Genomic DNA, 110325 nt, shown 5'->3' with positions numbered 1-110325 from the left:
ACGTAGCGCTGGAAGACAGCGATCGCGACAGACTTTCCCGAATCCTCAATGCCATTGGCGAGCAGTACGTGCAGCAGAACGTCGAACGCAAGGCTGCCGAGGCGCAGAAAACGCTGGTCTTCTTGGACGAGCAATTGCCTGAATTCAAACGCCAGCTCGAAGCCTCCGAAGATGCCTACACGCTCTTTCGAAACAAGAACGGCACCGTGGCTTTCGACGAAGAAGCCAAGGGCGTGCTGGCCCAGACCATCGAGCTGCAGACCAAGCTGCTCGAAGCCCAGCAAAAGCGGCGTGAACTGGTCGCGCACTTTGCGGATGCCAACTTACGCGTAAAGACAATCGATGGGCAAATTTCCGCCATCGAGAAAGAGATTGGCGGCCTCAACGCACGCGTGAGCCGCATGCCCACGCTGCAGCAAGATGCGCTGCGCCTCGAACGCGACGTGCGGGTGAACAGTGGCCTTTACCAGTCGCTGCAGAACAACGCGCTGCAACTGCGCCTGGTGAAGGAAGGCAAGACCGGCAACGTGCGCCTGCTCGACAAGGCAGTGAAGCCCAAGAAACCAATCAAACCGCAGAAGCTACTGATCGTGGCGTTAGCGCTGGTGCTAGGCCTGCTGAGCGGCGCGGCGTTGGCCCTCATGCGCAGTTGGTTCTTCAGGGGCATTCAGGATCCGCAGGAGATCGAGTCCCACACCGGCCTGTCGGTCTATTCGGTGGTGCCTTTCACGCCTGAGCAGATAGCGCTTGACCAAAGCATTGCCACAGGTGCCAAGGGAATCCAACTGCTGGCGGTGACCCATTCGGACAGCCCATCCATTGAGGCATTGCGCAGCCTGCGCATTGCGCTGCAATTTGCCACACTGGAAGCTGGAAATAACCGGGTACTCATTACCGGTGCGACACCGGGCATTGGCAAGAGCTTTGTTTCAGGCAACTTTGCCGCCATCATGGCCCACGCCGGCAAGCGAGTGCTGCTGATTGACGCGGACATGCGCAAGGGCCACTTGAACAAGCAGTTTGGCCTGCCGCGCGAAAACGGCCTCTCGGAACTGCTGGCTGGCGAGCTTTCGGCGCAGCAGGCAATCCGCTCACAGGTGCTGCCCAACCTCGACATATTGACGACCGGAAAGCTGCCGTCCAATCCGGCCGACATGCTGATGTCGGAAAGCTTTGTGCGCCTTCTCGACATGGTGTCCGCGCAATACGAACTGGTCGTTATCGACACGCCGCCGGTGCTGGTGGCCGCCGACACGGCTGCCGTGGCGCCGTACATGGGTGCGGTGCTGCTGGTGGCACGCGCGGATCAGACCCAGCTTGGCGAACTCAATGAAAGCGCCAAGCGCCTCGCACATGGTGGCAAGGCAGTCACCGGCGTGATCTTCAACGGTATTGACCTGACGCGGCGCCACTATGGCAGCCAAGGCTACCGATACGGCGGCTACCGGTACACGAAGTACAAGTACAACGAGTAGAGCGGGCGGCAGGAGCCAGTCAGGATGGTGCCGGGGAATTCCCCGGCTTTCCACTAACAGATCAGTTCAGATTGCAGCGAGCGCCGAAGGCGAGACAGCAGCAACTGGCGCCGAGGTATTGGGTGCATTTGTTACCGGCGCCGGCAGCGCCGCACTCTGGCGTTCACGCTCCAGGTGCACCCAGTCGACCACTTCCGCATGCGGCAGGTAGCCGCCCAGAAGCAGCTGCAGTTTTCGCTTGATTGCAGGCACATCGTTGAGCGCGAGCAGCGTGCGAAGCTCATCGATCTGTGTCGCCAGCTCTGCCCACGGCGGGCATGCTTCATGCGCCTTCATCACGCGCGGATGCGCGGTGGGCATGGCGTTGTCGCCAATCAGCAGTTCTTCATACAGCTTTTCGCCGGGACGCAGGCCGGTGATCAGCAGCTCGATATCACCTTCCGGGTTCCGTGCGTCGCACACCGTGCGCCCCGACAGTTCCACCAAGCGGCGCGCCAGGTCGATGATGCGCACCGGCGCGCCCATCTCCAGCACAAACACATCACCGCCCTCGGCCATGGCGCCGGCCTGGATCACCAGTTGGGCCGCCTCTGGAATGGTCATGAAATAGCGCGTGATGTCTTCGTGCGTGAGCGTGATCGGTCCGCCCGCTTCGATCTGCTGGCGAAACAGCGGCACCACCGAGCCGCTGGAGCCCAGCACATTGCCGAAGCGCACCATTGAAAAGCAGGTGCGTGGCTTTTGCTGGGCCAGGCCCTGCAGCGTCATCTCGGCCAGACGCTTGCTTGCGCCCATGATGTTGGTCGGCCGCACCGCCTTGTCGGTGCTGACCAGCACAAACTGGCTGACGCCGTTGTCCCGCGCCGCCAATGCCGTTGTGAGCGTGCCCAACGTGTTGTTGATGAGGCCTTCTACGGGGTTGTGCTCCACAAGCGGCACATGCTTATAGGCCGCGGCGTGGTAGACCGTATTGGGCCGCCACACGCTCATGATCTGGCGCATGCGCACGGCATCGCTCACCGATGCCAGCAGCGGCACCACGCTGAGCGCAGGTGCTTGTTGCTCCAGCTCGCGGTGAATGGCATAGAGCGCATATTCGCTCCATTCGACCAGCAGCAGCGCCGAGGGCCTCAACTGCGCAATCTGGCGGCACAACTCGCTGCCAATGGAACCACCCGCACCGGTGACCAGCACCACCTTGCCACGCACGTGGCGATGCAGCAGATGCTCGACCGGTGCCACCGGGTCGCGGCCCAGCAGGTCTTCGATGTCGACTTCCATCAGATCCTTGACCTGCACCCGGCCCTGCGCCAGATCGGCCATGCCAGGGAGCGTGCGCACGTGCAGGCGCAGCGACAAGAGTTCGTTCAAAATTTGCGCCCTGCGGCCTTGCGAGACCGACGGCAGCGCCAGCAGCACGTCGGTTATGCCCTCGGCGGCAGCCTGGGCCTTGAGCCAGGACGGCGGGTGAATGGGCAACCCATTGAGCGTGCTGCCCTGCAGCTGCACGCCATCGTCGACGAAGCCCCGCACCACCATCTCCGGGCTGTGGGCGAGCGCTGCGGCCAACTGACGGCCGGCCTTGCCGGCGCCGTAGATCACCACCTGCGGCAGCGCCTTGCCGCGCAACACCTGAGAGTAAAGGCCGCCTAACCAATAGCGCGCAAACAGGCGCGAAGCGCCCACCGTGAACAGCAGCAGCGCAGGCACCAGCAGGCCCACTGTGCGCGGAACGCCTTCCACGCCGAACGCGGTGAATATCAGGACATAGCCCACGCTGAACAGGGAGCAGGCGCGCACGACAGCCATCAACGCCGCGCTGCCGGCATAGCGAAAGATTGCACGGTACAGGCCCGAGACCACGAACAGCGGCAGCGCCAACATGACCGCACCGGCTACCGCCAGCCAATGCACACCCGTCAGTTCAATCCACCGCTCGTAACGCAGGCTGAGCGCCAGCCACACGCACAGCACACACAGGCCGGCGTCCACCGACAAGGCCAACACCCGCTTTACGGGGCGCGGCAGCGCCAACACAGGCTGAGCCAGACGATCGATCATGAGAAGTCTCCTGAGAAATTCTTTTCAAGCCAGCAATGCTGTGAATCCGTCATTGCGCCCCCTGCCCTGTGGGGCGCAGACGCTCCAGCAAAAACGCCAAGCCAGCGCCCAACAGCAGCCCCACCCAATCGGCCATCAAATCGATAGCCTCGGCAACGCGATCGGGCGTGAACGATTGCAGCAGTTCGATGAGCCCGCCGTAGGCCAGCAACGCAGTCAACACGATGGCCGTGCGCCCCGGCCAAGCCCATTGGCCCAGCAGGCCCAGCACGGCAAAACCCAAAGCATGGTTGGCTTTGTCCCAGCCGGTCGTCGGCATAGGAATCGAGGGTGGCGCAAGTGACATCACCAGAATCGCGCTGGCGCAGATCCAGAAGCAATAGCGCCAAAAGTTCTTGCGAACAATAGGAAGCTTGCTCATTCTGTCGCTCCGTGGGAGAAGGCCAAGATGCCATGTCTAGTTTTCTGATCGATGAACGTCTCGCCCACGCGCAGGACCGCTTCCGCTGGCAAGCCGGCGCCATGGCCCAACGAAGTACCCGTTTGCATCCACGCGCCTCGACCGAGGACCGACCCACCGGCCATACTGGCGTTGCCGCCCAGGTGGGCAAAAGCCTCCACCACGCAGTCATGATCAACCACGGCGCCACAGTTGACGATCACGCCCTCACCAAGTTGAGCCCCGGTTCCCAAGATAGCGCCGGCCATGATTGCACTTCCCTCGCCTATGGTCGCCGTGGGCGACACCATCGCCGCCGGATGTATGACCGTCGCAAGCGCCATACCCTGCGCCTGCACCTGCTGGTGCAACGCCTCACGCAATGCGTTATTGCCGATTGCCGCTATCACCACATCGATTCGGCCGCGGCAGTCTGCCAGCATCTCCGTTGTGCCCCAGACCGGACAGTCCCACAGATGTTGCTGGGGCTTGGCCGCATCGTCCAGGAACGCCGTCAATTCATAGTCCTGTCGTAGCAATGCGGCCTCAGCTACGGAACGGCCATGACCACCGGCACCAATGATCAGCAAGCGTTTTTTTATCATTGCTGTCCCATATTCAGTGCGTCACACCTTCGCGCCTCAGCACCTTGACGAAGGTGAGCCACAGGATGCGGATATCGAACCAGAACGAGCGACGCTGAAGATATTGAATATCGAGCTGGACCTTGGCAGGGATGGGCAACTCATCGCGCCCGTTGACCTGCGCCCAGCCCGTCAGTCCCGGCACCAATACATGAACACCATGCCGCGTTCGCAGATCGATCAGATCCTGCTGATTAAAAAGCGCGGGGCGAGGTCCAACAAAACTCATGTCGCCGACCAAGATGCTCCACAGTTGTGGCAATTCATCGAGACTGCTCCTGCGCAAGAAGGAACCGATCGGCGTCAGGTACACCGCAGGGTCAGACAGCAAGTGAGTGGCGACCGCGGGCGTGCCGACCCGCATGCTGCGAAATTTGGGCATCCTGAAGATTCGGTTGTTGCTGCCGACGCGGTCAGACCAATAGAGAGCCGGGCCGCGCGAAGTCAAACGTACCGCCAGCGCGACCACCGCGACCAGGAGCAGCAACACCGCCCCGGCGCACAAGGCCAAGAACAAATCAAACAGACGCTTCACGCAAATACCCTTCTGCAGCCCTTTTCAAACCCTCGTCAACGGTAATGGGGGGGGTCCATCCCAGCAAGTCTTTCGTCTTTGAAATGTCGACTTGCAACGAGCCACAGAGTCGTTGTGCGACATGGGCTCGACCCAGCATCGAAGCACCTCGCTCCAGCCAGCTCGCCGGAACAGGGAGCAGGTGCGTAGGCTTTCCCATGGCTTGCCCTAGACGTTTCAGCAGCTGTGCGGTGGAAAGGTCTTCGCCGTCCGAGACCATAAAAGTCTGATTGCCCGCTGCAGGGTGATGCACGCAAGCAAACAACAGGTCCACCAAATTGTCGAGCGACACCATGCTTCTGCGATTGCCGGTGACGCCCCCGAGCGGCAACGGAATTCGTCGCGCGACGATGCTCATCATTGTGCGGAAGTTCGCCTTGACGCCGGGGCCGTACACAAGAGGCGGGCGAACTATCGCCACTTCCATTCCGGTCTGCTTTGCCAGCTCTCGCAAGGCCTGCTCCGCTTCCAGTTTAGAGATGCCGTACGGATCCATCGGAGCTGTGGCCCCGTCCGCTGAAAACGCACTTCCAATCCGCGTGGCCTCTCCATTGGCTTTAATGGAGCTTACGAAGACAAAGCGTCGCACCCCAGCCTCTGCCGCTTGCCGCGCCAGTCGCAACGTTCCGTGAAGATTGGTGCGCCGATATTCCGTCAGTGGATCACTAGCACGATCCGACATCACATGGACGCGGGCGGCAGTGTGGATCACAGCGTCAACGTTTGCGACAGCCTTTCGCCAGTCAGTTTCCGCACTGAGGTCGCCAACCAACGTGGCTTCGACATTGGAATCCTCGAGCGCGGATTCACGGCGAATAGCCGCGCGGACAGACAGGCCATCAGCGAGCAGCCGCTCAATCAGCGCAGTGCCTACAAAGCCAGTCGCTCCTGTTACCAAGATCATGTTGCCTCGCTTTGCTTCTTTGTGGCCGAGGCGGGAAAGGACAGCGACTGAAGCCATCCTTCCAAGCGATTGATCAGCGAGCCACGCTCGAATTCGCTGGCGCTCAACGCAAGGCCATTCGCGCCCATTGCCTTGCGTTCTTCAGCTGATTTTTTTGAGAGGTCCAGAACAGCCTTGGCAAGCTCCTTGTGATCCCCCGCGTTGCAAGTCAAACCAGCCGCGGCATTTCTCACCACGTCGGCACCTTCGCCATTCAGCATGGCGAGAACGGGAATGCCGGCGGCCAAGTAGGACTGCAGCTTGCCCGGTATGGTCATAGAAAAAATCGGCTCGTTCTTCAAGCTGACCAGCAATGCGTCTGCATGCTTGAAGAACGAGGACATTCGTTCCACTGGATGCCGTCCGAGGATGTGGACGCACTCTTGTAAACCGCGACGCTGGATTTCATCGGTCACCCATTGCGCCATTCGGCCATCACCGACGATCAACCAACGGATGTTCCGGTGTGCCTTGAGAATTTCTGCCGCCGCGAGGATCGCCGGGAAATCTTGAGCATCACCGATGTTTCCTGCGAACATCACATTGAAGCTCTCCGGTTGGACCTCCACCTCAGGCGCAGCAACCGCTTGATCCACATCGAACAGCATCTCCGCCCAACTGGGGAAGTACTCGATTCGGCCGCTGTTGCCCGCGTATTTCTTGATTTGGGGCACAAAGCTTTTCGACTGCGCCAGGATCAGGTCGCAACGCTTGTAGATGAACGACACAAGCCGCCCCACTGCACGGAGGATGAGACGCGAACGAACCACGCCGATGGCTTCCAACGTTTCGGGCCAAAGGTCAAGAACCCAGAAAGCCAGCGGTGCTCGTTTAACCGCTCGCAATGCAACCGCGGGCACGCCGACCGTGATGGGCGATGGCTCATAGGCAAGAATCGCGTCAAAGTCGCGTCCTCGCAGCTTCCACAGCCCAAGCACGGAGGCACTGATTGCGAAGGTCGCAAAGTTCAGCATCAACCGAACCCCGCCCTTTCCACGTGCAGACATGGGCACCCGGACAACCTCCGCTCCTTCGTAGCGCGCAAACATCTCGGGATCATTGCGGTACGCAGGGAAGACTTTGCCATCGGGGTAGTTGGGCACGCCAGTCAGCACCGTGACTTGGTGACCACGCCGCACGAACTCGGCGACAAGATCATTGATCCTGAAGTTTTCCGGCCAAAAGTACTGAGAGACGACGAGCAAGCGCATAGTGACTTCAGTACTTCTTCCACACCACGCGATTCACGTAGTCGGTGTAGCTGTGAACGATGCGCAGCACCTTGTCGGACACGTTGGGCATGCTGTAGTCCGCCACCTGGCGCAGGCCACGCGCTTCTCCACGCGGCTGTGTGTCCAGAATGGCCAGCCCCTGGCGCACACGTTCCACCTCCAGGCCGACCATCATCACGGCGGCTTCTTCCATTCCCTCGGGCCGCTCATGCGCCTCGCGCAGGTTGAGTGCCGGAAAGTTGAGGATCGACGACTCTTCATTGATGGTGCCGCTGTCGGACAGCGTGGCGCGCGCCGAGACCTGCAGTTTCACGTAGTCGTGAAAACCCAGTGGCTTTAACAGACGCACCTCCGGATGAAAGCGCGCGCCTGTCGCATCAATGCGCTTTTGCGTGCGCGGGTGCGTTGAAACGATGACGGGTAGGCCGTGGTCTTCGGCCACGGCATTCAGCACCGCCACCAGCTTGCCGAAGGACTGCGGCGACTCGATGTTTTCTTCACGATGGGCGCTGACCACGAAGTACTGCGCAGCTTGCAGGCCCAGGCGCTGCAGCACATCGGACGCCTCAATGCGAGGACGGTAGTGCGTGAGCACCTCAAACATCGGACTGCCGGTTTTGATGACCAGATCAGGTGGCAGCCCCTCGCGCAAGAGATAGTCGCGCGCAATGGTGCTGTAGGTCAGGTTGACATCAGCCGTGTGGTCCACGATACGGCGATTGGTTTCTTCAGGCACCCGCTGATCGAAGCATCGGTTGCCCGCCTCCATGTGAAAGATTGGAATCTTGCGGCGCTTGGCCGGAATCACCGAAAGGCAGCTATTGGTGTCGCCCAGCACCAGCATGGCCTCTGGTTGCACTTCGCCCAACACCTGGTCCACAGCAATGATGAGGTTGCCAATGGTGTGCGCCGCGCTGGTGGCGTTGGCCGCACTGTTCAAGAAATGGTCGGGCTTACGCACGCCCAGGTCGTCGAAGAAAACCTGGTTGAGTTCGTAGTCGTAGTTCTGGCCGGTATGCACCAGCACGTGGTCGCAATGCTCGTCCAGCCGAGCGAGCACGCGCGAGAGGCGGATGATTTCGGGCCGGGTGCCGACCACGGTCATGACTTTGAGTTTTTTCATGGAAAAGATCAGAAGTCGAAGGGGTCTAACGGGCATGCAAAAGTGTCTGGCCGTGCGCGGTCGAACACCTCGTTCGCCCAGAGCATGACGACCATTTCGTCGGTGCCGATGTTGGTGATGTCGTGTGTCCAGCCTGGCACGGTTTCGACAATTTCAGGCTTTTGGCCCGCAGTGGTCAGTTCATATGCTTCGCCGGTTTGCATGTGCCGGAACTTGAAGCGCGCGTGCCCTTTGATGACCAGAAACTTTTCGGTCTTGCTGTGGTGGTAGTGGCCGCCTCGCGTGATTCCGGGGTGCGCCGTGAAGTACGAGAACTGCCCGGCATCAGGCGTCTTGAGCATTTCGACGAACACGCCGCGCGCGTCCCCGTATTGCGGAACGGAATAGGCAAACGACTCGACCGGCAGGTAGCTCACATAGGTGGAATAAAGCGCCCGCACCAGTCCAGTTCCCACGCGATCGGTCATGAGCGTGCTGCGGCTGTCTCTGAACGACTTGATCTGCCGAGCCAGTTCGCCGACCGTGGTGGTGTACTGCGGGGCGACAGTCGCGAAGCCATCCGCGTCTACCGCCGCATTGGCTCCATCCATCAGTTGTACAAAACGTTCGACGACATCATCGACGTACACCAGCGTGACGGGCGCAGCCGGGTCATTGATCTGAATGGGCAAGTCGCGCGCAATGTTGTGGCAGAACGTTGCCACAGCCGAGTTGTAGTTGGGACGGCACCATTTGCCAAACACGTTGGGCAGCCGAAAGATATGCACCGGAATGCCGTGACTGCGGGCGGCGGCCTGCAGCGTCTCTTCCGCTCCGCGCTTGCTGCGGCCGTAAGGGCTGTCGAAGCCTGCCTGGGTGGACGAGGTGTAGACGACGGGCACCTTCTTGCCGGTGGATTCGGCCACGGCGCAGACGGCATGGCACAAGCTCCGTGTGAGTTCTGCATTGCCTCTAGCAAACTCTTCCGGGTCTTGAGGGCGATTGACGCCCGCCAGGTGGAACACGAAGTCCACCCCCTGCAGCAGCGTGGGCAGTTGCTCCACGCTGTCGGCGCGGGTGAAGTAGACCACTTGCACGTCTTTGCGCTCGGCCAGGTGCAACTGCAGGTTCTTGCCCACGAAGCCGCGGGCGCCGGTAATCAATACCTTCATGCCCTTATTCCTGCGCCAGGGCGGGCTCACCGCGCGCAATGCGTCGCATGAAGTCGAGCTTGAGCAGCAGAGTCTTCATGCCGTCCACATCCAGTTGGGTGGTGTTGTGCGAGTTGTAGTCTTCGCCGTGCGTGCTCCGGGTAATGCGCTGCTCGCCCTTTTCCACGTACTTGGCGTAATTCAGGTCGCGCCCATCAGGCGGCACACGGTAGTAATCGCCTTGGTCTTCGGCGCACGCCATTTCTTCGCGGCTCAACAGCGCTTCATAGAGCTTTTCGCCATGGCGGGTGCCGATCTCACGCACTTCATGATCCGGCTTGCGCATTACCTCTAAGATGGCCTGCGTTAACACCCGCACCGTAGCCGCCGGAGCCTTCTGCACAAAGATGTCGCCGTTGTCGCCATGCTTGAAGGCATGCAGAACCAGTTCGACCGCGTCCTCCAGGGTCATCATGAAACGAGTCATAGTCGGGTCCGTCACAGTGATGGGCTTGCCCGCCAGAACCTGCTCCACGAACAGCGGAATGACGGAGCCGCGGGAGGCCATGACATTGCCGTAGCGGGTGCCACAAATAACGGTGTTTGTGCTCTCCAGATTTCGGCTAGCGGCGACCATGACTTTTTCCATCATGGCTTTACTGATGCCCATCGCGTTGATGGGATAGACGGCCTTGTCCGTGCTCAGGCACACGACGCGTTTGACATCGGCGGCAGTTGCTGCTTCCAAGACATTCTCGGTGCCGAGGACGTTGGTGCGAACTGCTTGCATTGGGTGGAATTCGCAAGAGGGAACCTGTTTTAGCGCGGCGGCGTGAAAAACAAAATCAACTCCTCGCATTGCGTGATTGACGCTGCGAATGTCGCGTACGTCACCGAGATAAAATTTCAGTTTGGGACTATTGAACCTCTTCCGCATGTCGTCCTGCTTCTTTTCGTCACGACTGAATACCCGAATTTCTGCAATATCGCTCTCCAGGAAACGATGAAGAACTGCGCCTCCAAACGACCCTGTTCCGCCAGTAATTAAAAGAATCTTTTCTTTAAACATGTTCAATCCTCAAGCGCAAACTCAAGCAAATCAACTTCACGTTATGAATCGGCGGAGATGCCAGCCTCGCCTTAAACGACCAATAAATCAATAAACTTTTTGACCAGCCAATGACCCGAAAAAGAGGTTCCGATGGGAGTCAACACTCTCATCGTTGGCCTGCAACTCCCGCGCGTATTTGGCGGCGCGAGCGCGAAGACTTAGCATCTCCTGCGGCATTAGTTCGGCAATTTCTTCGATCCGCGACACAAAGGCTTCGGTGTTCGTGAGGGGAAAATCGTTCCCAACGCCTTCCACCCCTAAATTCCGCCAAGGCGTTGTATCCGAGATCAGGACCGGCGTTCCGGCACCGAGTGCCTCCGCGATTACGTGGCCGAAGTTTTCACCTTTAGTCGGAAAAAAGAAAAGATCATGCTCGGCTATGATCGTAGACACACTTTCAGGCGCGACGGCATCGTGCCATTCAACGGAAATATGAGCGGGTAACGCTTCTTCCAAAACCTTGCATTCATTCAGATACGCAAGATCTTCGGGTGGCCCATAAATCCGAAATTTCACAGGAGCCCTGACTCGAGCTAGAACTTTTAGAGCGAAGTCTAGATTTTTCTTTGGTGATATCCGAGATAGGAAAATTATGCGAAGAGGAAATCCGTGGGGACGGACGGAATGGTCAGGAGGAACCGGAGACAATCGGGTAGCCAAGTTTCGCGCGATTGTGATTTGTGTTGCAGGTCCAACGACGGCTCGAATGTCCTCAGCTTCGTACTCGGTCGAGGCTTGCCAAGTCAGTCCTCGCAATAGGCCGCTCATCTTTGCAGCGGCGGTGTACGGCCTCTTTTTCCACGCTTTGAGCGCCAGTGCTCCACGCGAAAACTCCCCACGCGGAGCAAGGACCACCGGCACTGATGATCGTCGGACGTGCCGCAAAGTCAGTACCGGCAGCATTGAATGCTTAAACGAGAAAAAGCTATTTAGATATAGCAAATCATGCGGAGTTCGCTTTAAGACCTTCGCAATCCCAGACAGCGTTTTCATCTTGGGTGATGCGTAGTACACCATCGCACTGCCAACTCGCGTCCAGCGATCCACAACCACGTCGGAATAAGGACGGAGATCACCTAAATCGCGATCACTCGTGAAAACATAAAAATCAAATTCTGTGGACAGGTGATCGATTAAATTTGAAATGCTTCGGAGAGGCCCGCCCATTTTAAAGCCGGGAAGATAGTGGGCAATAAAAATCAAAACGACTGGTCGCATACTAGCTAGCCATCCTAACTTTGCGTGTACTGGTCGAAATTCTTAAGAACATCACGACGATGAAAGTAACGGCGAACAAAAATCCGGTTTGCACTATTCTTAGGTTCGAAAGATGGAAGTTCGCGGAAAAGTAAATCATCAAAAATAGGGGGATAGGAGCGAAGGCTCGCGCTCGAGCCCATCGAAAAAGCATCCCGGAAATGAGCCCCTTGAGGAAAAAGAAAAAAACGACGCCGATAAATCCGAAATTGACATACCCAGAACCGAAAGTCTCCGGCGGCCAAGAACTGGGATATAACTCATTAAAAGGCATAGGCGGCTTAACGCTCCACCCTTCCACAAGCGATCTGATATAGACGCCATCATCAATGGGCGGAAGGAGGCTAGGATCTCCCGAGCTCAATAGCCTGATCGCTAGATCTCCGAAGCCGGCCCCGTACCAAAACGGCCGGTCAGAAAAATAATCAATGATGAATAGGTAGGTATCGACATAACTTGTATTTTGAATTGCGTCCAACAAATCAAATGAACCGCTGGCGGAGTCGATTTGGCTGCCTAGCCGAAATATCAATATTGCGACAAAAAATATTCCAAGAAAAGCATACGCAATCAAAGCCTTCAGGGAAATCAACTTGAAGCGCAAATTGAATACACTGGCCGCAAGCAACGAGAAAATTACAAGCATTATGGAATTTTTGCGCCCGCCAAACAGCGATAAAGCCACGAACATCGCCACCACCAGAAAAACTATCCAATATCGACTTGGACGACCATCGATTGATCGTGCATAGAGTGCGAAGAAAATTGCCAAATAACTCGAAGGCAAAATAAAGACATCCAGAATTCCCGTCCCCGATAAATTCTGGGCTCGCATGCCAATATCGGCCCAAAATCCCAGTAGACCGCCAACCTGTTGCATCTTCAAGGCGGAAAGCAGAAGAACCACCACCAAGAAGAAATGCGAGAACCTTCGATAAAACCTCGTTCCCACGGGCTTGTGGAGGGAAAAGACATTGAGGATGGGCAATTTAATTCTTGCACCGAGAGAAATGCCCGCAAACAGACAGAGCATTCCAGCGCAGTAATAGACAATAAATACGGTCAAGAGATGCTCAAAGTCACCGCTTTTCAAGATTGACTTAACAGCCGATTTTTCCCCATCCCATGCAATGATGCAGAGATATGGAATTGACATAATGCCGCTGATAATAGATATCAGTTTTGCAGGATTTTTGCCAACGCCATCTCGCCTTGAATTCAACCAAGGCAAAAGATGAATAAAGATTAGCAAAAGAATCAAAAGGGCCAGCATACTAGTCTATTTTGATTCTTATAATCTTTGCCGGATTGCCCGCAACAATGGCGTTCTCGGGTACATCGCGCGTCACTATTGCACCAGCCCCGATTATTGCGTGGTCTCCAATTACTCTGCAGCCGGGCATAACTACTGCGCGAGCGCCAATCCAAACTCCACGCCCTATTACTTTTTGCATTGGAATAGGCGATGAGCGCGGATCTAGGCCGTGGTCATGGCTATATATTATTACCTGCTCAGAAATAAGCGTCTTATTTCCTATAGACAATCCACCCGTGTGATCCAACTTTACGTCTGAGTTTATTTGTACGCCATCGCCGATTTTCAAATGTTTTCCTGCGATCTCGGAGGATGCCGTTAAACCACGACCGATAAAACAGCCTTCCCCGATCTCAACCGCCTTTGGTTCAGCTATAAATGCGCCACCTCGAAACCGACTTCCTCTTCCGACTGATTTACAAGCCATCCGATATAAGAATGAATTCACCATTCCAGAAAAGTATGCAGCGATTTTTCTGGTCACTCTAAAAGGAAACAATACCTTTCCACCCGTGTAACTCATGCCGGACTCCCGAGCTTAGAATTTAGCCCAATCAAGTTGCAGACTATTCTTGAAAAAAAGCTCGCGGAAAAAATGATTCCAATGTAAATCAATTCAAACTTGGATTCAAAACCATGGAACAGAACAATTAGAGCAAGAAATGACATTGAGCCAATCAGCGGCGACAACAAGTAGTATCGCTCCTGCTTAATTGCCAGCACAGACTGCGCCAAATAACCAGTTACCCCAAAGAACAGCATGGCCACCGAAACCATATATAAAGCATCTCGAAGCCCCTTGAGATCAATATCTCCAAATAAAATGCGGAGTAGGGAATCCGGAACAATCAAAGAAAACAATAGAAACGCAATCGTAGGAAGCAACCCCCGCAAGCTCCCTATCCTGACAAACGAAATTATTTTATCGCGCTCTCCAGCCTTAACCAAGGCTCGCATTTTTGGCAGATATGCGTATCCCAATGCGCTAATCAATAACTGGATTGGTGCAAAGAGAGTTTGAGCAATCCCGACTAATCCCAGCACAGAACTTGAGAACAAAAAAACTATTGCGTAGCGCAAGCTGTTCGCATGCAAACTGTCAAAAAATGGAAATAGTGACGCAGACCATGAGGGAACCAGCGTTCTAAAAAGAAGGCGCAGTGTGAAATCATTCTTCTTTTTGGAGGCTTCCGCTATCTTTTTAATCGACAACAAATCAAAAATTACCACAGCCATTAGTGTTACCACAAAAGCGGCTCCTACTGCTAGACCCAACCCTCCTCCGAGATTCCAAATAATAATCATCGGGAAAAAATTTGCGGTGCCTCTGGCGAAAAAGGAGACGCCTATTTTCCCAAGCCGATTGTTGTTTTGATAAAAACCAGCGGCTACATCGCTTACATGATCTAAAGCACGCGTCCCCATGAGAACGACTACTATCGGCCAGTGGAGGTCCAAGTGTCCCGTGAACTGCAAAACGAGGATGGTTATGGCGAGTGCCAAAATGACTACGATAGTGCGGAGAACCAACGCTGCGACTATGTTAATGTTTTTGTCTTCGTCAATCGCTATCACATTCCTCAGATTTAAGCCCCCCACTAAGCACAAAGGGGTGAAAATTGCCAAAGCCAGCGTAAATGTGCCGATAAGTTCCACGCCACCAGCTTGTCGCGCAAGTAGCAGAACAATGAGCGCTTGGGCTAACGCCCAAAAAGCTTGCCCTACTATTATTTGTAAAGAAGCGGATTTCACCTGATTACACCGGCGAGCCACGACAAAGGGAGCAGTTTTCCTGTGGGCGCAACCTTATTTTTATATTGCGATCGACCTGCGCGTATTGGTATTTAGTCATTCCCGAATACATCTCGAGTGTAAAGTCGATCGGAAACGTCAGCGAGTTCTGGAACGCGGCGGTTGGCCAAGATCAGATCTGAGCGTTCCTTAAAATCCCCTAAATCACGGATTACAGGAATGCCTAAATATTCGCTCTGCTGCAGCACCGGCTCGTAAATCGAAATGGGTATACCTTTCGCCTGAAGTCGGCTAATTATTCCTTGTACGCTGCTTTCTCTAAAGTTGTCGCTGCCGGACTTCATAATGAGTCGATGAACTCCAACTGATCTCGGGCGCAAGCGAAGAATATCTTCGGCAATGAATTCTTGCCGCACAGTATTGGCCGTGACGATGGCGCTTATTAGCGTTTGAGGGATATCTTGGTAGTTGGCCAAAAGTTGCTTGGTGTCTTTTGGCAAACAGTATCCCCCGTACCCGAAGCTAGGGTTGTTATAGTGAAGCCCGATTCGCGGATCCAGACACACTCCGCTAATAATTTCTCGAGAGTCGAGCTGGTGGGTGACGGCATACGTGTCGAGCTCATTAAAGTATGCGACCCTCATGGCCAAGTACGTATTCGCGAATAGTTTGATCGCCTCCGCCTCTGAGCTCTCAGTAAAAAGCACCGGTACATCACCCTTAATCGCACCTTGCAGTAAAAGCTCGGCAAACCGTTTTGCCGCTTCAGATTTCCCACCGACCACGATTCGGCTGGGAAACAGGTTGTCATGCAAAGATTTTCCCTCTCGTAGAAACTCGGGGGAAAATATCAAATTGTTAAATCCGAGTTTTTCCCGCAAACTTGCTGTGTATCCGACCGGGACAGTCGACTTAATCACCACAGTCGCGTTCGGATTTATTGCAATCACATCTCGAATAACCGTCTCAACCGATTCGGTATTAAAAAAATTCGTAGCGGGATCGTAGTTCGTTGGTGTTGCGACTAAAACGAACTCTGCGCCGACATACGCCTGTTCCTTATCTGTGGTAGCGCGTAGATTCAGTCGTTTGGTTGCAAGATAAGTCTTGACATCCGCATCATCAATAGGTGAGCACTTGTCATTAAGCATCTCGACTTTCGACCGCACAATATCAAGTGCCACGACTTCATTGTGCTGAGCCAGCAAAATGGCATTGGATATTCCGACGTATCCGGTTCCCGCAACCGCAATTTTTATATTCATTTTTGAATTACCAGGAAGGGCCGACAAGTTTCTGAACACAGATCGGCACACACAAGCGCCCAGATAAAAAATTGAAGGCCTAACAAACGTCCAATGTGCAGAGGAGACACGATCACCTCCAATCGGCGCTATCAGCGAAACCGATCCGCCGATTCACTACCCAGATTCACAATCTGTGCAGCCGGCAGAATCAAACTGATCACGCGGTTCCACTTCACAAGCGGAACCGGGTCGATGTAGACCACGTCTTGCGCCTCCAGGCCGAACTGCCTGGCCAGCACCATTGCGGCGGGGTTCTTGGCGTCCAGATGAAAGATGGCTGGTAAGCCGGTGGCCCCCTGGCGAATCACGTAGATCTGGCCGGGGTTGGACGTGGTGAGAATCGGCCCGCCGGCTTCGCCCAGCGCTTCGTTCAGGTTGAGGCGGCCGTTGCTGCGCACCGTGAGCGCCGATGGGCGCAAGATTTCGCCCATCACATACACCTTGGCGTCTTCGCGGTGGCCTACGCGAATGGTGTCGCCGCTCCTCAAGGGAATGTCGTTGCCGTCGCGGCCGGCTTCGCGCAGGCGCGTCAGGTTGATGTCGACGGACTTGCCATCACGAACCAGGGTCACGGCCGCAAAGTTTCCGTTTGCGGTGATGCCGCCGGCCCGGTTGATGGCCTCGTTCAGCGTCATGGGCAAGTCGGTGAAGACCTGCGAGCCCGGTGCGCGCACTTCGCCTTCTACATAGGCGCGGCGGCTTCTGAACGACTGAATGCGCACCGTCACTTGGGGCTCGCGCACCTGGGTGACGATCAGCTTGGAGATGAGCTCGCCGGCTTCGGCCTCGGTGAGCCCCGCAACCCTGACGCGGCCCACATACGGAAAGGCGATTTCGCCCGACGAGTCGACGATGAAGCCCGGTGCCACGCTCACGCCCGTGGGGTCGGACTGCTGCGAGATGACTGCACCAGCATTGGGCAGCAGTTCGGGGTGGTCATACACGATGACGCCCACCACGTCTCCGGGGCCGATGGTGTAGCGCTGCGACTTGCCGAAGAGCGCCTGCACTTCCGACGGCACGCTCTTGGGCGTCATCTTGGCGAACGTGCGTACAAGGGCCGGCGTGATGGGGGTGATCCGGTCCTCAGGCGCTGCGTCGGGCAGGTACTGGAACTTGGGCGGCAGATCCTCGGCGCTCTGATACGGCTCCACGGTGCCCATGCCGGGCACGATGGTGCAGCCTTGGAGCAACAGGGTACCTAGGGTACCCACAAATAGGGCAGCGGAGCACGCCGCCGTGTTGACTTGACGTCTCAAAGCAAACCTCTGTGTTGTTTCACTCCGGGTGAAAGCCCGACAGAGGCGACAGAGGACTACCTGTCGCTCGATGCCTCCTCTTGTTCACATAGTTTAACTTTTGACCCCAGACGTAGCGATTCGTAAAAAGAGACGGAAATCACCTTTTTAGACATAAATAGCGAAAATTACAGTTTGCTACCCATGAGTTGGCGTAAGTGTGATGGACGTCACGTTTTGGTGCGTGGGGTCGGCCGCATTTGGTGCCTGCCAGACGGGCCTCCATGCATGCTTTCGGTTATGCCTTGTTGCGGGCTGGGCCGCTGGGCGAAACCGTGTCCCAATATCTATCGTTTTCCGGACAACTTATCTTTGGGCTGATGCCTCTAATCCGCTAATCAGGAGTGGGTCAGGTGAACAAGCTTCAATACTTAGAAAGTATCGGGAGAGCACCTGTTGTTGAAAACCTATGTACACCCTCGCACTCGACATCGGAATATTTGTGGCCGGCACGTTGCTCGGCGTTCTGAGCATGTGCCTGCTCTTCGTCGCGCGGTCTGACGACTGAAGCTGTCGCGCAGCAAAAAAAAACGGGTCAGAGCTTGTGGCTCTGACCCGTTTTTCTATCTGACGATATTGGTCGGTGTGAAAGGATTCGAACCTTCGACCCCTTGCACCCCATGCAAGTGCGCTACCAGGCTGCGCCACACACCGAAGCTCTCAATTATAGCCGGCTGAAATCACCGTCCGACGGTAAGCAGCTCACGAATTTCAAAAAGCTCGCGCCGCAGGTGCACCAGCTGCGACGGATCGACGGTGCGGGCCGTGGCTTGCTGGGGCTCGGGGCTGTGGTGGGTGTCTTCGTCCTGGTGCATGGCCGCATCGAACTCTTCCTGGTCGATTTCGACGGCTTCCATGCCCTCCAGCGGAACGATGCCGGCCTTGCGGCGCTCGCGCTCGCCTTGCACGAGTTCTTGCAGCTTGTTGCGCGCGCCGCTGATGGTAAAGCCCTGGTCGTAGAGCAGATCGCGGATGCGGCGAATCATGAGCACCTCGTGGTGCTGGTAGTAGCGCCGGTTGCCGCGCCGCTTCATGGGGCGCAGTTGCGTGAACTCCTGCTCCCAATAGCGCAGCACGTGCGGCTTGACGCCACACAGCTCGCCAACCTCACCGATGGTGAAGTAGCGTTTGACGGGAATGGGCGGGAGCGCTTTCTCCATTATTTCCATTGAAATCAAGACCGTGCGCAGGAAACCTTAGAGATTACTCTACGCACCCGCGCAGCACCAAGCACTTATTCGGCGCCCAGGCTCCACTCGACCTCGGAAGTGCCGCTGGGCTCGATGCTTCCGTGAATTTGTTCCTTCAGCTTGGCGCTGGCGTGAAAGGTGGCCACGCGCCGCTCGCCGATGGGAATGGCTTCGCCGGTGCGCGGATTGCGGCCCGGCCGGGGTGCCTTCACGCGGATCTGGAAGTTGCCAAAGCCAGAAATCTTGACGTCGGTGCCTTCGATCAGGCTGTTGGCAATGAGGTCGAAGAAAGCCTCGACCATGTCCTTGGATTCGCGCTTGTTGAGGCCGATCTGCTCAAAAAGCAGGTCGGCCAGGTGCGCCTTGGTGAGTGCGGGCGTTTCGAGGGCTTCGAGCGTGAATTCCGCGGCGTTCATTCTCATCACCCTCTCAAGCGCGCGCCGAGTCTGGCGCTCAGTTGTTCGACGATGGCGCGCACGGCAGGTTCCACCTGCTCGTCGGTCAGCGTGGCGTTGTCGTCCTGGAAGCTCAGGCGAACCGCCATGCTCTTCTCCCCTTGCGCCAGGCCGCCCGATGCGGGCGCCGTGCCGTCGCGCGCAGGTTGCGGGCGATAGATGTCGAACAGCGTGGCGTCGCGCAGCAGCCCTTGCGCCGCGGCCGCCGATTGAATGGCCTGCATCAACGCATTGTGCGTGACGGATTCGGCCACGACCACGGCAATGTCTCGCTCGACGGCCTGGTGCTTGGGCACCGGCTGGGCCACGGGCACGGGGCGCGCGGTCACGGCGTCGAGGTCGAGTTCAAAAACCACGGGGGCCAGGGCAAAGTCCCACTTCTGGCGCCAGCGCGGATGCAGCTCGCCGACAAAGCCGATGGCCTTGCCGTCGATCAGCACGCGGGCGGAGCGGCCGGGGTGCAGGGCCGGATGCTCGGCCGCCTCGAAGCTGGGCACCAGGGGTGCGAGCAGCGCTTCGACGTCGCCCTTGGCGTCGTAAAAGTCGACGCGGTGCGGCTTGCCGTCCCAGCGCGCTTCTTCGGCATCGCCCAAGGCAAGGCCGGCCACGCGCATGGGCTGGTGAACGCCGCGCACGGTGCTGTCGGTGGTGGCCACGCTGTCGTCGCGCAAGAATACGCGGCCCACTTCGAACACGCGCACGCGCGGGGCCTTGCGGTCGAGGTTGAACTTGAGCACCTGCAGCAGCGAGCCGATCAGCGACGAGCGCATCACGCTCATCTGGCTGGCGATGGGGTTCAGCAGCTTGACGGGGTTGGCGTTGCCGGCCAGGTCTTGCTCCCAGTGCGCTTCCACAAAACTGAAGTTGATGGTTTCCTGGTAGCCGAGCGCCGCCAGGCTGCGGCGCACCGCGAAGCGACTGCGCTGGGCCTCGGGCCGCACGCGGGCGGTAATGGGCGCCAGCGGCGCGGTGGTCGGCAGGTTGTTGAAGCCGATCAGGCGCGCCACTTCTTCGATGAGGTCTTCTTCGATGAGCAGGTCGAAGCGGTGCGGCGGGGGCGTGACGGTCAATGTGCCCTCGCCTTCGCCAAGCGCAAAACCCAGGCGGCGCAGTGCGTCGGCGCATTGCGCCTGCGAGAGCGGCATGCCGATGACGCGCGCGGCACGCGCCACGCGCAGCGTGACGGGCATGGCCTCGGGCACGTTCAAGATCTTGTCGTCCATGGCGCCGGCCTGGCCGCCGCAGATCTCGATGATGAGTTGCGTGATGCGCTCGATGATTTCCACCGAGCGGCTCGGATCGACGCCGCGCTCGTAGCGATGCCCGGCATCGGTCGTGAAGTTGAAGCGGCGCGAGCGGCCCTGAACGGCTTCGGGCCACCAGAACGCGGCCTCGACGTAGATGTTGCGCGTGTCGTCGGACACCGAGGTGGCGTCGCCGCCCATGATGCCGGCGAGCGACTCGACGGCCTGATCGTCGGCAATCACGCCGACCTTGTCGTCGACGCTGATGGTGTTGCCGTTCAGCAGCTTGAGCTGCTCGCCCGCCTTGCCCCAGCGCACGGTCAGGCCGCCGTGGATCTTGTCGAGGTCGAAGATGTGGCTGGGCTGGCCGTACTCGAACATGACGTAGTTCGAAATGTCGACCAGCGGCGTCACGCTGCGCTGGCCGCAGCGCGCGAGGCGCTCGACCATCCAGGCCGGCGTGCTCACCTTGGTGTTCACGCCGCGCACAATGCGGCCCGAAAAACGGCCGCAGAGTTCAGGCGCCTCCACCTTCACCGGCAGCACGTCGGCAAACGATGTTGCAACCGGCGCAATGGCGGGCGTCTTGAGCGGTGCGCCGGTGAGCGCCGCGAGTTCGCGTGCAATGCCGTACACGCTCAGGCCGTGCGCGAGGTTGGGCGTGAGCTTGAGCGTGAGCAGCGCGTCGTCGAGCTTGAGCACGTCGCGCACGTCGGCGCCAATGGGCGCGTCGGCGTCGAGCTCGAGCAGGCCGCCGTGGTCTTCGCTCAGCTGCAGCTCGCGGGCCGAGCACAGCATGCCCTGGCTCTCGACGCCGCGCAGCTTGCCGAGCTTGATGAGAAAGGGCTTGCCGTCTTCACCCGGCGGGAGTTCGGCGCCAACCAGCGCGCAGGGCACTTTGATGCCAACGCGCGCATTGGGCGCGCCGCACACGATGTTGAGCAAGGCGCCCTGCCCCGCGTCTACCTGGCACACGCGCAGGCGATCGGCGTTGGGGTGCTGCACGGCTTCCTTGATCTCGCCAACCACGATGCGGCTGAAGGGCGGCGCCACGGGGCGGCGCTCTTCGACCTCGAAGCCGCCCATGGTGAGCGTTTCGGCCAGCTCGGCGCTGCCGAGGGGCGGGTTGCAGAACTCGCGCAGCCAGGATTCCGGGAATTGCATCTCTTCGATCTCGTATTCGGTTTTCTATGGGTGGGTGCTTACTGGAACTGCGAGAGAAAGCGCAAGTCGCCGTCGAAGAACAGCCGCAAGTCGTTCACGCCGTAGCGCAGCATCGTGAGCCGGTCGGGCCCCATGCCAAAGGCAAAGCCGATGTAGCGCTCGGGGTCGAGGCCCATGTTGCGCACCACGTTCGGGTGCACCTGGCCCGAACCCGCAACCTCGAGCCAGCGGCCGGCCAGCGGGCCGCTCGCAAACTGGATGTCGATTTCGGCGCTGGGCTCGGTAAAAGGAAAAAAGCTCGGGCGAAAGCGCAGCACGAGGTCGTCGCTCTCGAAGAAGGTGCGGCAGAAGTCGGTGAAGACGACCTTCAGGTCCTTGAAGCTCACGTTCTCGCCGAGCCACAGGCCTTCGCACTGGTGGAACATGGGCGAGTGGGTGGCGTCGCTGTCAACGCGGTAGGTGCGGCCGGGCGCAATCACGCGGATCTCGGGCGCCTTGACGGCACCGGTGGTGTCGGCTGCCGCGGCGGCAAACTCGGCCGCGTATTTCTTGATGTGCTGATGCGCATAGCGCACCTGCATCGGGCTGGTGTGCGGACGCAGGTTGTACGGAATGCCGTCGTCGCCGTTCAGATCGACATAAAAGGTGTCCTGCATCGAACGCGCAGGATGGTTCGGCGGGTTGTTGAGCGAGGTGAAGCTGTGCCAGTCGCTCTCGATCTCGGGGCCGTCGGCCACGTCGAAGCCCATGCTGGAGAAGATCTCTTCGATGCGCTCCAGGGTGCGGCTCACGGGGTGCAGGCCACCCGGAATGCGACGGCTGCCGGGCAGGCTCACGTCGAGGGCCTCAGCGCGCAATTGCAGCGAAAGCTCTTCGTCGGCCAGCTGCTGGCGGCGTTCGGTCAGCGAGGACTCGATGGCCTGCTTGGCCACGTTGATTGCGGCGCCGCGCGACTTCTTCTCGTCGACGCTGAGCGCGGCCATGCCCTTCATCAGCTCGGTGATGCGGCCCGACTTGCCGAGGAACTGCGCCTTGGCGTTCTCGAGCTCGGCGGGCGTTTTCGCTTCGGCGAAGGCGGCGCGTGCGGTGGCTACCAGGGAGTCCAACTCGTTCATAGCAACAGAAAATAGGCGGGGAAATAAAAAAAGAGCTGGAGCCTTTTCAAGCGCCAGCCCTTGTGTCGTGGGCGCAGGAGACTGCCACGAAGACAGCCGCCCTTGCTTTACAGGATCAAGCAGCCAGCTTGGCCTTGACCTGCTCCACGATGCCGGCAAAAGCGGCCTTGTCGTGCACTGCGATGTCCGCAAGCATCTTGCGGTCGATCTCGATTCCGGCCTTGCGGATGCCGTTTGCAAACTGGCTGTAGGTCAGGCCCAGTTCACGCGAGGCGGCGTTGATACGCGCGATCCACAGTTGACGGAACACGCGCTTCTTGTTGCGGCGGTCACGGTAGGCATATTGCCCAGCCTTCATTACCGCCTGTTTGGCGATGCGGAAGACATTACCGCGGCGACCACGGAAACCCTTGGCGAGTGCGAGAACTTTCTTGTGGCGGGCGCGAGCCGTTACACCACGTTTGACGCGAGGCATGTGTGTACTCCTTGTTCGTCTGAGTTAAATGCCACGGCCGGGCAGCATGGCGGCGACAGAAACCATGTTGGTTTCATGCACTGCGACTGCACCACGGAGGTGACGCTTGTTCTTGGTGGTCTTCTTCGTCAAGATGTGACGCTTGAAGGCTTGACCGCGCTTGACGGTGCCACCGGGACGAACGCGGAAACGTTTTTTCGCGCTGCTCTTGGTCTTCATTTTGGGCATGTAAATGCTCCTTTAGTTTGTGCTCGTGAGGCGCCGCGGATACTCCACGGACTTGTTGGCCCCGAGACACTTCTTTATCTCGCCCCTGCCTGCCCTTCTTGCGAAGCGCCGGCAACGGCGAAATTCTTTAAAACCCTGCTGACTATCTCTCTCGCCCGACCAGCCTTTTCAGGCTGCCGCGGGCGCCGACGACGTTTCCGTCGACGCGGGCTTGGCGGCACCACCGCCACCCGGCTTCTTGCGGCCCGGAGCGATCATCATGATCATCTGCCGGCCTTCGAGCTTGGGAAACTGCTCCACGACGATCAGGTCAGCCAGTTCATCGCGAATACGCTGCAGCAAAGCCAGACCGAGCTCCTGGTGCGTGATCTCGCGGCCACGGAAGCGCAGCGTGATCTTGCATTTGTCGCCCTCTTCAAGAAAGCGCTTGATGTTGCGCATCTTGATGTTGTAGTCGCCATCGTCGGTACCGGGCCGGAACTTGATTTCCTTGACCTCGATGACCTTCTGCTTCGACTTCGCCTCGGCCGCCTTCTTCTGCTCGTGGTACTTGAACTTGCCGTACTCGATCAGGCGGCACACTGGCGGATTGGCCGCGGCGACGACCTCTACCAGATCCACGTCAGCCTCACCGGCAAGGCGCAAGGCCTCGGAGAGACTCATAACACCCAATGGCTCGTTTTCCGGGCCTACAAGGCGGACTTCCGGGGCCATGATTTCCCGGTTCAGGCGGTGTTGGCGTTCCTCGCGGTGGCGGCGGTCGCGAAATGCAGTAGCGATGGTCAGAATCCTTCAAAAGTTGCTACAAAATCTGTAGCGGAAGCCGGGGCAGTCCTCGCGGACAAGCGGCATGATTTGATCGAGAAACACAAGTTGGGGTGCTTCAGGGACAAATCAACGCTTGTCAGCAACATCCTGGTCGAGCCGCTGCTTGAACGATTCGAGGGACATTGCACCGAGGTCTTGGTTGCCCCGGGCGCGCACTGCGACGGCACCAGCTTCCTTCTCTTTGTCGCCTACGACGAGGATGTAGGGAAGCTTTTGCAACGAATGCTTGCGGATTTTATACGTAATCTTCTCGTTGTGCAGATCGAGCTGAACCCTAAGCCCTTGATTCTGCAACGTTTTCGCCACTGAAGCAGCGTAATCGGCCTGCCCTTCGCTGATATTGAGCACCGCCACCTGCACCGGGGCGAGCCATGCGGGCAGCGCGCCAGCGTGGTGTTCGATCAGCATGCCGATGAAACGCTCGAGGCTGCCCACGATGGCGCGGTGCAGCATGACGGGATGCGCGCGGCCGCTCGATTCGGTAACGTATTCGCCGCCCAGCCGCTCGGCCGTGTTGAAGTCGACCTGCATCGTGCCGCACTGCCACTGGCGGCCCAGCGCGTCCTTCAGCGTGTATTCGATCTTGGGGCCGTAGAAGGCGCCGTCGCCGGGCGAGATGATGAAGTCGACGCCCGAACGGCGCAGGGCCTCCATGACGGCGTGCTCGGCCTTGTCCCAGAGCTCGTCGGAGCCCACGCGGTTGTCGGGCCGCGTGGCCACCTTGTAGAGGATGTCCGTGAAGCCGAAGTCGGCGTAGACCTTCTGCAGCTGCTCCGTGTAGGCGATGCATTCATCAAGAATCTGGTCTTCGGTGCAGAAGATGTGGCCGTCGTCCTGCGTGAAGCCGCGCACGCGCATGATGCCGTGCAGCGCGCCGCTGGGTTCGTTGCGGTGGCACTGGCCGAACTCGCCGTAGCGCAGCGGCAGGTCGCGGTAGCTGCGCAGGTCGCTCTTGAAGATGAGCACGTGGCCGGGGCAGTTCATCGGCTTGAGCGCGTATTCGCGCTTTTCCGACTCCGTCGTGAACATGTTGTCGCGGTAGTTCTGCCAGTGGCCCGTTTTCTCCCACAGGCTCTTGTCGAGAATCTGCGGGCCCTTCACTTCCCAGTAGCCCGTGTCGCGGTAGATGCCGCGCATGTACTGCTCCACCGCCTGCCACACGGCCCAGCCCTTGGGGTGCCAGAACACGACGCCTGGCGCCACTTCATCGATGTGGAACAGGTCGAGTTCCTTGCCGAGCTTGCGGTGGTCGCGCTTCTCGGCTTCTTCGATGCGCTGGATGTACTGGTCGAGCTGCTTCTTGTCGGCCCAGGCCGTGCCGTAGACGCGCTGCAGCTGCTCGTTCTTGGCGTCGCCGCGCCAGTAGGCGCCGGCCAGCTTGGTGAGCTTGAAGACCTTCAGGAAGCGCGTGTTGGGCACGTGCGGGCCGCGGCACATGTCGACGTATTCCTGGTGGTAGTAGAGGCCCATGGCCTGCTCGTCGGGCATGTCTTCGACGAGGCGCAGCTTGTAGTCTTCGCCGCGCGACTTGAAGACCTCGATGACCTCGGCACGCGGCGTCATCTTCTTGACCACGTCGTAGTCTTGCGCAATCAGCTCCTTCATGCGCGCCTCGATGGCGGCCATGTCTTCGGGCGTGAAGGGGCGCTCGTACGAGATGTCGTAATAAAAGCCCTCTTCGATCACCGGCCCGATGACCATCTTGGCCGTTGGGTAGAGCTGCTTCACGGCATGGCCGACCAGGTGGGCCGTCGAGTGGCGGATGATCTCCAAGCCCTCGTCGTCCTTGGGCGTGATGATCTGGAGCTTGGCGTCGCGGTCGATGACGTCGCTGGCATCGACGAGCTTGCCGTCGACCTTGCCGGCCACCGTCATCTTGGCGAGCCCGGGTCCGATGGACTGGGCAACTTGGGCCACCGAAACCGGGCCTGGGAACTCGCGGCGCGAGTTGTCGGGAAGCGTGATCTGGATCATGAAAAACCTCGGGGCGAAAAAACAAAAAGCGCGGTGACTGGCCGCGCTTTGCTTGGTTTGGGAGCTGGCAGAAACCAGCGAGCGCGGGCTACCGGCCCTTTCCTTCGGAGACGAAGAAAAAGCCGCTGAATCCTTGCGGAGTAGTTCGCGGTGTCATAACCAAGGTGCCTTTCTCGCTCTTGTTGGGTGCAGAGAGCCGTGATTCTATCCGTTGCCCGCCGGGGCCATCGGCGCGAGGTCTTGGCCGGTGCCGGCCCAAAAAAAAGCCCGGCGCTCGGCCGGGCTCGAAGGTGACAGCGAATCGTCTTTATCGGCGATCAGCGGGTCAGTGGAACTGTTCTTCCTCGGTCGAGCCGGTCAGCGCCGTGACGCTGGACTTGCCGCCCTGGATGACCGTGGTCACCTCGTCGAAGTAACCGGTGCCCACTTCCTGCTGGTGCGAGACGAAGGTGTAGCCGCGGTCGCGCGCCGCGAACTCGGGCTCCTGCACCTTTTCGACGTAGGCCGACATGCCGCGTTGCACGTAGTCCTGGGCCAGGTCGAACATGTTGAACCACATCGAATGGATGCCGGCCAGCGTGATGAACTGGTACTTGTAGCCCATGGCGCCCAGTTCCTTCTGGAACTTGGCAATGGTGGCGTCGTCGAGGTTCTTCTTCCAGTTGAACGAAGGCGAGCAGTTGTAGGCCAGCATCTTGCCGGGGTGCACCTTGTGCACGGCTTCAGCGAACTTGCGGGCGAACTCGAGGTCGGGCGTGCCGGTTTCGCACCACACCAGGTCGGCGTAGTACGCATAGGCGACGGCGCGGCTGATGGCCTGGTCCATGCCCTTCTTCGTCTTGTAGAAGCCTTCGGCGGTGCGCTCACCGGTCAGGAACGGCTTGTCGTTCTCGTCGTAGTCGCTGGTGATGAGGTCGGCTGCCTCGGCGTCGGTGCGGGCAATCACGAGCGTGGGCGTACCGCAGACGTCAGCCGCCATGCGCGCGGCGACGAGCTTCTGCACAGCTTCGGTCGTCGGCACGAGCACCTTGCCGCCCATGTGGCCGCACTTCTTGACCGAGGCAAGCTGGTCTTCGAAGTGCACGCCGCCGGCGCCGGCCTTGATCATGGCCTTCATCAGCTCGAAGCCGTTCAGCACGCCGCCAAAGCCGGCTTCAGCGTCTGCAACGATGGGCGCGAAGTAGTCGACGTAGCCCTTGTCGCCGGGGTTCACATTCTTGGACCACTGGATTTCGTCCGCGCGGCGGAAGGTGTTGTTGATGCGCTCGACCACGGTCGGCACCGAGTCCACCGGGTACAGCGACTGGTCGGGGTACATGGCCGAGTAGGTGTTGGCGTCCGCGGCAACCTGCCAGCCCGACAGGTAGATGGCCTTCACGCCGGCCTTCACCTGCTGCATGGCCTGGCCGCCCGTGAGCGCGCCGAGGCAATTGACGTAGGGCTCGTTGTTCACCAGCTCCCAGAGCTTCTCTGCACCGCGGCGTGCCAGCGTGTGCTCGATGGGGAACGACCCGCGAAGGCGCACGACGTCGGCGGCGCTGTAGCCGCGCTTGATGCCCTTCCAGCGGGGATTGGTGGCCCATTCTTTCTCGAGGGCGGCAATTTGCTGTTCGCGGCTCAGTTGTTCGGTGAGGGTCTGGGGCATGGTCACTCCGTGAGGTTGATTGAAGGATGGGCGCTGCGGCCGTGGAGTCACTGTAAACCGATCTCTGGACTCTTATGTCTTATAGAAGACATATTTTTATCTCAGCAAAATCAATGGCTTACGGATAGATTTCTCAATGCAAAATTATTTTTCTCATATTGAGAAAAAATATTGCGGCGCAGCAGTTGCTCATTTCACGATGCGCAATGCGCCTTTCAGGCGTGAAAACGAGGCTCGCGAAACTGGTCTTACCTGGCCGCCGCGTGCGCGATCCAGTCGCCGCTCCGGATCACCGCACGGCCTGCGATGCGCGACGGATGAATTTCGTAGACCAGGCATTCGAACTGCTGCACGCCCGCTTCCACCATCACATGGCGCCTGATGTATTCGCCCGCGTCATCGTCGGCAACTTCTTCGAGCGCGTCGAGCGCCGCTTCCACTTCAGGCTCGACGCTGTAGATCTCGCCCACGACGCGCCCTTTTCCGCCCAGCACTACGCCAGGATAGGCGCCCAGGTCGTACAGCGTGCCCGCAATGGCGGCGTCGGCCACGTGGAAGGGTTCAGGCCGAAAGCGCGCGATGTCATTGCGCCCGCCGCGGCGCAGCGTGCCGTAGACGAACACGTGGCGCGAGGTGCGTGCGCCTGGCAGGCCATCGGATTTCGTCGATTGCGGCATCATTGAATCCATCGTTCCAGCAACAAGCCATCGAGTCTATTGAACACCGCTGCTGTCCCCGCCTCCAGCCGCCTCGTCGCCTATGGCTGCCTGGCCCTGAGCATGTCGCTCGTCGGCGGTTATGTCGCCCTCTCCAAACCATTGGTCGCCGTCTTCCCGGTGCTGCTGCTCGCATGGCTTCGCTTTGGCATCGCCGCGCTCGCCATGCCGCACTGGCTGCAGCGCCCGCCGGGGGAACCGCCGATGAGCGGCCGCACCCGCGGCCTGGTCTTTCTCGAATCGTTTCTCGGCAACTTCCTGTTCTCCGTCTGCATGCTGTTCGGCGTGAGCCTCACGAGCGCGGTGTCGGCCGGTGTGATCATGGCGTCCATGCCGGCGGCCGTGGCGGTTGCGAGCTGGCTCTTCCTGCGCGAGCGCATCACGGTGCGCATCGGCCTGGCAATCGGCTGCGCGGCGATCGGCATCGGCCTGCTCGCGCTCACGCCGGCGCACGCTCCAGCCACTGCAGAAGGCCCTTCGCGCTCGTCGATGCCGTGGCTGGGCAACCTGCTCGTGTTCTGCGCGGTGCTTTGCGAAACGGCCTACGCGGTGATCGGCAAGTCGCTCACCGGCCGCCTCGGCCCCAAGCGGATCTCGTCGCTCATCAACCTGTGGGGCTTCGTGCTGTCGATGCCCTTCGGCATCTGGTTCGCGCTGCAGTTCGATTTCTCGGCCGTGCGCATCGGCACCTGGGCCCTGCTCGTGGTCTATGCGCTTGCCGCAAGCATCTGGACGGTGTGGCTGTGGATGACGGGCCTGCGCCACGTGCCCGCTGCGCAAGCGGGTGTTTTCGCGGTGATGCTGCCCGTGAGCGCGGCCCTCGTGGGCGTGCTGGTGCTCGGCGAGAGCCTCTCTTCGGCACAGCTCATTGCGTTCGCGCTTGCGCTCATTGGCGTGGTGCTGGCGACGTGGCCCGAACGCCGAAGCTGAAAACCTCGGGTTCTCCCCTCTGAAAAAACAACAACTCCCAATGAAAAAAGCTCTTTTTCCCTTGGAAACGAGTTTTTTCTCCTTTAGCATCCGCAATGCCACTGGAGACGCAAGTTTTTCATTGGTGAACGTTCAACCAAAAAAGGAAATCAACCATGGCAACTGCAAAGAAGGCTCCGGCCAAGAAAGCTCCGGCAAAGAAGGCCGCTCCCGCAAAGAAGGCTGCGGCTCCTGCGAAGAAGGCCGCACCGGCCAAGAAGGCTGCTGCTCCCGCAAAGAAGGCTGCCGCTCCTGCGAAGAAGGCTGCTGCTCCTGCGAAGAAGGCTCCTGCAAAGAAGGCCGCTCCCGCCAAGAAGCGCACGCCCAACGCCGCGTTCATGAAGGCCCTGACCCCCAGCCCGGCACTCGCCGCTGTGGTCGGTTCGACGCCTCTGCCGCGCACCGCAGTCGTGAGCAAGCTGTGGGACTACATCAAGAAGAACAACCTTCAAGACAAGGCCAACAAGCGCAACATCAACGCCGACGCCAAGCTGAAGGAAATCTTCGGCAAGCCGCAAGTGTCGATGTTCGAACTGGCCGCTCTGATCGGCAAGCACGTCAAGTAAGCGCTCGGGCACTGCGCGTTCATCGCGCTCCCGAATCAAAAAGCCGGCACATGCCGGCTTTTTTTTGTCCGCGGCCGGCGCGCACACCGGCTCGCTGCGCCGCTCTTCTCACGCCCGCGCCTGGGCCGCACGCGTGATCGACGCGAGCGTGCCGCGGGTGGTGATCACCTCGGGGTCGAGCGGAATCTCGATCAGCGTGCCCGTGTCGGCAGCCAGCGCACGCAGCAGCGCGGCTTCGAACTGCGAGGTTTCCGTGACCCGCTCGGCAACGTAGCCGTAGGCCCGCGCAAGGCCGCAGAAGTCGGGGTTTTGCAGCGCGGTGCCGCTCGTGCGGTCCGGATATTCACGCTCCTGGTGCATGCGGATGGTGCCGAACATGCCGTTGTTCAGCAGCACGATGATGCTCTTGCCGCCGTGCTGCGAAGCCGTGGCGAGCTCCTGCCCGGTCATCAGAAAATCGCCGTCGCCCGCAATGGTGAAGGCCACGCGGCCGGTGGCCAGGTTGGCGGCGATGCCCGCAGGCACCCCATAGCCCATGGCGCCGCTGGTGGGCGCGAGCTGCGTCTTGTGGCCTTTCGCGAGCCCGTGATAGCGGAAGTAGCGATGCACCCAGCTCGCAAAATTGCCCGCGCCGTTGGTGATGGCCGCATCCGGCGGCAGGTGCTTTTGCAGCAGCGCGACCACAGCCGCCATGTCGACGAGGCCTCTCGGCGTTTCGGCCGGCATGCCGGCCAGCGCCTGCGGCTCCAGGTTGGCCTCGTAGTCGGCATGGGCCTGCACGGCCCACTCTTCCCACGGCAGGGTGGTGGGCGCGCTCAGCACCTCGAGGCTGCGCGCGGCCGCGCTCATGCCGGCGTTGATGGCAAGGTCGGCCTGGTAGACGCGGTTGAGCTCTTCGGCACTGGCGTGGATGTGCACCAGCTTCTGCCGTGCCTTGGGCGCCTCCAGCAGCGTGTAGCCGCCGGTGGTCATCTCGCCCAGCCGCGGGCCGATGGCGATGATCAGGTCGCTGTCTTTCACGCGCTGCGCCAGCTTGGGGTTGATGGCAATGCCGACGTCGCCCGCGTACAGCGGATGGTGGTTGTCGAAGGTGTCCTGGAAGCGAAAGGCGTTGGTCACCGGCAGCCGCCAGTTCTCGGCAAAGCGCTGCAGCGCCTGCGCGGCCTGCGCCGTCCATCCGCCGCCGCCCGCGATCACCAGCGGCCGCTCGGACTTGAGCAGCAGCTCGCGCAGGGTGCGCAGCGCGCCGGGGTCGCTCCAGGGCTGCACGGCTTCGACGCGCGGCAGGGGCCGCGCTGCGGTCTGCGCACGCAGCATGTCTTCGGGCAGCACCAGCACCACGGGCCCCGGCCGCCCGTTCATTGCAGTGGCAAAAGCGCGCGCCACGTATTCGGGGATGCGGTTCGCGTCGTCGATGCGCTCCACGCGCTTGGCAAAGCCCTTGGTGCTCGGCCCGAAGAAACTGCCGTAGTCGACCTCCTGGAAGGCTTCGCGATCGCGGAAGTCGCTTCCCACGTCGCCGACGAACAGCACCATGGGCGTCGAATCCTGGAAGGCGTTGTGCACGCCGATCGATGCGTTGGTGGCGCCCGGCCCGCGGGTGACGAAGCACACGCCCGGTCGCCCGGTGAGCTTGCCGTGAGCGTCCGCCATGAAGGCCGCGCCGCCCTCCTGCCGGTTGACGATGAAGCGGGCGCGGTCGCGGTAGGCATGAAAGCCGTCGAGCACCGCCAGAAAGCTTTCACCCGGAACACCGAACGCGATCTCCATGCCCTGCTCGATCAGGCATTCGACGATCAGGTGGCCGGCGGGTTGTGATGTACTCATGAGAAGTCGAACCTCAGCTGCAAATGTCTCCGGCAATTATGTGCGTCTGCTCTCAACGCCTTGCGTTAATTCACCAACTGGTTAAATTCGCGCCATGAAAGCCCCCAAGGATCTCCCGCCCGAAACGGTCGAGCCGCGCTCGCGCGACGCCGACCGCTCGCAACTCGCGATTCTTGCGTCGGCGCGCGACGAGTTTGCCGAACGGGGCCTGGCCGGCGCGCGCATGGACAGCATCGCCGCGCGCGCAGGCCTGAACAAGCGCCTCATCTACTACTACTTCGGCAGCAAGGACGACCTGTTCCTGGCGGTGCTCGAACGCACCTACGCCGACATCCGCGAGGCCGAGCAAAAGTTGCACCTGGACGAAATCGACCCGGTCGAGGCCATTCGCCAGCTGGTCTCGTTCACCTGGCACTACTACCTCGAGCACCCCGAGTTCATCACGCTGCTGAACAGCGAGAACCTGCATTGCGCAGAGCACCTCAAGCGCTCCGAGCGCATCCAGGAAATGAACTCGCCGCTGGTGCAACTGCTCGACACGGTGCTCGAGCGCGGCAAGCGCGACAAGCTGTTTCGCGCCGGCGTCGACCCGGTGCAGCTTTACATCTCGATCGCCTCGCTCTGCTACTTCTACCTCTCGAACAACCACACGCTCTCGGCCGTCTTCGGCCGTGACCTGCGCGCACCCAAGGCAATGGCGCAGCGCCTCTCGCACATGACCGACCTCGTGCTGGGCTACGTGCTGCACTGAGCCCTTCGGGCGCCTTCCTGCATCTCCGGGTATTTACCGATCAGCAGCGGTTGCGCTGCGGCGGCAGCCTTTCTAAAATCTACAATTCACTCACTGGTGAATTAATCGGCAAGACAAAGCGGCCCGACCGCACGGAGACAACCCATGAAGCAACTTGTACGCACCACTGCACTCGCCACGCTCACCTGCCTCGCCGCCTTGATGCCGGGCCTGGCGTCGGCACAGAGCGGGTATCCCAACAAGCCCATCCGCGTCATCGTGCCGTTTGCGGCCGGCAGCACCACCGACATCATTGCCCGCGCCATTGCCGACAAGATGGGCCAGAGCATGGGCCAGACGCTGGTGGTGGACAACCGCGGCGGCGCCAGCGGCACCATCGGCCAGCAGGCCGTGGCCACGGCCGCGCCGGACGGCTACACGGTCATGATTCACTCGTCGTCGCACACGGTGAGCCCTTCCACCTTCGCGAAGCTGCCGTTCGACACGGTGAACGACTTCGCCGGTGTCACGCCGATCTCGTCGCTGCCCAATGCGCTGGTGATCTCGCCTGCGAAGAACATCAAGACGCTGCAGGAGCTGGTTGCGGCGGCCAAGGCCAAGCCCGGCACCATCAACTTCGCATCGGCCGGCCAGGGCAGCGCCACCCACCTCAACGCCGAGAAGTTCAAGCTGGCCGCGAAGATCGACGCCACCAACATTCCGTTCAAGGGCTCGGCCGAGGCAGTGACGGAAGTGCTGTCGGGCCGGGTCGACTACTACTTCTCGCCCATCGCGCCGGTCATCGGCCAAATCAAGGACGGCCAGTTGATCGCACTGGCAGTGGGTTCGCCCAAGCGCGCCGCCGCCCTGCCCGATGTGCCCACCACCACCGAGGCCGGCGTGCCCGGCTCCGAGTTCAACTTCTGGATCGGCATGATGGCGCCGGCCAAGACGCCGCGCGACATCGTCAACCGGCTGCACGACGAAGTGGCCAAGGCCTTGGCTTCGCCCGAGGTCAAGGAGCGCTTCCTGAAGCTCGGCGCCGACGCCTGGACGCTCAAGCCCGAGCAGTTCGACGCCTACATCAAGGACGAGATCAAGACCAACGCGACGTTGGTCAAGGCCGCCGGCCTCACGCCGACGCAGTAATCCGCCCCCTTCCTTTCTCTTTGACTTTCTCCAACTCCTTTTCGGCTGAAGACATGGCTACACAACGACTCGGAATCATCATGCACGGCGTCACCGGCCGCATGGGCATGAACCAGCACCTGATCCGCTCGATCTGCGCGATCCGCGCGCAAGGCGGCGTCACGCTGTCGAACGGCGACAGGGTCATGCCCGACCCGATCCTCATCGGCCGCAACGCCGAGAAGATGGAAGCGCTCGCCAAGACACACAACATCGCGCGCTGGGGCACGGACCTCGACAAGGCGCTGGAGAACAAGGACGACACGATCTTCTTCGACGCCGGCACCACGCAGATGCGCCCCACGCTGCTGGCCAAGGCCATCCGCGCCGGCAAGCACGTGTATTGCGAGAAGCCGATCGCCACCAACCTCAATGAAGCGGTCGAGATCGCGCGCCTCGCTGAAGGCTCGGGCCTGAAGCATGGCGCCGTGCAGGACAAGCTCTTTTTGCCCGGCCTGCGCAAGCTCGACATGCTGCGCCGCGCCGGCTTCTTCGGCCGCATGCTCAGCGTGCGCCTGGAGTTCGGCTACTGGGTGTTCGAGGGCGACCTGCAGCCGATTCAACGTCCGAGCTGGAACTACCGCAAGGAAGACGGCGGCGGCATGATCCTGGACATGATGTGCCACTGGCGCTATGTGCTGGACAACTTGTTCGGCGAGGTGAAGTCGGTGTCGTGCCTCGGCGCCACCCACATCCCCAAGCGCTGGGACGAAGCCGGCAAGCCGTATGAAGCCACGGCCGACGACGCGGCCTACGCCACCTGCGAGCTCACCGGCCACAACGGCGAGCCGGTCATCGCGCAGATCAACATGAGCTGGGTCACGCGGGTGCGCCGCGACGACCTCGTGACTTTCCACGTCGACGGCACCGACGGTTCGGCCGTGGCCGGCCTGTCGAGCTGCCGCGCCCAGTCGCGCGTGGCCACGCCGCGTCCGGTGTGGAACCCCGACGAGAAGCAGATGATGAATTTCTTCGACCAGTGGCAGGAGATTCCGGATTCGCAGGCGTACGACAACGGCTTCAAGATCCAGTGGGAGCACTTCATTCGCCACGTGGTCGAGAACGAGCCCTACAAGTGGACGCTGCCCGAAGGCGCCAAGGGCGTGCAGCTGGTCGAGGCCGCACTCGAGTCGTGGAAGGAACGCCGCTGGATCGACGTGCCCGCGCTGAAGGTCTGAGGCAGGCAGCATGGCACTTTCGCTGATCCTTCCCACCGCGAGCGGCTCGCTCGCGCCGTACGCCCTGCGCGGCACCGCGCCGGTCAAGCCCGATGCGGGCGCCAAGTTCAACCGTATCGCCTATTCGGCCGCGCATGTGGTGGCCGATCCGCTCGCGGCCGTCGACCCGTGGCTGCAAGCTGCAGTCGACTGGGACACCACCATCGCCTACCGCCGTCACTTGTTCTCGCTGGGCCTGGGCGTGGCCGAGGCGATGGACACGGCGCAGCGCGGCATGGGCCTGGACTGGCCGACCTCGCTCGAACTGATCCGCCGTTCGCTCGATGCGGCCAGGGACGTGCCGGGCGCGCTGGTGGCCTCGGGCTGCGGCACCGACCACCTGAACATCGACGACGTGAAGAGCGTCGACGACGTGATCCGCGGCTACGAAGAGCAGATGGCCGCCATCGAGGCGCTGGGCGGGAAGCTGATCGTGATGGCGAGCCGTGCATTGGCCCGCGTGGCAAAGAGCCCCGCCGACTACGAGCGCGTGTACGACCGCATCCTCAGTCAGTCGAAGCAGCCGGTGGTGCTGCATTGGCTGGGCGACATGTTCGATCCGGCGCTCGCGGGCTACTGGGGCAGCAAGGATGCTGATACCGCGATGGACACGGCCCTGGCCGTGATTGCCGCGCATCCGCACAAGGTGGACGGCATCAAGATTTCGCTGCTCGACAAGGACAAGGAAATTGCGATGCGGCGCCGCCTGCCGGCAGGCGTTCGCATGTACACGGGCGATGACTTCAACTACGCCGAGCTGATTGCCGGCGACGGCTTCGGCAGCGAACCCACGCATGGCCAGAGCGATGCGCTGCTTGGCATCTTCGACGCCATTGCCCCGGCAGCGAGCGCTGCGCTGGGCGCGCTGGCGCAGGGCAACGCCGAAAAATTCCACGCAATCCTCGGCCCGACGGTGCCGCTGTCGCGCCACATCTTTGCAGCGCCGACGCGCTTCTACAAGACCGGCGTGGTGTTCATGGCCTGGCTCAACGGCCACCAGAAGCATTTCACGATGGTCGGCGGCCAGCAGAGCACGCGTTCGCTGCAGCACTTTGCCGAGTTGTTCCGCCTGGCCGATGCGGCAAATCTGCTGGAACACCCGGAACTGGCGGTGCAACGCATGAAGACGCTGCTGGCCCTGCACGGCGTTGAAGGCTGAGCGAACCCATGCGCGATTTCTCGCAGAACCACGACTGGCTGTCGATCAACACCGCGACCGTTCGCAAGCAACTGGGCGCCGAGGTGCCGCTGGACCGCATCATCGACCAGTGCGCCGAGCGCGGCATTCGCGCGATCAGCCCCTGGCGCGACCAGGTGGCCGCCGTCGGGCTCGACAAGGTTGCAAAGCAGCTGAAGGCGCATGGCATTGGCCTCTCGGGCTACTGCCGCGGCGGCTTCTTTCCGGCGGCCGATGCAGCGGGCCTGAAAGCCGCGCTGGACGACAACCGCCGCGCCATCGACGAAGCCAAGACGCTGGACGCACCTTGCCTCGTGCTGGTGGTCGGCGCCCTGCCCGGCGCGCTCGAAGGCAAGGCCGCGTACAAAGACATTGCCCGCGCGCGTGGCGAGGTGCGCGACGGCATCGCCGCGTCGCTCGAATACGCCCGCAAAGTCGGCATGCCGCTGGCCATCGAGCCGCTGCATCCGATGCAAGCCGCCGACCGCGCCTGCATCAACACGCTCGAACATGCGCTCGACATCTGCGACGAGCTGGACGCGGGCAAGAGCGGCATGCTCGGCGTGGCACTGGACATCTATCACGTCTGGTGGGACCCGAAGCTGCAGCAGCAGATCGCCCGCGCCGGCCGCGAACGCCTCTTGGCGTACCACGTCTGCGACTGGCTCACGCCCACGCGTGATTTGCTGTCCGACCGCGGGATGATGGGCGACGGCGTGGTCGAGTTGAAGAAGATCCGCGGTTGGGTCGAAGACGCGGGGTTCGCGGGGTTCAGCGAGGTCGAGATTTTTTCCAACCTGGATTGGTGGCAGCGGACGGGCGCCGAAACGCTCGACGTGTGTATCGAGCGGCACAAGCAAGCCGTCTAGATTGCCTTTTGTCCGCTCTTGTTCGGGGCGCGTGCACAGGCCACCGGGTACTCCCCTCCGCGAATGTCCCCCGGCTTCGCCTCCTCCTTTATTTCGCTGCGGGGAGCACCCGGCGCCCTGCGCACACCGGACGCGGCTGTCGTGCTGGCTGATCAACCACTGCACTGAATAACGCTCCCGCTGGCGGGGTGCCTTGCGCAGCGAAATAAAGGAGGAGGCCGCAGGCCGGGGGACATTCGCGGAGCAAGGTACCCCGTCGGCGGGAGCGCCGCCCTGAACAGCAGCGTGCCCCGAACAGCAGCGCCGCAAAGCTTGTGCTGCAATTCACCCATGGCCACCCCGACCCTCGACGACCTGCGCCGCTACGCAATAGCGCGCACCCTCTTCAAGCCGACCACGCTGCCGTCAGCGATCCGCCAACTCGGCTTCGTTCAGGCCGACCCGATCCGCGCGCCCGCACGTGCCCAAGACCTGACGCTGCGCCACCGCGTGAAGGACTACCGCGCGGGCGATCTCGAAAGCCGCTACACGCGGCTTGCCATCGAGGAAGACTGCCTCGTCAACTACGGCTTTTTGCCGCGCGAACACCTGGCCCTGATGCATCCGCGCGAAGCCAGGCAGCCCTGGGACGAGGACACCCGCCGCAAGGCCGCCGATGTGTTGGCCTTCGTGCGCGAACGCGGACCGGTGCATCCGCGCGAAGTTGAACAGTACTTCGCGCATGGCCGCGTGAAGAACTACTGGGGCGGTTCGAGCAACGCCACCACGCGCCTGCTCGACGGCTTGCACTACCGCGGCATGCTGCGCGTGGTGCGGCGCGACAGCGGCACGCGTGTCTATGAGGCCGTGACCCATCTGCCCGCCGACGAAAGCCCCGCCGGCCGCGCGCAACGTGCCGCCGCGCTCATCGACCTGGTGGTGCGCAAGTACGCACCGCTGCCCGCTGCAAGCCTGACCTACCTCGTGCGGCTGCTCGGCTACGGCGCCCCGCACCTCGCGGCGCAGACGCAGGCGGCCCTTCGCCTGGCGCGCGAAGAACAACTCGCCAGTTGCAAAATCGACGGCACCACCTGGTACTGGCCCGCCGGCGAGAACCCGGCCTCGAAGCGCCACGCGCCCGACGACGCGGTGCGCCTGCTCGCCCCCTTCGATCCCGTGGTGTGGGACCGCCGCCGCTTCGAGCTGCTGTGGGGCTGGACGTACAAGTTCGAGGCCTACACGCCGGCGCCGAAGCGGCAGTTCGGCTACTACGCGCTGCCGATGCTCTGGCACGACCGCGTGATCGGCTGGGCCAACGTGAGCGCGCCGGAGGGCCGGCTGCAGCCGGCCTTTGGCTACGTCGACAAGAAGCCGCACGACGCGGCGTTTCGCGAAGCGCTCGATGAGGAATTGCACCGCATGACGCAGTTCCTGGCCGGCCGCTGAGCCGCCCCGGCAGAATCCCCGCGCCGCTGAAGGTCTGGCGCACGGGCGACAACCCGCGCCGCCGCTGGCTTCTAGAATCGGCCCGTCGTCCGGCATGCCGGATGGCAAGCGTTCTCAGGGCGGGGCGAAATTCCCCACCGGCGGTAATGGCGGCTTCTTCGAGAGAGGGGCCGCACGAGCCCGCGAGCGCCCGCGGCCTGCAATGGGCTGCGGGGTCAGCAGATTTCGGTGCAATTCCGAAGCCGACGGTCACAGTCCGGATGAAAGAGAGCGCGAAATGCGGGCCGGCCCGCGCGCTTTCCATTGGAGCGCGCGGTCTGGCTTGCGGTTTCGTGCGCCCTGATTCAGGAAACCTGCTTTCAAGCAAGAGGCACACCATGAGTCAGATCAACGACCTTCCCCTTTCCGCCATCAACGCGTCGGGCAACCCGCGCGGCGAGCGCATCGCTTTTGTCGAAGCGCAGTGGCATTCCGACATCGTCCACCAGGCGCGCGACGCCTTCCTTGCCGAAATGGAACGGCTCGGCGTGGCGCGCGACCTCATCGACGTGTTCGACGTGCCTGGCGCCTTCGAGATCCCGCTGCATGCCAAGCGGCTCGCCAACTCGGGCAAGTACGCGGCCATCGTGGGCTGTGCACTGGTGGTGGATGGCGGCATCTACCGCCACGAGTTCGTGGCCAGCACCGTGGTCAGCACGCTGATGTCGCTGCAGCTCGAAACCGACGTGCCGATTTTCTCGGCCGTGCTCACGCCGCACCATTTCCACGAGCACGTGGAGCACCGCAAATACTTCCACCGGCACTTTGCCGTCAAGGGCACCGAAGTGGCCGAAGCCTGCGTGAAGACGCTCGAAGGCTTGAAGAAGGTCGACACGCTGCTGGCCGCGTGACAACCGATACAAGGCTGCAGTAATCTGCGCGGATGGCTTCTTCATCCGCTTCGAATGACCGCTACACCCTTTACGGCGCACCCGGCTCGGGCGCAACGCCCGTCCATGCGGCGCTGACGCTGATCGGCGCGCAGGTCGACGTCGTCGACGTCTCTCCCTGGGAGGGGGAGTCCGAGCGCGAGCGCGTGTCGAGCATCAACCCGATGCGCCAGGTGCCCGCGCTGGTGCTCCCTTCGGGCGAGGTGATGACCGAGAGCGCGGCCATCCTGATCTGGCTCGGCGATCGCTATCCGGAAGCGGGGCTTTGCCCCGCGCCGGACGATCCGCTGCGTGCGCGCTACCTGCGCTGGATGGTCTACCTGCCGGCGGCGATCTATTCGATGTACTGGGTGCGCGACGAACCCACGCGCCTCACGCCCGATCCGGCAGCGCAGGCCGTGATGCTCGAACGCACGGCCGAGCGCATAGCCCACTGCTGGCACCTGATGGACACGCAGATCGACGAACCCGCGCCCTACCTGCTCGGCGAGAAGCTGAGCATGCTCGACCTGTACGTCACGGTGCTGTCGCGCTGGACGCCGCACCGCACCCGCTTCTACCGCGAAGCGCCGCGCATGGCCGGCGTGGTGCGGCGCGTCGATGCCGATCCGCGCCTGGCCGAGTTCTGGGCGGTGCGCTATCCCTTCTCGATGGACCCGGAGACATGACCGCACGCACGCCGACCACCGCCTACCCGATGACCATCTTCCACAAGCCCAACTGCAGCACCTCGCGCAATGTGCTGGGCTTGATCCGGGAGAGCGGCGTAGAGCCCGAGATCGTTCTTTACCTGGAGACGCCGCCCACGAAGAAGAAGCTGCGTGAGTTGGCAAAGGCCATGGGCATGGGCCCGCGCGACCTGCTGCGCACGAAGGAAGCGCCCTACGAGGAGCTGGGGCTGGCCGATCCGAAATGGACCGACGACCAGCTGTTCGACTTCATCGTCGCGAACCCGATCCTGCTGCAGCGGCCCATCGTCGTCTCTCCGCGCGGCACGCTGATGTGCCGGCCCTGGGCACGCGTGCGCGAGATCTTGCCCGCGGCGTAGCCGAGCCGGCGCTCAGGCGCGCTGCAGCAGCGCAGGCACGCCCGAAGCCAGCATCGCCACGCCCGATGCTGTCAGCAGGCCCAGCACCACCTTGCGGAACGCCGTCTCGCTGATGCCGATATAGAGCCGCGCGCCCAACAGCACCGGCACGGCGACGGCCAGCGCCACCAACCCCAGCAGCGGCACCATCGAGCGGCCGATGCTGCCGCTCGCGAGATGGATCGCGAACGCCACCATCAGCATCGAGAGATTGAAGTTCTGGATCACCGCGCGCTGCGTGTCGCGCTGAAAGCCGCGGAGCGTGCACCACAGCGTGGGAATGGTGCCCGAGAAGCCCCCGATGCCCGCCATGGCACCGCCGATGCTCCCTGCGATGCCGTCGGCGATTCGTCCGCCGAAGGTGACCTTCGGCAGGTGCTGCGACAGCAGCATGGCAGGACACCACAGCACCAGCAGCACACCGAGGCAGACCTTGAAGACCACGAGGTCGAGGTGCGGCAACAGCCACACGCCGAAAGGGACGCCGACCAGCCCGCCGAGCACGAAGGGCCACAGCACGTGCCTGTCGAAGGTTCGGCGCACCGTGACGGCGGCAATCACCTGGCCGGTGAGCGCGCCGAACAGGGCGAGGACCGCCGCCAGTTGCGGTTCGAGGGTCCAGGCCCAGACCGACATGGCGACCATTCCGAAGGCAAAGCCCGACAGGCCCTGCACAAAACCCGCCAGCACGGCACCGGCGATCACATACACATACAAGGCCTGCATGCGGCCGATGATATCGACCGCATCCCGGGCAAGCGCGAACCGCTCAGGCCGAGGCCGGCACCAGCGCCGTGCGGCGCACCCGCGTCACGTTGAAGGCGCTGGCGATCAGCACGGCCTGCACCAGTGCAAGGCCGACGATCACGCTCGTATATTGCGCGTGGTCCATGAGGCGGCCGAACACCAGCGGGGCCACGGCCTGTCCGATGTCGAGGCCCGCATACACCACGCCATAGACGCGGCCGGTGGCGTTGGGCGGCGTCGAACGCTTGACCAGCAAGTCGCGCGAAGGCCCGGCCACGCCGGAGACGAAGCCCATGGCGCCGAACAGCACCGGCACCATCACCGGCGGAAACTGCGCAAAGGCGAGCACCAGCGCCAACGCGGCCGCAATGCCGAAGCCGGTTCCCACGATGCGTTCGCAGCGCGACGGGTCGGAGGCGAGAAAGCCGCCCACCACCATACCAGCCGCGCTGGCCACCATGTACACCGTGAGGCAGACCGCCACCAGCGCCACCGGCACCGCGTGCAGGTGGCCTGCCGCCCCCGGGGCGAAGGTCTGCACCACGCTGATCACGACGGCATAGAAGAAAAAGAAGCCGAAGCACATCCACACGGCGGGAATGCGCAGGAAGTCGAACTCGCCGCCGATGGGCGCCGGTTCGCCGTGTCCGGTGGCCTTCTGCACCGTCTTCACGTCAAGAGAGAGCACGCTGCGATACGCCCAGAGCACCAGCAGCACCACGATGGCCAGCACCCCCGCCGATGCCAGCGCCACGCGCCACGAGAAGGCGATGGCAATCGGCACCACGAAGGCCGGCGCCAGCGCCCAACCGAGGCTGCCGGTGATGCCGTGCACGCTGTATGCGTGGCCGAGCCGCGTCGGTGCGACCTTGCGGTTGAAGAGCGTGTAGTCGACCGGGTGGAACACGCCGTTGCCGATGCCGCCCACGATGGCGCACAGCAGCAGCATCCAGTAGCTCTGGGCCAGGGCATAGCCGAAAGCCGCCAGCGCCAGCGCGCCAAGCCCCACGAAGAGCACCGGCCGCGGCCCCAGCTTGTCGACGATGAAGCCCGAGGCCGCCTGCACGATGCAAGAGACCACGAAGAACACCGTCAGCACCGCCCCAAGCTCGGTGTAGCTGACGTTGAACGCGTCCTTCAGCCAGGGAAACAGCGGCGCGAGGATCAGCTGGCTGAAGTGGCTGATGGCATGGGCCAGGCCGACCAGTCCGATCAGCTGCGCGTCACCGCGCAAGTTGGTGGAAGAAGCGGCTGTCGGAGTAGAAGTTGAAGACATGGATTGCTACAAAAAACCGGGGCAGGCACCGATGCTATGCGCGCAGGCCGCGGCAGAATGGCGATACAGCGACAACATTTGTCGAAACTATGCCAAGCGCCGTTTCCACCCCTTCCCCGGTCACCAGCGTGGCCTCGCTCACGCCGCACCTCTACGCACCCGACGCCGTGCGGCCGCTGCGCGCGAAAGAACACTTCCTGAGCGCCGACACTTTCGTCGAGCTGCACCAGCATCCGTGGCCGCAGCTCACCTTCTCGACCCGCGGCGTGATCCGGCTCAGCACGCAGGATGGCAGCTACATCGTGCCGCCGTCGCGCGCGGTCTGGGTGCCGGCCAACATGCCGCACAGCATCATGCTGATAGAAGACGCGGAGCTGCGCACCGTGTACCTGCATGCCTGGCTCGGACCGCCGTGGGAAAAGTGCGAGGTGCTCGAAATCAGCCCCCTGCTGCGCGCGCTGATGCTCGCGCTCGACACCACCCCTGACGGGCTGCCGCCGGCCGACCCGCATGCGCCGCAGCGCGAACGCATGATCGCCCCGCTGCTGGTGGACGAGCTGGAGCGCGCCACGCAAATCCGCATCGACGTGCCACTGCCCACCGATAAGCGGCTGCGGCAGCTGTGCGAAACGCTGCTGCGCAATCCGGCCGACCGGGCCACGCTGGCCGAGCGCGCCGCCACCATCGGCGCCAGCGAGCGCACGGTGGCGCGGCTGTTCCGCGACCAGCTCGGCATGAGCTGGCAGCAATGGCGGCAACAGGCCGTGATGGCGCACGCGCTGCCGCTGCTGGCGCGCGGCATGGCCGTCAGCCAGGTGGCGGCGGCCAGCGGCTATGCCACTGACAGCGCGTTCTGCGCCATGTTCAAGGCGGCCACGGGGCGCTCGCCCACTTCGTTCCAGCACCGGAAGCGATCCGCCGCCCTCTCCTGAATGGCGCCAGGCCGTCACGGCGCTCTGGCAAGATCGAAGGGCCGAAGAAACACGGACCACCCGACCGACCTGCCCATGGCGCCCCTCCCCCGATCGCATCGCCCCCAGGCCTGGACCACCGACGTCGGCGAGCGGATCCGCCGCCTCTTCTGGCTCAAGGCGATCGGCACCACGGTCTTCACCTGGCTTTTCTTCATCGGCTACTTTCATCTGTTGCGCAATCCGGCCTATCCGGTCACGGTGATGCCGCTCACGGCCCTCGACCGCCTGATTCCGTTCCAGCCGTATGCACTGGGCGCCTACCTTTCGCTCTGGTTCTATGTGGGCATCGCGCCCGGGCTGCAGCTGAGCTTTCGCGAACTGGTGGTCTATGGGCTGTGGATCGGCGCGCTGTGCCTCACCGGCCTGGGCCTCTTCTACTTCTGGCCCACGCAGATACCGCCGCTTGCCATCGACGTGTCGGGCTACCCCGGCTTTGCCATGCTGCAGGGCGTGGATGCCGCGGGCAACGCCTGCCCCTCGATGCACGTGGCCGTGGCCATCTTCACGGCCATCCGTCTGGACCACGTGCTGCGCGAGGCGCGCACGCCGTCGTTCCTGCGGCTTGCCAACTGGGCCTGGTTCGCCGCCATTGCCTGGTCGACGCTGGCCGTCAAGCAGCACGTGGTGCTCGACGCGCTGGCCGGCGCCCTGCTGGGAATGGCCTTTGCACTCCCGTCGCTGCGCTGGCGTCCGGAAGGCAGGAGCCGGGGCAATACATTGGTTGGAGCGGATATCATTGGTCATCACTGACCCACAAGCCGAGCGAGGAAGGGGTCGATCCAAAGGAGCGCCCCCGGGCGGCGATCGATCAGCGGCTAGTACAAGACGACAGGCATCGCACGATGAGTTCGCTGAAGGAATTGCAGGACCTGATCCACGAGAAGTACGGTATCGAACCGTCGAAGCTCGACCCCAACGCATCGATGCGTGAAACCGGCGGGCTCGACTCGCTGGCATTGGCCGAGTTCCTGTTTGCCATCGAAGATCACTTCGGCATCACCATGCCCGACGACGACGCGAACATCGACACCCTGGGCGAACTGGCCCTGCTGGTCGACAGGGTCAGGTCCGCGAAGACAGCGTGAACCACGAGGTCTGCGTCACCGGACTGGGCGTCATGGCGCCGCATGGCGGCGAGCCCGGCACGCTGTTCCAGGCCCTGCTGGACGGCCAATCGGCCATCCAGCCCATCTTTCCCGACCTGCCCAAGCCGGCCGCCGCGGCCACGGTCGCTTTCGACGAAACACGCTGGTTCACCAAGCTGCAGCTCGCCGGCGTCGACCGCGTGAGCCAGCTTGCCGTGGCGGCGGCCGACCTCGCGATGCGCGACGCGGGCCTTGCCACGAGCGACGCCGATCCCGAGCGCGTGGGCGTCTATGCCGGCTGCGGCATGGGCGGTGCCGCGGCACTCGAGGCGGCCTACCGCGGCAATGGGCGCGTGTCGCCGCTCACCATTCCCGCCTTCATGCCCAATGCGCCCGCCGCCCACGTGGCCATGCGCCACGGCGTGCAGGGGCCGGTGCTCACCTATTCGGTGGCCTGCGCCTCGTCGTCGGTGGCCATTGCCGAAGCCGCCAAGGCCATCCAGCGCGGCGAAGTCGACCTGGCCATTGCCGGCGGCAGCGAGGCGCTTATCGTGCCCGGCGTGGTGCTGGCCTGGCAGGCGATGCAGACACTGGCCACCTTCCAGCCCGGCGAAGCAGCCGGCGCGGTGCGGCCCTTTGCCAGCGACCGCAGCGGCTTTGCGCTGGGCGAAGGCGCGGCCTTCCTGGTGCTCGAGTCCGCCGAACGCGCGCGCAGCCGCGGCGCCCGCAGCTATGCCACCTTGGCCGGCTGGGGCCTCAGCAGCGACGCCACGCACCTCACCAAGCCCGACGCTCCCGGCCAGGCCCGCGCATTGCGCGCCGCCCTGCGCCAGGCCGGGCTGCAGCCGCGCGACGTGGGCTACTGCAACGCGCACGGCACGGCCACGCGCATCGGCGACGTGGTCGAGCGCAATGCGCTGGCGGACGTGTGGGGCGACGACCTCGATCAGTTGCGCGTCAGCTCCACCAAGGCGCTGCACGGCCACCTGCTCGGCGCGGCGGGCGCCATCGAGGCGCTCATCACGGTGCTTGCGCTGCACCGCCGGCAGTTGCCGCCCAATGCCAACTGCAGCGATATCGATCCGGCCTGCAGCCTGAACCTGGTGAGGCAGAACGACACGGGCGCGCCTGCGCTCGAAGCGGCCATGAGCAACTCCTTCGCTTTCGGCGGCACGAATTCCGTACTGCTCTTTCGCCGCGCGTGAGGCCGGATTCCGTCGGGGGTATGCTGACGATGGAATCTTCATTCACATCCACAGACGGGAGTTCGTCATGCGCTTTCGCTCCGCACTGGTTTCTCTCGCGCTGGTCGCGGCCAGCGGCACGGTCTTGGCCCAGTCGGACCTCCTCGGCCAGCTGAAAGACCAGGCCGGCTCGGCGCTCGGCAACCTCGGCTTCAAGATGCCCGCCATCGGCTCCAGCACCATCGGCAGCGCGGCCGGGGTGCTGCAGTACTGCGTCAAGAACAACTACCTGGGCGGCGATGCGGCCTCGGTGAAGGACAAGCTCCTGGCCAAGATCACCGGCCAGAAGCAGCAGGAAAAGAACTTCGAGAGCGGCGCCAAGGGCCTGCTCAAGGGCGGCGACGGCAAGACGCTCAACCTCAAGATGCTCTCGTCGAAGCTGAAGGTGAAGGCCTGCGACTATGTGCTGAAAAACGCCACCTCGCTGATCTGACAACGCGCCTGCGTGCCACGCGCGCGGCGCACCGCGCATGTGCTCTTCCGTTCTCTTTCGTGCGCTCGTAACGCTTCATGAATCCGGCAGCCCCCACTTCCTCCTCTTCTTCTTTGCGCCGCCGCCTCGCGCGCTGGATTCCCTGCCTCGCATGGCCCCGCCCTTCCGCCGCGCTGCTGCGCAACGAGGCGATGGCGGGCATCACGGTGGCGCTGATGGTCATTCCGCAGGGCGTGGCCTACGCGGCGCTGGCGGGCATGCCGCTGGTCACCGGCGTGTACGCGGCGCTGTTCCCGGCACTGATTGCGGTGATCTTCAGTTCGTCGCAGCGGCTGTCGGTCGGGCCCACCGCGCTCACGAGCCTGCTGGTGGGCGCCTCGCTCGCGCCGCTGGCGGTGCCCGGCAGCACCGATTGGGTGGCCATGGCGGTGTGGCTCACGCTGATGTCGGGTGCCATCCAGATGGTGCTGGGCGCGGGGCGTTTCGGCTGGCTGCTGCGGCTGGTGAACTCGCCGGTGCTGATCGGCTTCACGCAGGGCGCGGCGGTGCTGATCGCCATTTCGCAGTTGCCGGCGTTGCTCGGCTTCACGGGCCGCACCATTCCGCAAGTGCTGCGGGGCGGCCCGCTGCCAGACCTTGTCGCCATTGCCTTCGGGCTGGGCAGCATCGCCGTGCTGTGGCTGGGCAAGCGGCTGGCGCCGCGTTTTCCAATCACGATGGCGCTGGTGGCGGGCGCCGCGGCCATCAGCTGGACGGTCAACTACGCGTTGCGCGGCGGGGCCGTGGTGGGCAGCCTGCCTTCTGGCCTGCCCTCTTTCTACTGGCCGGGCATGCTGCCCTTGAACACGTTCAGCGCACTGGTGCTGCCCGCACTGATGATCACCTTGGTGAGCTTTCTGGAGACCGCGTCGAGCGCCAAGATCGACAACGCGCGGGCCGGCACGCTCTGGAACGAGAACCAGGACCTGATCGGCCAGGGCCTCGCCAAGCTGGCCTCGGGTTTCTCGGGCGCCTTTCCCACCAGCTCGTCGTTCTCGCGCTCGGCCATCACGCTGTATGCGGGCGCGCAGACCGGGTGGGCCACCCTGTTCAGCGTGATGGTGGTGGCCGGTGCGCTGCTGTGGCTGATGCCACTGCTCTACCACGTGCCGCAGGCGGTGCTGGCGGGCGTGGTGGTCACTGCCATTCTGGGGCTGGTCAAGCCCGCGAGCTTCGTCGCGTTGTGGCGCGTGTCGCGCATCGAGGCGGGCATCGCGTTCGGTACCTTCGCGCTGACCATTGCCACCGCGCCGAGCATCTACTGGGGCGTGCTGGGCGGACTGCTCGCGAGCATGGCGCACTACATGTACCGCCACCTGCATCCGCGCATCATCGAGGTGGGCCTGCATCCCGACGGCAGCCTGCGCGATCGCCACCTCTGGAAGTTGCCGCCGCTGGCGCCGCATCTCTACGCGCTGCGCATGGACGCCGAGCTCGACTTCGCATCGGCTTCCACGCTCGAGCGCGCGCTCACGGTTGCGCTGGCCGAGCGCCCCGATCTGACGGACGTGTGCCTCTTTGCGCAGCCCATCAACCGCATCGACATCACGGGCGCCGAAGTATTCGGCTCGATCCGCCGGATGATGGAATCCAAGGGCGTGCGCCTGCACCTGAGCGGCCTGAAGCTGCCGGCCATGCAGGTGCTGGAGCGTGCCGGGCTGCTCGGGCCGGGACCGATGCTTTTCAGCTACCGCACCGATGCCGAGGCGCTGGCGGCGCTGGCACAGCGGGAAGCGGATCAGCGCGCCGCGACAAAAGATTCCACAGAAGCCGACTTGATCTCATAGCCGCTCACGCCCATGTCCACCGAGGAATAGCGCGCCGCCTTCAGCAGCCCGCTGACGCGCACCGTGTCCATCGCATGCAGGCCCTTCACGGTGTCGGCTGCAATCACGTGCACGATCTGGTTGGCGGGCGGCGGCGGGGTGTGGATGCAGGCGCCGAAATACGGCACCAGCAAAAATTCGCGAATGCCGCCCTGCGTGTTGTCGAGCGGAACGACGAAACCCGAGAGGCGCGCCGCCGTGCCGTCGAGCGCCACGTTGACCGGCGCGTTGTCCCAGACGGCACGCATCTCGTCGAGCATCTGGATGGCGCGCGGGTCGTTGTCGCGCAGCGCCTCCAGGCTGAGGTTGCGGTAGCGCTTGGTCGGGTCCCAGTTCTTGGGAACGAGCTCTTCCCACTTGAGTTCCTGCACCGCGCCCATGGCAGCCGCGCTGGTGTCGGCGGCCGGGCCGCAGCCCGCCAGGGCAGCCGCACCCAGCGCCAGCAGAAAAGCCGGCAAAGCGCGGCGGAAGAAGGCTCTCATGGCTCCTATTGTGCTTGCGGCCCATGTCCCCCAGCTTAGTGGAGCCTTAATGATGGAGACAAATTGCCCGCGCGCGGCCAGAATCGCGCCACCACGATTCTGAGGAGTTCCGCATGGCAGCGACCGGATGGCTGGGACTCACGTCCCTCGGCATTGTTCACACCGCGATCAGCCTGATCGCCGTCATTGCGGGGCTGATGGCCCTGTTCCGCCACAAGGAAATCACGCTGCGCACCGGCCTGGGCCAGGTCTTCGTGTGGACCACCGTGCTGACCTGCCTGACCGGCTTCGGCATCTTCCAGCACGGCGGTTTCGGCAAGCCGCATGCGCTGGGCATCCTGACGCTCGCGGCGCTGGCCGTGGGTGCGGCAGCCGGCCGCGGCGCCTTCTTCGGCCAGGCCTCGCGCTACGTCGAAGCCGTGGCTTTCTCGGCCAGCTTCCTGTTCCACTGGATTCCGGCCTTCACCGAAACCCTGACTCGCCTGCCGCTGGGCGCGCCCCTGCTGCCGAACGCCGACGCGCCCGAACTCAAGGCGATCACCGCGGTGCTGGGCGTGCTGTATCTGGTCGGCGTGACGCTGCAGATCAGGCGGCTGCGCGGCGGAAAGCCGGTCAGTCCCGCACCGGTCCGCGCAGGTTCTTGATCTGCGAACGCTGGCTCTTGCCTTCGAGCCGGCGCTGCTTCGAACCATAGGTGGGCTTGGTGGCACGCCGCACGCGCGGCGGCGCGGCCACGCTGTCGACCACCGCCTGCAGGCGCGCGAACGCGTCGGCCCGGTTCATCTCCTGCGTGCGGTGCTGCTGTGCCTTCAGCACGAAGACGCCTTCCTGCGTGATGCGGCTGTCGCGCAGTGCGAGCAGCCGCTCCTTCACGTCGGTGGGCAATGAGCTGGCGTGAATGTCGTAGCGCAGATGCACCGCGCTCGACACCTTGTTGACGTTCTGCCCGCCCGCGCCCTGCGCCCGGATGGCGCTGATCTCGACCTCGTCGGGGTCGATCAGGAGGGGTGGGCGGAGCATGTCCGCAAGTGTGCCTTCAAACGCGCTCGAAGACGGCGGCGATGCCCTGGCCGCCGCCGATGCACATCGTGACCAGCGCGTAGCGGCCGCCAGTGCGGTGCAGCTCGGCAATCGCCTTGGTCGTGATGATTGCGCCGGTCGCGCCCACCGGGTGGCCGAGTGAAATGCCCGAGCCGTTCGGATTCACCTTGGCCGGATCGAAGCCCAGCTCCTTGATGACCGCGCAGGCCTGCGCCGCGAAGGCTTCGTTCGATTCGATCACGTCGAAATCGCCGACCTTCAGGCCCGTGCGCTCCAGCACCTTGCGCGTGGCCGGCACCGGGCCGATGCCCATGTACGCGGGCTCGACACCCGCGTGCGCATAGCCGACCAGGCGCGCCAGCGGCTTGAGCCCCAGCGCCTTCACGCGACCGCCTTCGGCCAGCACCACGGCGGCGGCGCCGTCGTTGATGCCCGAGGCATTGCCGGCGGTGACGAGGCCGTCCTTCTTGAACGCAGGCTTCATCTTCGCGAGCGTGTCGACCGTGGTGTCGGCGCGCACGTGCTCGTCGGTGTCGAACAGCACGATGCCCTTGCGCGTCTTCACTTCGACCGGAACGATCTGCTCCTTGAAGCGCCCCACAGCAATGGCGGCTGCCGCGCGCTGCTGGCTGACCACGGCCAGTTCGTCCATCTGCTCGCGCGTGATGCCGTAGCGCGCCGCCACGTTCTCGGCCGTGATGCCCATGTGGATCTTCTCCCATGGGTCGTGCAGGATGCCCAGCATGTAGTCGACCAGCACCGCGTCGCCCATGCGCGCGCCGTAGCGCGCCGAGGTGTCGAAGTACGGGCCGCGGCTCATCGATTCGGAGCCACCGCCGATGGCGATGTCGCAGTCGCCGAGCGCAATGGCCTGCGCCGCCGACACGATGGCCTGCAAGCCCGAGCCGCAGAGGCGGTTGACGTTGAAGGCCGGCGTCTCGATGGGGCAGCCGGCATCGATGGCGGCCACGCGGCTCAGGTACGCGTCCTTCACGTCGGTGGGAATCACGTTGCCCATCACCACGTGCCCGATGGCATCGGCCGCCACGCCGCTGCGTTCGATGGCGGCCTTGACGGCGGTGGTGGCCAGTTGCGTGTTGGGCACGTCTTTCAGCGCGCCGCCGAAGGTGCCGATGGCGGTGCGGGCGGTGCCGACCACGAAGATGTCGCGTTGGGTCATGGGAATGTCTCTCCTGGATGAAAGCGGGATCCGCCTATGGCAGCGGTCGCAGGAGGACGATTTTGACGGCGAACGGCGCAACCCGGCTGTCGCGGGCGGCATATCCCCGCCCAGGCGCGGCGGGTCAGCCGCGCGAGACTGATTTCGGAGACACGTCGGTCACGTCGCTGGCGCTGCCGCGAATGCGCTCCGGGCGCACGACGGATTCGCCGCGCGCACGCGCATTGGCCATGTCGGCGGCAGTGGGCTCGGCCGGTTGTGCCGCATTGCGAAAACGCTCGAAGCCCGAGCGCGGGTTGAAACGCCCGCCCATCGAAGCCACCCAGGGCGTCACGGGCTTACCTGTGATGCGCCCCCAGGCGTAGCGCACGCCCCACACAGCCGCAAGCAGCATGACCGCCACCGCGAGGCTGGCCGCGAAAACCAGGCCAAGGAGCAGAAGAATGACGCGAAAAATGAAGTTCATCATCCGACTTTAGGCCGCAATGGCCTCCGATGGTTCCCCGGCCTTGGTGAACGAAAACTGGCCCGGGGTCCGGATCGGGTCGGTATTCACCTCGATCGTGTCCTTCGGCCCGAAGCTGCCGTCGAGCAGCAGCCTCGAGAGCGGGTTCTCGATACGCTGCTGAATGGCGCGCTTCAGCGGCCGTGCGCCGAACACCGGGTCGAAGCCGACCTTGGCAATCTCGGCCAGCGCCGCGGGCGACACCTCGAGTCCCAGGTCCATCTTCGCGAGCCGCGCCTGCAGCACCTTGAGCTGGATCGCGGCAATCGATTCGATGTTCTTCGCGTCGAGCGCATGGAACACCACCGTCTCGTCGATGCGGTTCAGGAACTCGGGGCGGAAGTAGTTCTTCAGCTCGTCCCACACCGCTTCCTTGATCTCCTCGGCCGGCTGGCCCACCATGGCCTGGATGATGGGCGAACCGATGTTGCTGGTCATCACGATCACGGTGTTCTTGAAGTCGACGGTGCGGCCCTGGCCGTCGGTCAGGCGGCCGTCGTCGAGCACTTGCAGCAGCACGTTGAACACGTCGTGGTGAGCCTTCTCGACCTCGTCGAGCAGCACCACGCTGTAGGGCTTGCGGCGCACGGCTTCCGTGAGGTAGCCGCCCTCCTCGTAGCCCACGTAGCCCGGCGGCGCGCCGATCAGGCGGGCGACCGAATGCTTCTCCATGAACTCGCTCATGTCGATGCGGATGAGGTGGTCTTCGCTGTCGAACATGAAGCCCGCAAGCGCCTTGCACAGCTCGGTCTTGCCCACGCCGGTGGGGCCGAGGAACAGGAAGGAGCCGGTCGGGCGGTTCGGATCGGAAAGGCCCGAGCGCGAGCGGCGGATCGCGTTGGCGACCGCACCGATGGCCTCGTCCTGCCCCACCACGCGTTCGTGCAGCTTGTCTTCCATGACGAGCAGCTTGTCGCGCTCGCCCTGCATCAGCTTGGCGACCGGAATGCCGGTGGCACGCGCCACGACCTCGGCGATTTCTTCCGAGCCGACTTGCGTGCGCAGCAGCGTGGGCGCGCTCGACTTGCCCTTGCTCGCCTCGCTCTCCTCGGCCTCGCGCAGGCGCTTTTCCAGCGCCGGCAGCTGGCCGTATTGCAGTTCGGCGAGCTTGTTGAAGTCGCCCTTGCGCTTCCATTCCTCGATCTCGAACTTGATCTTGTCGATGTCCTCGCGGATCTTCGCGCTGCCCTGCGCCTGCGCCTTCTCGGCCTGCCAGATCTCGTCGTAGTCGGCGATCTCCTTCTGCAGGCGCGCAATTTCCTCTTCGATGAGATTGAAGCGCTTCTGCGAGGCCTCGTCCTTTTCGCGGCGCACGGCTTCGCGCTCGATCTGCAGCTGAATGAGGCGGCGGTCGAGCCGGTCCATGACTTCGGGCTTGGAGTCCATCTCGATCTTGATCTTGGCCGCGGCCTCGTCGATCAGGTCGATGGCCTTGTCGGGCAGGAAGCGGTCGGTGATGTAGCGGTCGCTCAGCTCGGCCGCGGCCACGATGGCCGGGTCGGTGATCTGCACGCCATGGTGCACTTCGTACTTTTCCTGCAGGCCGCGCAGGATGGCGATGGTCGCCTCCACGCTCGGCTCGCCCACGATGATCTTCTGGAAGCGGCGCTCCAGCGCGGCGTCCTTCTCGATGTACTTGCGGTATTCGTCGAGCGTGGTGGCGCCCACGCAATGCAGCTCGCCGCGCGCAAGGGCGGGCTTGAGCATGTTGCCCGCGTCCATCGCGCCCTCGGCCTTGCCGGCGCCCACCATGGTGTGCAGTTCGTCGATGAAGACGATGGTCTGGCCTTCGTCCTTGGCCAGTTCGTTCAAGACGGTCTTCAGGCGTTCTTCGAACTCACCGCGGAATTTGGCGCCGGCCAGCAGCGCAGCCATGTCGAGCGACAGCACCCTTTTGCCCTTGAGCGACTCGGGCACCTCGCCAGCCACGATACGCTGCGCCAGGCCTTCGACGATGGCGGTCTTGCCGACGCCCGGCTCACCGATGAGCACCGGGTTGTTCTTGGTGCGGCGCTGCAGCACCTGGATGGCACGGCGGATTTCCTCGTCGCGGCCGATGACCGGGTCGAGCTTGCCCAGCCGGGCGCGCTCGGTCAGGTCGAGGCAGTACTTCTTGAGGGCTTCGCGCTGGCCTTCGGCGTCGGCGCTGTTCACGCCCTGGCCGCCGCGCACGGCATCGATGGCGGACTCGAGCGACTTGCGGGTCAGGCCGTTTTCCTTCGCGATGCGGCCGATGTCCGACTTGCTGTCGGCCACGGCCAGGAGAAAGAGCTCGCCCGCAATGAACTGGTCGTTGCGCTTGATGGCCTCTTTCTCGGTGGCCTGCAGCAGCTTGCCGAGTTCGGGCCCGACCTGCACGATGTCGTGGCCCTGCACCTGCGGCAGTTTCTTGATGGCGGCTTCGGCCGCGTTCGCAAGACCGTGGACGTTGACGCCGGCGCGTTCCAGCAAGGCGCGCGGTCCGTCTTCCTGGCGCAGCATCGCGACCAGCAGGTGGGCCGGTTCGATGTAGGCGTTGTCGTTGCCGAGCGCGAGCGTCTGCGCATCGCCCAGCGCTTCCTGGAATTTGGTGGTGAGTTTGTCTTGTCGCATGGTGGTGTTCCTGCACTCAAAATAGGACTGTTCGGGCGCGATTCAAGGTGCCCGGGGCTTCGGGCACGTCTATTGCACTGTGCCTGCTCATCTTTCGAATGGAGTCGATCATGGTTTTTTCAATGCAGCGCGCCCATCCGGTTCGCCGGGCGCTCGGCGTCGGCCTCTTTGTAGCGGCCATGGGCCTCGCGGGTCTTGCGCAGGCGCAAGGCACGCCCATCCGCCTGCTGGTCGGATTTCCGGCCGGTGCCGGCTCGGACGCCATTGCACGCACACTCGGCGAAAAACTCAAGGACGTGCTGGGCGTGCCGGTGGTGGTCGAGAACCGCGCCGGCGCTGGCGGGCAGATCGCGGCGCAGGCGCTCAAGGCGGCGCCGGCCGACGGGCACACGCTGTTCCTCTCCCACGACCACTCGATTTCCATCCTGCCGCAGGTGGTGAAGAACCCGGGCTTCAACCCCGCGACCGACTTCGTGCCCGTGGCCGGATTCGCCACCTTTGCCAATGTGCTGGCCGTCTCGGGCGGCACGCCGGCCAAGAGCATGGATGAGTACGTGAAGTGGGTTCGCACCCAGCGCGGCGGCAAGGAAACCATCGGCATCCCGGCTCCGGCTTCGATTCCCGAGTTCCTGGTGAAGATGATCTCGGAAAAATACAAGATCGACGTGCAGCCCGCGCCCTACCGCGGCAGCGCGCCGATGACGGCGGACATGCTGGGCAACCAGATCACTGCCGGAATCGCCTCGGTGCCCGACTTCATAGAGAACCACAAGGCCGGCAAGGTGCGCATCGTGGCCTCGATCGGCGCCAAGCGCCAGGCCGTGCTGCCGAATGTGCCGACCTTCACCGAACTGGGCTTCTCCAATCTTGAAGACCTGCCCTACTACGGCATCTTCGCCCCCGTGGGCACGCCGCAGCCGATCATCGACAAGTACGGCGATGCGCTGCAGAAGGTGCTGGCGATGCCCGACGTGAAGCAGAAGCTGACCACGATGGGCCTCACCGTGGCGTACGAGCCGCAAGGCCAGTTCGCAGGCCGCGTGCGCACTTACACGCAGACCTGGGAGCGGATCATCCAGTCGAGCGGTTTCAAGCCCCTCTGAGTTCTCTTGCCCCCTCTCCCTCTGGGAGAGGGTTGGGGTGAGGGCACTGTGCCGCCGACTAGGCGCGGCGCTCAACGAAGGCCGCTGCTCCCTCACCCTGCCCTCTCCCAGAGGGAGAGGGAAAAGAGAATCAAGCGTTGTTGGCCGTGATGCCCCAGCGCGCCAGGGCCGCGTCATCGCTGACGCGCGCATCCACCCATCGTGCGCCTTCGGGCGTCTGTTCTTTTTTCCAGAACGGGGCCTGGGTCTTCAGATAGTCCATCAGGAACTCGCAGGCCTCGAAGCTCTGGCCGCGATGGGCCGAGACGACGGCCACCATCATGATCTGGTCGAGCGGCTGCAGCAGGCCCACGCGGTGGATCACCCGTGCGCCCAAAATGTCGAAGCGCTTGTGCGCCTCGTCGATCATGGCCTCGATGGCCTTCTCGGTCATGCCCGGGTAGTGCTCCAACTCCATAGAGGCGATGGTGCTGCCGTCATTGCGATCTCTGACGGTGCCGATGAAGCTGCAGACCGCGCCCACGCGTTTGTCGCCGGCACGCAACGCGGCGACCTCCTGTCCCAGGTCGAAATCGGCTGTCTGGATCGAAACGCGTGCACCACTCATGCCGGGATTGTGGCACCGCGCTAGACTTCGGCAATGCCTTGCCTCGCCACGCTCTCCACGGTGCTTTCGCACCTTGAAAGCAGCGCTGCGCGCCAGGGCAGCAAAGCCCAAAAACCCAAGCTCGTCTGACCGGAGCTGCGGTTCCGTCGTCGGATGAGCGACGGAACCTGCAAAGGCCTTGGCCCCCGATTGGGTTGCGCGCGCATCGAACGACGGTTCTTTTCCATCGGTCGATTCCCGTAAGGAAGCCTCGCGTGCCGCAACCATCTCACCCCTCCTCCCGCCCTGATTTCTCGGGCCTCTGGATTCCTCTTGTCACGCCGTTTCGCGGCGGCGCCATCGACCATGCCGCACTCTCGGCGCTGACCCATCGGCTCGCGGGCGACGGCGTGGCCGGCTTCGTGGTCTGCGGTTCGACCGGCGAAGCCGCCGCGCTCGACGAAACGGAACAGCTCGCCGCACTCGAGACGGTGCAAGCTGCCGCCGAGGGGCTGCCGATCGTCATGGGCCTGTCGGGCTACCACCTGGGCAAGACGACGGCCCGGGTGCGCCGGCTGGCCGAACGTCCGCTGGCGGGGCTGCTGGTGCCCGCGCCGCATTACATCCGGCCCTCGCAGGCCGGACTGCTCGAATGGTTCCGCGCCATCGCCGATGCCAGCGCTGCGCCGGTGCTCATCTACGACATTCCCTACCGCACCGGCGCGACCCTCGCACGCGAAACGCTGCTGGCCCTGGCCGAGCACCCGCGCATCCGCGGCATCAAGGACTGCGGCGGCGACATGGCCAAGACGCGCGCCGTGATCGCCGACGGCAGGCTTCAGGTGCTCTCCGGTGAAGACCACCAGATCTTCGGCACGGTGGCCGAGGGCGGCGTGGGTGCCATCGCGGCGAGCGGGCATGTGCAGACGCGCCGCTTCGTGAAGGTGCTGCGCCTGCTGGCCGAAAACCGGCTCGCGGAAGCGCGCGCCGAATGGCAGCCGCTGCAGCCGCTGATCGAGATGCTGTTTGCCGAACCGAACCCCGGGCCGCTCAAGGCACTGCTGGCACACGGCGGATCGATGAGCGACGAACTGCGCTCGCCGATGACCCGCGCATCCGGCGCGTTGCGCGAACGCCTGGTGGCGTTGAACGCCCGGCTCAGCCGCCCGTAACGGGTGGGAAGAAGGCGACCTCGCAGCCCTCGCGCAGCGCGGCCGCCTCGTCGCTCATGGCCTGGTCGAGTGCCATGCGCACGGCCTTGCCGCGTGCGAGCGCCGTGGCGTAAGCGCCGCCGCGGGCGATGAGTTCGTCGCGCAATGCGGCCAACGTGGCGGCGGCGGTGTCCACGGTTTCACCGCTGGTGTCGAGCGCCTCGCGCACTGAGGCAAAGTAACGGACCTGGACTTTCATGGATGCGCCTCAGGCCAGCAGCGAGGCCAAGGGAATGAACTTCACCGTGTCGCCTGCCTTGATGGTCTGGCCTGGCGGGTTGTCGATGACGCCATCGCCCCAGACCATCGACGTCAGCACGCCCGAGCTCTGGTTGGTGAACAAGTCGAGCCCACCTGCAGCGTTGCGCCGCGCGCGCAGGAACTCGCGGCGCTTGTCGGCACGCGGCCAGTCGAAATCCGCACGCATCTGTACGGGCTCGGGTGCCACACGCGTGGCGCCCTGCAGCGTCAGCAGGAAGGGGCGAACGAGCAGCAGAAAGGTCAGGAAGCTCGACACCGGGTTTCCGGGCAGCCCGGTGACGTGGCAGCGGCCTTGCGATTCGCCCCCGGCCCTCGGAATAGAGCCATAGGCGAAAGGCTTGCCCGGCTTCATTGAGAGCGACCACAACTGCAGTTCGCCGAGCGTCTGCACGGCCGCCTTGATGTGGTCTTCTTCCCCTACCGACACGCCGCCGGTGGTGATGATCAGATCGCTGTTCTTCGCCGCACCGCGCAGCGCCTCGATGGTGGCTTCGCGCTTGTCGGGCACGATACCGAGGTCGTTCACCTCGCAGCCGAGCCGGTGCAGCAAGGCGCGCATGAAGAAGCGGTTGGAGTTGTAGATCGCGCCGGGCTTCATGGCCTCGGGCGTGACTTCGCCGGGCATGACCAGTTCGTCGCCGGTGGAGAGCAGCGCCACGCGCGGCCGCCGTGCCACCTGGAGCCAGTCGAAACCCACGCTGGCCGCGAGGCCCAGCGCCGCGGGCGTCAGCCGCTCGCCCTTGCACAGCACCACGTCGCCGGACGCGACGTCTTCGCCCGCACGGCGAATCCACTGGCCGGCGGCGGGAACGGTCTGGATGCGCACCGCGCCCAGGGTGCCTTCCTGTGGCAACGCCTGCGTGTCTTCCTGCATGATGATGGCATCCGCGCCTTCGGGAATCTGCGCGCCGGTGAAGATGCGTGCCGCGGTGCCGGCCGCGAGCGGCGTGCCCACGGAACCGGCGGGAATGCGCTGCGCCACCTGGAGCACCGCACCGGGGGCGGCGCAGTCGGCGACGCGCACCGCATAGCCGTCCATCGAGCTGTTGTCGCGGGGCGGCACGGTGAGCGCGGACACCAGGTCTTGCGCAAGCACGCGGCCGTCTGCGTCGAACGTGGCGACGCTTTCGGCGGGCAGCCTGGGCTGCGCCTTCTCGAGCAGGCTTGCCAGCGCTTCGTCGAGCGCCATCAGCGGGGGGCGCGAAGTGACAGCAGAATCAGCCATGGTGTTCGGGGTTGTATTCGAAGCGGCTGCCGCTGTCGATCAACCACTGCGCGATGCCCTCGATGTCGTCGAGGTCGAACAAGGGCAGGTTGGTGGGCGCCGGCAGGCTCGCGGGCGCGTTGGTGGCAATGGCGGTCACGAAGGCGTCTTCGATGTACTTCGAAGGCCGGGGCGGCTGGCCCGCATCGGGGGCGCGCCAGACTTCGATCTTGAGCAGGTCGCTGTGCTTGAAGCCTTCGACCAGCACCCAGTCGACGCCGTCATGAAGCTCTGCGATCAGGTCGTGCACCGTCAGCTGCGCGGGCTGCTCGAATTCGCGGATCAGCGCGAGCCGCTTGTCCGATGCCACCACCACCTCGAAGGCCCCGGCCTCGCGGTGGCGATAGGTGTCCTTGCCCGGATGGTCGATATCGAACTTGTGGTGCGCATGCTTGACCACCGACACACGCTGGCCATGGAGCTTGAGCACCGGGATCAGGCGCTCGACCAGCGTGGTCTTGCCTGAACCCGAATACCCGGAAAAGCCGATCACCTTCATGTCGAGTTCCTGTGACTGCCGTCTACGCGGCAGCCGAATGCAGATGCAGTTGCGAGGCAGCCGCCGCCATGCGCGGCGTGCGGCAAAGGTCAATCACAGTTCTGGGCGATATAGGCCTTCACGGCTTCCACATCGGACGGAAGCTTGACGACCCGCTTGGGCAGCGCCTCGATGCCTTCGAACCTCGCCGGCCGCGCGGGCTCATGGCCGAGCGCCTCCACGAGCGTGGCGGCAAACTTGATCGGCAGCGCGGTTTCGAGCACCACCATCGGCACGCCGGGCGCGAGGTGTTCCCGCGCGGCCTTGAGACCGTCGGCCGTGTGCGGATCGACCAATGTGGCAAACCGCTTGTCGGTGTCGCGGATGGTGGCCAGCCGGTCGGCATGCGTGCTGCGGCTGCTCTTGAAGCCGAAGCGCTCCGCAGCCTGCCTGAAGGCGGGATCGCCGCTCAGGTCGAAACGGCCCTGGCCGCCCAGCTCGTCCACGAACAGCGAACGCAGCCTGGCGGCGTCGCGGCCCACCAGGTCGAACACGAAGCGCTCGAAGTTGCTGGCCTTGCTGATGTCCATCGACGGGCTCGAGGTTTCATGCGTGTCGGCCGCCGCGCGAACGCGGTAGATGCCGGTGCGGAAGAACTCGTCGAGCACGTCGTTCTCGTTGGTGGCGACCACCAGCGTCTGGATGGGAAGGCCCATCATGCGGGCCACGTGGCCCGCACAGACGTTGCCGAAATTGCCCGACGGCACGGTGAAGCTCACCGGCTTGTCGTTGCTCGCCGTGGCCTGGAAATAACCGGCGAAGTAGTAGACGACTTGCGCGAGCAGCCGCGCCCAGTTGATCGAGTTGACCGTGCCGATGCGGTACTTGCGCTTGAAGCCCAGGTCGTTCGACACCGCCTTGACGATGTCCTGACAGTCGTCGAACACGCCGGTGATGGCAATGTTGTGGATGTTCTCGTCCTGCAGGCTGAACATCTGCGCCTGCTGGAACGGGCTCATGCGGCCGTCGGGCGAGGTCATGAAGACGCGCACGCCCTTCTTGCCGCGCATCGCGTATTCGGCTGCGCTGCCGGTGTCGCCGCTGGTGGCGCCCAGGATGTTGAGCTCGGCGCCGCGGCGGGCCAGTTCGTACTCGAACAGGTTGCCCAGCAGCTGCATGGCCATGTCCTTGAAGGCCAGCGTGGGGCCGTTGGACAGGGCTTCGAGGTACACGCCGTCTTCGAGCTCGCGCAGCGGCACGATCTCTTCGGTGCCGAACACCTCGGGCGTGTAGGTCTTGGCGCAGATCGCCTTCAGGTCGGCCGGCGGAATGTCGTCGATGTAGAGCGACAGAATCTCGAACGCCAGTTCGGCATACGGCAGGTTGCGCCATTTCGCGAGCGTGGCGGCATCGACCTGCGGATAGTGATCGGGCAGGTAGAGCCCGCCGTCGGGCGCGAGGCCTTCAAGCAGGATTTCGCAAAAACGCTTGCGGTCGGGGTGGCCGCGGGTGCTCAGGTAGTTCACGGTGGTTCTCTTGCGCCGCCCTCAGGACAGCTCTTCCTTGCGGATGCGCACGATCGGCTGCAGCACGGTGGGCAGTGCCTGCAGTTCGGCGAGCACGTCGTTCACGGTGCCTTCGCGCGCGTCGTGCGTGAGGATGATCAGGTCGGTCTGGGTGGAGCCTTCGCCGCCGACTTCGTCGGCTTCGCGCTGCAGTACCGCGTCGATGCTGATACCGGCGGTGGCGAGCAGGCCCGTCACCTTGGCCAGCACGCCGGCCTGGTCGGCCACGCGCAGGCGCAGGTAGTAGCTGGTGACGACCTCGGCCATCGGCAGCACCTTCAGGTCGCTCATGGCATCGGGGTGGAAGGCCAGGTGCGGCACGCGGTGCGCGGCGTCGGCCGTGTGCAGGCGCGTGATGTCGACGAGGTCGGCGATCACCGCGCTGGCGGTGGGCTCGCTGCCCGCGCCCTTGCCGTAGTAAAGCGTGGTGCCCACGGCATCGCCATGCACGACGACGGCGTTCATGGCGCCTTCGACGTTCGCAAGCAGCCGCTTCGACGGCACGAGCGAGGGATGCACGCGCAGCTCGATGCCCTGCGCTGTGCGCTTGGTGATGCCGAGCAGCTTGATGCGGTAGCCGAGCTGTTCGGCGTACTTGATGTCTTGCGCGGCGAGCTTGGTGATGCCTTCGATGTGCGCCTTGTCGAACTGCACCGGGATGCCGAAGGCAATGGCGCTCATCAGCGTGACCTTGTGGCCCGCGTCGACCCCTTCGATGTCGAAGGTCGGGTCGGCTTCGGCGTAGCCCAGGCGCTGCGCCTCCTTGAGCACAGTCGCGAAGTCCAGGCCCTTGTCGCGCATCTCGGAGAGGATGAAATTGGTGGTGCCGTTGATGATGCCGGCCAGCCACTGGATGCTGTTGGCCGTGAGGCCCTCGCGCAGCGCCTTGATGATCGGGATGCCGCCGGCCACCGCGGCTTCGAAGGCCACCATCACGCCCTTGGCATGGGCGGCGGCGAAGATTTCGGTGCCATGCACGGCAAGCAGCGCCTTGTTGGCCGTGACCACGTGCTTGCCGGCCGCAATTGCCTCGAGCACCAGCTGCCGCGCAATGCCGTAGCCGCCGATGAGTTCGATGACGATGTCGATGTCCGGGTTGGCAATGATGGCGCGCGCATCGCTGACCACCTTCACGCCCTCACCTGCCACTTCGCGTGCGCGCGCCGTGTCGAGGTCGGCCACCATCGTGATCTCGATGCCGCGGCCGGCACGGCGCTTGATTTCTTCCTGATTGCGCAGCAGCACCTTGAAGGTGCCGCTGCCGACCGTGCCTGCGCCGAGCAGGCCTACTTGGATGGGTTTCATTGGGAGATTCGCGTTCATGGTTTGGATGGGGTGGCAGGCGGCACGCTCACGACGCGGCTCACGCGGCGCGGCAGGTTCCAGGCGCCGCCGGCAAAGCCGCGGCACATGCGGATTTCATGGCTCTGCCTGGCTGCGCAAGCGGTACATCTCCAGGAACTTGGCAATGCGGTGGATCGCCTCGCGCAGGTCTTCCTCGTGCGGCAGGAACACGATGCGGAAATGGTCGGGCGTGGCCCAGTTGAAGCCGGTGCCCTGCACCAGCATCACCTTGGTTTCTTTCAGCAGATCGAGAAAGAACTGCCGGTCGTCCGCGATCGGATAGACCTTCGGATCGAGCTTGGGGAACATGTAGAGCGCGGCACTCGGCTTGACGCAGCTCACGCCCGGAATGGCCGTGATCAACTCGTAGGCGAGGTCGCGCTGGCGCCGCAGGCGGCCGCCGTCGCCCACCAGGTCGTTGATGCTCTGGTAGCCGCCAAGGGCGGTCTGGATGGCCCACTGCCCCGGCACGTTGGCGCACAGGCGCATGTTCGAGAGCATGTTCAGGCCCTCGATGTAGTCTTCCGCGCGCTTCTTGTCACCCGACACCACGAGCCAGCCCGCGCGATAGCCGCACGAACGGTAGCTCTTGGAAAGCGAATTGAAGGTGAGCGTGAGCACATCGGTCGAAAGGCTCGCGATGGCGGTGTGCTTCGCGTGGTCGTACAGCACCTTGTCGTAGACCTCATCCGCAAAGATCACCAGCTGGTGCTCCCGTGCGATGGCCACGATGCTCTTGAGCAACTCGTCGGAATAGAGCGCCCCGGTCGGGTTGTTGGGGTTGATGACCACGATGCCCTTGGTGCGCGGCGTGATCTTGGCGCGGATGTCGTCCAGGTGGGGCATCCAGCCGTTGTCCTCGTCGCAGAGGTAGTGCACCGGCTTGCCGCCCGACAGGCTGGTCACCGCGGTCCACAGCGGGTAGTCGGGCGCGGGAAGCAGCATTTCGTCGCCGTCGTTCAGGAGCGCGTTGGTGGCCATGGCGATCAGTTCGCTGGCGCCGTTGCCCAGGTAGATGTCGTCGAGCGCGACGCCGGCAATGCCTTGCTTCTGCGTTTCATGCATCACGGCCTTGCGCGCCGCGAAGATGCCCTTGCTGTCCGAATAACCCGCCGAGCCCGGCAGGTTGCGAATCATGTCCTGCTGCACCTCTTCGGGCGCATCGAAACCGAACACGGCGAGGTTGCCGATGTTGAGCTTGATGATCTTCTGGCCCTCTTCCTCCATCCGCTGGGCTGCCTCCATGATGGGGCCGCGAATGTCGTAGAGCACGTTAGCCAGCTTGGCCGATTTCTTGAACTGCTTCAAAGGGCCCTCCCGGGCGCGGGTTACTCGATGTCGAAAGGCCCTGGAAGGCCTCGTGTCACTGGGGAAAACCTATAATTTGACCACAGTTCCCAGTGCCCCGATGAAGCTCCAGCCCGACAAATCCGACGCCCAGTCCCTCACCGCCCACGGCCCCGGGTGGGTCGCGATCAACAACGAAAAGGTCGAGGGCAGCGTGGTGGTCGGCTCGCGCGGCGAGCGTTTCGAGTGGAATTGCACCCGTTTCGACCAATTGGGGCCCGAGCATTTCGCCCAGCTCGCATCCCTTGGCGCCGAATTGGTCATCTTCGGGAGCGGATCCCGCATCCGGTTTCCGCAGCCGGCCTGGCTGCAGCCCCTCATGGCCAAGCGCACCGGCGTGGAGACCATGGACACCCCGGCTGCCTGCCGCACCTACAACATCCTGGCCGGCGAAGGCCGCCATGTGATTGCCGCCCTGCTGGTCGAACCGCCCCACGATGGCTGAGGGGGAGGTTTTCGGGGTAAAATACCGGGTTGCGAACAGGCCAGCTGCCCTCAGTTAGCAACGACCAATCCTCCATTTCGTCGAGTGTGCCTCAAAGCGCTCGATCCAATGGAAACCAACGGAGAAAACAAGTTTCATGGCGATCGTTGTCAACAAACCCATTCCTGAATTCGACGCCAACGCCACGGGTGGCCTGAAAGTCTCGAATACCTCGCATCTCGGCCACGTGCTGGTCATGTATTTTTACCCGAAAGATAACACTCCGGGTTGCACGACCGAAGCCATGCAGTTTCGCGATCGTTACAAAGACTTCGAAAAAGCCGGCGCCACCGTGTTCGGCGTGTCCCGCGACAACATGAAGTCGCACGACGAATTCAAGGCCAAGCTCGAACTCCCGTTCGAACTCATCGCCGATACCGAAGAAAAGATGTGCCATATGTTCGGCGTGGTCAAGAACAAGATCATGTACGGCAAGAAGGTCAAGGGCATCGAGCGCAGCACCTTCCTCATCGGCGCCGACGGCATCCTGAAGGCCGAATGGCGCGGCCTCAAGGTCCCCGGCCATGTCGACGACGTGCTCAAGGCCGTCAAGGCGCTCAAGAAGGCTGCCTGACCGTTACAACCAGCGCGGACTGTGCGCTTTTGCTTCAACCCGTGGGAAATGCCCAACGGACTTTGCAAAGAGCGTGAGACGCGTCACCGCGGGTGTGCATAATGGCCTCATGCCGTTGAGCTCCACGACCGCATCCCCCGAACAAAGCCGCCTTGGTCTACAGGCGGCTTTTTCGTTTTCTGGTTTCCACTTCCTGCGAGCGACCTGACACATGCCATTGCCTCCTGCCCCCACGAAACGCGCCGCATTGCTCTCGCCGGATGCGCACGATGCACCCGCCCGCTCCTCCCACAGGGGCTCGCGCCGCTCGGGCGATTCGCGTGCCGATTCGACCTCGTCGAGCGGCTCCCAGCCGTTGGAACTGTTCGACCGCAATACCGCCGAGGCAGTCGGCGGCGGCACCGAGGCCGCGCCTTCGACCCGCGGCAGGTCGAAAACCGCGCCCTCCCCCTCCCGTAACTCCGAACGCAGCCAGGACCGCAGCCAGGAACACAGGCCGGCCGCCCGCGGCGAACCCGAGGCGCCGCCCGCAGTCCCCGTCTATGTGCCGGCCCCGTCGCAAGCAGCGGCGCCGCAGGCACCGGCCCGTGCCAAGCGCGCCAAATCGAACGGCCCGGCCAAGCTGTTCGTGCTCGACACCAACGTGCTGTTGCACGACCCGATGTGCCTGTTCCGCTTCGAGGAACACGACATCTTCCTGCCGATGATCGTGCTGGAGGAACTAGACGGCCACAAGAAGGGCACCACCGAAGTCGCGCGCAACGGCCGCCAGACCAGCCGCACGCTCGACGCCCTGGCCGCGGCGCAGGACGCCGACATCGCCAAGGGCCTGAAGCTCGACACCACGGGCCATCGCGGTGCCGGCGGCAAGCTGTTCTTCCAGACCGCGCCGCTCGACTACTCGCTGCCGATCAGCCTGCCCCAGGGCAAGGCCGACAACCAGATCCTGGGCGTGGTGCAGGCCCTGCGCGACCTGTATGCCAAGGACCAGCCCGGCCGTCCGAAGCAGGAAGTGGTGCTGGTGTCGAAAGACATCAACATGCGCGTCAAGGCGCGTGCCCTCGGCCTGGCCGCAGACGACTACCAGAACGACAAGACGCTGGAAGACGGCGACCTGCTCTACGCAGGGTCGCTCGCGCTGCCGCCCGATTTCTGGACGCGCCAGAGCAAGACGGTCGAGAGCTGGCAAAGCGGCAGCAACACCTTCTATCGCGTCAGCGGGCCGCTGGTGCCCAACCTGTACATCAACCAGTTCGTCTATTTCGAGGCCCCGGGCGAGCCGAGCATGTACGCGCGCGTCACCGAGATCCGCGACAAGACCGCGGTCTTCAAGACCCTGAAGGACTACAGCTCGGGCAAGAACGCGGTGTGGGGCGTGAACACGCGCAACCGCGAGCAGAACTTCGCGATGAACCTGCTCATGGACCCCGAAGTCGACTTCGTCACGCTGACGGGCACCGCCGGCACCGGCAAGACGCTGATGGCGCTGGCCTCGGGCCTGACGCAGGTGCTCGACGACCGCCGCTACACCGAGATCATCATGACCCGTGCCACGGTGAGCGTGGGCGAGGACATCGGTTTCCTGCCAGGCACCGAGGAAGAAAAGATGGGCCCCTGGATGGGCGCTCTCGACGACAACCTCGAGTTCCTGGCCAAGGGCGACGGCGGCGGCGCCGGCGAATGGGGCCGCGCGGCCACCAACGAGCTGATCCGCAGCCGCATCAAGGTCAAGAGCATGAACTTCATGCGCGGCCGCACCTTCCTGAACAAGTACGTGATCATCGACGAGGCCCAGAACCTGACGCCCAAGCAGATGAAGACGCTGATCACCCGGGCCGGCCCGGGGACCAAGATCATCTGCATGGGCAACCTCGCGCAGATCGACACGCCCTACCTGACCGAAGGCTCCTCGGGCCTCACCTTCGCGGTCGACAAGTTCAAGGGCTGGCCGCACGGCGGACACATCACGCTGGCGCGCGGCGAACGCTCGCGGCTGGCGGACTTCGCGAGCGACGTGCTCTAGGCTTCGTCGGATCCGATCAGGCCCGCGATGCTCCCCGGAGCATCGCGGGCTTTTTCTTTGGCCGCCGTGACAGGCTCCTGACAAGACGTTGTCAGGAGGCGGTCCGCACCATCGAGGCTCCTTCCAACGCAACGAAAGAGAGTCCTTCATGCAAAACGCCATCAGCTGGTTCGAGATCCCCGTCGCCGACATCGACCGTGCCCAGGCCTTCTACGAAACCGTGCTCGGCCGCAAGCTGCGCCGCCAGGACTTCGGGGGCGAAACGCTGGCCGTTTTTCCCTACGACAATCCCGCCACGGGCGGCGCCCTGCAGGCCGGCGTGAATGCCAGCGCACGCGCGGGCAGCGGTATCCGCATCTATCTGGACTGCATGCCGAGCATCGATGCGGTGCTTGCCCGCGTCGAGGCGGCAGGCGGTCAGATCGTCGCGCCGAAGTCCGCGCTGCCCGAAGGCATGGGTTTCATCGCCCATCTGCGCGACACCGAAGGCAACGAAGTCGGCCTTCACGCCCTGGACTGACCCGCAATGGCACAGCGCAACTGGATCGCCGTTGCCAGCGCCGAGCACGCCCGGCGCGGGCGCGACCACGAGCCGGTCGGCTTCATACAGGTCGGCCACGGCAAGCTGGGGCCGCTCAAGCGGGTTTCAGCCGGCGATCGCGTGGCCTACTACGCGCCGGCCACGGTGTTCGGCGGCACGGACAAGCTGCAGAGCTTCGTGTCGATCGGCATCGTGCGACCTGGCGAACCCTACGAATTCGACATGGGCGGCGGCTTCGTCCCCTGGCGCCGCGACGTGGCTTATGCTGCTTCGCATGAGGCGCCCATCGCTCCGTTGATCGAGCGCCTTGCCTTCGTCGAGAACCCGCGTCAGTGGGGCTACAAGTTCCGCTTCGGCATGTTCGACATCAGCGATGCCGACATGATGCTGATCGCCCGAACCATGAAAGCCGACCTGAAGGCGCTCGCGCTTTGAGCACCACAATCCCGACATCACCCATGCAGAAGACACACCCGATGGAACCCGTCCGCCAGCATCATGGCGCTTTCCACGTCGCGGGCCTCGCGGCTCGAACGACCAACCGCGAGGAGAACGATCCTGCGACCGCCCGCATCGGTGCACTGTGGAACCGCTTCTTCGGCGAAGAGACCTACCGTTCGACGCCCGGACGCACAAGCGACGCCCGGATCTTCGGCGTCTATTCCAGCTATGAATCCGACGCTCATGGCGCCTTCGACGTGACGGTAGGCGTGGCCGTCTCGGATGCAACGGGCAGCGTGGCCATCGAGCCCGGCAACTACCTCGTCTTTTCGGGCCAGGGTGAAATGCCGCAGATGGTGATCGCCACCTGGGAGCGCATCTGGCAGTATTTCGAGGCGCACCCGGAAATCACGCGCCGCTACTGCAGCGATTTCGAAGCCTACGAAGGGCCGGACAAGGTGGCGATCCACATCGGAGTTTCATGAGTACACCCCAGGGCCGGCCCGGCGAGGCCGCCCCAAAATTGCAAGGAGCGCGCTGATGCGCCGCGCCGACCGCCTCTTCCAGCTCGTGCAGCTCATCCGTGGGCGCCGGCTCACCACGGCCGCCTTCCTCGCGCAGCGGCTGGAGGTGTCGGAGCGCACGGTGTACCGCGACGTGGCCGACCTGCAGCACCAGGGCGTGCCGATCGAAGGCGAAGCCGGCGTGGGCTATCGGCTCGGCGCGGGCTTCGAACTGCCGCCGCTGATGTTCACCCAGGAGGAGGCTTCAGCGCTGGTGGCTGCGGCGCGGCTCGCGCAGAGCTGGGTCGATCCGGCGCTGGCGCGCAACATTGAAACCGGGCTGGGCAAGATCCTCTCGGTGCTGCCGCCGGCCGCGCGCGTCTCGGCGGAAGCGTTGGCGCTCTACGCGCCCGCACTGGGCCTGGACGACGCCATGCGCAACCGGCTGCAGACCTTGCGCGAGGCAGTGGAGGCGCGCCACAAGCTGCGCCTGAACTACCGCGACGTGTCGGGCGATGCGAGCGAACGCACCGTGCGTCCGCTCGGCTGCTTCTACTGGGGCAAGGTCTGGACGCTTTCGACCTGGTGCGAACTGCGCGACGACTTTCGCGGCTTTCGCATCGACCGCATGGACGCGGTCGAGGTGCTGCCGGAGCGTTTTCGCGACGAAGCGGGCAAGACGCTGGCCGACATGATGCGCCAGCTGAAGGCGCGGGCTGCGGCCGAATGCAAAACTGCAGAAACAGCAACGGCCCCAATGAATCCGCAACGTCAGTAGTCGTCGCTGCTGCCGTAGCTGGCCATATTCTCGAACTTGGTGAGCGGCTTGAGGAAGGTCAGCTTGACGGTGCCCGTCGGCCCGTTCCGGTGCTTGCTGATGATCACCTCGGCCACGCCCGGCTCCTTGCTGTTCTTGTCGTAGTAGTCGTCGCGGTAGATGAACATGATGATGTCCGCGTCCTGCTCGATGGCGCCGGATTCGCGCAGGTCGCTCATCATGGGGCGCTTGTCGGTACGGCTTTCGACGCCACGGCTCAACTGCGACAGCGCGATCACGGGGCACTTGAGCTCCTTGGCGAGCATCTTCAGGCCGCGCGAAATTTCGCCCACCGCCGTGGCGCGGTTTTCGTCGTTCATGCTGGTCGACACGCTCATGAGCTGCAGGTAGTCGACCACGATCAGGCCGAGCCGCCCGTACTGGCGGGCCAGGCGGCGCGCGTTGGCACGCAGCTCGCTGGTGGTGAGGCCCGGGGTCTCGTCGATGTGCAGCGACACGTTACGCAGCTTTTCGATGGCTTCCGTGAGGCGCGGCCACTCTTCGTCGCTGAGCTTGCCGGTCCGCAGGTGCCCCTGATCGATGCGCCCGATCGAGCCGACGATACGCACCGCCAGCTGCGAAGCACCCATTTCCATCGAGAAGACCGCCACCGGCAGCCCTTCGTTCAGGGCCACGTGCTCGGCGATGTTGATGGCCAGCGAGGTCTTGCCCATGGAAGGCCGCGCGGCCAGCACGATCATGTCGCCCGGCTGCAGGCCCGAGGTCATCTTGTCGAACTCGTAGAAGCCGGTGCGCACGCCGGTGATGTCGTTCGGGTTCTCCGCCATCTCGGTCACGCGGTCGAGCAGTTCGACCACCAGGGCATCCATGCTCTGGAAGCCCTGCTTCATCCGCGTGCCTTCTTCGCCGATGTTGAAGATCTTCTGCTCGGCCTCGTCCAGGATCTTGTCGACCGACTTGCCTTGCGTGTTGAAGGCGTTGGTCGCGATCTCGTCGCTCGCGGAGACGAGCTTGCGCAGGATGGAGCGCTCGCGCACGATCTCCGCATAGCGGCGGATGTTGCTCGCGCTCGGCACGTATTGCGCGAGCGAATTCAAATACACCAGCCCGCCGATTTCCTCGGCCTTGCCGAGGCCCTGCAACTGCTCGTAGACGGTGATGACGTCGGCCGGCTTGCTGGCATTGATTAGCCCGCCGATGGCGGCGTAGATCAGCTTGTGCTCGTGGCGGTAGAAGTCGCCGTCGACCAGCAGGTCGCCCATGCGGTCCCACGCGCCGTTGTCGAGCAGCAGCCCGCCGAGCACACTCGACTCGGCCTCGATCGAGTGAGGCGGAATACGGAGCTTGGCGACTTGGCGATCGGCCGACGGGTCATTGTCGGCATAGGAGAAAACGGCGGACATGGACTTCCCTTGCAACCCTGCATGCTAAGCCGCACACGCGCTGGCGTGTGTGGACAAGGTTGTGAATAAACGGTGATCTTTCAGTGCACCGAGCTGGAAAACCGGTGTGCAAAAAGACAAAAGCCGCCCGAGGGCGGCTTTTGCGACAGCGCGCAAGGCGCTGTGGACGATCAGGCGGTTTCGCCGTAGACCGTGACGGTGATGTCGACCACCACGTCGGTGTGCAGCGCAACGCTCACGGTGCTGTCGCCGACGACCTTGATCGGGCCGTTGGGCAGGCGCACTTGCGACTTGGCAACCTTGTAGCCTTGCTTGCCGAGCTCTTCGGCGATGTCGCCGTTGGTGACCGAGCCGAACAGGCGGCCATCGACGCCGGCCTTTTGGGTCAGCTTGATGGTCGTGCCGCCGAGCTTCTCGCCCTGGGCTTGCATTTCAGCCAGCTTGGCGGCCGCAGCCTTTTCGAGTTCGACGCGCTTGGCTTCGAATTCGGCCTTGTTGGCAGCGGTGGCGCGGCGGGCCCGGCCGGTGGGGATCAGGAAGTTGCGGGCGTAGCCGTCCTTGACCTTGACGATATCGCCCAGGGCACCGACGTTCAGAACCTTGTCCAGAAGAATGATTTGCATGGTACGGCTCCTTAGACGCGGTGCTGGTCGCTGTACGGCACCATCGCGAGGAAGCGCGCGCGCTTGATCGCGGTGTTGAGCTGGCGCTGGTAGATCGCGCGCGTGCCGGTCAGGCGTGCGGGGATGATCTTGCCGTTTTCGCTGATGAAGTCACGCAGCGTGTCGACATCCTTGTAGTCGATTTCCTCGACGCCAGCGACGGTAAAACGGCAGAAGCGCTTGCGCTTGAAGAGCAGCGACTGGGTGTTGCGCTTCGGGCGCTTGTCTTTGTTGAATTTCTTGAACGTGGCCATTTGGGGACCTCTTGTCGAAAATTAATCTTGCTGAAAATCCTGGATGTGCAGGACCGGATGCTTGCCGTTGCCCGGTGTCGCGAGAAAACCCTGAAAACGCCAGAGGCTTCCCATCGACTGCGTTGCGAGCCGTTCGGCGATGGCGCCGAAGGCAACAGCCTTGAGGGCCGTTTTCACCTGCCTGGCTTTTCCTGCCTCCTGAAGCGTCGACTCATGTTCAAGCTTCAGGTCGATGGCGGGAAGGCCGGCCGGCGTGTATCGCAAGGCTCCGAGTTCGGCAACAGAGGCAGTCAGCAGAAGCTGGTTGACCCCGGTTGCCGCAGCAGCGGCAGCGGTCACGCCATCAGCTGTTGTTGGCGGCGTATTCGGCCTGCTGGGCCTTGCGGGCTTCTTCGCGCTCGACCGTCTTCATCATCGACGAAGGACCGGTTTCGGCCTTCTTCTTCTGAACGGTCAGGTGGCGCAGCACGGCATCGTTGAACTTGAACGCGTGTTCGAGTTCGCCCATCACGGTTTGCTCGGCTTCAATGTTGACGCACAGGTAGTGCGCCTTGTTGAGCTTGTTGATCTGGTAAGCCAGCTGGCGGCGGCCCCAGTCTTCAACGCGGTGGATCTTGCCACCGCCGGCCGTGATGAGGCCCTTGTAACGCTCCAGCATGGCCGGAACTTGTTCGCTCTGATCCGGGTGGATCAGCAAAATGATTTCGTAGTGACGCATGGCACTCCTTGTGGATTCTTCCGTAGAAGAGGAAAAGCCACCTGCAGCGTCGGGCGCAGTGTGGCAAGGCAAAGCCGGCTATTGTAGCACTGCTGGCGCAGCGCCTGTCCAGCTTCAGTCGTTCAAGGCCTTGTCGAGCGCGGCGGCCTTCTCGGGACCCACGGCGGCACGTATCTTGGGCGCCAGCGCCGCCAGATCTTCGTAGCTGGTGGTGCCCTCGACTTGCAGGTTGAGCCGGAACCCCTTCAGCCCGAGAGCACCCGTCAATTGGGTGGCGATCGGATAGGCGTCCTTGTAGCGCTGCTGCCTGCTGCGCCCGGAAGACGGCGCGGCGGCTTCGGCTGGCTTTGGTTTCGGCGTTGGCGCGACGACGGGCGCCGGGCTTGCGGCCGGCGCTTCAGGCGCCTTGGCCGGAACGGCTGCCTTGCTGCTGCTGCCCGCCGCCGGACCGAGCAGCCCCAGCGTGACGAGCTGATCGATTTCTTCCCGCGCAATGCCTGTTCCGGCAAGCACCTCGTCGACCGAGCGCTTACCGTCGAACAGGATGAAGGCGGTACGCTGGCGCGGCGAAAGGGGTACCGAGCGATCTTTGAGAACCTGCTGTCCGGCTTCTGTCTTGACAAGAATCATGATGGTTTCTTCCGCAAAATGCCGGCGGGTGCGGCGACGAGCGGCTTCGCCATGCGCAGTCCGCAAGCGACCGGCCAAGCCCATGAATTCACGGGCCTGACATTAGTAACACATTCTGATTCAATTCTTGCAAGCACCGGCGCGGGAATTCCCGGTGGGGGCGTCCGTAGTGGCTGCCGCGCGACAGGGGCGCGATGGCCCCTGTTCCGTCAACGCTTGGCGAGTTGCTGCCAGGTGTCGATCACGCTGTCCGGATTGAGGGAAATCGACTCGATTCCCTGTTCCGCCAGCCAGAGCGCGAAGTCCGGATGGTCGCTGGGGCCCTGGCCGCAGATGCCCACGTACTTGCCTTCAGCCTTGCAGGCCTTGATGACGCGGCTCAGCAGGGCCTTGATGGCCGGGTCGCGCTCGTCGAAGTCGGCGGCCAGAAGCTCGAGCCCCGAGTCGCGGTCCAGGCCGAGCGTGAGCTGGGTCAGGTCGTTCGAGCCGATCGAGAAACCGTCGAAGAACTTCAGGAACTCCTCGGGCAGGATGGCATTGCTCGGCACCTCGCACATCATGATCAGCTTGAGTTCGTTCTCGCCGCGCTTCAGGCCGTGCTCGCCAAGCAGCGTGGTCACGCGTTCGGCCTGGCCCAGCGTGCGCACGAAAGGCACCATGATCTGCACGTTGACGAGGCCCATGTCGTTGCGCACACGCTTCAGCGCCTCGCATTCCATGGCAAAGGCCTCGCCGAAATCCTTGCTCAGGTAGCGGGCGGCGCCGCGGAAGCCGAGCATCGGGTTTTCTTCTTCCGGCTCATAGCGGCTGCCGCCGATCAGCTTGCGGTATTCGTTCGACTTGAAGTCGGACAGGCGCACGATGACCTTCTTGGGCCAGAAGGCCGCCGCAATGGTCGCGATGCCTTCGGCCACCTTGTCGACATAGAAGGCGCGCGGCGAAGCGTGGCCGCGGGCCACCGACTCGACGGCTTTCTTCAGGTCGTTGTCGACGTTCGGATAGTCGAGGATCGCCTTCGGGTGCACGCCGATGTTGTTGTTGATGATGAACTCGAGCCGCGCCAGGCCGACGCCGTGGTTCGGCAGCTGCGCGAAGTCGAAGGCCAGCTGCGGGTTGCCCACGTTCATCATCAACTGGATGTCGATCTCGGGCATCACGCCGCGCTGCACCTCGGTCACCTCGGTCTCGAGCAGGCCGTCGTAGATGAAGCCGGTGTCGCCCTCGGCGCAGCTCACGGTCACCAGGGTGCCTTCCTTCAGCAGGTCGGTGGCGTCGCCGCAGCCCACCACGGCGGGGATGCCGAGTTCGCGCGCAATGATGGCCGCATGGCAGGTTCGCCCGCCGCGGTTGGTGACGATGGCGGCGGCGCGCTTCATCACCGGCTCCCAGTTGGGGTCGGTCATGTCGGTGACGAGCACGTCGCCGGCCTGCACCTTGTCCATCTCGCTGATGTTGTGCACGAGCCGAACCGGGCCGGTGCCGATCTTCTGGCCGATGGCACGGCCTTCGGCGAGCACTGTCCCCTTGCCCAGCAGCTTGTAGCGTTGCTCGGCCTTGCCCTGCTGCTGGCTCTTCACGGTTTCGGGCCGCGCCTGCAGGATGTAGAGCTGGCCGTCGGTGCCGTCTTTGCCCCACTCGATGTCCATCGGGCGGCCATAGTGCTCTTCGATGACCAGCGCGTATTTGGCAAGCAGTTCGACATCGGCGTCGCTGAGCGAATAGCGGTTGCGCTGCTCGGCCTTGACGTCGGTGGTCTTCACCAATTTGCCGGTCGCCTTTTTCTCTTCGGGCGTCGCGAATTCCATCTGGATCAGCTTGGAGCCGAGGTTGCGGCGGATCACCGCCCGCTTGCCGGCGCGCAGCGTGGGCTTGTGCACGTAGAACTCGTCGGGGTTCACGGCGCCCTGCACCACCGTCTCGCCCAGCCCGTAGCTGGAGGTGATGAACACCACGTCTTCAAAGCCCGATTCGGTGTCGATGGTGAACATCACGCCGGCCGCGCCGAGGTCGGAACGGACCATGCGCTGCACGCCGGCCGAGAGCGCGACCACGTCGTGCGCAAAGCCCTTGTGCACGCGGTAGCTGATGGCGCGGTCGTTGTAGAGGGAGGCGAAGACCTCCTTCATCTTGTGCAGCACGTCGTCGATACCGACCACGTTGAGGAAGGTTTCCTGCTGGCCGGCAAAAGAAGCGTCCGGCAGGTCTTCAGCCGTGGCCGAGGAACGCACGGCGAACGAGGCGGCCGGGTTGCCGGCGCTCAGCTTCGCAAAAGCCTCGGCAATGGCTTTCTGCAAGTCGGCCGGAAAAGGCTGGGCCTCGACCATGGCGCGGATTTCGGCGCCGGCCGCGGCCAGCGCCCGCACGTCTTCCGTGTCCAGCGCGGCAAGCCGCTTGCTGATCTTGTCGGCCAGCCCGTCGTGGGCCAGGAACTGGCGGAACGCATGCGCCGTGGTCGCGAAACCCGTGGGCACCCGCACGCCCTGCGGCAGCTGGGAAATCATTTCGCCGAGGCTGGCGTTCTTGCCGCCGACCGACTCGACGTCGGTCATCCTCAGGTTTTCAAACGGTACGACCAGGGCGGTCGCGTCGAAAAGTGCAGACATGGGAAAGCTCCAGAAGTTGAAACCGGTGCTGCATGCAGGCGGCGCGGCACGATCGTTCTCGTTGCTTTGGGTGCGGGCGCGGTGTGCATGGAAAGAATTGGGGCAAGGGAAAGCGGATTCCCGATAATGGCCCGGATTGTAGGCGCGGCAAGATTGCATGCGCCGCAGGACAAGGCCGCAAGAGCAACACCATGCACACACGCACTGTTTTCTTCATCTCCGACGGTACCGGCATCACCGCCGAAACTTTCGGTAACGCCGTGCTGGCCCAGTTCGAGATGAAACCGCGCCACGTCCGGCTGCCTTTCACCGATACGGTCGACAAGGCACATCAGGCGGTGCGGCAGATCAACCACACGGCCGAACTGGAAGGCGTGCGCCCCATCGTCTTCACGACCCTGGCGAACATGGAGGTGCTCGAAGTCATCGAAACCGGCTGCAAAGGCATGCTGCTCGACATGTTCGGCACCTTCGTGCGGCCGCTGGAGATCGAGTTGGCGGTCAAGTCGAACCACCGCATCGGCCGCTTCAGCGACGCCAGCAAGAGCAAGGAATACGACGCCCGCATTGCAGCCATCGACTTCAGCCTGGCGCACGACGACGGCCAGAGCAACCGCGACCTCGAGGGCGCGGACGTGATCCTGGTGGGTGTGAGCCGCAGCGGCAAGACGCCCACGTCTCTCTATCTGGCGATGCAGCACGGCCTCAAAGCGGCCAACTACCCGCTGATTCCGGAAGATTTCGAGCGCCGCCAGCTGCCGCCGGCCTTGATGCCCTATCGCAAGAAGATCTTCGGGCTCACGATCCAGCCCGAGCGGCTGAGCCAGATCCGCAACGAGCGGCGGCCCGATTCGCGCTACGCCAGCCTCGAAAACTGCCGTCACGAGGTGGCCGAGGCCGAGGCCATGATGCGACGGGCAGGCATCCGGTGGCTTTCCACCACGACCAAGTCGATCGAGGAAATTGCCACCACCATCCTGCAGGAGCTGAAGCCGGAGCGGCTGGTTTACTGAACCTGCCGCCCGGTCAGCCCGCCGCTGCCGCGTTTCAGGCGGCAACCTGCTCGGCCGGTGCCGAGGTGCGAATCAGGTGATCGAAGGCGCCCAGCGCCGCCTTCGCGCCGTCGCCGGCCGCGATGATGATCTGCTTGAACGGCACGGTGGTCACGTCGCCCGCCGCGAACACGCCGGGCACCGAGGTCTGCCCCCTGGCATCGACCACGATCTCGCCGTGCTTCGTCAGTTCGACCACGCCCTTGAGCCAGTCGGTGTTGGGCACCAGGCCGATCTGGATGAACACGCCTTCGAGCTCGACCTTCTTCAGCTCACCCGTTGCGCGGTCCTTGTAGACCAGGCCGTTGACCTTCTGGTCGCCGGTGATCTCGGTGGTCTGCGCGTTGGTGAACACGTCGACGTTTTTCAGGCTCTTGAGCTTGCGCTGCAGCACGGCGTCGGCGCGCAGCGCGGTGTCGAACTCGATCAGCGTGACGTGGCCCACGATGCCGGCCAGGTCGATGGCCGCTTCGACACCCGAGTTGCCGCCGCCGATCACGGCCACGCGCTTGCCCTTGAACAGCGGACCGTCGCAGTGCGGGCAGTAGGCCACGCCCTTGTTCTTGAACTCGTGCTCGCCGGGCACGTTGATGTTGCGCCAGCGTGCGCCGGTCGAGATGATGATCGACTTGCTCTTCAAGGAGGCGCCGCTTTCGAGCTGCACTTCGATCAGGTCCTTGCCCGGAACCAGCGCCTTGGCACGCTGCAGGTTCATGATGTCGACCTCGTAGTCGCGCACATGCTCTTCGAGCGCATGGGCGAACTTCGGTCCTTCGGTTTCCTTGATCGAGATGAAGTTCTCGATGCCCAGCGTGTCGAGCACCTGGCCGCCGAAGCGCTCGGATGCCACGCCGGTGCGAATGCCCTTGCGGGCCGCATACACGGCAGCCGCGGCACCAGCCGGGCCGCCGCCGACGATCAACACGTCGAACGGGTCCTTGGCGGCGATCTTCTTTGCCTCGCGCTCGACGCCGCTGGTGTCGATCTTCGCAAGGATTTCTTCCAGGCTCATGCGGCCCTGGCCGAACTCGGTGCCGTTCAGGAACACGGTCGGCACGGCCATCACTTGGCGTTCCTTGACCTCGTCCTGGAAGGTGCCGCCCTCGATCATCGTCGTGCGGATCCGCGGGTTCTGCACCGCCATCAGGTTCAGCGCCTGGACCACGTCGGGACAGTTGTGGCAGGTGAGCGAAACGTATATCTCGAACTCGAAGTCGCCGTCGAGTGCGCGGATCTGGTCGAGCACGGCTTGCTCGACCTTGGGTGGGTAGCCGCCGATCTGCAGCAACGCAAGGATCAGCGACGTGAATTCATGGCCCATCGGCAGGCCGGCAAAGCGCGGGCCGTGGTTCTCGCTCGGGCGATTGACCGAGAAAGAAGGCTTGCGATGGTTGTCGCCGCGGCTTTCGGTCAGCTTGACCAGCGGCGACGCTTCTGCGACGTCCTTCAGCAGCGACAGCATTTCGCCCGAGGCCTTGCTGTCGTCGAGCGAGGCGACGATCTCGATCGGCTGCGTGGCGCGTTCGAGATAACTCTTCAATTGGGCTTTGGTGCTGGCGTCGAGCATGGCGGAATCACTTTCGATATCTGAAAACTATCAACGGGGAACAAAAAAGCCCGGGGCCTCGTGAGCGCCCGGGCTTTCGCGCGGAACGCTTAGATCTTGCCGACGAGGTCGAACGAGGGCTTCAGCGTTTCGGCGCCTTCGGTCCACTTGGCGGGGCAGACTTCACCGGGGTGGGCGGCCACGTACTGGGCAGCCTTCACGCGGCGCAGCAGTTCGGCGGCGTCGCGGCCGATGCCGTTGTCGTGCACTTCGATGGTCTTGATCTTGCCTTCGGGGTCGATCACGAAGGTGCCGCGGTATGCGAGGCCGGCGTCTTCGCCTTCTTCGATCAGCACCTGGAAGGCGCGGGCCAGTTGCTGGCTCGGGTCGCCGATCAGCGGGTACTTGACCTTGCCGATGGTGTCCGAGGTGTCGTGCCATGCCTTGTGGGTGAAGTGGGTGTCGGTCGACACGCCATACACCTCGACGCCGAGCTTCTGGAATTCTGCGTAGTGGTCGGCGAGGTCGCCGAGTTCGGTGGGGCACACGAACGTGAAGTCAGCCGGGTAGAACACCACGACCGACCATTTGCCCTTGAAGTTTTCGTTGCTGACGGGCACGAACTTGCCGTTGTGATACGCGGTGGCCTTGAAGGGAATGATTTCGGTGTTGATCAGGGACATTTACTGTTTCCTTGGTGGTGGCTGATGAAAAGAACGAGCCATCAGTATAACTACCAATATTTCATTTTTAATAGTTATGAGCTATCAAAACTATTGCGGCTTGCTATGTTTGCGATGGAGCCGCCACCAACGAATACGAACGTGTATCACCATCAAACGCATGCAGACCGACGCAGCATGGGATTGCTTGCAAGTGCCCGCCCGCCCCTCTCACAATCGGTGCTTTCAGAATAAGGAAAAACCATGAAGGGCGACCCCAAGGTCATCGAACATCTGCAGGCGCAGCTCAAGAACGAGCTCACCGCAATCAACCAGTACTTCCTCCACTACCGCATGCTCAAGCATTGGGGCCTGGACAAGCTGGCGAAGAAGGAATACGAGGAATCGATCGGCGAAATGAAGCACGCCGACAAGCTGATGGACCGCATCTTCATGCTCGACGGCCTGCCCAACCTGCAGGACCTGGGCAAGCTGAACATCGGCGAAGACGTGCCCGAGCTGCTGGGCTGCGACCTGGGCGCCGAAACCGGCGCGCAAGCCACCATCAAAGACGGCATTGCCTATTGCGAAACGGTGCGCGACTACGTTTCACGCGACCTGCTGCAAGAAATCCTGGACGACACCGAAGAGCACATAGACTTCCTCGAAACCCAGATCGAGCTGATCGACAAGGTCGGCCTGCAGAACTACCTGCAATCGCAGATGGGCGAACTCAGCTGATCGGCGAGGCCGGGCGCATTCGTCAATCGACGTCGCCCGGCGCCTGCGGTCGCTTGCGCCCGCTGAGCATGGCAGCCACCAGGTTCTCCCTGTGCCGCCAGCTCGTGAAAACGACGCCGGCCAGATGCAGGGCAATCAGCGCCACCAGCGTCCAGGCCAATGTGCGGTGGAGCCATTCCACCCACGCCAATCCCCAGAACATGTCGAGCGAATACATCCAGCCCGTGACGCCGACGGCAGCCACCGCGGCCAGCAAGGCAACGACCATCCAGCCACCCAGCGGGTTGTGGCCCAGGTAGCGCTTTTCTCGCCGGGCGAGCACCTCGCCCGCATAGCACCGCACTTCGGAGGGCGATCGAACGAACTGGCGGAACCTCGCGTAGCGCCCACCGAGCCAGCCGCCGATGCAGCGGCCCGCGACCAGGGCGAGTGCCGCGTAGCCCGCCCATTCATGCTGCCGCAGCAGCGCCTCGCCGCTGAACCACGCCACCGCAATGGCGGCCACCAGCGCCCAGTGTGTTGCGCGCAGCCAAAGTGCCCAGACCCGCGTCGACGGACGCCCGGAAACCGCACGCACCGCGCGGCGCCTCAGGAAGGCTGCTTGACTTGTCCGACCTTCTCGAAGGTCTTGGGATCGAAGAACGCCTCGGCGCGCTGGCCTTTCTCGTCGAAGCCGTAGACCTCGTAGCAGCCATTGAAGTTCTTTATCTGGCGCACCTTCCAGCCTTCGCCGGTCAGTTTGCGCTGCAGTTCCATCTGCGGACGCATTTCTTCCTTGGGAACCGGCGCGCACTTGATCGCGTCATGCTCGACGAACTGAGCGGATGCGGACGCGGACCAGAGGGCGGCGGTTGCAGCCGCCACATAAAGAAGTGACTTGTTCATGAATGGCCTCCCGGCATTGCAGGGCGCCACGCCGGGGCTCAGATGTCGAGCCACATGCGCAGCAGGTTGTGATAAGTACTGGTGAGTCCGATCACGCCCGGATCGGTCTCCCCATATTGGCTGCGGAGATGGCGCAGGTGGTTGTCCATTTCGAACAGCAGCCGGCGCTGCTCGTCGCTGCGCACCATGCTCTGGATCCAGAAATAGCTCGCCAGGCGATATCCGCGAGTGACGGGAAGCACGCGGTGAACGCTGGTGCCTGGATAGAGCACCATGTCGCCCGCTGCGAGCTTGACGCGCTGCGTGCCGAAGGTGTCCTCGATCACGAGTTCGCCGCCGTCGTATTCGTCGGGCTCGGCCAGGAACAGGGTGCACGAGATGTCGGTGCGCACCCTGCCCGTGCCGTCGCGCAGAAAACGGACCGCGCTGTCCACGTGATTGCCGAAGCTGTTCGACGCACCGCCGTAGCGGTTGAAAAGCGGCGGCGAAATCTGCTTTGGAAGCGCGGCCGAGAAGAAAACCTGGTGCCGCTCCAGCCCGCGCAGCAGCAATTGCTGGACCGCGCGGGTTTCTTCGCAGTCTTCCCTCAGCTGCTCGTTGTTCTTCGCCTTGGCCGACTGCTCGCCTGCGGTCAGGCGGCCGTCCTCCCAGGGCGCATGGCCCAGGATTTCCCTGGCCTGGCGAACTTCGTCAGGCGAGAGCACTTCGCGAATGTGCAAGAGCATGAAGAGCGGAAGATCGGTTGTGGCTGACTATTCTAGAAACGTGCCCCGACCGTGAAGAGCACCGTGCGCTTGGCACCGGCGATCACGAAGCCCGGATAGAGCTGATCGCCGTAGAGCTTGTTCGTCACGTTGTTGACGTTGAGCTGCGCATAGAGGTCCGGGGTGAACTTGTACTCGAGCATCATGTCGCCCACCACGTAGCCCGGGGTGCTGTTGGCCAGGCTGGCAGCGCCGCTGGCGCCTTGCAGCGGCCGGTTCTCGGACGCGCCGCGCACGCCGCCCGCAATGCGGAACTTGGGCGTGGCCTGGTAGCTGATCCATGCAGCGCCGCTGTGCTTGGGCGTCAGGCCGACGCGCGAGCCGACGGTGCCGGGCGCCGCGGTGCTGCCGACCTGGTCGATCGTTGCCTTCGGAATGTAGGAGTACGAGAAATAGACTTCCCACTGCGAGGTCAGGCGGCCGACCACGTCGAGCTCGAGACCCTGGGAATGGCGCTTGCCCGACAGCAGGTAGGACGTGCTTGCAAAGTCCGAATCGGTGGTGCGCTCGTTGGTCTTCTCGGTACGGAAGAGGGCCGCGCGCGTCGACAGCTTGCCATCGAGCCAGTCGAGCTTGGTGCCGAGTTCGATGTTGCGGCTCTTCTCAGGCGGCGTCCCGGCAGTCTGGGGCGACACATACTGATAGGTGTCCGCCGACGAATTGAACGACGTGCTGTACGACAGGTGATACGACTGCGTGGTCGAAGGCTGATAGAGCACGCCGGCCCGGTAGCTCCAGGCGCCCTGCGACAAATGGGTGGTCGCGACCGTCGGCAGCGGGCTGCCAGCGGAGTAGCGCTCACGTGGATCGGTGCAGTTTGCCGTTTGCGTATAGCCGCGCGGGGCCGGAGTGGGCCTCACGCACGCGGGGTTCGTGTAGTTGTACTGGTTGAAGTCGCCGCTGAGCCGGTCGTAGCGAACGCCGCCCAGAATCTTCCAGTCGGGCGCAACCTGGACCAGGTCCTGCAGGTAGAGGCCGATCGACTTGGCGGAATACGAACTCGAGTCGCGGTACACCGGCTCCACGAACGTGCCGCTCAGGCCGGCACCATCGTTCGGCGTGCCGACGAAGGTGTTGGCCCGCGAACCCAGCGCGCGGCCGCGGAAGCTGTTGTTGAAGAAAGCATCGTTCTGGTAGCGGCTCGCTTCCTCCTTGGAGGCATCGATACCGGCCAGCAACTGGTGCTTCATGCCGCCCCAGTTCAGCTCCTTGCTGTAGTCGCTCTGCAGGTACGTGCCCTTGTACTCGTCCTTGCGCGGCGTGAGGCCGCTGCGCGTGAGCACCGTGTAGTCGCCAAAGTTCGCGAGCGTGGTGGCCGCACCGAACGTGGTGCTGGCACCGGCGGCCGTGGACCACTGGTTGCGGTCGAAGGTGCCGGAGCGCACCTGCGTGCGCAGTTCGCCGCCGTCATCGAAGCGATGGAGCCAGGAAGCCGTGCCGTAGGTGGCTTGGCCAAGAAGCTTGTCGGCCGTGGTGCCATAGAAGCTGCCGGGCTTGATCGGTGCGATCGTTCCCAGGCTGCCGATGGTCGGCACGCCGCTCGCGTTGTAGCCGGTAATGCCTTGGCGGCCGGTCGCCACCCAGCGAACCGCCGACAGCGGGACGTTGTCCACGTTCAGGTGGAACAGCCCGACGGTGAATTCGTTGGCCGTGCCCACACCCCAGCTGTACGAAGGCGCAATGCCGTACTTGTCGACCTTGGCACCGCCGTTGTCGGCCTTGTTCCACATGCCGTTGATGCGCAGCGCCGAAGTTTCGCCGGTGCGCACATTGAAGTCGGCGGTCGTGCGGTAGTAGCCGCGGGAGCCGACGGTGGCTTCCACGTCGGTCTGGTCAGCCAGCATAGGCTTCTTGGTCACCTGGTTGATCACGCCACCAGTGGAGCCGCGTCCGAAGATCATCGATGCCGAACCGCGCAGCACCTCGACGCGCTCGAGGTTGAAGGTATCGCGGTCGTATTGCGAGGGATCGCGCATGCCGTCGATGAGCAAGTCGCCGACGGTTGCCACGGGAAAACCGCGCAGCCGGATGTCCTGGTCGGTGCCGTTCTCGGTCGCGGCGAAGGTGATGCCGGCCGAATAGTGCAAGGCGTCGCGAAGCGTGTCGAGCTTGACGTCGTCGATCAGTTTTTCGGTGATGACGTTGATCGACTGGGGAATGTCGCGAATCTCCTGCGTGCCCTTGCCGATGTTGGTCTTCTTGGTCTGGACCTGGTCCTTGCCTTGCGTCTCGGCCTGCTCCGTCACCGTGACGGTGCCCAGTGTTCCGCCTTGCACCGTGGCCGGCGGCGTCTGCGCCCAGCTGCTGACCGAGGCCGCAAGCATCAGGGCCCCGAATGGGAGCATTGCCGCTTCCCGCGGCATTCCGGCCGTTGCGGCCCTCACGGCAGGAGCAGAAGAAGACACGGAGCGCGGCGCACGAGCGCGCCGGCGGACGACATTGGCCAAGATAACCTCCCAGAAAGCCCAAACGGCTGGTTTGAATGGATGGGCTGGCTGGTCCCGGTGGCTTACACCGGCAGTGGCTTGCCGAAATCGGGCTGAAGTGTAGTGCGAACGTAGTTCTTAATCATTCGCATTGAGATTCGCATGTTGTTCAGATGCAACACCCCTCGAATGCACACGAAAGACCTCTGTCGGGATAGTTATTGAAAATGCGAGAGATTCGTATTTATAATCAGGCCTCGAACAAACCAGCCAGCCAACTGCCGCTTTCACCGCCATGATCGTTTGCGTCTGCCGCCGAGTCTCCGACCGTGAAATCGCACGTCACGTGCGAGCGGGCATGACTTTCGACGAAGTCCAGTTCGAGCTTGGCGTGGCCACCCAATGTGGCCAATGTGAAGGTTGTGCGCGCGATATCGTCGCGCAGTGCAGCGCCTCGCATCCGGTCGCCGCGCTGAACCGCGAATCGGGAACGAGTGCGATCCAGCTTGCCACCTCCATCTCGGAAAGCAAGGCATGGAACTCTTCTCGGCTCTCGGCGGCAGCCTGATCTTCGTTGCAGGCTCGGTCTGGTGGATCTTTCGTAAGTAAACAGTAGTCGTAGCGGTTTTGCTGCAATCGGGGCACGCTTCGGCGCGCCCGCATTCGAATTGGTTGATCGTGTCTGACCGCTTTGCCCCTCCCCCTTCCGTCCTGGGCCTCTCGCGCAATGCACTCATTGCCGGGGGCGTGATCCTGTTTCATGCGGCCGCGCTGTGGGCGCTGCAAAGCGGCTTGCTGCGCCGCGCCGCCGAAGTGGTGATCCCCGTCGAGATACTGAGCCAGTTCGTCGAGCCGCCCAAGCCGGCCGAGCCGCCGCCCCCTCCCCCACCGCCTCCGCAGCGCAAGCCCGAGGCCGTTAAGCCCCCGCCGCGCCCGGTGGCCGTGCGCGAACCCAAGCCGACACCCGCGCCCGCCGCTCCGGTGGGCGTGCCCGAACCTCCTCCGCCCGCACCGGCGCCTGTCGCGGAAGCCCCGGCGCCACCCGCTCCACCGGCGCCGCCGCCAGCCCCTCCGGCACCACCCGCACCGCGGACGATCGAGATCTCGGAAGGCCAGACGCGCTATATAAGGGAGCCCAAGCTCGTCTTTCCCAGCATGAGCAAGCGGCTGGGCGAGGCCGGAACCACCGTCGTCTCGATCTATTTCGACAGCGAAGGCTTTGCCAAGCGCGTCGAACTCTTCAAGTCCAGCGGGTTCGAACGGCTCGACGAAGCGGCGCTGAGCGCCGCCCGGACCGCCCAGGTCACCCCTTTCAGGCAAACGGGAGGCAATGCGCAGACCACCTACCTTCTGCGGGCGCCCTTCTCATTCAAACTGAACTAATTTTTCTCTGGAGCAACTTCGTATGGATTCCCAATTCGGCTTGATGAACGTCTGGAACCAGGGCGATTTCGTCACCAAGGCCGTCGCGGTGCTGTTGATCGGCATGTCGCTTGTGTCGTGGATCGTGATCATCATCAAGGCCCTCGACGTCATCAAATACAAGCGCCTTGCCAAGCACTCGCAGGATTTCTGGCACAGCGAAGACTTCGCAACCGCGCTGAACAAGCTCGGCAAGGACGACGGCAACCCGTTTCGCGCGCTCGCGCTCGAAGGCCGCGAAGCGGCTGCGCACCACCGCAACACCAAGGCTCATTTGCATGACGCATTGGATGTGAGCGACTGGATCACGCGCGCACTGCGCAACGGCATCGACGCATTCACCGCCCGCCTCCAGAGCGGCCTGGCCATCCTGGCGTCGGTGGGTTCAACGGCCCCTTTCATCGGCCTGTTCGGCACCGTCTGGGGCATCTATCACGCGCTCATGAGCATCAGCACGGCCGGCCAGGCCACCATCGACAAGGTGGCGGGCCCGATCGGCGAAGCCCTGATCATGACGGCGCTGGGCCTCGCGGTGGCCATTCCGGCGGTGCTGGGCTACAACGCGCTGGTGCGCGGCAACAAGTTCGTGCTGACCAAGCTCAACAGCTTTGCGCATGACCTGCACGCCTACTTCGTGACCGGCGCACGCGTGCAAAGCGGCGCCGGCGACGCCATTGTGGTTCCGCTCAAGAAGGGCTGAGCATCATGGCTTTTGGTACCCAGGACGAACCCGATGAGGTGATGAACGAGATCAACATGACGCCGCTGGTCGACGTCATGCTGGTGCTCCTGATCATCTTCATCATCACCGTGCCGGTGATGAAGCACGCAGTCAACATCGACCTGCCCCGCGCCACCAGCGAACCCGAGCAGCCCAAGCCGCAGAACATCCTGTTCAGCATCACGGCCGACGGCAGCTACTACTGGAACGAGCAGAAGGTCGAAGACGGGGAGTTGCCCGCCCGCCTGGCCGCCGAGGCCGCCAAGGACCCGCAGCCCGAGCTGCACATCCGCGGCGACAAGGCCGTTCGCTACGAGCGCGTGGCCAAGGCCATGTCGCAGGCGCGGGAAGCCGGCGTGCGCAAGATCGGCTTCATTACAGAGCCTGACGCGAAATAGGCCCCTGCGCACACGAAAAAAAGTTGATCGCCGCGATTGACTTTTTATTGCGAATCATTATCATTCACTCATCGCTTCGATAAGGGAATTTCAAATGCAAGCCAAGCCCAACGCCTTTTCTGTTCTGAGCCATCCTTCGCTCGATCAATCGGGTGGCGGTCATGCATCCATCCAGGCCGCCCGTCCGGCGCCCATGGTCGAAAGCACGGAGCTTTTGAAGGGAAGCAAGACCGTGGGCATCATGCACAACGGTTCCCTCTATAGGCTCCAGGCCACCAAACTCGGCAAGCTGATTCTTACCAAGTAAAAAATCAGCCCGCCCTTCGCGCAAGTTTCATCGTGGGGCGACTTGAGGAGATTTCATCTCCGAGGGTCGTTTTTTGCTAGCCAACGGTTCGCCGACTAGCCAAGCTCTTTTTCCACGCTGAGCACTTCAACAAAAACGCCGACCCTTGGTCGGCGTCTTGCTTTGGGGCTTCAGGTTCTCAGAGGCCGAGCGCTGCGATGCCGGCCTTGGCAATCTGGGCGTCTTCGTTCGACTTGACACCGCTCACGCCGACAGCGCCGATCACCTGGCCGTCCTTGACGATGGGCACGCCGCCCTCGAGCAGGCCCTGCACCGCAGGCGCCGTGAGAAACGCCGTGCGGCCGCCGTTGATGATGTCTTCGTAGACCTTGCTCTCGCGGCGTCCCATGGCTGCGGTGTGCGCCTTGGCAGGGGCAATGTGCGACGAAAGCGCCGCGGCGCCGTCCAGGCGCTGGAGCCAGAGCAGGTTGCCGGCATCGTCGGAAATGGCAATAGTCACGGCCCAGTTGTTCTTGAGGGCTTCGGCTTCGGCTGCGGCGGCAATGGCCTTGACGTCGGCGAGTTCGAGGAAGGACTTGGTCTTCATGTTGGGGAGCAGGTTCGTAAAACCCGACAGCATAACGGGCAATGCGACCGAAACCCCGGCGGGGCTTAGGACCATCGCCCATACGGTCTTTTCGTTACCCCCTCTTGCAGACCCCTAGAATGCGCCCAACTGCATCACTGCAGCAATCAAAGGAGCTACGGCCATGAACGACCGCGTTACCACCCTCGACACTTCCACCGGCTACGGCCAGGTGCTGCCGCAGGCTGAACGCCAGCGCGTGCTGCGCAACACCTACTGGCTGCTGGCACTGAGCCTGCTGCCCACCGTGCTGGGCGCCTGGATCGGCGTCAGCACCGGCATCACCCGCTCGCTCTCGGGCGGACTGGGTCTCATCGTTTTCCTCGGCGGCGCCTTCGGCTTCATGTTCGCCATCGAGAAGACCAAGAACTCCGCCGCTGGCGTGCCGGTGCTGCTGGCCTTCACCTTCTTCATGGGCCTCATGCTGTCGCGCCTGATCGCGATGGTGCTGGGCTTCAAGAACGGCCCCGAGCTCGTCATGACCGCCTTCGGCGGCACCGCTGGCGTGTTCTTCGTGATGGCTTCGCTGGCCACCGTCATCAAGCGCGACCTGTCCGGCATGGGCAAGTGGCTCTTCGTCGGCGCCATGGTGCTGATGGTGGGCGCCATCATCAACGTCTTCGTGGGCTCCAGCGCGGGCATGATGGCCATCTCGGTGGCGGCCATCGGCATCTTCTCGGCCTTCATGCTCTACGACCTGAAGCAGATCATGGACGGCGGCGAGACCAACTACATCAGCGCCACGCTCGCGCTCTACCTGGACCTGTTCAACGTGTTCCAGAGCCTGCTGGCCCTGCTGGGCATTGCCGGCGGCGAGCGCGACTGAACGAACGAGAAGGCGCCGCGTGCGCCAATGAAAAAAGGGCCCGACGGGCCCTTTTTTCATGCCAGGTCGAACACCGCCATCGACTCGACGTGCGCCGTGTGCGGGAACATGTTGATCACCCCTGCGAATGTGCAGCGGTAGCCGGCCTGGTGAACCAGCAGCCCGGCATCGCGCGCCAGGGTGGACGGATTGCAGCTCACGTACACGATGCGCTTCGGCGGCGTCCAGCCATCGGTTCGCAGCTCGGGCTGCAGGTGCAGATCGGCCATGGCCTTGGCCAACGCGAAGGCTCCCTCGCGCGGCGGGTCGACCAGCCACTTGTCGGCGCTGCCGTCGGCCACCAGCATGGCGGGGGTCATCTCGAAGAGGTTCCGGGCCACGAACCGGGTCGGCGAAAGCGCCCGCCTGGCGGACGTGGCGGGCTGGTTTTTCCTGAAGTTGTCGCTCGCGCGCGCCACCAGGGTGTCGCTGCCCTCGATGCCCAGCACCTCGCGCGCCCGGCTGGCCAGCGGCAAGGTGAAATTGCCCAGACCGCAGAACCAGTCGATCACGCGCTCTTCCGGCGCCACGTCGAGCAGGCGCAGCGCCTTGCCCACCAGCGCACGGTTGATGTGCGGATTGACCTGCGTGAAATCGGTCGGCTTGAACGGCATGGTCACGCCGAACTCGGGCAACTCGTACGACAGCGGCGTGCCACCCTCTTCCAGCAGCTTCACGGTTTCGGGGCCCTTGGCCTGCAGCCACCACTGGACGCCCGTGTTCTGCGCCGCAAAGGCCTTCAGCCGGCCAATGTCGGCGTTGGAGAGTGGCTGCAGGTGCCGGAGTACCAGCGCAATGGTGCCGAGCGCGGTCGTGCCGGGCGCATCGCCGCAGGCGAGCTCGATCTGCGGGCAGGTCTCGCGTGCATCCATAGAGCCGATCAGCGCACGCAGCGGCATCAGCATGTCGCTCATCTGTTTCGGCAGCACCGGGCAGACCTGCATGTCGGCGAGATAGCGGCTCTTGCGCTCGTGGAAACCGATCAGCACCGTGCCTTTCTTGACCACGTGGCGCACCGAGAGCCGCGCGCGATAGCGGTAGTGCCAGGCCGGCCCTTCCAGCGGCCGCAGCACGTTCTCGGGCCGGACCTTGCCGAGGTGCCACAGGTTGTCTTCAAGGGCGCGCTGCTTCACCGCCACCTGCGCGGCCGCATCCAGATGCTGCATCTTGCAGCCGCCGCATGCGCCGGTGTGCAAGCCGAAATGCGGGCAGCCCGGGCGCACCCGCTGCGACGATTCACGCCGGATGGCCGTGACCGTGCCCTGCTCCCAGTTGTTCTTGCGGCGGTGAACGTTGAGCTGCACTTCTTCGAAAGGCAGGGCGCCTTCGATGAACACGACCATGCCTTCGGCGTTGTGCGCCACGCCTTGCGCGTCGAGGTCGAGCGACTCGACCTTGAGCCATTCGTCACGCGCGGTCGCCGGGGTTTTCGCGGGGACTTTCTTTTCTTCGATGGATTCCGTCATCCCCCGATTGTCTCAGCGCCGGCCCGGCCTTCCACGGCGGTGGCAGCCACGGCTACAACAGGGCGTCTCGCCCCACGCCAGAGCGGACCAACTGGCGCCGCATCTTGGCCAGCGCCTCGTTCTGGATCTGCCTGACGCGCTCGCGCGTCAGGCCGAGACGAACGCTCAGCACCTCGAGCGTTTCGGGCTCGCGGTCGCGCAGGCCGTAGCGGCCTTCCAGCACCTCGCGCTCGCGCGCATCCAGGGCATGCACCCACTGATCGAGCAGGCGAGCGACTTCGTGGGTTTGTGTGACGTCGGTCGGATCGCCCCGCTCATCGTCGGAAGCCACGGTGTCGGCCAGCGTAAAGCCGCCCTCTTCGCCGCGCGCGTCGCCCGCATCGAGTGAGCGCGGCGGTTCCGAAAGGGCCAGCAGTTCCGTGATCGCCTGCACGTCGCGGCCCAGGAGTGCCGCGATGTCTTCCACGCGCACGCCGTCGGGCCGGTGCACCAGGAATTCCGCGTCGCCTTCCAGCGTTCGGCGGGCCCGCAGCACCTGCTGCAGTTCGCGCACCACATGCACCGGCAGGCGGATGGCACGGGCCTGGGTCATCACTGCGCGCTCCACCGACTGGCGAATCCACCACGTGGCGTAAGTGGAAAAGCGGAAACCGCGCTCGGGCTCGAACTTGGTGATGGCGTGCATCAGGCCGAGATTGCCTTCCTCGATGAGATCGGAGAGCGGAACGCCACGGCCGAGATAGGCCTTGGCGATGTTCACAACCAGCCTCAGGTTGTGTTCGATCATCGATTGCCGCGCTTCGAAACTGCCGGCGCGCGCAGCGCATGCGGCCTTGTATTCCTCTTCCGGCGTGAAGAGCTCGGTTCGCCGTACCTGTCGCAGGTAGATCGTCAGGGCATCCGCGCCCTCGCCGCCAATCGACGGCTCTGCTGCCGCTTCGAAGTCCGGGGCGAAAGCGGGCTTTGCCGGTGCCGCGTCTTCGCTGTTGTTTTCTACCGCCCCGCCCCGGCCCGCCAGCCGACGCACAGCAAGCGTGCGACGGAGGCGAGAGGCGGCCATGGCATCACCGGCTCGGCAGGTAGCGCGCCGGATCGACCGGCTTGCCCTGGCGGCGGATTTCGAAGTGCAGCTTCACGCGGTCCGCGTCGCTGTTGCCCATTTCGGCGATCTTCTGGCCCTTTTGAACCGACTGATCTTCCTTCACGAGCAGCGTCTGGTTGTGCGCATACGCCGTGAGATAGGTGTTGTTGTGCTTCAGGATGATCAGGTTGCCATAGCCGCGCAGGCCGGCGCCCGCATAGACCACGCGTCCGTCGGCCGCAGCCAGCACCGCATCGCCCGCCTTGCCGCCGATGTCGAATCCCTTGTTCTTGGCATCGTCGAAGCCCGCAATGAGCGTGCCATGCGCCGGCCAGATCCAGCCGAGGTCTTCGTCAGCCGAGTTCGAGGCAGGTGCCGATGGCGACGCGGTGACCGGCGGCTTGCCGGTCGCTGCGCTCGCGGGCGCCGTGGGCACCACAACAGACGGCGGCGCCACGGGCTTGGTGACCACCCCATCTGCGGGTGCGGGCGCGGTCGCGAGAGAGGTGGCGCCGCTCGCCAGTCCGACCGGCGGAATCACGCGCAACACCTGGCCGACTTCGATCAGGTCGGGATTCTCGAGATTGTTCCAGCGAACGATGTTCTGCCAGCTTTGGCCGGTTTCGTTTCCGATGCGGCGAATCGTGTCGCCGGGCCGCACGGTGTAGTAGCCCGGCTTGCCATAGTTTTCGATGCCCGGAAGCGGCTTGCCCGAGGCATCGGTGGTGATGAGCGGGCCACCGGGTGCCGCACCGGGCGCACGCGTCATGGTGCCGCGGTCTTCGACCGGTGCCGGCCCTCGCGGTGCGGCGCAGCCTGCGATCACGAGCACAACGGCCAACGTGATACCAGCGCACCAACTCCGATTGCCAAAACCCTGCATGTGTTGTTCCTTCAAGCGATGCCCGATTTTAGGGGGACAAAATGAACCGCCTCAAGAATACGGCGCTCGAGTCCGCGGGCGGTTTTATCGATGACGACGAGGGCCTGTCCGCCCCCCGTCGATTGCGTGGGCGCGACGATGCGTCCGCCCACGGCGAGTTGTTCGGTCCAGGCTTCTGGAACCGCTTCGCCGCCCGCCGCGGCGATGATGCCCGCGTACGGAGCGCCCTTGGCGTAGCCGACCATGCCGTCACCCAGCATCAGGTGCACCGTCGCCAACCGGAAGTGCCGCAGATTGGTGCGCGCGCGCTCGTGCAGGCCGCGCAGGCGCTCGATGCTGTAGACCTCGGCGGCCACATGGTTCAGCACTGCCGCCTGGTAACCGCAGCCGGTGCCGATTTCCAGCACGCGTCCCAGGCGCTCCTGCGGCTTTCCGGCGAGCGCCGGCGCACCCAGCAGGAGCTCGATCATCCGAGCCACCACGCTGGGTTTGGAGATGGTCTGGCCCAGCCCGATGGGCAGGCTCGTGTCTTCGTAGGCCTGGTTGACCAGTGCGCTGTCGACGAAGCGATGCCGCTCTACCGCGCCCAATGCGCGCAGCACGCGCGGATCGGTGATGCCCTGGGCGGCAAGTTTCTGCACCATGCGCGCGCGCACGGCGTCGGAAGCCATCGAGGGGGTGGTCGGCACCATCGGCTTCGCCGGCACGGCCGGCAGCCGCCCGCGCGTGGCGGCTGAAGCAGTGGGTGTCAGGCGAACCGGGAATCCAGGCCGTTGCGTGGCCATGTCAATTGCCGAGACGGGCAACCGTCTCGCGCCATTGCCCCAGGTTGGCATGGTCTGTCAGGTCGATCTGCAACGGCGTCAATGCGATGTGGCCGGCCGCGGTGGCATGAAAGTCGGTGCCTTCGCCGCTGTCCTTGGCACCGCCGGCGCCTGCGATCCAGTACATGGTCTCGCCGCGCGGGCTCTCCTGCGTGATGACTTTTTCCGCCGCATGGCGGCGGCCCAGCCGGCACACCTTCATCGGCTTGAGTTCGTCGAAGGGCCGGTTCGGCACATTCACGTTGAGCAGGAACGCGCCGCCATCGAGCATGCGCTCGCGCTCGATCTGCTGCACCAGCCGCCGCGCCACCTGCGCAGCTGCATCGACGTGCGCCCAGCCTTTTTCGATCTGCGAGAACGCGACGGCCGGAATGCCGAACAGATACGCCTCCATTGCCGCGCCCACGGTGCCTGAATAAATGGTGTCGTCGCCCATGTTGGCGCCGTTGTTGATGCCGGACACCACCAGATCGGGCCGGTAGTCGAGCAGCCCCTTGAGCGCGATGTGCACGCAGTCGGCCGGCGTGCCTGTCACATAGCGAAAACCGTTGTGTGCCTTGTGCACGTAGAGAGGTGCCGCCAGGGTGAGTGCATTCGACTTGGCGCTGTTGTTGTGCTCGGGTGCAACCACCTCGACATCGGCGATGTCTTTCAGAGCGTCGTGCAATGCGACGATGCCTGGAGCCTGAAAGCCATCGTCATTGGAAATAAGTATCTTCATGGTGCTTTTCGGTGCCCCGGATTGTAGGCGCCGGGTGCGTCGCAGCAGGGACAAGGGCGCCCCGCCGCGCCCCCTATCATCGCCTCGCATTCATTGCCCACACACGACTGATTCAAAGGAGACCCGAGCATGCACGCATGGCTTTGCGAAAACCCCACTGGCGTCGATGCGCTGACCTGGAAAGAACTGCCCACACCAACGCCGGGTCCGGGCCAGGTGCTGATCGAAATAAGAGCCGCCAGCCTCAATTTTCCCGATCTGCTGATCGTTCAGAACAAATACCAGATGAAGCCGCCGCTGCCTTTCGTACCGGGCTCCGAATATGCGGGCGTCGTCCAGGCAGTCGGTGAAGGCGTCACGCATCTGAAGGTTGGGCAGAACGTGGCGTGCCTCTCGGGCACGGGCGGGTTTGCAACCCACACATTGGCCCCGGCCGCACTTTGCATGCCGCTGCCGGAAGGCTTCGGCCACGTCGATGCGGCGGCGTTCATCATGATCTATGCCACCTCATGGCATGCATTGATGGACCGCGCGCAATTGAAGGCCGGAGAAACCGTGCTCGTGCTCGGCGCCGCCGGCGGCGTGGGCACCGCGGCCATCCAGATCGCAAAGGCGGCAGGCGCCAAAGTAATAGCAGCGGCTTCGACCGACGAGAAATGCGAACTCTGCCGCTCCATTGGCGCCGACGCCACAATCAACTACACGACGCACGCGCTTCCAGGCGGGTTTCGCGACGCGATCAAGGCCGCGACCGACGGCAAGGGGCCCGATGTCATTTACGACCCAGTGGGCGGCGATTTCGCAGAGCCGGCATTTCGTTCGATTGCCTGGCGCGGGCGCTATTTGGTCGTCGGCTTTGCCTCGGGCCCGATTCCATCGCTGCCATTGAATCTGACGCTGTTGAAAGGCGCGTCGCTGGTCGGTGTGTTCTGGGGCGATTTCGCCAAGCGCGAGCCCAAGGCCAATGCGCAAATGATGGCCGAATTGGCCCACTGGTACGGCCAGGGAAAGATCAAGCCCGTCATCGACAGCACCATGCCGATGGCGCAATTGAAAGCCGCCTATGCCCACATGGGCTCGCGCGGCGTCAAAGGAAAACTCGTGATGGTGAACTGAACGCGCCGCCCCATCGGTTGTTCAGCCAATAAAAAAGCCCGCGCATGCGGGCTTTTTTTCGGGCCAGAGGCCTCGCGAGACGCTTACTTGATCTCGAATTCGGTCAGCGACTTGCCGGCGGCCAATGCTTCGGTGACCCAACGCGGCTTGCGGCCACGGCCGCCGGACCAGGTTTCGCCGGTCGGGCCGCGGTATTTGGCCGCTGCCTTGGCGGCGGGAACGCCGGCGCTGCGCTTGACCGAGGCGCCACGTGCGCTCAGTTTCAGGTCAGAAGCCGTCAAACCGTATTCGGCGATCTTTCTGCGCACATCTTCAATGATGCCAGCGCGCTCTTCGTTGCGAAGGTCTTCGGCCTGCTTGCGCAATTGCGCAATCTGCTCGTCGTACTTCTTGATCTGAGAATTGATATCGGCAAGGGTCGAAGCCATTTTGGACTCCTGAAAATTGGAAACGGGGCGGATTTTAATTCAATTCCAATTTAAAACAAGCAGGCCGTGACGAGAAAAAGCGCCGGCACGCACGGATTGCGGCAGCGCACAACGAAAACTCGCCCGCGCGGACGTTTTATGGAACAAAAAAGGACGGGAGAGACTCCAGGCACCGGCGGAAGCGGTAGCTGGAAATGACAACGCCGGGGCGGGCCCGGCGTAGTGGTTTCCATGGACGCTATTGCGCAATAGCAGTCAGGAAGGTATTTTGGGGTGGCTGATGGGACTCGAACCCACGACGACCAGAATCACAATCTGGGACTCTACCAGCTGAGCTACAGCCACCGCAGAGCCCGCAATTGTAGCGGTAAAAATGGCTGTTTTCGCCACCCCCGCAGTTGCGGACCCCTGAAAATCTTCTTATCCCGCTGCCAAGGGGCCGGCTGGCGCAGCCTCCTCGATCTTGATCGAGCCGTCCGGCCGTTCGCAGGTCCCGATCAAGAGGCCGCTGGCAAGCGCATGCTCGCGCAGCGCATTGAACACCTCGTCGCGCCCGGGTGTGGCAGAAAACAACGGCGCGCCGCCCAGCGCAAATATCTGGAAGGCGTAGCGGTGCGCGCCATGCCCCGGCGGCGGATCGGGTGGCAGCCAGGCCGCCTGCAGCCCGGAGTTGCGTCCGACGTGCAGGCCGGCGGCGCCCTCGTTGCCCCGGCCTGGAATGGCTGCCTCGTCGAGCTTGCCTTCGCTCGGCCGCAGCCCCACCACGATCGCGTGCACCAGCGGATTCGGGGTGGGCGAATCGGCATCCTCGACCACCAGCACCAACGAGGTGGTTTCAGTCGGCAGATCGGCCCATTGCAGCGGCGGCGAGAGGCCTTCCCCATCGGCCGTGTAGCGCGGTGGCAGGGGTGCATGGTCCGCGAAGGCCACGCTGGTCAGTGCGATCGATGCCATGCCCTGGCGCATGCCCAGCGCGTTGAAAACGATCTTGTCCAGGCCCGCGCGCATGCCGTGCAGCGCGTGGCCGATGACTTCAGGCAATTTCTCGAGCATGGCGCCGGTATAGCGCTGCGCGGCGCGGCGGCCTGTAGGACGCTACAGCATGCGCGGCATGGCCGTCTCCGCCAAAACTCCCGAACGACGGTTCAACGGAATTCACCAAGCTTGGTGCCTGAACTGCTCCGCTATCATGAATGCCGCCTGCACCGACGGCGCAGGTTTTCCACGCGCTTCCATTTCACCGCCAAAGGATTTTTCATGAGCATCGTCTGGACTATTCTGATCGGGTTCATCGTGGGTCTCGTGGCACGCGCCGTCAAGCCGGGCGACGACTCCGCGGGCTTCATCGTGACCACGCTGATCGGCGTTGCGGGATCGTTGATCGTGACCTATGTCGGCCAGGCCATGGGCTGGTATACGGCCGGACAAGGTGCGGGCTTCATCGCGTCCGTGCTCGGTGCAATCGTGCTGCTGGTTCTTTACGGCCTGATCAAGCGCAAGAGCTAGTAGTACGACAGTACGGCAGGTGGTGCGGACGTGCCGCGCAAGCCAAGAGCCAAGCATCACGTCTATGTGATCGAGCTCGACGACCGCGTATGGAATCACGGCCGCTTCAGGCGCGCCAATCCCGACTACCAGCTCGGCAAGCCTTTTGTGTACGTGGGAATGACCGGGCTCGACCCGGACATCCGCTTCGACAAGCACAAGGCCGGCATCCAGGCCAACAGCTTCGTCCAGGCCTTCGGCCTGCGGCTGCTGCCGGCCCTGTACGAACGCTACAACCCCCTGAGCTACGAGGACGCGCGATCGATGGAGGTCGAGCTTGGCATCGCGCTGCGCAAGAACGGCTACGGCGTCTGGCAGGCCTGAGGCTGGTGCTTCATCACGCGTAGGTCACCCAGCCTTCGTAGGCCGGGCCGTCCAGGTGCGGCAGGGTGTTGTACGTCACCAGCATGTGGCGCTTGGGCGTGAAAGCGAACTCGGTCACCGAGGTATTGCGGATGCGGAGATTGAGTTCGATCGTGGTTTCAGGGCTCGTTCCAAGCACATGGCCGACGGCCGTGCTGATCGGCCCGCCGCTGGACACCACCAGCACCTTGGCGCCATGGTACCGATCGCGCACATGGTCGAGCGCCGTCGTCACGCCGGCCAGAAAGTCGACGTAGCTCGGCATGCCGACAGGCTGGGTCTTGCCTTGCATCCAGGCGCCCAGGCCATCGCGCAAAAGGCGAAAGTGGTGCCGGTACATCTCGGGCGAATCGGGCTTCTCGAGCTTGCCTTCGTGAATGGTGGCAATGAGCGCTTCGCTGTCGTACTCGTTGAGCCCCGGCCACGGGAGCACGTCGTCGCGCTGGAGGCCAAGCCCTTCGGCAATGCCCTCCCAGGTCTGGCGATGGCGCTTCAGGGTGCCGGTGATCACGGCATCGAAATGCATGCCGCGCTCGCGCCAGTATTCGCCGAGGCGCACCGACTGCTTGTGCCCGAGCTCGCTCAGGTTGTCATAGTCGGCGGCGCCGAAGCTGGCCTGGCCGTGGCGCACGAGATAGAGGGTTCCCATGCAACGGATTCTGGCAACAAGCGCATGGCGCGCTTGTCCCACGTGCGACGACGCGCCGGGTCAGCGACCCGAACGCGACACCGCGTCGTGCATCACCGGGCCGCCGCGGGCAGCGTATCCGCCGGCTTCGGCACCAGGATCTCGGCCTTGAAACGTTCCTTGAGCAGGTTGTAGTAGGCGAGCTCTTCCGCCGCTGTGACCGATTGGCCGACCTGCGCGTTTTCCTGCTGGGCCTGCTCCGGCGCCGACGGCGTACGCGGAACGACCTTGGTCACCCGCACCACCGCATAACCCTGGGTGCCCAGGTCCACGCCCACCAGTGCGGGCAGCTTGGCTGCGTCGGCGCGCAGCGCGGCGTCGATGATCGAAATGGGTTGATTCTGTGCTTCGCGGCGCGACACCGTGACCGGCGCGCCGAAGGTTGCACCGTCGGCCTTCGCGGTCCAGGCAGCGAGCTTGGCTTCTCCCTCGGTCTTGGCCATGACCGCGGCGCGCTCGGTGACGAGTTGCGCACGGATCTTGTCCTTGACTTCGGCCAAGGGCATCGGATGCGCAGGCGTGTATTTCGTCACGCGGCCAGCTGCGAGCTGGTTGGAGCCGACCTCGGTCGCCTCGGTGTTCTGCTTGCGCTCCAACGAGTCGGCCGCGAACAGTGCGTTCAGGAAATTGCGGTTTGCCAGCACGCCGGTAACGCCGGGTGCGGGCGTGCGCGCAACGTTGCTTGCGGTCTGGATCGTGAGCTTCAGCTTGTCGGCCGCGGGCTTGAGACTGTCCGGCTGTTGGTAGACCGCATCGGTGAAGGCTTCCGCGGCCTTGGCAAACTCCTGTGTGGCCTGCTGCGCACGAACCTCGTTCTCGATGGTGGCGCGCACCTGTTCGAACGGCGGCACCACGGCCGGCTTGATGTCGGCCAGGCGGATGATGTGATAGCCGAACTCGGTTTCGATCACGTCGCTGATGTCACCCTTCTTGAGCGCGAACATCGCGTCTTCGAAAGGCTTGACCATTGCACCGCGCGTCACGAAGTCGAGGTCGCCGCCCTTCTCCGCCGACCCGGGGTCTTGCGAATTCTTGCGCGCGACGTCGGCAAAGGTGGCGGGCGCCTTCTTCACTTCGGCCAGCAGTTGCTCCGCCTTGGCTTTCGCCTTGGCGCGATCGGCCGCCGGCGCACTCGCTGGTGCGGTGATCAGGATGTGGCTGGCGCGGCGCTCTTCCTTGGTGCCGAAGCGCGCCGTGTTCTGTTCGTAGTAGGTCTTGAGATCGGCCTCGTTGACCGAGATGTTCTTCTTGGCCGCCTCCAAATCGAGCACGAGGTACTCGATGTTGGCCTGCTCGGGCGATTGGAACTGCGCCGTGTGGGCCTTGTAGTAGGTTTCGACGTCGGCATCGCTGACCGTCACCTTCGGCGCAAAGCTTTCGGGGGTGAAACGTGCGACCTGGATCTCGCGCCTGTCATAGAAGGCATTGATCGTGGCCGCGGCCAGTGCGGGCGGCGTGAACGCCGTGCCCGAGATACCCAGCAGCACCTGCTGCGTGGCCAGGTCGGCGCGCATCGCGGCTTCGTACTGCTCGGGGGTGCGGCCCGTCACGCGCTGGAAGGTCTCGCGGTCGAACTTGCCGTCCGGCGTACGGAATGCGGCAAGCCCTGCATCCTGTGCAAAGAGTCGCGTCAGGCGCTCTTCGGAAACCGTCACGTTCGACTTGGCCGCCGCCGCGGCCAGCACGCGATCGCGCACCATGCGCTCCAGCGTGCCGTAGCGCATCACGTCGGATTCGAGCAGCGCCGCATCGACATTCGGCGATTGCTGCCGGATGCGGTCGCTTTCGATGCGATGCTGCGCATCCCACTCGGGCCGGGTGATGTTGTTGCCGTCGACGCGCGCAACCTTCTCGTCGCCGGAGCCCTGGTAGCGCTCCACGCCAAAAAGGACGAACGATGGAATGATCAGCAAGAACAAGATAATCAGGACGATCTTGTTGTACTTGCGGAAAAAATCAAACATGCTTGAACACTCTTTTGCGACGGATGTCGGGACGGCAATAAAAAAGGCGAACCAGTGTTCGCCTTTGCATCGGGTGGGTGGTGGGTGCTGAGGGGCTCGAACCCCCGACCTACGCCTTGTAAGGGCGCCGCTCTACCAGCTGAGCTAAGCACCCCACCGGGAATACTCTCCGAGTCTACGTCTTAGTTCAGCGCGTCTTTCAACGCCTTGCCCGGACGGAACTTCGGAATCTTGGCGGCCTTGATTTTAATCGCGTCGCCGGTGCGTGGATTGCGGCCGGTGCGGGCGGCGCGTTTACCGACTGCGAAAGTGCCGAAACCGACGAGCGACACTGAGCCGCCTTTTTTGAGCGTGGTGCGAATCGCGCCGATGGTGGATTCAAGCGCGCGGGTAGCGGCTGCCTTGGAAATATCGGCGTTTTTTGCGATGTGCTCAATCAGTTCGGTCTTGTTCACAAGGGCCCCTTGTCGAAGAAATAAAGTTTGTCGGCTTTCGTCAGCTGCGAGCTGGCCGCGAAACGTCGCGACGCGCGAAGCCTGGCAGGACTGACGCCTCGGCAGCGCGCTGCCAGCGAGGATTACAACCACTGGTCTGCAGGGTGTCAATACGACACGAGGCCATGCAGAACAGCGGAGCGCGCGATTTTAGGGGCGTTTCATGAAGCCGAATTTCAAATGGCTTCGGCAATGGCCTTGCCGAGGTCGCTGGTGCTCGCGTTACCCCCGATGTCGGGGGTGCGCGGTGCTCCGCTTTGGGGCGCCAGCACCTTTTCGATGGTGGACAGGACCGCGTCATGCGCATCCTTGTGGCCCAGGAACTCGAGCATCATGGCGCCACACCAGATCTGTCCGATCGGGTTGGCGATGCCCTTGCCTGCGATGTCGGGCGCCGAGCCGTGCACCGGCTCGAACAGCGACGGCGTGGTGCGCTCGGGGTTGAGATTGGCGCTGGGCGCAATGCCGATGGTGCCGGTGCACGCCGGGCCCAGGTCGGACAGGATGTCGCCGAACAGGTTGCTCGCCACCACCACGTCGAAGAAGTCGGGCCGCTGCACGAAGTGCGCGGTGAGGATGTCGATGTGGAACTTGTCCAGCTTCACGCCCGCGTAGTTCTTCGCCATCTCGGCCACGCGCTCGTCCCAATACGGCATGGTGATCGAGATGCCGTTCGACTTGGTGGCACTGGTCAGGTGCTTCTTGGGGCGCGACTGCGCCAGCTCGAAAGCGAACTTGAGCACGCGGTCGACGCCCACGCGCGACATCACCGTCTCTTGCACCACGATCTCGCGCGGCGTGCCTTCGTACATGCGCCCGCCAATGCTCGAATATTCGCCTTCGGTGTTTTCGCGCACGATGTACATGTCGATCTCGCCGGGCTGGCGCGGCGTGCCGTCGCGCCGCACCACGGGGGCCGTGATGCCGGGCATCAGCCGTGCGGGACGCAGGTTGATGTACTGGTCGAACTCGCGGCGGAACAAGAGCAGCGAGCCCCAGAGCGACACGTGGTCGGCAATTTTCTCGGGCCAGCCGACCGCGCCAAAGTAGATTGCGTCGTGCCCGCCGATCTGGTCCTTCCAGTTGTCGGGCAGCATCTTGCCGTGCTTCTCGCAGTAGTCCCAGCTCGAAAAGTCGAAGTGGTCGAACTTCAGGTCGATGCCGAACTTGCGTGCCGCGGCATCCATCACGCGCAGCCCTTCGGGCATGGTTTCCTTGCCGATGCCGTCGCCGGCGATGACTGCGATTCTGTGGGTGGTCATGATCTGCTTCCTTCTTGCTGGAGAGGGGTGAAAAACTGGAGTGCCTCGGCGAGCAGCTCGCCAGGGGCTTCTTCCGGAACGTAATGGCCGCACGGCAATGCGCGGCCCGAGACCTGAAGTGCGCGCTCGCGCCAGAGCGCCAGCACGTCGAAGCAGCGGCCCACCGCGCCGTGCTCGCCCCACAGCACGCGCAGCGGCTGCGCGAGCCGCTGGCCGGCGGCCATGTCGGCGCGGTCGTGCGCCAGGTCGATGGTGGCGGAGGCGCGGTAGTCGCCGCAGATGGATTCGGCCGTGCCCGGAATGCCGGCGCAGCGCTCGTACTCGGCCAGCACCTCGGGCGCGAAGGGCGCGAGGCCTGCGTGGCGTCCACCCATCACGCTGCGCACGTAGCGCACCGGATCGGAGGCGATCAGCGACTCTGGCAGCGGCGGCGGCTGGATCAGAAAAAACCAGTGCCAGTAGGCGCGGGCAAACGCCTCGGTGGTGTTCTCGTACATCGAGAGCGTGGGTGCGATGTCGAGAAGCATCATCCGGTCGACGGCCGCCGCATGGTCGGCGGCCAGCCGGTGCGCAACCCGTGCCCCGCGGTCGTGGGCCAGCACGCCGAAGCGCTCGAAGCCGTGGTGGTGCATGGCGGCGAGCGCATCGAGCGCCATCTCGCGCTTGCTGTAGGCCACGTGATCGTCATCGTCCGCGGGGCGGCCGGAGTCGCCGTAGCCGCGAAGGTCGAGCGCCACCACCGTGAATCGCTCGGCCAGCGCCGGTGCCACGCGATGCCAGATCAGGTGCGTCTGCGGATGGCCGTGCAAGAGCAGCAAAGGAGCGCCGCGCCCGCCGGTGCGGCCATGCACGCGCACGCCGTTGCGCTCGATGCCGAATTCAGGAAAGTCGAAAAATGAAGCAGTCACGCGGGCAATTGTGCGTTGCGCTCCGTCGACCATCAAGCAACAATCAGCCAATTCATACTTTCCAATCTGGCATGAATCCATTGTCGATGGACCGCAGCGATCTGGAGCTCGTGGTCGCCATACGCGACCAGGGAAGCCTCGCGGGCGCATCCGCCACGCTCGACGTCGTGCCCTCGGTGATCACCAAGCGGCTTGGCGCGCTCGAGGCCAGGCTGGGCCAGCGGTTGTTCGAACGCACCACGCGCCGGCTCAGCGTGACGGCCGAGGGCGAGGCCGTCTGCCTGCACGCCAAGACGCTGCTCGAAGGTTTTGCAGCGCTTGAAAGCGAACTGGGCGAGCGGCAGAACGACCTGGTCGGCACGATAAGGCTGGCGGCCACCTTCGGCTTCGGGCGGCGCTGGCTCGGCCCTGCCCTGGCCACGTTCCAGGCCCGCCACCCCGCGCTGCAGATCGAATTGCTCCTGACCGAGCGGCTACCCGATCTCGGTGCCGAAGGCTACGACGGCGCGCTGTGGCTCTGGGCCGTGCAGCAGCGCCGCGCGGCAGACTGGGTCACGCGCCGCATTGCGCGCAACCAGCGCGTGCTTGCCGCTTCGCCTGCATATATAGAGCGGCGCGGCACGCCCGCCACGGTTGAGGCGCTGGCAGCGCACGACTGCCTGGTGGCGCGCGAAAACGGCGAGGCCAACCAGCGCCAGTCCTCGCTCTGGACACTGCGCCATGCGCGCGACGGGAGCACGGCCCGCGTTCGCGTGCAGGGCCCGTTGACGAGCAATTCGGGCGAAATGGTGCGCGACTGGTGCCTGGCCGGCCACGGCATCATGCTACGCAGCCTCTGGGATATTGCGCCGCAACTGGCTTCCGGCGAACTGGTGCGCGTGCTGCCCCACTACGCCATGCCCGATGCCGACATCCACTGGATTGCGCCCTGGCGGCCCAAGACGCCGCGCCGCGTGCGGCTGCTGCTCGACCACCTGGCGGAACAGTTTCGCGGCGAGCCGTGGAAGCCGGGCAAGGCCGGTTCTCCACGCTGAGAAAACACTGGCTCAGCGCCCGCTGCGCACCACCAGGCTGACGCCGACTGCGGTGAGCCCGATGCCCAGCAACGTGACCAATGTGATCGGTTCGCCGAAAAGCAGCCAGGCCATCACCGCCGTGCACGGCGGCACCAGGTAGAGCAGGCTCGTGACGGCCGTGGCCGTGCCACGCTGAATCAGCATGTAGAGCAGCGAACTGCCACCGAGCGACAGCACCAGCACCGACCACGCCATGGCGCCGGTCGAGTGCGCGTTCCACTCGATGCCCTGCGATTCCATCGCCGCAAAGGGCAGGGACACAAGCAGCGCCGCCGCCATCTGGACGGCGCTCGCGCTGCGAACGTCGCAGGGCGCGACGAAGCGCTTCTGGTACAGCGTGCCCGCGGTGATCGAAAGGAGGGCCATGACTGCAAGCCCCATGGTCAGCGCGCTGACCTCGGTGCCCTGCCCGAACTTGCGTGACACCACGAGCACCAGGCCCGCAAAGCCGAGAACCAGCCCCGCCCATTGGCGCTGGGTAATGCGTCCGCCATTGAACGACAGCCAGATGGCGGTCAGCACCGGCTGGATGCCGACCAGCAGCGCCACCAGCCCCGCGCCCATGCCCGCATGCACGGCAGCCCAGACGCCACCCAGGTAGCCCGCCTGCATCAGCACGCCCGTGACCGCAAGATGCCCCCATTGCGCGCGCTCCTTCGGCCAGGCGACCCGCGCGAGCGCGACCCAGATGCCAAAGCACACGAGACAGAGCGCATAGCGCACGGCCAGGAACTTGAGCGGCGGCGCGTAGGGCATGCCATAGCGCGCAACGATGAAGCCCGTGCTCCATATCAGTACGAAGATCGCCGGCATTGCACGCAGCCAGCCCGAGCCGCGTGCCACGGCCGCCGTCGTCATTTGCTGTGGGCCCGGATCTCGGGAATGGCCTTTTGCAGGTAATAGACCATCGACCACACGGTGAGCACCGCCGAGATCCAGATCAGCCACTGGCCCCACAGCCCGGTGTCGATGATCTTGAAAAGCTGTCCGTCATAGAGCAAGAACGGAATCGCGATCATCTGCACGGTCGTCTTGACCTTGCCGATCATGTGGACCGCCACGCTCTTGCCGGCGCCGATTCGTGCCATCCATTCGCGCAGCGCCGATATGGCGATCTCACGGCCGATGATGATCAGCGCCACGAACACGTCGGCGCGCTGCAGGTGCACCAGCACCAGCAGCGCGGCGCACACCAGGAACTTGTCGGCCACCGGATCCAGGAAGGCGCCGAAGGCCGAGGTCTGGTTGAGCTTGCGCGCCAGGTAGCCGTCGAGCCAGTCGGTCGCGGCAAAGACGATGAACATCACCGTGGCAATCAGATTGCGCATCGGCTCGGCCATCGGCAGATAGAACACACCAACGATCAATGGAATCGCGACGATGCGCGTCCAGGTCATGATGGTCGGGAGGGTCCAGAACATGCGGGCGATTGTGTCATGCACGCGTGACGGGCCGAAAGCCAGGGGCAATCGGCCTCAATGCAGTGCGCGATAAATTTCCTCGGCCAGGTCGGTGGCAATGCCTTCGACCGATGCGATGTCCTCGACGCTGGCCGCCGCCACGCCGCGGATTCCGCCAAAACGCTGCAGCAGGCGCGCGCGGCGTTTCGGCCCGATGCCCGGAATGTCTTCGAGCTGGCTGCCGCCCACGCGCACCTTCGCGCGCTTGGCGCGCATGCCGGTGATGGCGAAGCGGTGCGCCTCGTCGCGAATCTGCGCCACCAGCATCAGCGCCGCGGAATCCTTGCCCAGGTAGACCTTCTCGCGGCCGTCCGCGAACACCAGTTCCTCGAGCCCGACCTTGCGGCCCTCGCCCTTCTCGACACCCACGATGAGCGACAGCGCCAGGCCCAGTTCGCTGAACACCTCGCGCGCCATCGACACCTGGCCCTTGCCGCCGTCCACCAGCACCAGGTCAGGCATGCGCGCAGCCCTCGTCTTGGGGGGCGCGTCGCTGCCCGCGCCGCCGGCATCGCCCATGGGCGGCGCATCGGTCTCGGCGGCCATGGCCTCGGCCAGCTTGCCGTAGCGGCGGTGCAGCACCTGGCGCATCGCGGCGTAGTCGTCGCCGGGCGTGATGCCCTCGATGTTGTAGCGGCGGTATTCGCGGTTCTGCATCGTGTGGCGCTCGAACACCACGCAGGAAGCCTGGGTGGCCTCGCCCGCGGTGTGCGAGATGTCGAAGCATTCGATGCGGAAGTTGTCGAGGTCGTCGGGCGCGAGCTCCAGCGAATCGGCCAGCGCGCGGGTGCGCGCCTGCTGCGAACCCTCTTCGGCCAGAAGCCGCGCCAATTGCAGGCCGGCGTTGGTCTCGGCCATCTCGAGCCAGTGTCGGCGCTGTTCGCGCGGCTGGAACACGGCCGTCACGCGCGCGCCGGCCTGCTGCGAAATCGCCTCGATCAGCTCGCGATTCACGAGATGGCTCAGCACCAGCGTGGCAGGCACCGGCACGTCGATGTAGTGCTGGGCAATGAAGGCTTCGAGCACCTGCACCTCGATCGAATCGGCCGGCGCCGGCACCACGCCTTCTTCTGCATCGAGTTCGCCATGGTGGATCTGCGCGGCGTCTTCCACGTGCACGGGAAAATAGGCCCGGTCGCCCAGGTGCCGGCCGCCGCGCACCATCGCCAGGTTGACGCAGGCCTTGCCGCCCTGCACCTTGACGGCGAGGATGTCCACGTCCTTGTCCGAAGCGATTTCGATCGACTGCTGGTGCAGCACGCGCGAGATCGCCGACATCTGGTTGCGCAGCTCGGCCGCCTGTTCGAATTCGAGCTTCTCGGCGTGCCCGGTCATGCGCGACTCCAGCTTCGACAGCACCAGCTGGGTGTCCCCCATCAAGAAGGCTTCGGCGCTGGCCACGTCCTGCGCGTAGGCCTCGGGTGTGATGTAGCCCACGCAGGGCCCGGTGCAGCGTTTGATCTGGTACAGCAGGCAGGGCCGCGTGCGGTTGGCATACACCGTGTCTTCACAGGTGCGCAGCTTGAACACCTTCTGCAGCAGCTGGATCGATTCCTTCACCGCCCAGGCGCTGGGGTAAGGCCCGAAGTAGCGGTGCTTCTTGTCGACCGCGCCGCGGTAGTAGGCCAGCCGCGGAAACTCGTGCGAGGCGATCTTCAGGTACGGGTAGCTCTTGTCGTCGCGGAACAGGATGTTGTAGCGCGGCTTGAGCGTCTTGATGAGATTGTTCTCGAGCAGCAGCGCCTCGGCCTCGGAGCGCACCACCGTGGTCTCCATGCGCACGATCTTCGAGATCATGTGGCCGATGCGCGTGCCGCCGTGGCTCTTCTGAAAATAGTTGGCAACCCGCTTCTTGAGGTTGCGCGCCTTGCCCACATAGAGCACCGCGCCGGCCGCGTCGAAATAGCGGTAGACGCCCGGCAGCTGCGGCAGGGCCGCGACTTCGCTGAGCAATTGATCGGAATGCACGTCTGACATGGCGGCTATTGTGGCGCGCGGGCGAGGCGGCGGCCGGCACGGCCACCGTCCCCCATTCCACTAGGACTCGAAGTTATTTCGCGAGTTCGCTCACCAGGCGGTACAGGAACTCGCGGCCGTCGTAGAGCCGCTGGATCTCGATGCGCTCGTCCAGCCCGTGGGCGCGCGCGTCCGCCGGATCGAGAAACATGCCCGTCACGCCATACATCGGGATGCCGGCGTTGCGCAAGAAGCGGCTGTCGGTGGCGCCGGTGCTCATCGCGGGCACCACCGGCACGCCCGGCCACATGGCCTGGGTCACCGACTCCACGGTCTTCACCAGGTCGCCGTTCAGCGGCGAGGCGGGGCTGCGCATGGGCTTGCCGAGGTTGCGCACCACGATCTTGTCGTTGCCGACGGCCTGGGTCAGCAGGCGCTCGACTTCTTCCGGGTCGTCGTGCGGCAGGATGCGGCAGTTGACCGTGGCCTTGGCCGATTGCGGCAGCGCATTCTCTGCATGGCCGGCCTGCACCATCGTCGTCACGCAGGTGGTGCGCAGCTGCGCGTTGTAGGCGGGGTTGGCCGACAGCCGCTCGATCACCGCGGCGTCGGGGTTGCCGGCGCCGATGGCGCGCATGTCGTCGGCCAGCTGGCCCGTGGCAAACGGTGCGCTGCGCGCGAAATAGGTCTTGGTGACGTCCGCCAGCTTGACCGGGAACGCGTAGTTGCCCAGCCGCTCCAGCCCCGCGGACAGCGCATAGATCGGGTTGCTCTTGGTCGGCACCGAGCTGTGGCCGCCCGCGTCGCGCGCCTCGAGCATGTAGGTGGTGTACATCTTCTCGGCCACCTGCATGCGGTGCAGGTTGGGCTTGCCGCCGCGCAGTTCGCCGCCGCCGCCTTCGTTGATGCCGAACTCCGCCTGCAGCAATTCGGGCTTGTTGTTGATGAGCCAGAAGGCGCCGTTGCTGAGCGCGTCGCCGCGCTCCTCGTCGGCCGTCAGGGCCAGGATGATGTCGCGGCTCGGCTTGAAGCCTTCCTGCTTGAGCTGCCCCAGCACCGAGACCAGGGCCGAGGCCATGGCCTTGTCGTCGATGGCGCCGCGAGCCGTGAAGTAGCCGCCGGTTTCCTGCAGCTTGAACGGATCGGACTTCCAGTCTTCGCGCCTGGCCTCGACCACGTCGATGTGGGCCAGCAACAAGAGCGGTTTCTTGCTGCCGTTGCCCTTGAAGCGCAGCACCAGGTTGCCCTTCTTCGGGAACGGCTCGAAGACCTGGATGTCGCCGGGCGCAAAGCCCGATTCGACCAGGCGCTTTTCCATGGCGCGCGCCGCCAGCGTGTTGTCCCCCACCGAATGGCTGGTGTTGATCTCGATCAACTCCTTGTAGATGCCGTGGAAGCGCTGCTGCTGGGGGGTCAGCGACGGCGTCGTCTGCGCCGATGCGGCCAGGCCACACAGGGCCAGGGACAGCGCGAGCACGGTTCTGGCCCGCCCAAAGCCAACAAGGGAACCAAGGGACAACGGCGAATGGCGACGGCTCTTCATACGCATGGTTTCTCGCTCCGGGATGTTGTGGTGCCGGCCAGCATACCAAGCAGCCGCACTGCCCCGACCCGCCGAAGGCGGGCACACTTGCCCCATGCAATGGGACATTTTCTGCAGGGTCATCGACAACCATGGCGACCTGGGCGTGTGCTGGCGGCTGGCCAGCCAGCTGGCGGCCCTCGGCGAGCGCGTGCGCCTGTGGATCGACGACGCCACGGCGCTGCACTGGATGGCGCCCGCGGGCTGCGACGGCGTGAGCGTGATCGACTGGCTCGACCCTGCAGCCATTCGCAAAGCCGTGGTGGCCCCGCCGCCCGACGTGCTGATCGAAGCCTTCGGCTGCGATCCGGCGCCCGAACTGATTGCGCGATTTGCCGAGCCGCCGACCGCCGGCGCGCCCGCCCGGGCCTGGATCAACCTCGAATACCTGTCGGCGGAACCCTATGTCGAGCGGCTGCACGGCCTGCCTTCGCCGATCTTCAAGGGACCGGGTGCGGGGCTGGCGAAACGCTTTTTCTATCCGGGCTTCACGCCCGCCACGGGGGGGCTGCTGCGGGAGCCCGGCCTCTTGGAACGGCAAGCGCATTTCGACCGCGCGCAATGGCTGGCGGCGCACGAAATTCCGTGGCAGGACGGCGAGCGCCTCGTTTCCCTCTTCTGTTACGAGCCCCCCGAGCTAGCCCAATTGCTCGAACAGTTGGCAGCCGGCGCCGAACCTACACGGCTCCTGGTCACGTCCGGCCGCGCGGCGCACGCGGTGGGGGCCTTTTTTGCCAGTCCGAAGCAGCCTGCAGGCCGCTCGCCGCAAGGGTTCGGTGCGCTGTCGATTTCGTACCTTCCCTACCTGACGCAGCCGGACTTCGACCATCTTCTGTGGACCTGCGACCTCAATTTCGTGCGCGGAGAAGATTCGCTGGTGCGCGCCCTCTGGGCCGGCGCCCCGCTGGTCTGGCAGATCTACCCGCAGGACGACGATGCGCACCACGTCAAGCTCGGCGCCTGGCTGGACTGGCTCGGCGCCCCGCCGTCCCTCCGGCAGTTCCACCACGCCTGGAACGGCTTTGGCGACGCCCCCCTGCCCGCTCTCGAAACCGGGGGCCCGTGGCGTGAAACCGTGCGGGCTGCCCGCGAAAAGCTGTGCCTCCAAGAGGACTTGGTCACGCAACTGCGGCATCTGGTCGCCGGAAAAAGCTAAAATAGTGGGCTTTGCGGATTTCGGCCCGGATTTACACAGATCCGAGATGCTGTCCGCCAAACCTGCCGCGGGACATGTACCGCGGGGCCAATAACGCCGGCAAGCCGTTGCACCGCAACATTGCAAACGTCGCCGATGGCCCCGTGCACCGAGCGGCCAACATCCAGAGAACCTGATATGAAAATCGCTCAAGAAATCCGCGCCGGCAACGTCATCATGCACGGCAAGGACCCGATGGTCGTCCTGAAGACCGAATACAGCCGTGGCGGCCGCAATTCCGCCACCGTGCGCATGAAGCTCAAGAGCCTGATCGCCAACTTCAACACCGAAGTGGTCTTCAAGGCCGACGACAAGATCGACCAGATCGTGCTCGACAAGAAGGAGTGCACCTACTCCTACTTCGCAGACCCGATGTACGTCTGCATGGACACCGAGTACAACCAGTACGAAGTCGAAGCCGAGAACATGGGCGACGCCCTCAACTACCTCGAAGACGGCATGGCTGTCGAAGTGGTGTTCTACGACGGCAAGGCCATCTCGGTCGAACTGCCCACCAGCGTCGAACGCGAAATCACCTGGACCGAGCCGGCCGTCAAGGGCGACACGTCGGGCAAGGTCATGAAGCCCGCCAAGATCGCCACCGGTTTCGAAATCGGCGTGCCGCTCTTCGTTGCACAAGGCGACAAGATCGAAATCGACACCCGCACGGGCGAATACCGCAAGCGCGTCTGAGCGCTTCCGGCCGACTGGCCGGCGCATGGCAAAAAGGCTCCGCAAGGAGCCTTTTTTCGTTGATGGGCTTACCCTTCCGTCCATGAACAAAACCGCCAGCGTCCGCACCGAGATCGATGGGCCGGTCAGCACCATCGTCATGAACCGCCCCAGGCAGCGCAACGCGGTCGATCGCCCCATGGCCGATGCGCTGCGCGATGCCTTCGAGCGCTTCGAGGCCGACGAAAGCCAGCGCGTCGCGGTGCTGTGGGGCGAGCACGGCACTTTCTGCGCGGGCGCGGACCTGGGCGCCGTCAGCGACCCGGAGCGGCGCAACGAACTCGATGCGGAAGGCGGCGGCTCGGGGCCGATGGGGCCGACCCGCATGGCGCTTGCGAAGCCGCTGATCGCCGCCATCAGCGGCCACGCCGTGGCCGGCGGGCTGGAACTCGCGCTGCTGGCCGACCTGCGCGTGGCCGAGGAAGACGCCGTGCTGGGCGTGTTCTGCCGGCGCTGGGGCGTGCCGCTGATCGACGGCGGCACGGTGCGGCTGCCGCGCATCGTCGGCATGGGCCGCGCGCTCGACCTCATCCTGACCGGCCGACCGGTGGACGCCCGGGAGGCGAGCGCGATGGGCCTGGTCAACCGCGTGGTGCCCCGCGGCCAATCCCGCCATGCGGCCGAAGCGCTCGCGCGCGAGATCGCGTCGTTCCCCCAGCAGTGCATGCTGGCGGACCGCCATTCCGTCTACGCCCAATGGAACCTGCCGCTGGCCGATGCGCTGCGGCAGGAAGGCCGGCTCGGCGTCCCCATGGTTGCCGCCGAAGGCGCGGCGGGCGCCGAGCGCTTCGTTCGCGGCGCCGGCCGGCACGGCGCTTTTTGAGCCGCCGGGCATGTCGGCCGCAACGCTGCACAATGCAGCGAGTCTTTCTGTCTGATTCCCCATGAACAACACGCACAACCTTCACGACAAACGCCTGGCCGACGCCTGGGCCACCCTCAAGGCGCACTCCGAAAAAGGCCTCCCGCTCGACCTCGATCCTTCGCGCCTCGCCTTTGCCGACCCGGAATTCCTGCTGCGCCGGGAAACCCGCGGCATCCGCATGCAGCTGGAGCTCATGAAGCCCGACCTGGAGCAGCGCGCCCACGGCATCGAGAACACTGTGGTGGTCTTCGGCAGCGCGCGCTTTCGCAGCGAGGAAGATGCAGCCGCGCTGGTCGCACAGGCTGATGCCGCCGGAGACGCCGTGGCGGCCGAGCGCTGGCGGCGCCTGGCGCGCAGCTCGCATTACTACGAGAAAGCGCGCGCCTTCGGCAAGCTGGTTGCGCAGTACAGCAGCGACAAGGAACC

At 63.7% G+C, this 110325-nt stretch carries 113 protein-coding genes, 3 tRNA genes, 1 pseudogene and 1 riboswitch (2 of these 118 only partly in view); of the genes and pseudogenes, 44 read left to right on the top strand and 73 right to left on the bottom strand.

From position 1 onward, the window contains the following. A protein-coding gene (locus ACJ7Z0_RS25400; RefSeq protein ID WP_434792039.1) for a polysaccharide biosynthesis tyrosine autokinase crosses the window boundary here: on the top strand, window positions 1–1475 show its 3' portion. 790 nt of this gene lie to the left of the window's left edge; the window shows 1475 of its 2265 coding nt (coding positions 791–2265); the start codon falls outside the window, past its left edge; its stop codon occupies window positions 1473–1475. Window positions 1476–1541: 66 nt separating this feature from the next. On the opposite strand, the gene ACJ7Z0_RS25395 is transcribed toward ACJ7Z0_RS25400, so the two are convergent. The 26 genes and pseudogenes from ACJ7Z0_RS25395 to ACJ7Z0_RS25270 all read right to left on the bottom strand — a co-directional run bounded on the left by ACJ7Z0_RS25395 (window position 1542) and on the right by ACJ7Z0_RS25270 (window position 28656). Further along, window positions 1542–3536 carry a polysaccharide biosynthesis protein gene (locus ACJ7Z0_RS25395; protein ID WP_434792038.1) on the bottom strand — a complete coding sequence of 665 codons (1995 nt, stop codon included), beginning with the start codon at window positions 3534–3536 and terminating at the stop codon, window positions 1542–1544. Between the two features lie 49 nt (window positions 3537–3585). Next, on the bottom strand, window positions 3586–3957 hold the full coding sequence (locus ACJ7Z0_RS25390) for a VanZ family protein (protein ID WP_434792037.1): 372 nt from the start codon (window positions 3955–3957) through the stop codon (window positions 3586–3588). Then, on the bottom strand, window positions 3954–4580 hold the full coding sequence (locus tag ACJ7Z0_RS25385; protein WP_434792036.1) for an acetyltransferase: 627 nt from the start codon (window positions 4578–4580) through the stop codon (window positions 3954–3956). Before ACJ7Z0_RS25385 ends, ACJ7Z0_RS25390 begins: the two co-directional genes overlap by 4 nt. Window positions 4581–4593: 13 nt before the next feature. Next, window positions 4594–5154 (bottom strand): sugar transferase, encoded by a 561-nt coding sequence (locus ACJ7Z0_RS25380; protein ID WP_434792035.1) that lies wholly within the window; start codon window positions 5152–5154, stop codon window positions 4594–4596. Further along, window positions 5138–6097 (bottom strand): UDP-glucose 4-epimerase family protein, encoded by a 960-nt coding sequence (locus ACJ7Z0_RS25375; RefSeq protein WP_434792034.1) that lies wholly within the window; start codon window positions 6095–6097, stop codon window positions 5138–5140. The genes ACJ7Z0_RS25380 and ACJ7Z0_RS25375 overlap by 17 nt, the downstream gene beginning before the upstream one ends. Beyond that, window positions 6094–7347, bottom strand: coding sequence for a glycosyltransferase family 4 protein (locus tag ACJ7Z0_RS25370; protein ID WP_434792033.1), 1254 nt, complete (start codon window positions 7345–7347; stop codon window positions 6094–6096). The genes ACJ7Z0_RS25375 and ACJ7Z0_RS25370 overlap by 4 nt, the downstream gene beginning before the upstream one ends. A 7-nt stretch (window positions 7348–7354) precedes the next feature. Beyond that, window positions 7355–8491, bottom strand: a complete 1137-nt coding sequence (wecB, locus tag ACJ7Z0_RS25365) for a non-hydrolyzing UDP-N-acetylglucosamine 2-epimerase (RefSeq protein ID WP_434792032.1) — start codon at window positions 8489–8491, stop codon at window positions 7355–7357. A gap of 8 nt (window positions 8492–8499) precedes the next feature. Then, window positions 8500–9642: a UDP-2-acetamido-2,6-beta-L-arabino-hexul-4-ose reductase gene (wbjC, locus tag ACJ7Z0_RS25360; protein ID WP_434792725.1), complete on the bottom strand. Its 1143-nt coding sequence runs from the start codon at window positions 9640–9642 to the stop codon at window positions 8500–8502. Between the two features lie 4 nt (window positions 9643–9646). Beyond that, window positions 9647–10690 carry a polysaccharide biosynthesis protein gene (locus ACJ7Z0_RS25355; protein ID WP_434792031.1) on the bottom strand — a complete coding sequence of 348 codons (1044 nt, stop codon included), beginning with the start codon at window positions 10688–10690 and terminating at the stop codon, window positions 9647–9649. Between the two features lie 87 nt (window positions 10691–10777). Further along, window positions 10778–11950, bottom strand: coding sequence for a glycosyltransferase family 4 protein (locus tag ACJ7Z0_RS25350; RefSeq protein WP_434792030.1), 1173 nt, complete (start codon window positions 11948–11950; stop codon window positions 10778–10780). Between the two features lies 1 nt (window position 11951). Further along, complete coding sequence (locus tag ACJ7Z0_RS25345; protein WP_434792029.1) at window positions 11952–13262, bottom strand: oligosaccharide repeat unit polymerase; 1311 nt, start codon at window positions 13260–13262, stop codon at window positions 11952–11954. Window positions 13263–13266: 4 nt separating this feature from the next. Next, a pseudogene (locus ACJ7Z0_RS25340) lies at window positions 13267–13434 on the bottom strand (LbetaH domain-containing protein); the annotation flags it as partial. 389 nt (window positions 13435–13823) lie between these two features. Further along, complete coding sequence (locus ACJ7Z0_RS25335) at window positions 13824–15056, bottom strand: lipopolysaccharide biosynthesis protein (RefSeq protein WP_434792028.1); 1233 nt, start codon at window positions 15054–15056, stop codon at window positions 13824–13826. 92 nt (window positions 15057–15148) lie between these two features. Beyond that, window positions 15149–16315 carry a nucleotide sugar dehydrogenase gene (locus ACJ7Z0_RS25330; protein WP_434792724.1) on the bottom strand — a complete coding sequence of 389 codons (1167 nt, stop codon included), beginning with the start codon at window positions 16313–16315 and terminating at the stop codon, window positions 15149–15151. Window positions 16316–16452: 137 nt separating this feature from the next. Next, window positions 16453–17526 (bottom strand): polysaccharide biosynthesis/export family protein, encoded by a 1074-nt coding sequence (locus ACJ7Z0_RS25325; protein ID WP_434792723.1) that lies wholly within the window; start codon window positions 17524–17526, stop codon window positions 16453–16455. A 712-nt stretch (window positions 17527–18238) separates the two neighbouring features. Continuing rightward, a tRNA-Pro gene (locus ACJ7Z0_RS25320) sits at window positions 18239–18315 on the bottom strand. 26 nt (window positions 18316–18341) lie between these two features. Beyond that, window positions 18342–18821 carry a MerR family transcriptional regulator gene (locus ACJ7Z0_RS25315; protein ID WP_434792027.1) on the bottom strand — a complete coding sequence of 160 codons (480 nt, stop codon included), beginning with the start codon at window positions 18819–18821 and terminating at the stop codon, window positions 18342–18344. A gap of 74 nt (window positions 18822–18895) precedes the next feature. Then, window positions 18896–19267 (bottom strand): integration host factor subunit alpha, encoded by a 372-nt coding sequence (locus tag ACJ7Z0_RS25310; RefSeq protein ID WP_055804702.1) that lies wholly within the window; start codon window positions 19265–19267, stop codon window positions 18896–18898. A 5-nt stretch (window positions 19268–19272) separates the two neighbouring features. After that, complete coding sequence (gene pheT, locus ACJ7Z0_RS25305; RefSeq protein WP_434792026.1) at window positions 19273–21714, bottom strand: phenylalanine--tRNA ligase subunit beta; 2442 nt, start codon at window positions 21712–21714, stop codon at window positions 19273–19275. A gap of 38 nt (window positions 21715–21752) precedes the next feature. Further along, window positions 21753–22829 carry a phenylalanine--tRNA ligase subunit alpha gene (pheS, locus tag ACJ7Z0_RS25300; RefSeq protein ID WP_431122751.1) on the bottom strand — a complete coding sequence of 359 codons (1077 nt, stop codon included), beginning with the start codon at window positions 22827–22829 and terminating at the stop codon, window positions 21753–21755. A 115-nt stretch (window positions 22830–22944) separates the two neighbouring features. Beyond that, the gene (gene rplT / locus ACJ7Z0_RS25295) at window positions 22945–23304 is read right to left on the bottom strand and encodes a 50S ribosomal protein L20 (RefSeq protein ID WP_055804712.1); all 360 of its coding nucleotides are present in this window, start codon (window positions 23302–23304) and stop codon (window positions 22945–22947) included. Window positions 23305–23328: 24 nt separating this feature from the next. Then, on the bottom strand, window positions 23329–23532 hold the full coding sequence (gene rpmI, locus ACJ7Z0_RS25290; protein ID WP_007832497.1) for a 50S ribosomal protein L35: 204 nt from the start codon (window positions 23530–23532) through the stop codon (window positions 23329–23331). Window positions 23533–23700: 168 nt separating this feature from the next. Then, a complete protein-coding gene (infC, locus tag ACJ7Z0_RS25285; protein ID WP_307574750.1) occupies window positions 23701–24321 on the bottom strand; it encodes a translation initiation factor IF-3 in 621 nt (206 codons plus the stop codon). Window positions 24322–24426: 105 nt separating this feature from the next. Then, on the bottom strand, window positions 24427–26334 hold the full coding sequence (gene thrS / locus ACJ7Z0_RS25280; RefSeq protein WP_055804717.1) for a threonine--tRNA ligase: 1908 nt from the start codon (window positions 26332–26334) through the stop codon (window positions 24427–24429). Window positions 26335–26659: 325 nt separating this feature from the next. After that, window positions 26660–27979, bottom strand: coding sequence for an isocitrate lyase (gene aceA / locus ACJ7Z0_RS25275; protein WP_055804720.1), 1320 nt, complete (start codon window positions 27977–27979; stop codon window positions 26660–26662). A gap of 248 nt (window positions 27980–28227) precedes the next feature. Then, window positions 28228–28656: a gamma-glutamylcyclotransferase family protein gene (locus ACJ7Z0_RS25270; RefSeq protein WP_434792025.1), complete on the bottom strand. Its 429-nt coding sequence runs from the start codon at window positions 28654–28656 to the stop codon at window positions 28228–28230. A gap of 39 nt (window positions 28657–28695) precedes the next feature. Here ACJ7Z0_RS25270 and ACJ7Z0_RS25265 point away from each other — a divergent pair, with 39 nt between their 5' ends. Continuing rightward, window positions 28696–29625, top strand: coding sequence for a DMT family transporter (locus tag ACJ7Z0_RS25265; protein ID WP_434792024.1), 930 nt, complete (start codon window positions 28696–28698; stop codon window positions 29623–29625). A 155-nt stretch (window positions 29626–29780) separates the two neighbouring features. Then, entirely contained in the window at window positions 29781–30230 is a 450-nt protein-coding gene (locus tag ACJ7Z0_RS25260) for an SWIB/MDM2 domain-containing protein (protein WP_431122762.1), read from the top strand. A gap of 108 nt (window positions 30231–30338) precedes the next feature. On the opposite strand, the gene ACJ7Z0_RS25255 is transcribed toward ACJ7Z0_RS25260, so the two are convergent. Next, a complete protein-coding gene (locus ACJ7Z0_RS25255) occupies window positions 30339–32057 on the bottom strand; it encodes a thiamine pyrophosphate-binding protein (protein WP_434792023.1) in 1719 nt (572 codons plus the stop codon). A gap of 94 nt (window positions 32058–32151) precedes the next feature. On the opposite strand from ACJ7Z0_RS25255, the gene ACJ7Z0_RS25250 reads away from it, so the two are divergent. From ACJ7Z0_RS25250 to arsC, 9 genes are all read left to right on the top strand, one after another. Next, the gene (locus ACJ7Z0_RS25250; RefSeq protein ID WP_431122766.1) at window positions 32152–32808 is read left to right on the top strand and encodes a TetR/AcrR family transcriptional regulator; all 657 of its coding nucleotides are present in this window, start codon (window positions 32152–32154) and stop codon (window positions 32806–32808) included. Between the two features lie 144 nt (window positions 32809–32952). Next, window positions 32953–33936, top strand: coding sequence for a tripartite tricarboxylate transporter substrate binding protein (locus tag ACJ7Z0_RS25245; RefSeq protein WP_434792022.1), 984 nt, complete (start codon window positions 32953–32955; stop codon window positions 33934–33936). 53 nt (window positions 33937–33989) lie between these two features. Beyond that, entirely contained in the window at window positions 33990–35153 is a 1164-nt protein-coding gene (locus tag ACJ7Z0_RS25240; RefSeq protein WP_431122771.1) for a Gfo/Idh/MocA family protein, read from the top strand. 10 nt (window positions 35154–35163) lie between these two features. Then, window positions 35164–36351, top strand: coding sequence for a dihydrodipicolinate synthase family protein (locus ACJ7Z0_RS25235; RefSeq protein ID WP_434792021.1), 1188 nt, complete (start codon window positions 35164–35166; stop codon window positions 36349–36351). Window positions 36352–36359: 8 nt separating this feature from the next. Beyond that, entirely contained in the window at window positions 36360–37238 is an 879-nt protein-coding gene (locus tag ACJ7Z0_RS25230) for a sugar phosphate isomerase/epimerase family protein (RefSeq protein ID WP_434792020.1), read from the top strand. Between the two features lie 330 nt (window positions 37239–37568). Next, a complete protein-coding gene (locus tag ACJ7Z0_RS25225; protein WP_434792019.1) occupies window positions 37569–38663 on the top strand; it encodes a DNA glycosylase AlkZ-like family protein in 1095 nt (364 codons plus the stop codon). Window positions 38664–38769: 106 nt separating this feature from the next. Next, window positions 38770–38939, top strand: a riboswitch (FMN riboswitch). A 101-nt stretch (window positions 38940–39040) separates the two neighbouring features. Continuing rightward, window positions 39041–39553 carry a 6,7-dimethyl-8-ribityllumazine synthase gene (locus ACJ7Z0_RS25220; RefSeq protein ID WP_434792018.1) on the top strand — a complete coding sequence of 171 codons (513 nt, stop codon included), beginning with the start codon at window positions 39041–39043 and terminating at the stop codon, window positions 39551–39553. A gap of 32 nt (window positions 39554–39585) precedes the next feature. Then, the gene (locus ACJ7Z0_RS25215; protein WP_434792017.1) at window positions 39586–40260 is read left to right on the top strand and encodes a glutathione S-transferase family protein; all 675 of its coding nucleotides are present in this window, start codon (window positions 39586–39588) and stop codon (window positions 40258–40260) included. Continuing rightward, window positions 40257–40640 carry an arsenate reductase (glutaredoxin) gene (arsC, locus tag ACJ7Z0_RS25210; protein ID WP_434792016.1) on the top strand — a complete coding sequence of 128 codons (384 nt, stop codon included), beginning with the start codon at window positions 40257–40259 and terminating at the stop codon, window positions 40638–40640. Before ACJ7Z0_RS25215 ends, arsC begins: the two co-directional genes overlap by 4 nt. Window positions 40641–40652: 12 nt before the next feature. Here arsC and ACJ7Z0_RS25205 read toward each other — a convergent pair whose 3' ends face one another. Beyond that, window positions 40653–41405, bottom strand: coding sequence for a sulfite exporter TauE/SafE family protein (locus tag ACJ7Z0_RS25205; protein ID WP_434792015.1), 753 nt, complete (start codon window positions 41403–41405; stop codon window positions 40653–40655). Window positions 41406–41448: 43 nt separating this feature from the next. Further along, window positions 41449–42702: an MFS transporter gene (locus tag ACJ7Z0_RS25200; protein ID WP_434792014.1), complete on the bottom strand. Its 1254-nt coding sequence runs from the start codon at window positions 42700–42702 to the stop codon at window positions 41449–41451. Window positions 42703–42791: 89 nt separating this feature from the next. Here ACJ7Z0_RS25200 and ACJ7Z0_RS25195 point away from each other — a divergent pair, with 89 nt between their 5' ends. The 6 genes from ACJ7Z0_RS25195 (at window position 42792) to ACJ7Z0_RS25170 (ending at window position 48264) form a co-directional block, all read left to right on the top strand. Further along, a complete protein-coding gene (locus tag ACJ7Z0_RS25195) occupies window positions 42792–43634 on the top strand; it encodes an AraC family transcriptional regulator (protein WP_093011782.1) in 843 nt (280 codons plus the stop codon). A gap of 75 nt (window positions 43635–43709) precedes the next feature. Beyond that, window positions 43710–44426, top strand: a complete 717-nt coding sequence (locus ACJ7Z0_RS25190; RefSeq protein WP_434792013.1) for a phosphatase PAP2 family protein — start codon at window positions 43710–43712, stop codon at window positions 44424–44426. A gap of 92 nt (window positions 44427–44518) precedes the next feature. After that, a complete protein-coding gene (locus tag ACJ7Z0_RS25185) occupies window positions 44519–44761 on the top strand; it encodes an acyl carrier protein (protein ID WP_434792012.1) in 243 nt (80 codons plus the stop codon). Continuing rightward, entirely contained in the window at window positions 44758–45966 is a 1209-nt protein-coding gene (locus tag ACJ7Z0_RS25180; RefSeq protein WP_434792011.1) for a beta-ketoacyl-[acyl-carrier-protein] synthase family protein, read from the top strand. The genes ACJ7Z0_RS25185 and ACJ7Z0_RS25180 overlap by 4 nt, the downstream gene beginning before the upstream one ends. Before the next feature lie 67 nt (window positions 45967–46033). Further along, the gene (locus ACJ7Z0_RS25175) at window positions 46034–46438 is read left to right on the top strand and encodes a DUF2501 domain-containing protein (RefSeq protein WP_434792010.1); all 405 of its coding nucleotides are present in this window, start codon (window positions 46034–46036) and stop codon (window positions 46436–46438) included. 77 nt (window positions 46439–46515) lie between these two features. After that, window positions 46516–48264 carry a SulP family inorganic anion transporter gene (locus ACJ7Z0_RS25170; protein WP_434792009.1) on the top strand — a complete coding sequence of 583 codons (1749 nt, stop codon included), beginning with the start codon at window positions 46516–46518 and terminating at the stop codon, window positions 48262–48264. Here the strand turns inward: ACJ7Z0_RS25170 and ACJ7Z0_RS25165 are convergent. Further along, entirely contained in the window at window positions 48216–48785 is a 570-nt protein-coding gene (locus ACJ7Z0_RS25165; RefSeq protein WP_434792008.1) for a DUF3299 domain-containing protein, read from the bottom strand. The two genes, ACJ7Z0_RS25170 and ACJ7Z0_RS25165, sit on opposite strands and share 49 nt — an antisense overlap. Before the next feature lie 113 nt (window positions 48786–48898). Here ACJ7Z0_RS25165 and ACJ7Z0_RS25160 point away from each other — a divergent pair, with 113 nt between their 5' ends. Next, entirely contained in the window at window positions 48899–49429 is a 531-nt protein-coding gene (locus tag ACJ7Z0_RS25160; RefSeq protein ID WP_434792007.1) for a DUF2306 domain-containing protein, read from the top strand. Here the strand turns inward: ACJ7Z0_RS25160 and arfB are convergent. The 4 genes from arfB to clpB form a co-directional block, all read right to left on the bottom strand. Then, window positions 49398–49805: an alternative ribosome rescue aminoacyl-tRNA hydrolase ArfB gene (gene arfB, locus ACJ7Z0_RS25155; RefSeq protein WP_434792006.1), complete on the bottom strand. Its 408-nt coding sequence runs from the start codon at window positions 49803–49805 to the stop codon at window positions 49398–49400. The genes ACJ7Z0_RS25160 and arfB overlap by 32 nt on opposite strands. 16 nt (window positions 49806–49821) lie before the next feature. Continuing rightward, entirely contained in the window at window positions 49822–51006 is a 1185-nt protein-coding gene (locus ACJ7Z0_RS25150; protein WP_434792005.1) for an acetyl-CoA C-acyltransferase family protein, read from the bottom strand. Between the two features lie 124 nt (window positions 51007–51130). Continuing rightward, window positions 51131–51472: a hypothetical protein gene (locus ACJ7Z0_RS25145; RefSeq protein ID WP_434792004.1), complete on the bottom strand. Its 342-nt coding sequence runs from the start codon at window positions 51470–51472 to the stop codon at window positions 51131–51133. Window positions 51473–51481: 9 nt separating this feature from the next. After that, window positions 51482–54103: an ATP-dependent chaperone ClpB gene (gene clpB / locus ACJ7Z0_RS25140; protein WP_434792003.1), complete on the bottom strand. Its 2622-nt coding sequence runs from the start codon at window positions 54101–54103 to the stop codon at window positions 51482–51484. 110 nt (window positions 54104–54213) lie between these two features. Here clpB and ACJ7Z0_RS25135 point away from each other — a divergent pair, with 110 nt between their 5' ends. After that, a complete protein-coding gene (locus ACJ7Z0_RS25135; protein ID WP_434792002.1) occupies window positions 54214–55206 on the top strand; it encodes a Bug family tripartite tricarboxylate transporter substrate binding protein in 993 nt (330 codons plus the stop codon). 130 nt (window positions 55207–55336) lie between these two features. Here the strand turns inward: ACJ7Z0_RS25135 and ACJ7Z0_RS25130 are convergent, their stop codons facing one another. Further along, entirely contained in the window at window positions 55337–55813 is a 477-nt protein-coding gene (locus ACJ7Z0_RS25130) for a molybdenum cofactor biosynthesis protein MoaE (protein WP_434792001.1), read from the bottom strand. A gap of 254 nt (window positions 55814–56067) precedes the next feature. Here ACJ7Z0_RS25130 and ACJ7Z0_RS25125 point away from each other — a divergent pair, with 254 nt between their 5' ends. Next, entirely contained in the window at window positions 56068–56964 is an 897-nt protein-coding gene (locus ACJ7Z0_RS25125) for a 4-hydroxy-tetrahydrodipicolinate synthase family protein (RefSeq protein ID WP_434792000.1), read from the top strand. Here ACJ7Z0_RS25125 and moaD read toward each other — a convergent pair. The 6 genes from moaD to ACJ7Z0_RS25095 all read right to left on the bottom strand — a co-directional run bounded on the left by moaD (window position 56951) and on the right by ACJ7Z0_RS25095 (window position 63223). Continuing rightward, the gene (moaD, locus tag ACJ7Z0_RS25120; RefSeq protein ID WP_434791999.1) at window positions 56951–57202 is read right to left on the bottom strand and encodes a molybdopterin converting factor subunit 1; all 252 of its coding nucleotides are present in this window, start codon (window positions 57200–57202) and stop codon (window positions 56951–56953) included. The genes ACJ7Z0_RS25125 and moaD overlap by 14 nt on opposite strands. A gap of 9 nt (window positions 57203–57211) precedes the next feature. After that, window positions 57212–58489, bottom strand: coding sequence for a molybdopterin molybdotransferase MoeA (locus ACJ7Z0_RS25115; RefSeq protein ID WP_434791998.1), 1278 nt, complete (start codon window positions 58487–58489; stop codon window positions 57212–57214). Further along, the gene (gene mobB / locus ACJ7Z0_RS25110; protein ID WP_434791997.1) at window positions 58482–59027 is read right to left on the bottom strand and encodes a molybdopterin-guanine dinucleotide biosynthesis protein B; all 546 of its coding nucleotides are present in this window, start codon (window positions 59025–59027) and stop codon (window positions 58482–58484) included. The genes ACJ7Z0_RS25115 and mobB overlap by 8 nt, the downstream gene beginning before the upstream one ends. An 89-nt stretch (window positions 59028–59116) precedes the next feature. Next, window positions 59117–60532, bottom strand: a complete 1416-nt coding sequence (gene thrC, locus ACJ7Z0_RS25105; protein WP_434791996.1) for a threonine synthase — start codon at window positions 60530–60532, stop codon at window positions 59117–59119. Window positions 60533–60553: 21 nt separating this feature from the next. Next, window positions 60554–61876, bottom strand: coding sequence for a homoserine dehydrogenase (locus ACJ7Z0_RS25100; protein ID WP_434791995.1), 1323 nt, complete (start codon window positions 61874–61876; stop codon window positions 60554–60556). A gap of 114 nt (window positions 61877–61990) precedes the next feature. After that, on the bottom strand, window positions 61991–63223 hold the full coding sequence (locus ACJ7Z0_RS25095) for a pyridoxal phosphate-dependent aminotransferase (protein WP_434791994.1): 1233 nt from the start codon (window positions 63221–63223) through the stop codon (window positions 61991–61993). 100 nt (window positions 63224–63323) lie between these two features. Between ACJ7Z0_RS25095 and ACJ7Z0_RS25090 the strand changes: the two genes are divergently transcribed. The 7 genes from ACJ7Z0_RS25090 (at window position 63324) to ACJ7Z0_RS25060 (ending at window position 68606) form a co-directional block, all read left to right on the top strand. Continuing rightward, complete coding sequence (locus tag ACJ7Z0_RS25090) at window positions 63324–63707, top strand: Mth938-like domain-containing protein (RefSeq protein WP_431122840.1); 384 nt, start codon at window positions 63324–63326, stop codon at window positions 63705–63707. A 136-nt stretch (window positions 63708–63843) separates the two neighbouring features. Further along, window positions 63844–64320, top strand: coding sequence for a peroxiredoxin (locus ACJ7Z0_RS25085; RefSeq protein ID WP_007830801.1), 477 nt, complete (start codon window positions 63844–63846; stop codon window positions 64318–64320). A gap of 211 nt (window positions 64321–64531) precedes the next feature. Then, complete coding sequence (locus ACJ7Z0_RS25080) at window positions 64532–66343, top strand: PhoH family protein (protein ID WP_434791993.1); 1812 nt, start codon at window positions 64532–64534, stop codon at window positions 66341–66343. 148 nt (window positions 66344–66491) lie between these two features. Continuing rightward, window positions 66492–66863 carry a VOC family protein gene (locus tag ACJ7Z0_RS25075; RefSeq protein ID WP_434791992.1) on the top strand — a complete coding sequence of 124 codons (372 nt, stop codon included), beginning with the start codon at window positions 66492–66494 and terminating at the stop codon, window positions 66861–66863. 6 nt (window positions 66864–66869) lie between these two features. After that, window positions 66870–67319, top strand: coding sequence for an EVE domain-containing protein (locus ACJ7Z0_RS25070; protein WP_434791991.1), 450 nt, complete (start codon window positions 66870–66872; stop codon window positions 67317–67319). A gap of 23 nt (window positions 67320–67342) precedes the next feature. Beyond that, the gene (locus tag ACJ7Z0_RS25065; RefSeq protein WP_434791990.1) at window positions 67343–67810 is read left to right on the top strand and encodes a GyrI-like domain-containing protein; all 468 of its coding nucleotides are present in this window, start codon (window positions 67343–67345) and stop codon (window positions 67808–67810) included. A 55-nt stretch (window positions 67811–67865) separates the two neighbouring features. Further along, on the top strand, window positions 67866–68606 hold the full coding sequence (locus ACJ7Z0_RS25060) for a helix-turn-helix transcriptional regulator (RefSeq protein ID WP_434791989.1): 741 nt from the start codon (window positions 67866–67868) through the stop codon (window positions 68604–68606). On the opposite strand, the gene dnaB is transcribed toward ACJ7Z0_RS25060, so the two are convergent. The 7 genes from dnaB to ppsA form a co-directional block, all read right to left on the bottom strand. Then, on the bottom strand, window positions 68600–70009 hold the full coding sequence (gene dnaB, locus ACJ7Z0_RS25055; protein WP_434791988.1) for a replicative DNA helicase: 1410 nt from the start codon (window positions 70007–70009) through the stop codon (window positions 68600–68602). The two genes, ACJ7Z0_RS25060 and dnaB, sit on opposite strands and share 7 nt — an antisense overlap. Before the next feature lie 170 nt (window positions 70010–70179). Next, on the bottom strand, window positions 70180–70632 hold the full coding sequence (gene rplI / locus ACJ7Z0_RS25050; RefSeq protein ID WP_434791987.1) for a 50S ribosomal protein L9: 453 nt from the start codon (window positions 70630–70632) through the stop codon (window positions 70180–70182). Between the two features lie 11 nt (window positions 70633–70643). Continuing rightward, window positions 70644–70925: a 30S ribosomal protein S18 gene (gene rpsR, locus ACJ7Z0_RS25045; RefSeq protein ID WP_431122857.1), complete on the bottom strand. Its 282-nt coding sequence runs from the start codon at window positions 70923–70925 to the stop codon at window positions 70644–70646. Between the two features lie 21 nt (window positions 70926–70946). Beyond that, window positions 70947–71264 carry a primosomal replication protein N gene (gene priB / locus ACJ7Z0_RS25040; RefSeq protein ID WP_235505142.1) on the bottom strand — a complete coding sequence of 106 codons (318 nt, stop codon included), beginning with the start codon at window positions 71262–71264 and terminating at the stop codon, window positions 70947–70949. Between the two features lie 4 nt (window positions 71265–71268). Then, window positions 71269–71643: a 30S ribosomal protein S6 gene (gene rpsF, locus ACJ7Z0_RS25035; RefSeq protein WP_028258846.1), complete on the bottom strand. Its 375-nt coding sequence runs from the start codon at window positions 71641–71643 to the stop codon at window positions 71269–71271. Between the two features lie 114 nt (window positions 71644–71757). Next, window positions 71758–72273: a hypothetical protein gene (locus ACJ7Z0_RS25030; RefSeq protein ID WP_434791986.1), complete on the bottom strand. Its 516-nt coding sequence runs from the start codon at window positions 72271–72273 to the stop codon at window positions 71758–71760. 209 nt (window positions 72274–72482) lie between these two features. Beyond that, window positions 72483–74876 carry a phosphoenolpyruvate synthase gene (ppsA, locus tag ACJ7Z0_RS25025; protein WP_431122861.1) on the bottom strand — a complete coding sequence of 798 codons (2394 nt, stop codon included), beginning with the start codon at window positions 74874–74876 and terminating at the stop codon, window positions 72483–72485. Window positions 74877–75067: 191 nt separating this feature from the next. On the opposite strand from ppsA, the gene ppsR reads away from it, so the two are divergent. Further along, window positions 75068–75889, top strand: coding sequence for a posphoenolpyruvate synthetase regulatory kinase/phosphorylase PpsR (gene ppsR, locus ACJ7Z0_RS25020; RefSeq protein WP_093011873.1), 822 nt, complete (start codon window positions 75068–75070; stop codon window positions 75887–75889). A gap of 34 nt (window positions 75890–75923) precedes the next feature. Here the strand turns inward: ppsR and ahpF are convergent, their stop codons facing one another. Next, complete coding sequence (ahpF, locus tag ACJ7Z0_RS25015; RefSeq protein WP_434791985.1) at window positions 75924–77495, bottom strand: alkyl hydroperoxide reductase subunit F; 1572 nt, start codon at window positions 77493–77495, stop codon at window positions 75924–75926. A gap of 89 nt (window positions 77496–77584) precedes the next feature. Further along, window positions 77585–78157, bottom strand: coding sequence for an alkyl hydroperoxide reductase subunit C (gene ahpC / locus ACJ7Z0_RS25010; RefSeq protein ID WP_028253445.1), 573 nt, complete (start codon window positions 78155–78157; stop codon window positions 77585–77587). A 243-nt stretch (window positions 78158–78400) separates the two neighbouring features. Between ahpC and bfr the strand changes: the two genes are divergently transcribed. Next, window positions 78401–78877, top strand: coding sequence for a bacterioferritin (bfr, locus tag ACJ7Z0_RS25005; RefSeq protein ID WP_093011882.1), 477 nt, complete (start codon window positions 78401–78403; stop codon window positions 78875–78877). A 22-nt stretch (window positions 78878–78899) separates the two neighbouring features. Here bfr and ACJ7Z0_RS25000 read toward each other — a convergent pair whose 3' ends face one another. The 4 genes from ACJ7Z0_RS25000 to ACJ7Z0_RS24985 are packed head-to-tail and all read right to left on the bottom strand — an operon-like array spanning window position 78900 to window position 82871. Then, the gene (locus ACJ7Z0_RS25000; protein WP_434791984.1) at window positions 78900–79454 is read right to left on the bottom strand and encodes a cytochrome b/b6 domain-containing protein; all 555 of its coding nucleotides are present in this window, start codon (window positions 79452–79454) and stop codon (window positions 78900–78902) included. Window positions 79455–79465: 11 nt separating this feature from the next. After that, complete coding sequence (locus tag ACJ7Z0_RS24995; protein WP_434791983.1) at window positions 79466–79762, bottom strand: PepSY domain-containing protein; 297 nt, start codon at window positions 79760–79762, stop codon at window positions 79466–79468. Between the two features lie 38 nt (window positions 79763–79800). After that, window positions 79801–80487 carry a Fe2+-dependent dioxygenase gene (locus ACJ7Z0_RS24990; RefSeq protein WP_434791982.1) on the bottom strand — a complete coding sequence of 229 codons (687 nt, stop codon included), beginning with the start codon at window positions 80485–80487 and terminating at the stop codon, window positions 79801–79803. A gap of 32 nt (window positions 80488–80519) precedes the next feature. Beyond that, a complete protein-coding gene (locus tag ACJ7Z0_RS24985; protein ID WP_434791981.1) occupies window positions 80520–82871 on the bottom strand; it encodes a TonB-dependent receptor in 2352 nt (783 codons plus the stop codon). A 376-nt stretch (window positions 82872–83247) separates the two neighbouring features. Here ACJ7Z0_RS24985 and ACJ7Z0_RS24980 point away from each other — a divergent pair, with 376 nt between their 5' ends. The 5 genes from ACJ7Z0_RS24980 (at window position 83248) to hemP (ending at window position 85800) form a co-directional block, all read left to right on the top strand. Beyond that, on the top strand, window positions 83248–83520 hold the full coding sequence (locus tag ACJ7Z0_RS24980) for a (2Fe-2S)-binding protein (RefSeq protein ID WP_093011893.1): 273 nt from the start codon (window positions 83248–83250) through the stop codon (window positions 83518–83520). A 107-nt stretch (window positions 83521–83627) separates the two neighbouring features. Continuing rightward, the gene (locus ACJ7Z0_RS24975) at window positions 83628–84335 is read left to right on the top strand and encodes an energy transducer TonB (RefSeq protein ID WP_431132272.1); all 708 of its coding nucleotides are present in this window, start codon (window positions 83628–83630) and stop codon (window positions 84333–84335) included. A 22-nt stretch (window positions 84336–84357) separates the two neighbouring features. Further along, window positions 84358–85074 carry a MotA/TolQ/ExbB proton channel family protein gene (locus ACJ7Z0_RS24970; RefSeq protein ID WP_434791980.1) on the top strand — a complete coding sequence of 239 codons (717 nt, stop codon included), beginning with the start codon at window positions 84358–84360 and terminating at the stop codon, window positions 85072–85074. Window positions 85075–85079: 5 nt separating this feature from the next. Next, window positions 85080–85493: an ExbD/TolR family protein gene (locus ACJ7Z0_RS24965; RefSeq protein WP_431122879.1), complete on the top strand. Its 414-nt coding sequence runs from the start codon at window positions 85080–85082 to the stop codon at window positions 85491–85493. A gap of 94 nt (window positions 85494–85587) precedes the next feature. Further along, window positions 85588–85800 (top strand): hemin uptake protein HemP, encoded by a 213-nt coding sequence (hemP, locus tag ACJ7Z0_RS24960; protein ID WP_012746945.1) that lies wholly within the window; start codon window positions 85588–85590, stop codon window positions 85798–85800. 178 nt (window positions 85801–85978) lie between these two features. On the opposite strand, the gene ACJ7Z0_RS24955 is transcribed toward hemP, so the two are convergent. After that, window positions 85979–86386, bottom strand: a complete 408-nt coding sequence (locus ACJ7Z0_RS24955; RefSeq protein ID WP_028258861.1) for a GlcG/HbpS family heme-binding protein — start codon at window positions 86384–86386, stop codon at window positions 85979–85981. Window positions 86387–86549: 163 nt separating this feature from the next. On the opposite strand from ACJ7Z0_RS24955, the gene ACJ7Z0_RS24950 reads away from it, so the two are divergent. Further along, complete coding sequence (locus ACJ7Z0_RS24950) at window positions 86550–87251, top strand: Bax inhibitor-1/YccA family protein (RefSeq protein ID WP_055804866.1); 702 nt, start codon at window positions 86550–86552, stop codon at window positions 87249–87251. Between the two features lie 56 nt (window positions 87252–87307). On the opposite strand, the gene rlmD is transcribed toward ACJ7Z0_RS24950, so the two are convergent. Genes rlmD through surE form a run of 5 tightly spaced genes read right to left on the bottom strand, consistent with a single transcriptional unit; the run spans window position 87308 to window position 92265 of the window. Continuing rightward, window positions 87308–88756 carry a 23S rRNA (uracil(1939)-C(5))-methyltransferase RlmD gene (rlmD, locus tag ACJ7Z0_RS24945; RefSeq protein WP_434791979.1) on the bottom strand — a complete coding sequence of 483 codons (1449 nt, stop codon included), beginning with the start codon at window positions 88754–88756 and terminating at the stop codon, window positions 87308–87310. A gap of 52 nt (window positions 88757–88808) precedes the next feature. Further along, window positions 88809–89816 carry a sigma-70 family RNA polymerase sigma factor gene (locus ACJ7Z0_RS24940; protein ID WP_434791978.1) on the bottom strand — a complete coding sequence of 336 codons (1008 nt, stop codon included), beginning with the start codon at window positions 89814–89816 and terminating at the stop codon, window positions 88809–88811. Window positions 89817–89820: 4 nt separating this feature from the next. After that, window positions 89821–90720: a peptidoglycan DD-metalloendopeptidase family protein gene (locus tag ACJ7Z0_RS24935; protein WP_434791977.1), complete on the bottom strand. Its 900-nt coding sequence runs from the start codon at window positions 90718–90720 to the stop codon at window positions 89821–89823. A gap of 11 nt (window positions 90721–90731) precedes the next feature. Beyond that, window positions 90732–91505 (bottom strand): protein-L-isoaspartate(D-aspartate) O-methyltransferase, encoded by a 774-nt coding sequence (locus ACJ7Z0_RS24930; protein WP_434791976.1) that lies wholly within the window; start codon window positions 91503–91505, stop codon window positions 90732–90734. Window position 91506: 1 nt separating this feature from the next. Continuing rightward, on the bottom strand, window positions 91507–92265 hold the full coding sequence (surE, locus tag ACJ7Z0_RS24925) for a 5'/3'-nucleotidase SurE (RefSeq protein WP_431122893.1): 759 nt from the start codon (window positions 92263–92265) through the stop codon (window positions 91507–91509). 129 nt (window positions 92266–92394) lie between these two features. Between surE and ACJ7Z0_RS24920 the strand changes: the two genes are divergently transcribed. After that, a complete protein-coding gene (locus ACJ7Z0_RS24920; RefSeq protein ID WP_434791975.1) occupies window positions 92395–93381 on the top strand; it encodes an NADPH:quinone oxidoreductase family protein in 987 nt (328 codons plus the stop codon). A gap of 83 nt (window positions 93382–93464) precedes the next feature. On the opposite strand, the gene ACJ7Z0_RS24915 is transcribed toward ACJ7Z0_RS24920, so the two are convergent. From ACJ7Z0_RS24915 to ACJ7Z0_RS24905, 3 genes are all read right to left on the bottom strand, one after another. Next, window positions 93465–93809 carry an H-NS histone family protein gene (locus ACJ7Z0_RS24915; protein WP_431122897.1) on the bottom strand — a complete coding sequence of 115 codons (345 nt, stop codon included), beginning with the start codon at window positions 93807–93809 and terminating at the stop codon, window positions 93465–93467. A 269-nt stretch (window positions 93810–94078) separates the two neighbouring features. Next, window positions 94079–94154 (bottom strand) — tRNA-His (locus tag ACJ7Z0_RS24910). Window positions 94155–94229: 75 nt separating this feature from the next. After that, on the bottom strand, window positions 94230–94862 hold the full coding sequence (locus tag ACJ7Z0_RS24905) for a YbhB/YbcL family Raf kinase inhibitor-like protein (RefSeq protein WP_434791974.1): 633 nt from the start codon (window positions 94860–94862) through the stop codon (window positions 94230–94232). A 204-nt stretch (window positions 94863–95066) separates the two neighbouring features. Here ACJ7Z0_RS24905 and ACJ7Z0_RS24900 point away from each other — a divergent pair, with 204 nt between their 5' ends. Beyond that, window positions 95067–95315, top strand: coding sequence for a GlsB/YeaQ/YmgE family stress response membrane protein (locus ACJ7Z0_RS24900; RefSeq protein ID WP_126747350.1), 249 nt, complete (start codon window positions 95067–95069; stop codon window positions 95313–95315). A gap of 30 nt (window positions 95316–95345) precedes the next feature. Then, complete coding sequence (locus tag ACJ7Z0_RS24895; RefSeq protein WP_434791973.1) at window positions 95346–95678, top strand: hypothetical protein; 333 nt, start codon at window positions 95346–95348, stop codon at window positions 95676–95678. A gap of 13 nt (window positions 95679–95691) precedes the next feature. On the opposite strand, the gene ACJ7Z0_RS24890 is transcribed toward ACJ7Z0_RS24895, so the two are convergent. From ACJ7Z0_RS24890 to ACJ7Z0_RS24865, 6 genes are all read right to left on the bottom strand, one after another. Next, entirely contained in the window at window positions 95692–96366 is a 675-nt protein-coding gene (locus tag ACJ7Z0_RS24890) for a histidine phosphatase family protein (protein WP_434791972.1), read from the bottom strand. A gap of 92 nt (window positions 96367–96458) precedes the next feature. Further along, window positions 96459–98369 carry a SurA N-terminal domain-containing protein gene (locus tag ACJ7Z0_RS24885; protein WP_434791971.1) on the bottom strand — a complete coding sequence of 637 codons (1911 nt, stop codon included), beginning with the start codon at window positions 98367–98369 and terminating at the stop codon, window positions 96459–96461. 78 nt (window positions 98370–98447) lie between these two features. Next, window positions 98448–98523 (bottom strand) — tRNA-Val (locus ACJ7Z0_RS24880). Window positions 98524–98551: 28 nt separating this feature from the next. Continuing rightward, window positions 98552–98824, bottom strand: a complete 273-nt coding sequence (locus ACJ7Z0_RS24875) for an HU family DNA-binding protein (RefSeq protein WP_007830705.1) — start codon at window positions 98822–98824, stop codon at window positions 98552–98554. Window positions 98825–99039: 215 nt separating this feature from the next. Next, a complete protein-coding gene (locus ACJ7Z0_RS24870; RefSeq protein WP_434791970.1) occupies window positions 99040–100125 on the bottom strand; it encodes a tartrate dehydrogenase in 1086 nt (361 codons plus the stop codon). After that, window positions 100122–101033 (bottom strand): alpha/beta fold hydrolase, encoded by a 912-nt coding sequence (locus ACJ7Z0_RS24865; RefSeq protein WP_434791969.1) that lies wholly within the window; start codon window positions 101031–101033, stop codon window positions 100122–100124. Before ACJ7Z0_RS24865 ends, ACJ7Z0_RS24870 begins: the two co-directional genes overlap by 4 nt. A gap of 71 nt (window positions 101034–101104) precedes the next feature. Here ACJ7Z0_RS24865 and ACJ7Z0_RS24860 point away from each other — a divergent pair, with 71 nt between their 5' ends. Next, window positions 101105–102067, top strand: a complete 963-nt coding sequence (locus tag ACJ7Z0_RS24860) for a LysR substrate-binding domain-containing protein (RefSeq protein WP_434791968.1) — start codon at window positions 101105–101107, stop codon at window positions 102065–102067. Window positions 102068–102079: 12 nt separating this feature from the next. Here the strand turns inward: ACJ7Z0_RS24860 and ACJ7Z0_RS24855 are convergent, their stop codons facing one another. The 4 genes from ACJ7Z0_RS24855 to ACJ7Z0_RS24840 all read right to left on the bottom strand — a co-directional run bounded on the left by ACJ7Z0_RS24855 (window position 102080) and on the right by ACJ7Z0_RS24840 (window position 107074). Beyond that, window positions 102080–102967, bottom strand: a complete 888-nt coding sequence (locus tag ACJ7Z0_RS24855; RefSeq protein WP_434791967.1) for a DMT family transporter — start codon at window positions 102965–102967, stop codon at window positions 102080–102082. Further along, window positions 102964–103530, bottom strand: coding sequence for a CDP-diacylglycerol--glycerol-3-phosphate 3-phosphatidyltransferase (gene pgsA / locus ACJ7Z0_RS24850; protein WP_431122916.1), 567 nt, complete (start codon window positions 103528–103530; stop codon window positions 102964–102966). Before pgsA ends, ACJ7Z0_RS24855 begins: the two co-directional genes overlap by 4 nt. Before the next feature lie 54 nt (window positions 103531–103584). Continuing rightward, complete coding sequence (gene uvrC / locus ACJ7Z0_RS24845; RefSeq protein ID WP_434791966.1) at window positions 103585–105546, bottom strand: excinuclease ABC subunit UvrC; 1962 nt, start codon at window positions 105544–105546, stop codon at window positions 103585–103587. Window positions 105547–105619: 73 nt separating this feature from the next. Then, window positions 105620–107074 carry a M20/M25/M40 family metallo-hydrolase gene (locus ACJ7Z0_RS24840; RefSeq protein ID WP_434791965.1) on the bottom strand — a complete coding sequence of 485 codons (1455 nt, stop codon included), beginning with the start codon at window positions 107072–107074 and terminating at the stop codon, window positions 105620–105622. A gap of 88 nt (window positions 107075–107162) precedes the next feature. Between ACJ7Z0_RS24840 and earP the strand changes: the two genes are divergently transcribed. The 4 genes from earP to ACJ7Z0_RS24820 form a co-directional block, all read left to right on the top strand. After that, entirely contained in the window at window positions 107163–108263 is a 1101-nt protein-coding gene (gene earP / locus ACJ7Z0_RS24835) for an elongation factor P maturation arginine rhamnosyltransferase EarP (protein WP_434791964.1), read from the top strand. A gap of 177 nt (window positions 108264–108440) precedes the next feature. Then, window positions 108441–108995: an elongation factor P gene (gene efp, locus ACJ7Z0_RS24830; RefSeq protein ID WP_093011949.1), complete on the top strand. Its 555-nt coding sequence runs from the start codon at window positions 108441–108443 to the stop codon at window positions 108993–108995. An 82-nt stretch (window positions 108996–109077) separates the two neighbouring features. Next, window positions 109078–109857 (top strand): crotonase/enoyl-CoA hydratase family protein, encoded by a 780-nt coding sequence (locus ACJ7Z0_RS24825; RefSeq protein ID WP_434791963.1) that lies wholly within the window; start codon window positions 109078–109080, stop codon window positions 109855–109857. Between the two features lie 61 nt (window positions 109858–109918). After that, window positions 109919–110325, top strand: partial view of an LOG family protein gene (locus ACJ7Z0_RS24820; protein ID WP_434791962.1) — the 5' end (the start) only. The gene runs 457 nt beyond the window's last position; only the first 407 of its 864 coding nucleotides appear in the window; its start codon is at window positions 109919–109921; the stop codon falls past the right edge of the window.

The sequence above is a fragment of the Variovorax palleresanus genome (genome assembly GCF_051144945.1).
In the GTDB taxonomy this organism is placed as follows: Bacteria; Pseudomonadota; Gammaproteobacteria; order Burkholderiales; family Burkholderiaceae_C; genus Variovorax; species Variovorax paradoxus_S.
The sequence above is the reverse complement of the archived record's forward strand: the minus strand, read 5'-3'. Positions and strand labels throughout refer to the sequence as shown.

Bases quoted from the DNA above. Each gene is read 5' to 3' on its own strand.
- ACJ7Z0_RS25395 (WP_434792038.1), bottom strand. From the start codon at position 3,536: ATGATCGATCGTCTGGCTCAGCCTGTGTTGGCGCTGCCGCGCCCCGTA.
- ACJ7Z0_RS25390 (WP_434792037.1), bottom strand. From the start codon at position 3,957: ATGAGCAAGCTTCCTATTGTTCGCAAGAACTTTTGGCGCTATTGCTTC.
- ACJ7Z0_RS25385 (WP_434792036.1), bottom strand. From the start codon at position 4,580: ATGATAAAAAAACGCTTGCTGATCATTGGTGCCGGTGGTCATGGCCGT.
- ACJ7Z0_RS25375 (WP_434792034.1), bottom strand. From the start codon at position 6,097: ATGATCTTGGTAACAGGAGCGACTGGCTTTGTAGGCACTGCGCTGATT.
- ACJ7Z0_RS25370 (WP_434792033.1), bottom strand. From the start codon at position 7,347: ATGCGCTTGCTCGTCGTCTCTCAGTACTTTTGGCCGGAAAACTTCAGG.
- wecB (WP_434792032.1), bottom strand. From the start codon at position 8,491: ATGAAAAAACTCAAAGTCATGACCGTGGTCGGCACCCGGCCCGAAATC.
- wbjC (WP_434792725.1), bottom strand. From the start codon at position 9,642: ATGAAGGTATTGATTACCGGCGCCCGCGGCTTCGTGGGCAAGAACCTG.
- ACJ7Z0_RS25355 (WP_434792031.1), bottom strand. From the start codon at position 10,690: ATGTTTAAAGAAAAGATTCTTTTAATTACTGGCGGAACAGGGTCGTTT.
- ACJ7Z0_RS25350 (WP_434792030.1), bottom strand. From the start codon at position 11,950: ATGCGACCAGTCGTTTTGATTTTTATTGCCCACTATCTTCCCGGCTTT.
- ACJ7Z0_RS25345 (WP_434792029.1), bottom strand. From the start codon at position 13,262: ATGCTGGCCCTTTTGATTCTTTTGCTAATCTTTATTCATCTTTTGCCT.
- ACJ7Z0_RS25325 (WP_434792723.1), bottom strand. From the start codon at position 17,526: ATGGGCACCGTGGAGCCGTATCAGAGCGCCGAGGATCTGCCGCCCAAG.
- ACJ7Z0_RS25315 (WP_434792027.1), bottom strand. From the start codon at position 18,821: ATGGAGAAAGCGCTCCCGCCCATTCCCGTCAAACGCTACTTCACCATC.
- ACJ7Z0_RS25310 (WP_055804702.1), bottom strand. From the start codon at position 19,267: ATGAACGCCGCGGAATTCACGCTCGAAGCCCTCGAAACGCCCGCACTC.
- pheT (WP_434792026.1), bottom strand. From the start codon at position 21,714: ATGCAATTCCCGGAATCCTGGCTGCGCGAGTTCTGCAACCCGCCCCTC.
- pheS (WP_431122751.1), bottom strand. From the start codon at position 22,829: ATGAACGAGTTGGACTCCCTGGTAGCCACCGCACGCGCCGCCTTCGCC.
- rplT (WP_055804712.1), bottom strand. From the start codon at position 23,304: ATGCCTCGCGTCAAACGTGGTGTAACGGCTCGCGCCCGCCACAAGAAA.
- rpmI (WP_007832497.1), bottom strand. From the start codon at position 23,532: ATGCCCAAAATGAAGACCAAGAGCAGCGCGAAAAAACGTTTCCGCGTT.
- thrS (WP_055804717.1), bottom strand. From the start codon at position 26,334: ATGATCCAGATCACGCTTCCCGACAACTCGCGCCGCGAGTTCCCAGGC.
- aceA (WP_055804720.1), bottom strand. From the start codon at position 27,979: ATGCCCCAGACCCTCACCGAACAACTGAGCCGCGAACAGCAAATTGCC.
- ACJ7Z0_RS25270 (WP_434792025.1), bottom strand. From the start codon at position 28,656: ATGCCGCAATCGACGAAATCCGATGGCCTGCCAGGCGCACGCACCTCG.
- ACJ7Z0_RS25260 (WP_431122762.1), top strand. From the start codon at position 29,781: ATGGCAACTGCAAAGAAGGCTCCGGCCAAGAAAGCTCCGGCAAAGAAG.
- ACJ7Z0_RS25255 (WP_434792023.1), bottom strand. From the start codon at position 32,057: ATGAGTACATCACAACCCGCCGGCCACCTGATCGTCGAATGCCTGATC.
- ACJ7Z0_RS25250 (WP_431122766.1), top strand. From the start codon at position 32,152: ATGAAAGCCCCCAAGGATCTCCCGCCCGAAACGGTCGAGCCGCGCTCG.
- ACJ7Z0_RS25245 (WP_434792022.1), top strand. From the start codon at position 32,953: ATGAAGCAACTTGTACGCACCACTGCACTCGCCACGCTCACCTGCCTC.
- ACJ7Z0_RS25240 (WP_431122771.1), top strand. From the start codon at position 33,990: ATGGCTACACAACGACTCGGAATCATCATGCACGGCGTCACCGGCCGC.
- ACJ7Z0_RS25235 (WP_434792021.1), top strand. From the start codon at position 35,164: ATGGCACTTTCGCTGATCCTTCCCACCGCGAGCGGCTCGCTCGCGCCG.
- ACJ7Z0_RS25230 (WP_434792020.1), top strand. From the start codon at position 36,360: ATGCGCGATTTCTCGCAGAACCACGACTGGCTGTCGATCAACACCGCG.
- ACJ7Z0_RS25225 (WP_434792019.1), top strand. From the start codon at position 37,569: ATGGCCACCCCGACCCTCGACGACCTGCGCCGCTACGCAATAGCGCGC.
- ACJ7Z0_RS25220 (WP_434792018.1), top strand. From the start codon at position 39,041: ATGAGTCAGATCAACGACCTTCCCCTTTCCGCCATCAACGCGTCGGGC.
- ACJ7Z0_RS25215 (WP_434792017.1), top strand. From the start codon at position 39,586: ATGGCTTCTTCATCCGCTTCGAATGACCGCTACACCCTTTACGGCGCA.
- arsC (WP_434792016.1), top strand. From the start codon at position 40,257: ATGACCGCACGCACGCCGACCACCGCCTACCCGATGACCATCTTCCAC.
- ACJ7Z0_RS25205 (WP_434792015.1), bottom strand. From the start codon at position 41,405: ATGCAGGCCTTGTATGTGTATGTGATCGCCGGTGCCGTGCTGGCGGGT.
- ACJ7Z0_RS25200 (WP_434792014.1), bottom strand. From the start codon at position 42,702: ATGTCTTCAACTTCTACTCCGACAGCCGCTTCTTCCACCAACTTGCGC.
- ACJ7Z0_RS25195 (WP_093011782.1), top strand. From the start codon at position 42,792: ATGCCAAGCGCCGTTTCCACCCCTTCCCCGGTCACCAGCGTGGCCTCG.
- ACJ7Z0_RS25190 (WP_434792013.1), top strand. From the start codon at position 43,710: ATGGCGCCCCTCCCCCGATCGCATCGCCCCCAGGCCTGGACCACCGAC.
- ACJ7Z0_RS25185 (WP_434792012.1), top strand. From the start codon at position 44,519: ATGAGTTCGCTGAAGGAATTGCAGGACCTGATCCACGAGAAGTACGGT.
- ACJ7Z0_RS25175 (WP_434792010.1), top strand. From the start codon at position 46,034: ATGCGCTTTCGCTCCGCACTGGTTTCTCTCGCGCTGGTCGCGGCCAGC.
- ACJ7Z0_RS25170 (WP_434792009.1), top strand. From the start codon at position 46,516: ATGAATCCGGCAGCCCCCACTTCCTCCTCTTCTTCTTTGCGCCGCCGC.
- ACJ7Z0_RS25165 (WP_434792008.1), bottom strand. From the start codon at position 48,785: ATGAGAGCCTTCTTCCGCCGCGCTTTGCCGGCTTTTCTGCTGGCGCTG.
- ACJ7Z0_RS25160 (WP_434792007.1), top strand. From the start codon at position 48,899: ATGGCAGCGACCGGATGGCTGGGACTCACGTCCCTCGGCATTGTTCAC.
- arfB (WP_434792006.1), bottom strand. From the start codon at position 49,805: ATGCTCCGCCCACCCCTCCTGATCGACCCCGACGAGGTCGAGATCAGC.
- ACJ7Z0_RS25150 (WP_434792005.1), bottom strand. From the start codon at position 51,006: ATGACCCAACGCGACATCTTCGTGGTCGGCACCGCCCGCACCGCCATC.
- ACJ7Z0_RS25145 (WP_434792004.1), bottom strand. From the start codon at position 51,472: ATGAACTTCATTTTTCGCGTCATTCTTCTGCTCCTTGGCCTGGTTTTC.
- clpB (WP_434792003.1), bottom strand. From the start codon at position 54,103: ATGCGACAAGACAAACTCACCACCAAATTCCAGGAAGCGCTGGGCGAT.
- ACJ7Z0_RS25135 (WP_434792002.1), top strand. From the start codon at position 54,214: ATGGTTTTTTCAATGCAGCGCGCCCATCCGGTTCGCCGGGCGCTCGGC.
- ACJ7Z0_RS25130 (WP_434792001.1), bottom strand. From the start codon at position 55,813: ATGAGTGGTGCACGCGTTTCGATCCAGACAGCCGATTTCGACCTGGGA.
- moaD (WP_434791999.1), bottom strand. From the start codon at position 57,202: ATGAAAGTCCAGGTCCGTTACTTTGCCTCAGTGCGCGAGGCGCTCGAC.
- ACJ7Z0_RS25115 (WP_434791998.1), bottom strand. From the start codon at position 58,489: ATGGCTGATTCTGCTGTCACTTCGCGCCCCCCGCTGATGGCGCTCGAC.
- mobB (WP_434791997.1), bottom strand. From the start codon at position 59,027: ATGAAGGTGATCGGCTTTTCCGGGTATTCGGGTTCAGGCAAGACCACG.
- ACJ7Z0_RS25100 (WP_434791995.1), bottom strand. From the start codon at position 61,876: ATGAAACCCATCCAAGTAGGCCTGCTCGGCGCAGGCACGGTCGGCAGC.
- ACJ7Z0_RS25090 (WP_431122840.1), top strand. From the start codon at position 63,324: ATGAAGCTCCAGCCCGACAAATCCGACGCCCAGTCCCTCACCGCCCAC.
- ACJ7Z0_RS25085 (WP_007830801.1), top strand. From the start codon at position 63,844: ATGGCGATCGTTGTCAACAAACCCATTCCTGAATTCGACGCCAACGCC.
- ACJ7Z0_RS25080 (WP_434791993.1), top strand. From the start codon at position 64,532: ATGCCATTGCCTCCTGCCCCCACGAAACGCGCCGCATTGCTCTCGCCG.
- ACJ7Z0_RS25075 (WP_434791992.1), top strand. From the start codon at position 66,492: ATGCAAAACGCCATCAGCTGGTTCGAGATCCCCGTCGCCGACATCGAC.
- ACJ7Z0_RS25070 (WP_434791991.1), top strand. From the start codon at position 66,870: ATGGCACAGCGCAACTGGATCGCCGTTGCCAGCGCCGAGCACGCCCGG.
- ACJ7Z0_RS25065 (WP_434791990.1), top strand. From the start codon at position 67,343: ATGCAGAAGACACACCCGATGGAACCCGTCCGCCAGCATCATGGCGCT.
- ACJ7Z0_RS25060 (WP_434791989.1), top strand. From the start codon at position 67,866: ATGCGCCGCGCCGACCGCCTCTTCCAGCTCGTGCAGCTCATCCGTGGG.
- dnaB (WP_434791988.1), bottom strand. From the start codon at position 70,009: ATGTCCGCCGTTTTCTCCTATGCCGACAATGACCCGTCGGCCGATCGC.
- rplI (WP_434791987.1), bottom strand. From the start codon at position 70,632: ATGCAAATCATTCTTCTGGACAAGGTTCTGAACGTCGGTGCCCTGGGC.
- rpsR (WP_431122857.1), bottom strand. From the start codon at position 70,925: ATGGCCACGTTCAAGAAATTCAACAAAGACAAGCGCCCGAAGCGCAAC.
- rpsF (WP_028258846.1), bottom strand. From the start codon at position 71,643: ATGCGTCACTACGAAATCATTTTGCTGATCCACCCGGATCAGAGCGAA.
- ACJ7Z0_RS25030 (WP_434791986.1), bottom strand. From the start codon at position 72,273: ATGATTCTTGTCAAGACAGAAGCCGGACAGCAGGTTCTCAAAGATCGC.
- ppsA (WP_431122861.1), bottom strand. From the start codon at position 74,876: ATGTCTGCACTTTTCGACGCGACCGCCCTGGTCGTACCGTTTGAAAAC.
- ppsR (WP_093011873.1), top strand. From the start codon at position 75,068: ATGCACACACGCACTGTTTTCTTCATCTCCGACGGTACCGGCATCACC.
- ahpF (WP_434791985.1), bottom strand. From the start codon at position 77,495: ATGCTCGACGCCAGCACCAAAGCCCAATTGAAGAGTTATCTCGAACGC.
- ahpC (WP_028253445.1), bottom strand. From the start codon at position 78,157: ATGTCCCTGATCAACACCGAAATCATTCCCTTCAAGGCCACCGCGTAT.
- bfr (WP_093011882.1), top strand. From the start codon at position 78,401: ATGAAGGGCGACCCCAAGGTCATCGAACATCTGCAGGCGCAGCTCAAG.
- ACJ7Z0_RS24995 (WP_434791983.1), bottom strand. From the start codon at position 79,762: ATGAACAAGTCACTTCTTTATGTGGCGGCTGCAACCGCCGCCCTCTGG.
- ACJ7Z0_RS24990 (WP_434791982.1), bottom strand. From the start codon at position 80,487: ATGCTCTTGCACATTCGCGAAGTGCTCTCGCCTGACGAAGTTCGCCAG.
- ACJ7Z0_RS24985 (WP_434791981.1), bottom strand. From the start codon at position 82,871: ATGCTCCCATTCGGGGCCCTGATGCTTGCGGCCTCGGTCAGCAGCTGG.
- ACJ7Z0_RS24980 (WP_093011893.1), top strand. From the start codon at position 83,248: ATGATCGTTTGCGTCTGCCGCCGAGTCTCCGACCGTGAAATCGCACGT.
- ACJ7Z0_RS24970 (WP_434791980.1), top strand. From the start codon at position 84,358: ATGGATTCCCAATTCGGCTTGATGAACGTCTGGAACCAGGGCGATTTC.
- ACJ7Z0_RS24965 (WP_431122879.1), top strand. From the start codon at position 85,080: ATGGCTTTTGGTACCCAGGACGAACCCGATGAGGTGATGAACGAGATC.
- hemP (WP_012746945.1), top strand. From the start codon at position 85,588: ATGCAAGCCAAGCCCAACGCCTTTTCTGTTCTGAGCCATCCTTCGCTC.
- ACJ7Z0_RS24955 (WP_028258861.1), bottom strand. From the start codon at position 86,386: ATGAAGACCAAGTCCTTCCTCGAACTCGCCGACGTCAAGGCCATTGCC.
- ACJ7Z0_RS24950 (WP_055804866.1), top strand. From the start codon at position 86,550: ATGAACGACCGCGTTACCACCCTCGACACTTCCACCGGCTACGGCCAG.
- rlmD (WP_434791979.1), bottom strand. From the start codon at position 88,756: ATGACGGAATCCATCGAAGAAAAGAAAGTCCCCGCGAAAACCCCGGCG.
- ACJ7Z0_RS24940 (WP_434791978.1), bottom strand. From the start codon at position 89,816: ATGGCCGCCTCTCGCCTCCGTCGCACGCTTGCTGTGCGTCGGCTGGCG.
- ACJ7Z0_RS24935 (WP_434791977.1), bottom strand. From the start codon at position 90,720: ATGCAGGGTTTTGGCAATCGGAGTTGGTGCGCTGGTATCACGTTGGCC.
- ACJ7Z0_RS24930 (WP_434791976.1), bottom strand. From the start codon at position 91,505: ATGGCCACGCAACGGCCTGGATTCCCGGTTCGCCTGACACCCACTGCT.
- surE (WP_431122893.1), bottom strand. From the start codon at position 92,265: ATGAAGATACTTATTTCCAATGACGATGGCTTTCAGGCTCCAGGCATC.
- ACJ7Z0_RS24920 (WP_434791975.1), top strand. From the start codon at position 92,395: ATGCACGCATGGCTTTGCGAAAACCCCACTGGCGTCGATGCGCTGACC.
- ACJ7Z0_RS24915 (WP_431122897.1), bottom strand. From the start codon at position 93,809: ATGGCTTCGACCCTTGCCGATATCAATTCTCAGATCAAGAAGTACGAC.
- ACJ7Z0_RS24905 (WP_434791974.1), bottom strand. From the start codon at position 94,862: ATGCTCGAGAAATTGCCTGAAGTCATCGGCCACGCGCTGCACGGCATG.
- ACJ7Z0_RS24900 (WP_126747350.1), top strand. From the start codon at position 95,067: ATGAGCATCGTCTGGACTATTCTGATCGGGTTCATCGTGGGTCTCGTG.
- ACJ7Z0_RS24890 (WP_434791972.1), bottom strand. From the start codon at position 96,366: ATGGGAACCCTCTATCTCGTGCGCCACGGCCAGGCCAGCTTCGGCGCC.
- ACJ7Z0_RS24885 (WP_434791971.1), bottom strand. From the start codon at position 98,369: ATGTTTGATTTTTTCCGCAAGTACAACAAGATCGTCCTGATTATCTTG.
- ACJ7Z0_RS24870 (WP_434791970.1), bottom strand. From the start codon at position 100,125: ATGACCACCCACAGAATCGCAGTCATCGCCGGCGACGGCATCGGCAAG.
- ACJ7Z0_RS24860 (WP_434791968.1), top strand. From the start codon at position 101,105: ATGAATCCATTGTCGATGGACCGCAGCGATCTGGAGCTCGTGGTCGCC.
- ACJ7Z0_RS24855 (WP_434791967.1), bottom strand. From the start codon at position 102,967: ATGACGACGGCGGCCGTGGCACGCGGCTCGGGCTGGCTGCGTGCAATG.
- pgsA (WP_431122916.1), bottom strand. From the start codon at position 103,530: ATGTTCTGGACCCTCCCGACCATCATGACCTGGACGCGCATCGTCGCG.
- uvrC (WP_434791966.1), bottom strand. From the start codon at position 105,546: ATGTCAGACGTGCATTCCGATCAATTGCTCAGCGAAGTCGCGGCCCTG.
- ACJ7Z0_RS24840 (WP_434791965.1), bottom strand. From the start codon at position 107,074: ATGCGTATGAAGAGCCGTCGCCATTCGCCGTTGTCCCTTGGTTCCCTT.
- earP (WP_434791964.1), top strand. From the start codon at position 107,163: ATGCAATGGGACATTTTCTGCAGGGTCATCGACAACCATGGCGACCTG.
- efp (WP_093011949.1), top strand. From the start codon at position 108,441: ATGAAAATCGCTCAAGAAATCCGCGCCGGCAACGTCATCATGCACGGC.
- ACJ7Z0_RS24825 (WP_434791963.1), top strand. From the start codon at position 109,078: ATGAACAAAACCGCCAGCGTCCGCACCGAGATCGATGGGCCGGTCAGC.